93 protein-coding genes and 1 tRNA gene (1 of these 94 running past the window's edge) are annotated in these 92171 nt (G+C 71.2%); 59 read left to right on the top strand and 35 right to left on the bottom strand.

Annotated elements, in window-relative coordinates; genetic code table 11:
• Nucleotides 1-228 precede the first annotated feature (228 nt).
• From ABZ883_RS07395 to ccsB, 6 genes are all read left to right on the top strand, one after another.
• Nucleotides 229-1551, top strand: a complete 1323-nt coding sequence (locus ABZ883_RS07395) for a hypothetical protein (protein WP_360902892.1) — start codon at nt 229-231, stop codon at nt 1549-1551.
• 50 nt (nt 1552-1601) lie between these two features.
• A complete protein-coding gene (locus ABZ883_RS07390) occupies nt 1602-2174 on the top strand; it encodes a type 1 glutamine amidotransferase domain-containing protein (RefSeq protein ID WP_360902889.1) in 573 nt (190 codons plus the stop codon).
• Between the two features lie 87 nt (nt 2175-2261).
• Nucleotides 2262-2876: a TlpA disulfide reductase family protein gene (locus tag ABZ883_RS07385; protein ID WP_360902886.1), complete on the top strand. Its 615-nt coding sequence runs from the start codon at nt 2262-2264 to the stop codon at nt 2874-2876.
• Between the two features lies 1 nt (nt 2877).
• Nucleotides 2878-3636, top strand: a complete 759-nt coding sequence (locus ABZ883_RS07380; protein ID WP_360902883.1) for a cytochrome c biogenesis protein CcdA — start codon at nt 2878-2880, stop codon at nt 3634-3636.
• Between the two features lie 3 nt (nt 3637-3639).
• Nucleotides 3640-5436, top strand: coding sequence for a cytochrome c biogenesis protein ResB (locus ABZ883_RS07375; protein ID WP_360902880.1), 1797 nt, complete (start codon nt 3640-3642; stop codon nt 5434-5436).
• Complete coding sequence (gene ccsB / locus ABZ883_RS07370) at nt 5433-6512, top strand: c-type cytochrome biogenesis protein CcsB (RefSeq protein WP_360902877.1); 1080 nt, start codon at nt 5433-5435, stop codon at nt 6510-6512. The genes ABZ883_RS07375 and ccsB overlap by 4 nt, the downstream gene beginning before the upstream one ends.
• 17 nt (nt 6513-6529) lie before the next feature.
• Here ccsB and ABZ883_RS07365 read toward each other — a convergent pair whose 3' ends face one another.
• The 3 genes from ABZ883_RS07365 to ABZ883_RS07355 are packed head-to-tail and all read right to left on the bottom strand — an operon-like array spanning nt 6530 to nt 8362.
• Nucleotides 6530-7483 carry a 2-oxoglutarate and iron-dependent oxygenase domain-containing protein gene (locus ABZ883_RS07365; RefSeq protein WP_360902874.1) on the bottom strand — a complete coding sequence of 318 codons (954 nt, stop codon included), beginning with the start codon at nt 7481-7483 and terminating at the stop codon, nt 6530-6532.
• A complete protein-coding gene (locus tag ABZ883_RS07360) occupies nt 7480-7926 on the bottom strand; it encodes a nucleoside deaminase (protein ID WP_360902871.1) in 447 nt (148 codons plus the stop codon). The genes ABZ883_RS07365 and ABZ883_RS07360 overlap by 4 nt, the downstream gene beginning before the upstream one ends.
• A 22-nt stretch (nt 7927-7948) precedes the next feature.
• On the bottom strand, nt 7949-8362 hold the full coding sequence (locus ABZ883_RS07355) for a PLD nuclease N-terminal domain-containing protein (RefSeq protein WP_360902868.1): 414 nt from the start codon (nt 8360-8362) through the stop codon (nt 7949-7951).
• Between the two features lie 87 nt (nt 8363-8449).
• Here ABZ883_RS07355 and ABZ883_RS07350 point away from each other — a divergent pair, with 87 nt between their 5' ends.
• Both ABZ883_RS07350 and mqnP read left to right on the top strand, forming a co-directional pair.
• Entirely contained in the window at nt 8450-9901 is a 1452-nt protein-coding gene (locus ABZ883_RS07350) for a menaquinone biosynthesis decarboxylase (RefSeq protein WP_360902865.1), read from the top strand.
• Entirely contained in the window at nt 9898-10821 is a 924-nt protein-coding gene (gene mqnP / locus ABZ883_RS07345; protein ID WP_360902862.1) for a menaquinone biosynthesis prenyltransferase MqnP, read from the top strand. The genes ABZ883_RS07350 and mqnP overlap by 4 nt, the downstream gene beginning before the upstream one ends.
• Nucleotides 10822-10861: 40 nt before the next feature.
• On the opposite strand, the gene ABZ883_RS07340 is transcribed toward mqnP, so the two are convergent.
• The 3 genes from ABZ883_RS07340 to ABZ883_RS07330 form a co-directional block, all read right to left on the bottom strand.
• On the bottom strand, nt 10862-11554 hold the full coding sequence (locus ABZ883_RS07340) for a DUF4870 domain-containing protein (protein WP_360902859.1): 693 nt from the start codon (nt 11552-11554) through the stop codon (nt 10862-10864).
• 44 nt (nt 11555-11598) lie between these two features.
• Complete coding sequence (locus tag ABZ883_RS07335) at nt 11599-12135, bottom strand: rhomboid family intramembrane serine protease (protein WP_360902988.1); 537 nt, start codon at nt 12133-12135, stop codon at nt 11599-11601.
• Nucleotides 12136-12346: 211 nt separating this feature from the next.
• Nucleotides 12347-13420 carry a hypothetical protein gene (locus ABZ883_RS07330; protein WP_360902856.1) on the bottom strand — a complete coding sequence of 358 codons (1074 nt, stop codon included), beginning with the start codon at nt 13418-13420 and terminating at the stop codon, nt 12347-12349.
• A 103-nt stretch (nt 13421-13523) separates the two neighbouring features.
• Between ABZ883_RS07330 and ABZ883_RS07325 the strand changes: the two genes are divergently transcribed.
• The 5 genes from ABZ883_RS07325 to ABZ883_RS07305 all read left to right on the top strand — a co-directional run bounded on the left by ABZ883_RS07325 (nt 13524) and on the right by ABZ883_RS07305 (nt 17101).
• A complete protein-coding gene (locus ABZ883_RS07325; RefSeq protein ID WP_360902853.1) occupies nt 13524-14267 on the top strand; it encodes a UbiX family flavin prenyltransferase in 744 nt (247 codons plus the stop codon).
• A gap of 97 nt (nt 14268-14364) precedes the next feature.
• Nucleotides 14365-14820, top strand: coding sequence for an Lrp/AsnC family transcriptional regulator (locus tag ABZ883_RS07320; RefSeq protein WP_360902850.1), 456 nt, complete (start codon nt 14365-14367; stop codon nt 14818-14820).
• A gap of 63 nt (nt 14821-14883) precedes the next feature.
• Nucleotides 14884-16047: an aminofutalosine synthase MqnE gene (gene mqnE / locus ABZ883_RS07315; protein ID WP_360902847.1), complete on the top strand. Its 1164-nt coding sequence runs from the start codon at nt 14884-14886 to the stop codon at nt 16045-16047.
• 125 nt (nt 16048-16172) lie between these two features.
• Nucleotides 16173-16691, top strand: a complete 519-nt coding sequence (locus tag ABZ883_RS07310; protein ID WP_360902844.1) for a GNAT family N-acetyltransferase — start codon at nt 16173-16175, stop codon at nt 16689-16691.
• Nucleotides 16692-16804: 113 nt separating this feature from the next.
• Complete coding sequence (locus tag ABZ883_RS07305) at nt 16805-17101, top strand: DUF4229 domain-containing protein (protein ID WP_360902985.1); 297 nt, start codon at nt 16805-16807, stop codon at nt 17099-17101.
• 185 nt (nt 17102-17286) lie between these two features.
• Here ABZ883_RS07305 and ABZ883_RS07300 read toward each other — a convergent pair whose 3' ends face one another.
• Nucleotides 17287-17490 carry a cold-shock protein gene (locus ABZ883_RS07300; RefSeq protein ID WP_018558781.1) on the bottom strand — a complete coding sequence of 68 codons (204 nt, stop codon included), beginning with the start codon at nt 17488-17490 and terminating at the stop codon, nt 17287-17289.
• Between the two features lie 309 nt (nt 17491-17799).
• Between ABZ883_RS07300 and ABZ883_RS07295 the strand changes: the two genes are divergently transcribed.
• From ABZ883_RS07295 to ABZ883_RS07250, 10 genes are all read left to right on the top strand, one after another.
• A complete protein-coding gene (locus ABZ883_RS07295; protein ID WP_360902841.1) occupies nt 17800-18660 on the top strand; it encodes a menaquinone biosynthesis protein in 861 nt (286 codons plus the stop codon).
• A gap of 84 nt (nt 18661-18744) precedes the next feature.
• Nucleotides 18745-20424, top strand: coding sequence for a serine/threonine-protein kinase (locus ABZ883_RS07290; RefSeq protein WP_360902838.1), 1680 nt, complete (start codon nt 18745-18747; stop codon nt 20422-20424).
• Between the two features lie 53 nt (nt 20425-20477).
• Nucleotides 20478-21677, top strand: coding sequence for a cyclic dehypoxanthinyl futalosine synthase (mqnC, locus tag ABZ883_RS07285; RefSeq protein WP_360902835.1), 1200 nt, complete (start codon nt 20478-20480; stop codon nt 21675-21677).
• Between the two features lie 19 nt (nt 21678-21696).
• The gene (locus tag ABZ883_RS07280; RefSeq protein WP_360902832.1) at nt 21697-22101 is read left to right on the top strand and encodes a hypothetical protein; all 405 of its coding nucleotides are present in this window, start codon (nt 21697-21699) and stop codon (nt 22099-22101) included.
• Between the two features lie 62 nt (nt 22102-22163).
• The gene (locus ABZ883_RS07275) at nt 22164-23219 is read left to right on the top strand and encodes a hypothetical protein (protein WP_360902829.1); all 1056 of its coding nucleotides are present in this window, start codon (nt 22164-22166) and stop codon (nt 23217-23219) included.
• A gap of 56 nt (nt 23220-23275) precedes the next feature.
• Nucleotides 23276-23965 carry a demethylmenaquinone methyltransferase gene (locus tag ABZ883_RS07270; RefSeq protein WP_360902826.1) on the top strand — a complete coding sequence of 230 codons (690 nt, stop codon included), beginning with the start codon at nt 23276-23278 and terminating at the stop codon, nt 23963-23965.
• A 62-nt stretch (nt 23966-24027) separates the two neighbouring features.
• Nucleotides 24028-25320, top strand: coding sequence for a geranylgeranyl reductase family protein (locus ABZ883_RS07265; RefSeq protein WP_360902823.1), 1293 nt, complete (start codon nt 24028-24030; stop codon nt 25318-25320).
• Nucleotides 25321-25453: 133 nt separating this feature from the next.
• Nucleotides 25454-25912, top strand: a complete 459-nt coding sequence (locus ABZ883_RS07260; RefSeq protein ID WP_360902820.1) for a helix-turn-helix domain-containing protein — start codon at nt 25454-25456, stop codon at nt 25910-25912.
• The gene (locus ABZ883_RS07255) at nt 25905-26267 is read left to right on the top strand and encodes a DUF4180 domain-containing protein (protein ID WP_360902817.1); all 363 of its coding nucleotides are present in this window, start codon (nt 25905-25907) and stop codon (nt 26265-26267) included. The genes ABZ883_RS07260 and ABZ883_RS07255 overlap by 8 nt, the downstream gene beginning before the upstream one ends.
• 136 nt (nt 26268-26403) lie before the next feature.
• Nucleotides 26404-26700 carry a hypothetical protein gene (locus ABZ883_RS07250; protein WP_360902814.1) on the top strand — a complete coding sequence of 99 codons (297 nt, stop codon included), beginning with the start codon at nt 26404-26406 and terminating at the stop codon, nt 26698-26700.
• Between the two features lie 164 nt (nt 26701-26864).
• Here the strand turns inward: ABZ883_RS07250 and ABZ883_RS07245 are convergent, their stop codons facing one another.
• Nucleotides 26865-27680 carry a C40 family peptidase gene (locus ABZ883_RS07245; protein ID WP_360902811.1) on the bottom strand — a complete coding sequence of 272 codons (816 nt, stop codon included), beginning with the start codon at nt 27678-27680 and terminating at the stop codon, nt 26865-26867.
• A gap of 555 nt (nt 27681-28235) precedes the next feature.
• On the opposite strand from ABZ883_RS07245, the gene ABZ883_RS07240 reads away from it, so the two are divergent.
• The 20 genes from ABZ883_RS07240 to ABZ883_RS07145 all read left to right on the top strand — a co-directional run bounded on the left by ABZ883_RS07240 (nt 28236) and on the right by ABZ883_RS07145 (nt 51978).
• Entirely contained in the window at nt 28236-28595 is a 360-nt protein-coding gene (locus tag ABZ883_RS07240) for an NADH-quinone oxidoreductase subunit A (protein ID WP_360902808.1), read from the top strand.
• 15 nt (nt 28596-28610) lie between these two features.
• Complete coding sequence (locus ABZ883_RS07235) at nt 28611-29165, top strand: NADH-quinone oxidoreductase subunit B family protein (protein ID WP_319658399.1); 555 nt, start codon at nt 28611-28613, stop codon at nt 29163-29165.
• Between the two features lie 91 nt (nt 29166-29256).
• Complete coding sequence (locus ABZ883_RS07230) at nt 29257-29994, top strand: NADH-quinone oxidoreductase subunit C (RefSeq protein WP_360902804.1); 738 nt, start codon at nt 29257-29259, stop codon at nt 29992-29994.
• Nucleotides 29991-31337 carry an NADH-quinone oxidoreductase subunit D gene (locus ABZ883_RS07225; protein ID WP_360902801.1) on the top strand — a complete coding sequence of 449 codons (1347 nt, stop codon included), beginning with the start codon at nt 29991-29993 and terminating at the stop codon, nt 31335-31337. The genes ABZ883_RS07230 and ABZ883_RS07225 overlap by 4 nt, the downstream gene beginning before the upstream one ends.
• A gap of 26 nt (nt 31338-31363) precedes the next feature.
• A complete protein-coding gene (gene nuoE / locus ABZ883_RS07220) occupies nt 31364-32191 on the top strand; it encodes an NADH-quinone oxidoreductase subunit NuoE (RefSeq protein ID WP_360902982.1) in 828 nt (275 codons plus the stop codon).
• A gap of 2 nt (nt 32192-32193) precedes the next feature.
• Nucleotides 32194-33525 (top strand): NADH-quinone oxidoreductase subunit NuoF, encoded by a 1332-nt coding sequence (gene nuoF / locus ABZ883_RS07215; RefSeq protein WP_360902979.1) that lies wholly within the window; start codon nt 32194-32196, stop codon nt 33523-33525.
• Nucleotides 33522-36005, top strand: a complete 2484-nt coding sequence (locus ABZ883_RS07210; RefSeq protein WP_360902798.1) for an NADH-quinone oxidoreductase subunit G — start codon at nt 33522-33524, stop codon at nt 36003-36005. The genes nuoF and ABZ883_RS07210 overlap by 4 nt, the downstream gene beginning before the upstream one ends.
• Nucleotides 36006-36031: 26 nt before the next feature.
• Entirely contained in the window at nt 36032-37330 is a 1299-nt protein-coding gene (gene nuoH, locus ABZ883_RS07205) for an NADH-quinone oxidoreductase subunit NuoH (protein ID WP_360902976.1), read from the top strand.
• A complete protein-coding gene (gene nuoI, locus ABZ883_RS07200; protein WP_360902795.1) occupies nt 37323-37961 on the top strand; it encodes an NADH-quinone oxidoreductase subunit NuoI in 639 nt (212 codons plus the stop codon). The genes nuoH (ABZ883_RS07205) and nuoI overlap by 8 nt, the downstream gene beginning before the upstream one ends.
• Complete coding sequence (locus ABZ883_RS07195) at nt 37958-38764, top strand: NADH-quinone oxidoreductase subunit J (protein ID WP_360902792.1); 807 nt, start codon at nt 37958-37960, stop codon at nt 38762-38764. Before nuoI ends, ABZ883_RS07195 begins: the two co-directional genes overlap by 4 nt.
• Entirely contained in the window at nt 38761-39060 is a 300-nt protein-coding gene (gene nuoK / locus ABZ883_RS07190) for an NADH-quinone oxidoreductase subunit NuoK (protein ID WP_319658407.1), read from the top strand. The genes ABZ883_RS07195 and nuoK (ABZ883_RS07190) overlap by 4 nt, the downstream gene beginning before the upstream one ends.
• A gap of 12 nt (nt 39061-39072) precedes the next feature.
• Nucleotides 39073-40971, top strand: a complete 1899-nt coding sequence (gene nuoL / locus ABZ883_RS07185) for an NADH-quinone oxidoreductase subunit L (protein WP_360902788.1) — start codon at nt 39073-39075, stop codon at nt 40969-40971.
• 82 nt (nt 40972-41053) lie between these two features.
• Nucleotides 41054-42649, top strand: coding sequence for an NADH-quinone oxidoreductase subunit M (locus tag ABZ883_RS07180; protein ID WP_360902785.1), 1596 nt, complete (start codon nt 41054-41056; stop codon nt 42647-42649).
• Nucleotides 42646-44298, top strand: a complete 1653-nt coding sequence (gene nuoN, locus ABZ883_RS07175; protein ID WP_360902782.1) for an NADH-quinone oxidoreductase subunit NuoN — start codon at nt 42646-42648, stop codon at nt 44296-44298. Before ABZ883_RS07180 ends, nuoN begins: the two co-directional genes overlap by 4 nt.
• Nucleotides 44299-44633: 335 nt before the next feature.
• Nucleotides 44634-45854, top strand: coding sequence for an ATP-grasp domain-containing protein (locus ABZ883_RS07170; protein ID WP_360902779.1), 1221 nt, complete (start codon nt 44634-44636; stop codon nt 45852-45854).
• Nucleotides 45851-47059 carry an NAD(P)-binding domain-containing protein gene (locus ABZ883_RS07165; RefSeq protein ID WP_360902776.1) on the top strand — a complete coding sequence of 403 codons (1209 nt, stop codon included), beginning with the start codon at nt 45851-45853 and terminating at the stop codon, nt 47057-47059. Before ABZ883_RS07170 ends, ABZ883_RS07165 begins: the two co-directional genes overlap by 4 nt.
• A gap of 498 nt (nt 47060-47557) precedes the next feature.
• On the top strand, nt 47558-48544 hold the full coding sequence (locus tag ABZ883_RS07160) for a polyprenyl synthetase family protein (RefSeq protein WP_360902973.1): 987 nt from the start codon (nt 47558-47560) through the stop codon (nt 48542-48544).
• Nucleotides 48545-48813: 269 nt separating this feature from the next.
• Nucleotides 48814-50079 carry a sigma-E factor regulatory protein RseB domain-containing protein gene (locus tag ABZ883_RS07155; protein ID WP_360902773.1) on the top strand — a complete coding sequence of 422 codons (1266 nt, stop codon included), beginning with the start codon at nt 48814-48816 and terminating at the stop codon, nt 50077-50079.
• Between the two features lie 80 nt (nt 50080-50159).
• On the top strand, nt 50160-51125 hold the full coding sequence (locus tag ABZ883_RS07150; RefSeq protein ID WP_360902771.1) for an ABC transporter ATP-binding protein: 966 nt from the start codon (nt 50160-50162) through the stop codon (nt 51123-51125).
• Nucleotides 51112-51978 carry an ABC transporter permease gene (locus tag ABZ883_RS07145; RefSeq protein WP_360902768.1) on the top strand — a complete coding sequence of 289 codons (867 nt, stop codon included), beginning with the start codon at nt 51112-51114 and terminating at the stop codon, nt 51976-51978. Before ABZ883_RS07150 ends, ABZ883_RS07145 begins: the two co-directional genes overlap by 14 nt.
• 22 nt (nt 51979-52000) lie before the next feature.
• Here the strand turns inward: ABZ883_RS07145 and ABZ883_RS07140 are convergent, their stop codons facing one another.
• The 4 genes from ABZ883_RS07140 to ABZ883_RS07125 form a co-directional block, all read right to left on the bottom strand.
• The gene (locus tag ABZ883_RS07140; protein ID WP_360902970.1) at nt 52001-52582 is read right to left on the bottom strand and encodes an NAD(P)H-dependent oxidoreductase; all 582 of its coding nucleotides are present in this window, start codon (nt 52580-52582) and stop codon (nt 52001-52003) included.
• A gap of 113 nt (nt 52583-52695) precedes the next feature.
• Nucleotides 52696-53145 carry a VOC family protein gene (locus tag ABZ883_RS07135; protein WP_360902765.1) on the bottom strand — a complete coding sequence of 150 codons (450 nt, stop codon included), beginning with the start codon at nt 53143-53145 and terminating at the stop codon, nt 52696-52698.
• A gap of 126 nt (nt 53146-53271) precedes the next feature.
• Nucleotides 53272-54219, bottom strand: a complete 948-nt coding sequence (gene rarD / locus ABZ883_RS07130; protein ID WP_360902762.1) for an EamA family transporter RarD — start codon at nt 54217-54219, stop codon at nt 53272-53274.
• A 189-nt stretch (nt 54220-54408) separates the two neighbouring features.
• The gene (locus tag ABZ883_RS07125; protein ID WP_360902759.1) at nt 54409-55266 is read right to left on the bottom strand and encodes an SDR family oxidoreductase; all 858 of its coding nucleotides are present in this window, start codon (nt 55264-55266) and stop codon (nt 54409-54411) included.
• Between the two features lie 106 nt (nt 55267-55372).
• On the opposite strand from ABZ883_RS07125, the gene ABZ883_RS07120 reads away from it, so the two are divergent.
• A complete protein-coding gene (locus ABZ883_RS07120; protein ID WP_360902756.1) occupies nt 55373-55765 on the top strand; it encodes a helix-turn-helix domain-containing protein in 393 nt (130 codons plus the stop codon).
• A 40-nt stretch (nt 55766-55805) separates the two neighbouring features.
• Here the strand turns inward: ABZ883_RS07120 and ABZ883_RS07115 are convergent, their stop codons facing one another.
• The 5 genes from ABZ883_RS07115 to ABZ883_RS07095 form a co-directional block, all read right to left on the bottom strand.
• Nucleotides 55806-56900, bottom strand: a complete 1095-nt coding sequence (locus tag ABZ883_RS07115) for a 2-oxoacid:ferredoxin oxidoreductase subunit beta (protein ID WP_360902753.1) — start codon at nt 56898-56900, stop codon at nt 55806-55808.
• Nucleotides 56893-58818: a 2-oxoacid:acceptor oxidoreductase subunit alpha gene (locus tag ABZ883_RS07110; protein ID WP_360902750.1), complete on the bottom strand. Its 1926-nt coding sequence runs from the start codon at nt 58816-58818 to the stop codon at nt 56893-56895. The genes ABZ883_RS07115 and ABZ883_RS07110 overlap by 8 nt, the downstream gene beginning before the upstream one ends.
• 207 nt (nt 58819-59025) lie before the next feature.
• Nucleotides 59026-59685 carry a response regulator transcription factor gene (locus ABZ883_RS07105; RefSeq protein WP_360902967.1) on the bottom strand — a complete coding sequence of 220 codons (660 nt, stop codon included), beginning with the start codon at nt 59683-59685 and terminating at the stop codon, nt 59026-59028.
• Nucleotides 59686-59807: 122 nt separating this feature from the next.
• Complete coding sequence (locus ABZ883_RS07100) at nt 59808-61127, bottom strand: sensor domain-containing protein (RefSeq protein ID WP_360902964.1); 1320 nt, start codon at nt 61125-61127, stop codon at nt 59808-59810.
• Between the two features lie 169 nt (nt 61128-61296).
• The gene (locus tag ABZ883_RS07095) at nt 61297-62457 is read right to left on the bottom strand and encodes a sensor domain-containing protein (RefSeq protein WP_360902747.1); all 1161 of its coding nucleotides are present in this window, start codon (nt 62455-62457) and stop codon (nt 61297-61299) included.
• Nucleotides 62458-62657: 200 nt separating this feature from the next.
• Between ABZ883_RS07095 and ABZ883_RS07090 the strand changes: the two genes are divergently transcribed.
• The 12 genes from ABZ883_RS07090 to ABZ883_RS07035 all read left to right on the top strand — a co-directional run bounded on the left by ABZ883_RS07090 (nt 62658) and on the right by ABZ883_RS07035 (nt 73808).
• Complete coding sequence (locus ABZ883_RS07090) at nt 62658-63026, top strand: NADH-quinone oxidoreductase subunit A (protein WP_319658426.1); 369 nt, start codon at nt 62658-62660, stop codon at nt 63024-63026.
• Nucleotides 63017-63622 (top strand): NADH-quinone oxidoreductase subunit B family protein, encoded by a 606-nt coding sequence (locus ABZ883_RS07085; protein ID WP_360902743.1) that lies wholly within the window; start codon nt 63017-63019, stop codon nt 63620-63622. Before ABZ883_RS07090 ends, ABZ883_RS07085 begins: the two co-directional genes overlap by 10 nt.
• Nucleotides 63619-64830 (top strand): NADH-quinone oxidoreductase subunit C, encoded by a 1212-nt coding sequence (locus tag ABZ883_RS07080; RefSeq protein WP_360902740.1) that lies wholly within the window; start codon nt 63619-63621, stop codon nt 64828-64830. The genes ABZ883_RS07085 and ABZ883_RS07080 overlap by 4 nt, the downstream gene beginning before the upstream one ends.
• The gene (gene nuoH, locus ABZ883_RS07075) at nt 64827-65789 is read left to right on the top strand and encodes an NADH-quinone oxidoreductase subunit NuoH (protein WP_360902737.1); all 963 of its coding nucleotides are present in this window, start codon (nt 64827-64829) and stop codon (nt 65787-65789) included. The genes ABZ883_RS07080 and nuoH (ABZ883_RS07075) overlap by 4 nt, the downstream gene beginning before the upstream one ends.
• Complete coding sequence (locus tag ABZ883_RS07070; RefSeq protein ID WP_360902734.1) at nt 65789-66334, top strand: NADH-quinone oxidoreductase subunit I; 546 nt, start codon at nt 65789-65791, stop codon at nt 66332-66334. The genes nuoH (ABZ883_RS07075) and ABZ883_RS07070 overlap by 1 nt, the downstream gene beginning before the upstream one ends.
• On the top strand, nt 66331-66903 hold the full coding sequence (locus tag ABZ883_RS07065; protein ID WP_360902731.1) for an NADH-quinone oxidoreductase subunit J: 573 nt from the start codon (nt 66331-66333) through the stop codon (nt 66901-66903). The genes ABZ883_RS07070 and ABZ883_RS07065 overlap by 4 nt, the downstream gene beginning before the upstream one ends.
• Nucleotides 66903-67301, top strand: coding sequence for an NADH-quinone oxidoreductase subunit NuoK (gene nuoK, locus ABZ883_RS07060; RefSeq protein WP_360902728.1), 399 nt, complete (start codon nt 66903-66905; stop codon nt 67299-67301). Before ABZ883_RS07065 ends, nuoK (ABZ883_RS07060) begins: the two co-directional genes overlap by 1 nt.
• Nucleotides 67298-69301 (top strand): NADH-quinone oxidoreductase subunit L, encoded by a 2004-nt coding sequence (locus ABZ883_RS07055; RefSeq protein ID WP_360902725.1) that lies wholly within the window; start codon nt 67298-67300, stop codon nt 69299-69301. Before nuoK (ABZ883_RS07060) ends, ABZ883_RS07055 begins: the two co-directional genes overlap by 4 nt.
• A gap of 3 nt (nt 69302-69304) precedes the next feature.
• Nucleotides 69305-70870, top strand: coding sequence for an NADH-quinone oxidoreductase subunit M (locus ABZ883_RS07050; protein ID WP_360902722.1), 1566 nt, complete (start codon nt 69305-69307; stop codon nt 70868-70870).
• The gene (locus ABZ883_RS07045; RefSeq protein ID WP_360902719.1) at nt 70870-72384 is read left to right on the top strand and encodes an NADH-quinone oxidoreductase subunit N; all 1515 of its coding nucleotides are present in this window, start codon (nt 70870-70872) and stop codon (nt 72382-72384) included. The genes ABZ883_RS07050 and ABZ883_RS07045 overlap by 1 nt, the downstream gene beginning before the upstream one ends.
• A gap of 119 nt (nt 72385-72503) precedes the next feature.
• On the top strand, nt 72504-73364 hold the full coding sequence (gene htpX / locus ABZ883_RS07040) for a zinc metalloprotease HtpX (RefSeq protein ID WP_360902961.1): 861 nt from the start codon (nt 72504-72506) through the stop codon (nt 73362-73364).
• A 57-nt stretch (nt 73365-73421) separates the two neighbouring features.
• On the top strand, nt 73422-73808 hold the full coding sequence (locus ABZ883_RS07035) for a YccF domain-containing protein (protein WP_360902716.1): 387 nt from the start codon (nt 73422-73424) through the stop codon (nt 73806-73808).
• Nucleotides 73809-73834: 26 nt separating this feature from the next.
• Here the strand turns inward: ABZ883_RS07035 and ABZ883_RS07030 are convergent, their stop codons facing one another.
• From ABZ883_RS07030 to ABZ883_RS07015, 4 genes are all read right to left on the bottom strand, one after another.
• Nucleotides 73835-75217, bottom strand: a complete 1383-nt coding sequence (locus ABZ883_RS07030; protein ID WP_360902713.1) for an FAD-binding oxidoreductase — start codon at nt 75215-75217, stop codon at nt 73835-73837.
• Between the two features lie 88 nt (nt 75218-75305).
• Nucleotides 75306-75758, bottom strand: a complete 453-nt coding sequence (locus tag ABZ883_RS07025) for a flavodoxin family protein (protein ID WP_360902710.1) — start codon at nt 75756-75758, stop codon at nt 75306-75308.
• Nucleotide 75759: 1 nt separating this feature from the next.
• Nucleotides 75760-77079 (bottom strand): radical SAM protein, encoded by a 1320-nt coding sequence (locus tag ABZ883_RS07020; RefSeq protein ID WP_360902707.1) that lies wholly within the window; start codon nt 77077-77079, stop codon nt 75760-75762.
• A gap of 252 nt (nt 77080-77331) precedes the next feature.
• Nucleotides 77332-77820: a YajQ family cyclic di-GMP-binding protein gene (locus tag ABZ883_RS07015; RefSeq protein ID WP_360902704.1), complete on the bottom strand. Its 489-nt coding sequence runs from the start codon at nt 77818-77820 to the stop codon at nt 77332-77334.
• Nucleotides 77821-78007: 187 nt separating this feature from the next.
• Here ABZ883_RS07015 and ABZ883_RS07010 point away from each other — a divergent pair.
• Nucleotides 78008-78089 (top strand) — tRNA-Tyr (locus ABZ883_RS07010).
• 135 nt (nt 78090-78224) lie between these two features.
• On the opposite strand, the gene ABZ883_RS07005 is transcribed toward ABZ883_RS07010, so the two are convergent.
• Entirely contained in the window at nt 78225-79640 is a 1416-nt protein-coding gene (locus tag ABZ883_RS07005; RefSeq protein ID WP_360902701.1) for a site-specific integrase, read from the bottom strand.
• 60 nt (nt 79641-79700) lie between these two features.
• On the bottom strand, nt 79701-79889 hold the full coding sequence (locus ABZ883_RS07000) for a helix-turn-helix domain-containing protein (protein ID WP_360902698.1): 189 nt from the start codon (nt 79887-79889) through the stop codon (nt 79701-79703).
• Between the two features lie 431 nt (nt 79890-80320).
• On the opposite strand from ABZ883_RS07000, the gene ABZ883_RS06995 reads away from it, so the two are divergent.
• Nucleotides 80321-81556 (top strand): hypothetical protein, encoded by a 1236-nt coding sequence (locus tag ABZ883_RS06995; protein ID WP_360902695.1) that lies wholly within the window; start codon nt 80321-80323, stop codon nt 81554-81556.
• Nucleotides 81557-81771: 215 nt separating this feature from the next.
• On the opposite strand, the gene ABZ883_RS06990 is transcribed toward ABZ883_RS06995, so the two are convergent.
• From ABZ883_RS06990 to ABZ883_RS06935, 12 genes are all read right to left on the bottom strand, one after another.
• The gene (locus ABZ883_RS06990; RefSeq protein WP_360902692.1) at nt 81772-82914 is read right to left on the bottom strand and encodes a DUF3631 domain-containing protein; all 1143 of its coding nucleotides are present in this window, start codon (nt 82912-82914) and stop codon (nt 81772-81774) included.
• Between the two features lie 355 nt (nt 82915-83269).
• Nucleotides 83270-84151, bottom strand: coding sequence for a bifunctional DNA primase/polymerase (locus ABZ883_RS06985; RefSeq protein ID WP_360902689.1), 882 nt, complete (start codon nt 84149-84151; stop codon nt 83270-83272).
• Between the two features lie 11 nt (nt 84152-84162).
• The gene (locus ABZ883_RS06980) at nt 84163-85326 is read right to left on the bottom strand and encodes a DNA cytosine methyltransferase (RefSeq protein ID WP_360902686.1); all 1164 of its coding nucleotides are present in this window, start codon (nt 85324-85326) and stop codon (nt 84163-84165) included.
• A gap of 84 nt (nt 85327-85410) precedes the next feature.
• Nucleotides 85411-85713 (bottom strand): hypothetical protein, encoded by a 303-nt coding sequence (locus ABZ883_RS06975; RefSeq protein ID WP_360902683.1) that lies wholly within the window; start codon nt 85711-85713, stop codon nt 85411-85413.
• The gene (locus ABZ883_RS06970) at nt 85710-85928 is read right to left on the bottom strand and encodes a hypothetical protein (RefSeq protein ID WP_360902680.1); all 219 of its coding nucleotides are present in this window, start codon (nt 85926-85928) and stop codon (nt 85710-85712) included. Before ABZ883_RS06970 ends, ABZ883_RS06975 begins: the two co-directional genes overlap by 4 nt.
• Nucleotides 85929-85939: 11 nt before the next feature.
• A complete protein-coding gene (locus ABZ883_RS06965) occupies nt 85940-86131 on the bottom strand; it encodes a hypothetical protein (protein WP_360902677.1) in 192 nt (63 codons plus the stop codon).
• Between the two features lie 16 nt (nt 86132-86147).
• Nucleotides 86148-86399 carry a hypothetical protein gene (locus ABZ883_RS06960; RefSeq protein WP_360902674.1) on the bottom strand — a complete coding sequence of 84 codons (252 nt, stop codon included), beginning with the start codon at nt 86397-86399 and terminating at the stop codon, nt 86148-86150.
• Nucleotides 86400-86539: 140 nt separating this feature from the next.
• Entirely contained in the window at nt 86540-88780 is a 2241-nt protein-coding gene (locus tag ABZ883_RS06955) for a cell division protein FtsK (RefSeq protein WP_360902671.1), read from the bottom strand.
• Nucleotides 88781-88870: 90 nt separating this feature from the next.
• Entirely contained in the window at nt 88871-89257 is a 387-nt protein-coding gene (locus tag ABZ883_RS06950; protein WP_360902668.1) for an RRQRL motif-containing zinc-binding protein, read from the bottom strand.
• Nucleotides 89257-89880, bottom strand: coding sequence for a GGDEF domain-containing protein (locus ABZ883_RS06945; protein ID WP_360902665.1), 624 nt, complete (start codon nt 89878-89880; stop codon nt 89257-89259). The genes ABZ883_RS06950 and ABZ883_RS06945 overlap by 1 nt, the downstream gene beginning before the upstream one ends.
• Nucleotides 89877-90836, bottom strand: a complete 960-nt coding sequence (locus tag ABZ883_RS06940; protein WP_360902662.1) for a DUF2637 domain-containing protein — start codon at nt 90834-90836, stop codon at nt 89877-89879. Before ABZ883_RS06940 ends, ABZ883_RS06945 begins: the two co-directional genes overlap by 4 nt.
• Entirely contained in the window at nt 90833-91132 is a 300-nt protein-coding gene (locus ABZ883_RS06935) for a hypothetical protein (RefSeq protein ID WP_360902659.1), read from the bottom strand. Before ABZ883_RS06935 ends, ABZ883_RS06940 begins: the two co-directional genes overlap by 4 nt.
• Nucleotides 91133-91706: 574 nt before the next feature.
• Here ABZ883_RS06935 and ABZ883_RS06930 point away from each other — a divergent pair.
• On the top strand, nt 91707-92171 hold the 5' portion of the coding sequence (locus tag ABZ883_RS06930; protein ID WP_360902656.1) for a hypothetical protein. Its footprint extends 915 nt past the window's final position; only the first 465 of its 1380 coding nucleotides appear in the window; the start codon lies at nt 91707-91709; the stop codon falls past the right edge of the window.

Genomic DNA, 92171 nt, shown 5'->3' with positions numbered 1-92171 from the left:
GGGGGGGCGGGGGCCCCCGCCCCCCCCCCCGCCCCCGATCGCCGACCCGTCCCGTCCCGTCCCGTCGCGGTCCGGACCGCGACCCACGACCCACGACCCGGCCCGCGCACCGCCACCGTGGCCGAATCACTCCGCTTTCCCGGTGAATCCGCCGCGCGACGCAAGAGCGCGCCCCTTCGCCATGGCACCAGTGCGAGGAGGCCGCCGCGCGCACGGGATTGGGGTGGAATGCGGGAGATCAGCCGACGTGGAGTGCTGGGCCTGGCGGCCGGTGCCGCCGTCGCGGGCCTGGCGGGGTGTGGTAGGGATCACACCCGGAGCCGCCGCGCGCCCGGCGGGGGGACGGGGCCGACCGGCACGGCGTACAGCGCCCACCCGATCGGGGACGGTTCCACTTCCGACACCGGCCCGCAGCCGCACCAGCCGGTTCCCGAGCGGCTGGAGCCGGGGCAGCGGCCCCCGCAGTTCGTGGTGTTCTCCTGGGACGGCGCCGGCGAACTCGACGACGGGCTCTTCTCGCGCTTCCGCAAGGTCGCCGACGACCACGGCGCGAAGATGACCTTCTTCCTCTCCGGGATCTACCTGCTCCCGGAGTCCCGGAAGGACCTGTACCGGCCGCCGAACAACCCCGTCGGCGCCTCCGCCATCGGCTACCTCTCCGACACGCACGTGCGCGCCACCCTGGAACAGGTGCGGCTGGCCTGGCTGGAGGGGCACGAGATCGGCACGCACTTCAACGGCCACTTCTGCGCCGGCTCCGGCTCGGTGGGCCGCTGGACCCCGGCGGACTGGCGCAGCGAGATCGAGCAGGCGGTCTCCTTCGTGGAGAACTGGCGCACCAACACCGGCTTCGACGACCTGCCCGCCCTGCCCTTCGACTACCGCAGGGAGCTGACCGGCGGCCGCACCCCCTGCCTGCTCGGCCGCGACGGGCTGCTGCCCACCGCCGCGCGGCTCGGCTGGCGGTACGACGCGAGCGCCCCGGGCGGCCTCCAGATGTGGCCGGGCAGGCTGCTGGGGATGTGGAACCTGCCGTTGCAGTCGGTGCCCTTCCCCGGGCACTCCTTCGAGGTCCTGTCGATGGACTACAACATGCTCGCCAACCAGTCGGCGAACTCCACCCGCGGCAATCCCGCCAACTACCCGGAGTGGGAGCGGCAGGCGCGGGACGCCTACCTCTCCGGCTTCCTGCGCGCGTACGAGACCAACCGGGCGCCGCTGTTCATCGGCAACCACTTCGAGCGGTGGAACGGCGGGATCTACATGGACGCCGTGGAGGACGCGCTGCGGCGGATCGCCGATCACGACGAGGTCCGCATGGTGTCCTTCCGGCAGTTCGCGGACTGGCTGGACGTCCAGGACCCGGCGGTGCTGGCGAAGCTGCGCACCCTCGGGCCGGGCCTGCCGCCTCCCGGCGGCTGGCGGCGGTTTCTGGCGCAGGAACGTATCCCCACCCGCGGCGGGGGGCCCGTTTCGCCCGGTCCGCTCGGGGAAGGCGATCCCCGGAACGGGGCGTCCCCGCCCGCCGGGACCGCCCCGATCCTGTCCTGAACCGTCGGCGCACGGTTCCTGACCCGCGACCAGGCACCGAAGGGGACCTCATGACCGCACCGCTGCAGGGCAGGAAGATCGCCTTCCTCGTCGCCGCCGAGGGCGTCGAGCAGATCGAACTGACCAGCCCGTGGCGGGCCGTGCGGGAGGCCGGCGGCACCCCGCGGCTCGTCTCCCGCGCACACGGCACCGTCCAGGCCTTCGACCACCTGGACAAGGCCGGCACCTTCCCCGTGGACGACACCCTCGAAGAGGTGGCCTCGGTGGACTTCGACGGCCTCGTGCTCCCCGGCGGGGTCGCGAACCCCGACCAGCTGCGGCTGGACCCCGACGCCGTCCGCTTTGCCAAGGACTTCTTCGACGAGGGCCGCCCGGTCGCCGCCATCTGCCACGCGCCGTGGCTGCTGATCGAGGCCGGCGCGGTGCGCGGACGCACCCTCACCTCCTGGCCCAGCCTGTGCACCGACATCACCAACGCGGGCGGCACCTGGCTCGACCAGGAGGTCGTGGTCGACCCCACCGGCCCGAACGTCCTGGTGACCAGCCGCAGGCCCGACGACCTCAAGGCCTTCGAGGAGGCGTTCACCGCGGTGTTCGCCGGACGGGCCCCGGACCGCGATTAGGCGCCGTTTATACGGGGCATTCGCCGCTTTCGGCAAAGGTGTCGGGGGTGCGCAAGATCGCTCGGGACCACATGCGAAACTTTTCACATGAGTCCTACGCGCGCCCTCCGACGCCGCTCGCTCCGCGGTGCCGCGGCACTGGCCGGCGCGGCCGCGTTCGCGCTGGCCGTCACGGCCTGCTCGACCCCCTCGGCCTCCTCCAACGGCGCCGGCGGCAGCAACTACGTCGGCGGCACCGGCGAGATCACCACGATCGCGCAGGGGCACCGGACGGCCGCCCCCGAGCTGAGCGGCAAGACCGTCGACGGCGCTCGGCTCAGCCTCGCCGACTACAAGGGCAAGGTCGTCGTCGTCAACGTCTGGGGTTCCTGGTGCCCGCCCTGCCGGGCCGAGGCGCCGCACCTGGCCGAGGTCGCGAAGCAGACGAAGTCCCAGGGCGTGGAGTTCGTCGGCATCAACACCCGGGACCTGCAGACCGCGCAGGCCAAGGCGTTCGAGAAGGAGTTCGGCATCCCCTTCCCGAGCCTGTACGACCCGGCCGGCGACCTCCTGCTGCGCTTCCCCAAGGGCAGCCTCAACCCGCAGGCGATCCCGTCCACCCTGATCCTGGACCGGCAGGGGAAGATCGCGGTGCGCGCCCTGAAGGAGCTGAGCGCCGGCGAACTGCACAAGGCGCTCGACCCGGTGGTCGCGGAGAAGTGACGTGAGCGCACTCGCTGTCGAGGCCAACCAGACCGTGCTCAACGGGGCTCTGTTCGCCGCCGTGCCGGTGGCGCTGCTCGGGGGACTGGTCTCCTTCTTCTCCCCCTGTGTGCTGCCGCTCGTCCCCGGCTACCTGTCGTACGTGACCGGCGTCACCGGCACCGACCTCGCCGAGGCGCGGCGCGGGCGGATGTTCGCCGGGGCCTCGCTGTTCGTCATCGGCTTCACCGCCGTGTTCGTCTCCGGCGGCGCGCTGTTCGGCAACTTCGGCACCACGCTCCTGGTGCACAAATCGGTCATCACCAAGGTGCTCGGCGCCCTGACCATCGTCATGGGACTTGCCTTCATGGGGGTCGTCGGCGGCATCACCCAGCGCGAGTTCCGGTTCCACCGCAGGCCGACGATGGGGCTGTTGGGCGCTCCGCTGCTCGGTGTGCTCTTCGGTATCGGCTGGACCCCGTGCATCGGCCCCACGCTGGGCGCCGTCAACTTCCTCGCCTTCAACGAGGCCAGCGCCGGCCGCGGCGCCCTGCTCACCGCCGTCTACTGCCTCGGCCTCGGGCTGCCGTTCATAGCGGCGGCCCTCGCCTTCCGCCGCGCCCTCGGGGCCTTCGGCTGGGTCAAGCGCCACTATGTGTGGGTGATGCGGATCGGCGGTGGCATGCTCGTCGCCGTCGGCGTCCTGCTCGTCACCGGCGTGTGGGACCACATCGTGTACCAGATGCAGATCTGGACGACCGGCTTCACCCCAGGGATCTGATCCATGAGCTCCAAGAACAGCGAGACGGCGGCCCCGGGCCGCCCCGCGGACGCCAAAGCGGGCCCGGACGCGGACACGGGTGCCGACCTGGGCGCCGCCGGCGCCCAGCTGTCCACCGCGCCGGTGGAGGAACTGGGCGAGATCGTGCCGGGTTCCTTCGGCGGCGTGCGCAGGCCCGGCTTCGCCGGCGGGCTCGCCTGGACCGTCCGCGAGGTGTGGGGCTGGCTGCGCTGGATGTGGCGGCAGCTGACCTCGATGCGGGTCGCGCTGGTGCTGCTCTTCCTGCTGTCGCTGGCCGCGATCCCCGGTTCCCTGGTCCCGCAGACCAGCGTCGACGCGGTCAAGGCGCAGGACTTCAAGGACGCGCACACCACGGTGGCGCCCCTGTACGAGAAGCTCGGCCTGTTCCACGTGTACAGCTCGGTGTGGTTCTCGGCGATCTACATCCTGCTCTTCGTCTCGCTCGCCGGCTGCATCGTGCCGCGCAGCTGGCAGTTCGTCGGCCAGCTGCGCGCCAAGCCGCCGCTGCCGCCGCGCAACCTCACCCGGCTCCCGGCGTACGCGACCTGGCGCACCGCGGCCGAGCCGGACGAGGTGCTCGAAGCGGCACGGCGGGTGCTGCGCGGCCGGCGCTTCCGGACCCGTACGGCGGACTCCGCGGTCGCCTCCGAGAAGGGCTATCTGCGCGAGGCGGGCAACCTGCTCTTCCACGTGGCCCTGTTCGGGCTGCTGATCGCCTTCGCGGTGGGCGGCCTGTTCAAGGCCGAGGGCGGAAAGCTGATCGTCGAGGGCGACGGCTTCAACAACACCCTCACCCAGTACGACGACTTCAAGCCCGGCACCTTCTACAACGCCGACGACCTGGCGAGCTTCGGCTTCAAGCTGGACGGCTTCACCGCCTCGTACGCCCGCTCCGGCCCCGAGAAGGGCACCCCGCGCACCTTCCGCGCCCACATCCACTACTGGACGGGCGCGGACGGCAAGCGGACGCCGTCGGCGATCGAGGTCAACAAGCCGCTGGAGATCGGCGGCTCGAAGGTCTACCTCATCGGCCACGGCTACGCGCCCTCGGTCACCGTCAAGGACGGCAAGGGGAACGTGGTCTTCGAGGGCCCGGTGCCCTTCCTGCCGCAGGACGGCAACCTCACCTCGTCCGGCGTGATCAAGGTGATGGACGCCCGCAACCACGCGGACAAGCGGATCCAGTACGGCTTCAGCGGCCTGTTCACCCCGACCTTCGGGCTCAACGCCACCCAGGGACCGCACTCCACGTTCCCCGCCCTGGACTACCCCGCGCTCGTCCTCACCGCCTACTACGGCGACCTGGGTGTGGACGCCGGCCTGCCGCAGAACGTGTACCAGCTCGACACGACCAACATGAAGCAGTTCAAGGACGCCGGCGGAGAGATCGTCCGCAAGGCCATGAAGCAGGGCGACACCCTGACCCTGCCGAACGGCGACGGCACCCTGACCTTCGACGGCGTCAAGACCTGGGCCAGCTTCCAGGTCTCCCACCAGGTGGGCAACGGCTGGGCGCTGGTGAGCGCGGTGTCCGCGATCCTCGGCCTGGCCGGTTCGCTGTTCATCCAGCGCCGCCGCGTGTGGGTGCGGGCGGTGCGCGGCGCGGACGGTACCACCGTCGTCGAGCTCGCCGGTCTCGGCCGCAGCGAGTCGGTGCGGATCGCCGACGAACTCGGCGACCTCGCCGCGGACCTCACGTCCACGGCACCGCTGCTGCCCGCGGCGGCCCCGGAATCCTCAGAACAACCCCTGCCCGATGACGAAGGAGCGCGCGCGTGACCAGTGCTGCCGCGGTCAACGAGAACGTCGCCCATATCAGCAACTACCTGATCTACTCGGCGATGGCGGTCTACACGCTGGCCTTCCTCGCGCACATCGCCGAGTGGGTCTTCGGCAGCCGCAGCAAGGTCGCCAGGACCTCCGCCGCGCTCGCCGCCGAACCCGCCGCGGACCGGCCCGCGGTGACCGTCACCGTCAAGGGCGGCGGCACCGCCACGCTGCAGCGGCCCACGGTCGTCACCCGTGCCTCCAGCAGCGACCGGGGCTTCGCCGACGGGCCGGGCGCCGCCGGCGGGGACCGGCAGGGCGACACCTACGGCCGGATGGCGATCTCCCTCACCGTGCTGGCCTGGGCGATGCACGTGGGCGCTGTCGTCGCCCGCGCGGCCTCGGTGCAGCGCGCGCCGTGGGGCAACATGTACGAGTTCTCCACGACGTTCGGCGCCGTCGCGGTCACCGCGTACCTCGTGCTGCTGGCGCTGGGCAGGAAGGTCCGCTGGATCGGCCTCATCCTGACCACCACGGTCCTGCTCGACCTGGGCCTGGCCGTCTCGGTCCTCTACACCGACAGCGACCAGCTGGTTCCCGCCCTGCACTCCTACTGGCTGTGGATCCACGTCTCCTGCGCGATCATCTCGGGAGCGGTGTTCTACCTGGGCGCGGTCGCCACGCTGCTCTACCTCCTCCGCGACCACTACGAGACCGCTCTCGCGGCCTCGGGCAAGGCCGAGGGCACCTGGGCGGGCATCATGTACCGCCTGCCGGCCGCCGCGAGCCTGGACAAGTTCGCGTACCGGGTCAACGCCATGGTCTTCCCGCTGTGGACGTTCACGATCATCGCGGGCGCGATCTGGGCCGAGGCCGCCTGGGGCCGCTACTGGGGCTGGGACCCCAAGGAGACCTGGTCCTTCATCACCTGGGTCGTCTACGCCTGCTACCTGCACGCCCGCGCCACCGCCGGCTGGAAGGGCCGCAAGGCCGCCTACCTGGCGCTGCTGGCCTTCGCGTGCTTCCTGTTCAACTACTACGGCGTGAACATCTTCATCACCGGCAAGCACTCCTACGCGGGCGTCTGAGCCTTTGCGGGGCCCGCTCAGTCCACGCTGATCGCGTCCAGCTTGGCCCTCAGGTACGTGTGCGAGTCCACCGGCTCGTACGCGACCCGGCCGACGGGCGCGGGCAGCGGCACGACGCGGGTGCCCGGGTCGCACTCGTAGAACCAGACCAGTGACATCAGCTCCTCCGCCGGCGCGTCGGCCGGCGGGGGCAGCACCCGGTGCCGTCCGGAGCGCCAGCGGTCGCCGGTCCAGCGGGCCATCAGATCGCCGATGTTGACGGTCAACGCGTCCGGGTGCCAGGGGGCGTCCTGCCAGCCGCCGGCATCGGTGTGGACCTGGAGGCCGCCCTTGCCCTGCTGGCGGTCGAGCACGGTGACGGTGCCGAAGTCGGTGTGCGGGCCGATCCGGAACTGGCCCGGCGCGGGCTCCCCGACGACCTCGGTGCCGGGGTACCAGTTGAGGTTCAGGCCCCAGGTGGGATGTCCCGTGTGCCGGGTGAAGAAGTCCGGTGCCACGCCCAGCGCGGCGGCGAGCAGTTCCAGCAGGCGGTCCGACAGCTCGCGCATCCGCGCGATGTACTCCGTCACCAGCGGCCGCAGCCCGGGGACCTGGGACGGCCAGACGTTGGGCAGGAACCACTCGGCGTCCACGGCCGGATCGCCGGTGGGCCGCTCGGCCGCGAACGACCAGGACTCCTTGAGGTCCGGCGGGGTCGGTGTGCCCTCGGCGGAGGCGTTGGCCTCCGCGCCCGGGCCCAGCCAGCCGCGGCCGCCGACCCGCACCGCGTACGGCTGCTTGGCGTCGGCGGGCAGCAGGAAGAAGCCGCGGGCGGCCTCCCGGATCGCCGCGCGCAGCCCCGGATCGACCCCGTGCCCGGTGACCAGCAGGAAGCCCGCCGCGCACAGGGCTTCGTCGACGGTGGTGGCGACGCGGGCGCGGGCTGCGGCGTCGCCGGTGAGCCAGGGGCCGAGGTCGATGGTGGGGATCATGCGCCGATGTCCTCGTTCCACAGGTCCGGGCGGGCCGCGATGAAGTCCGTCATCATCGCCACGCACTCCGGGTCGTCCAGCAGGACGATCTCCACGCCGTGCTCCGCGAGCCAGTCGTGGCCGCCCCGGAAGGTGCGGGCCTCGCCGATGACCACCCGGGAGATCCCGAACTGCCGCACCAGGCCGCTGCAGTACCAGCACGGCGACAGCGTGGTCACCATCGTCGTGCCGCGGTAGGTGCGCTGCCGGCCGGCCGCGCGGAAGGCGGCCGTCTCGCCGTGTGCCGACGGGTCGCCGTCCTGGACGCGGCGGTTGTGGCCGCGGCCCAGGACCGTGCTGCCGTCCGCGGCGTAGAGCGCCGCGCCGATGGGGATGCCGCCCTCCGCGAGGCCCGCCCGGGCCTCGGCGACGGCCGTCGTGAGCATCGCCTGTGCGGTGTCCATGACGGCCAGTGTCCCGCAGGGATCAGCCGCGGGGCGGTGTTTCGTCCTGCGTGCCGCCGGAACCGCTCTCGCGGCGCCGCAGGTCCTCCTCGCGGCGGCGCAGGTCGGCCTCCCAGGTCTTGAGCAGTTCCTCGTCCCGCCGGTTCTCCTCGCGGAGCGAGTGCAGGAACTGCGGGTTGTCGTCGGGGGCGACCCACTGCGACCGGTGGTTGCGGTGCCACTCCGAGGGCGTGCTGCCGCCGGCCGGCGCGCCGCGGTGCCTGCCCGCCACCAGCCAGGCGATCGGGCCGACCAGCACCTCGCCGAAGAGCAGGATGATGATGACCCACACCACCTTGGGCAGGCCGCGCACCTGCTCCTCCGGGGTGTTGAGGCAGTCGATGAAGGCGTAGATCCAGAGCGCCAGCACCAGCAGGAACGGAAGAAGCCGGATCATCGCGGAAGTGCCCCCAGGCAGCGACGGCGGGGCATGACGGGGCCCCGGTGACGGGCCAAGACTAGTGCGTGCCGGATACTGGACCGCATGGCTTACGACGATCTTCGCTCGCTGCTGAGGGCCCTGGAGAAGGACGGCGACCTCAGACGCGTCACCGCCGAGGTCGACCCGTACCTGGAGGTCGGGGAGATCGTCGACCGGGTGAACAAGGCGGGCGGCCCGGCGCTGCTGTTCGAGAACGTCAAGGGCTCCTCGATGCCCCTGGCGATGAACGTGTACGGCACCGACCGGCGGCTGCTGAAGTCGCTCGGCCTGGCGTCCTACGCCGACATCGGCGACCGCATCGCCGGGCTGCTCAAGCCCGAACTGCCGCACGGCTTCGTCGGGGTGCGCGAGGCGTTCGGCAAGCTCGCCGGGATGACCCACGTCCCGCCGCGGAAGGTGAAGGACGCGCCCGTCCAGGAGGTCGTCCTCACCGGCGACGACGTGGACCTCGACGCGCTGCCCGCGCTGTTCACCTGGCCCGAGGACGGCGGCTCCTTCTTCAACCTGGGCCTGACGCACACCAAGGACCCCGGGACCGGGGTGCGCAACCTCGGCCTGTACCGGCTCCAGCGCCACGACCGCCGCACCATCGGCATGCACTGGCAGATCCACAAGGACAGCCGCAACCACTACCAGGTGGCCCTGCGGCGCGGCGAGCGGCTGCCGGTCGCCATCGCGTTCGGCTGCCCGCCGGCCGTGACGTACGCCTCCACCGCGCCGCTCCCCGGCGACATCGACGAGTACCTTTTCGCGGGCTTCGTCGGGGGTAAGCGGGTGGAGATGGTCGACTGCAAGACGGTGCCGCTCCAGGTCCCCGCCCACGCCGAGGTGGTGCTGGAGGGCTGGCTGGAGCCCGGCAAGACGCTGCCCGAGGGTCCCTTCGGCGACCACACCGGCTTCTACACCCCGCAGGAGCCGTTCCCGGCGCTGACCATCGACTGCGTGACGATGCGCAAGCGCCCGCTGCTGCAGTCCATCGTGGTCGGCCGGCCGCCGACCGAGGACGGCCCGCTGGGCCGGGCCACCGAGCGGTTCTTCCTGCCGCTGCTGAAGATCATCGTGCCGGACATCGTGGACTACCACCTGCCCGAGGCCGGCGGCTTCCACAACTGCGCGATTGTCTCGATCGACAAGAAGTACCCCAAGCACGCCCAGAAGGTGATGCACGCCATCTGGGGCGCGCACATGATGTCGCTGACCAAGCTGATCGTCGTCGTCGACGCCGACTGCGATGTGCACGACCTGCACGAGGTCGCCTGGCGGGCGCTGGGCAACACCGACTACGCCCGCGACCTGTCGGTCGTCGAGGGGCCCGTGGACCATCTCGACCACGCCTCCTACCAGCAGTTCTGGGGCGGCAAGGCGGGCATCGACGCGACCCGGAAGCTGCCCGAGGAGGGCTACACCCGCGACGGCGGCTGGCCCGAGATGGTGGTCTCCGACCCGGAGACCGCCGCGAAGGTCGACCGCCGCTGGAAGGAGTACGGCCTATGAGCGCGGAATCCGCGACCCCGGACCTTTTCGGGCCCTCGCCCCGGCCCGACGGCAAAGTCCGCGCGTTCCTGCGGCTGGTGCTGATCGAGCACTCGGTCTTCGCGCTGCCCTTCGCCTACATCGCCGCGCTCAGCGCGATGTTCGCGGAGGACCGGAGCGTGCACTGGTGGCAGCTCTTCCTGATCACGGTCGCCATGGTGGGTCTGCGCACCTTCGCGATGGCCTGCAACCGGATCATCGACCGCGAGATCGACGCCCGCAATCCGCGCACGGCCGGGCGTGAACTGGTCACCGGTGCCGTCTCGGTGCGCTCGGCGTGGACCGGCGCGCTGATCGCCGTGGCGTTCTTCCTCGGTGCGGCCGCCCTGCTCAACCCGCTCTGCCTGGCGCTCGCGCCGGTCGCGGTGGTGCCGATGGTGGTCTACCCGTACGGCAAGCGGTTCACCGACTACCCGCACGCGATCCTCGGACTCGCCCAGGCCATGGGCCCGGTGGGTGCCTGGCTCGCGGTCAGCGGGACCTGGTCGTGGGACGCGGTGATCCTCGGTCTCGCGGTCGGCGTGTGGATCGGCGGTTTCGACCTGATCTTCGCCTGCCAGGACGTCGCCGCCGACCGCGCCCACGGCGTGCGCTCCGTGCCGGCCCGCTTCGGCATCGACGGCGCGCTGTACGGCGCGCGCGTCAGCCACGTGGTGACCACCGTGCTGCTCGTCTGGTACGGACTGGCCGTGGGCGCCGGTGCCTTCTGGTGGATCGGCATGCTGATCGTCGGCGGCGCGTTCGTCTACGAGCACAGCATCGTCAAGCCGGGCGACCTCAGCCGGCTCAACCGCGCCTTCTTCACGGTCAACGGCTTCATCGGCATGGCGCTGTTCCTGTGCGCCCTGCTGGACCTGATGGTCCGGGGGCTCGGCGTCTGAGCGCCGCCCGCCCCCGGACCCCGGGCCTGCGAGCTTTCGCTCAGCCCTGCTCGGACTTGACGAACGGCAGCGCGACGAGCCGCGGATAGCGCCACCACTGGCCGCTGTTGGCCTTGGTGGCGGCGATGGCGCAGAAGATGATCCCGAGCAGCATGTGGAGCGCGCACAGCGCGAGCAGGCCGAAGCCGACGATGGCCAGGACGATCGGGCCGTCGTCCTCGCCGTGCCAGATCGCCCCGCCGATGCCGAGGCCGTAGCCCACGCCGCCCAGCAGGACGGTCATGGCGGCGGTGATGCCGAAGTTCATCGCCTGCGCGGAGTGGTGGCGGATGAACGGGTCGTACTTGTTCTGCTCGTTGTTGCGGATGATCAGCGGCGGGATCCAGCCCAGCGCCCAGCCGAGGCAGCAGATGCTGGAGCCCACGAGGACCGTGATCAGGGCGCTGAGGTGCGCCCACATCGCCGGCCCGGTCGGCGGCCGCATCGGCGGCGGCGGGAACGGCGGCGGATAACCCGGGGCGCCCGCCCAGCCGGGGCCCGGGCCGCCGGGGTGGCCGGGGTGGCCGTACGGCGGGGGCGGCGGGGGGAACGGCCCGGCTCCGGGGGCGGCGTACGGGCCGGGTCCGGGCGGCGGCGGGCCCTGCGGGGGTCCCTGCGGCGGCGGCCCTTGCGGCGGACCCTGAGGCGCCGCGTCCTGCGGCGGTGTGCCGTCGTGCTTGCTGAAATCGGTCATGCGTGACCGCCCCCCGTGATCGCGTTTTCCGGGATCCTACGACCTCACCGGATCAGGCCGTCGACGGGGCGGTCACGGAACAGGAACGCCGCGGCCACCCCGCCCGCCAGGCCGAAGAGATGACCCTGCCAGGACACCCCCTGCGCGGTGGGCAGCACCCCCCACAGGATGGACCCGTACAGCACCGCGACGACCAGGCCGACCGCGATGTCGATCAGCCGCCGGTCCACGAAGCCGCGTACCAGCAGATAGCCGAAGAGGCCGAAGACCAGCCCCGAGGCGCCCGCGGTGTTGGTGTGCGGCGGCGCGACCAGCCAGACGCCCAGACCGCTGCACAGGATGACCACGAAGGCCACGCTCAGGAAGCGGCGGGTGCCGCGCAGCGCCGCCAGGAACCCCAGCACCAGCAGGGGCAGGCTGTTGGCGGCGACGTGGTCGAAGCCGAAGTGGATGAAGGCCGCCGGGACGATGTCCCGCAACTCCCCGGCCTCGCGCGGCACGATGCCGAAGGTGTCGAGCGCGTGGCCGGTCATGGCGTCGACCGACTCGATCAGCCAGAGCAGGCCCACCCAGGTGAGCATGAGTGCCCCGGCCGTACGGGCCCGGACGCCCGGGCCCGGCACGGTGCCGCTGCGGGCGCCGTGCCGGGCGTCACCGGCGTCGTGGCCGGCGATGGGTTCGTACGCCACAGGATCCCCCTCGTGGTGGTCCACCGTCCGTGCGTCCGTCCGGGTGTCTCCCCGGACTTCCCACGGTAGACAACGACTTGGGCGTCCGTGGCGGTTCCGCGCCTTACGCGGCCATTCCGCCCGCCATGAGCTGCATCACGGCGCCCATGATGTCCTGGGGGTTGAGCGGGGTGGCGCCGGCCGGGGCGGCGACGGGCTGCGCGTCGGGCGCGAAGCCGACGGTCAGCGGCAGCGCGCCCTGGATCTCGTTGCCGGTGTCGAACTGGTCGAGGTCCAGGGTGATCCCCGACAGGGCCCCGTCCTTGACGGCCACGTCGACGCTGACGTCCTTGTCCGGCACGGACTGCAGGTCGGCGGTCGAGAACCCGTCCGGCAGCTGGTCCGCCACCGGCTTGAGGGCCTCGGCGAGGGCGTCGGCCGTCTTCCCGGCCGGCAGGGTCACCTTGACGTGGTCGGCGCCGTCCTTGCTGCCGGCGTCGGTGAACTTCGCGTTGTGCTCGACGGCCTCGCGCAGCGCCTTGGTGACCTGCTCCGCCGTCTTGGGGTCCAGGGCCGAGGTGTCCGGCAGCGGCGAACCGCCCTCCTTGGCCATGGTCTTGGAGAACTCCTCGAAGGACTTGACGTCGACGGAGACCCACTTGCCGCCGACCGCGTCCTTCACGGACTTCAGCGAGGAGGGCAGCTTGTCGGCCGCGTCGAGCATCTGCCGGAACTCCTGCAGATCGGCCTTGTCCTCCTTGGTGGCCAGACCGTCGGCGAGCGTCAGGAACTCGTGCAGGTCCGCGCGGAGGTAGACCTGCTTCCCCGCCAGGCTGCGGACCTCCAGCAGGTCCTTGCCCTGGCCTAGCGAGACCCGCAGCGCGACCGAGGCAGGGTCGGTCTTGGTGTCCTTGACGTCCTTGAGCGGCTTGTCGGCGCTCAGGGACATCGAGACGTCGAAATCGGCGAGCAGCTTCGCGTAGTCCTGGGTGAAGTCCTCCGTGCCCTTGAGCGCGGTCCAGATCTGCTGCTGGTTCCCGTCGAAGCCCACGGACAGCGTGACGGACTTCTGCTCGCCGAGCCGGTCCAGCGCCTGCTGGACCTTGGCGCCGGAGCTCAGGCTCGCGGTGGTACCGCACGCGGCGGCGGTCGTGACTACGAAGGCGGCGCAGCCGGCGGCGGCGATGCCCTTCCGCATGGCGTTGATGGTTCTCTCCCCAACCCCTTGGTGATTACATGAACACCTCATTGACTCATGAGCTGGGCGGAAGGTTGTACGAGGGGCCGGATAGGCTCGCCCCATGGACGAGCGCGGGCGCGGGACGCCCTGGGTGGTCGGGGTCTCCGGTGCCTCCGGGACGCCGTACGCGGCCGCCGTGATCCGGGCGCTGCTGCACGCGGGCGAGGCCGTCGACCTGGTGGTCAGCCGGGCCGCCCGCCTCACGGTGCTGGACGAGACCGGCGCGCCCTTCCGCGACGGCCACTGGCGCGAGGACCTGTCCCGCTGGCTGGCCCGCGGCGCCGACGGCACCCCGGACCGCTTCACGACCGACGTCACCCGGGTGCGCCACTGGGCCGCCGGGGATCTGGCGGCCGGGCCGAGCTCGGGCTCGTACCCCGTCAAGGGCATGCTGATCGTCCCGGCGAGCACCGCCTGCGTGGCCGGGGTCGCGCTGGGGCTCTCCAAGGACCTGCTGCAGCGCGCCGCGAGTGTCACCCTGAAGGAGCGGCGGCCGCTGGTGGTGGCCGTACGGGAGACGCCGCTCGGCGGGCAGACCCTCCGGCACCTGGTCGCCCTGGACGAGGCGGGTGCCGTGGTGCTTCCCGCGTCCCCGGCGTTCTACGCGGGCGCCCGGCACATCCAGGACCTCGTCGACTTCGTCGCCGGCCGGGTGCTGGACGCCGCCGGGGTGCCGCACAAGCTCTACCACCGCTGGGAGGGCGAACTGGGGGCCGCGCGGGCGGCCGCCGGGACTGATGGGACCACCGGTACCGCCGGGTTCCCCGGGCTTGCCGGGACTGCTGAGGCGGATGACGGCGGATGAGGCCCCTGCCGCTCGATGCGCAAGGCACATGCCCGCCGATGCCTTAGATTCTTGTCCCGACAGCGCAATCACGGCACGAATGAAGGGGTCCAGTCTGATGGACGCGGTGGACAGGCAGCTCATTCAGGCCCTCCGTGAGAACGGCCGGGCCTCGTACGCCGAGCTGGGCCGGCTGGTGGGCCTGTCCGGCCCCAGCGTCACCGACCGGATCAACCGCCTGGAGCAGGCCGGCGTGATCACCGGCTACCGGGCCACCATCCACCCCGCCGCGCTCGGTCTCGGCGTCACCGCCCTGGTCGGCCTGCAGCTGAGCGACGCCGCCGACCACGAGGACGTGGCCACGCGGCTGCGCGATCTCGACGAGATCGAGGACTGCTGGTTCATCGCCGGCGACGACTCCTACATGCTCAAGGTCCGCGTCCCGGACGTGGACGGTCTGGAGCACACCATCCGGCGGCTGTCCGGCACCAAGGGCGTCGCGCGCACCCGCACCACCATCGTGCTGTCCACCAAGTGGGAGAACCGGGTCGGGGAGCTGCCCGAGTCCGTGTAGGCGTAAGGTCGAGCGGGTTGTCCGCCGGCCGGCGGCCGGCCGAGGAAGGTGTGGAGGCGAGGCATGGACGCTGGGCTCAAGCGGGAGCTGGAGGAGAAGGTCTACGCGGGTGAGCGGCTGACCCGTGAGGACGGCATCGCCCTCTACGCGTCCGACGACCTCGCCTGGCTGGGAGGCCTCGCCCACCACGTGCGGACGGTGAAGAACGGCGACGTCGTCCACTTCAACGTCAACCGCCACCTCAACATGACCAACGTGTGCACGGCCTCCTGCGCCTACTGCTCCTTCCAGCGCAAGCCGGGGGAGAAGGACGCGTACACGATGCGCATCGAGGAGGCCGTGCGGCTGGCGAAGGAGATGGAGGGGGAGAACCTCACCGAGCTCCACATCGTCAACGGCCTGCACCCCACCCTCCCGTGGCGCTACTACCCGCGCTCGCTCAAGGCGCTCAAGGAGGCGCTGCCGAACGTCTCCCTCAAGGCGTTCACCGCCACCGAGATCCACCACTTCGAGACGATCTCCGGGCTGAGCGCGAGCGAGATCCTGGACGAGCTGATCGACGCCGGCCTGGAGTCGCTGACCGGCGGCGGCGCCGAGATCTTCGACTGGGAGGTGCGGCAGCACATCGTCGACCACCGCACCCACTGGGAGGACTGGTCGCGCATCCACCGCCTGGCGCACGAGAAGGGCCTCAAGACCCCGTGCACCATGCTGTACGGGCACGTCGAGGAGCCCCGGCACCGGGTGGACCACGTGCTGCGCCTGCGCGAGCTGCAGGACGAGACCGGCGGCTTCCAGGTCTTCATCCCGCTGCGCTACCAGCACGACTTCGTCGACCTCAAGGACGGCAAGGTCCGCAACACCCTCCAGGCCCGTACCACCATGGCCTCCGGTGCCGACGCGCTGAAGACCTTCGCCGTCTCCCGGCTGCTCTTCGACAACGTGCCGCACGTGAAGGTCTTCTGGGTCATGCACGGCGTCCAGACCGCGCAGCTGGCGCTCCAGCACGGCGCGGACGACATGGACGGCTCGGTCGTCGAGTACAAGATCACCCACGACGCCGACAACTACGGCACGCCCAACAAGCTCACCCGTGACGACCTGCTGGAGCTCATCACGGACGCGGGCTTCCGCCCGGTCGAGCGCAACACCCGCTACGAGATCATCCGCGAGTACCCGGGCCCGGATGCCGCGCGCCGCGAGGCGCCGCAGCCGATGCGCTTCTGACCCGTACCGCGCACCGCACGTGGAGCGCGGGCCCCGGCGACCCCGGGGCCCGCGCTTCACGTGAATGTCGCCCGGAGTCCGGACCGCCTTCAGGACCCGTCAGTGGGCGTCCCTACAGTTGCGCCATGGCACTGCGCTTCACCCTCGACCCCGAGCTCACCGCCGACCTGCGGAGCCGGCTCGTCACCCTCTGGACGGACGTCACCAACGCCGGTGGCGCCGTCGGCTTCGTGGCCCCCGTCACCGCCGCCGACGTGGCCCCGCAGGCGGAGGGCCGCTGCGAGGCGATAGCCGAGGGCCGGGCGCATCTGATCGCCGGATTCGAGGACGGGCGGCTGGCCGCGACGGCCTTCCTGACCCTCAACACCCACCGCCTGATGGGGCATTGGGCCTGGCTCTACACCGTCATGGTCGACCCCGCCCACCAGGGGCGCGGGCACGGCGCGGACCTGCTGCGCGAGGCCGAGCGCGCGGCGCGCGAGCTCGGCCTGGAGGGGCTGCGGCTCACCTGCCGCAGCGGCATGGGCCTGGACCGCTTCTACGCCTCCGTCGGCTACAAGGAGGTCGGCAGGACGCCCGGCGCGATCCGCGTCGCCCCAGGTGACGACCGGGACGAAATCACGATGTGGCTCCCGCTGCTCTGAGCGCCGCGGCCGCGTGCTTCACTGGTGGGCGAGTACGTCCGGTACGTCCCGCGGGCCGGACCGCCGAACACACCGAAGGAAGTGGCATCGCCGTGAGCTGGAAGCCGAGTCCCATGCTGCGCTACTCCCTGATGCGCCTTGGCCTCTTCGCGGCCTGCTTCCTCGTCATCTGGGGTCTGGTCTACGTCCACGTCCTGCCGGCCGGACTCGGCGACTCCAACCTGCTGTGGGTCATGCTGCTGGCGCTGGTGATCAGCGCGCCACTCAGCTTCGTCGTGCTGCGCGGCCTGCGTGAGCAGGCCTCCGTGCAGGTCTCGGCCCGCGTGGAGCGCACCCGGGCCAACCTTGCCGCCAGTGCCGCCCAGGAGGACGAGGCGGACGACGCCTCGCGCGCCGCGTCCCGGAGCTGACCCCCGGGGCCGGTGATCCGGCCGGTGGCCCGGGCAGGTTCCGCCGGCACCGCTCCACGGTGTTCCCGGCCGAATTCACGGAGTAATCCGGCTGTTCCCCACCGGGGAAAAGGCAGGAGCCCCGCACGCTGTGCGGGGCTCCTTGGGTACTGCTTATCGGGTACTACTGCACGCTGTCTCCGCAATTAGGCGGGGACGACGTTCTCCGCCTGCGGGCCCTTCGGACCCTGGGTGACGTCGAAGGTCACCGCCTGGTTCTCCTCCAGCGAGCGGAAGCCGCTGGCGTTGATCGCGGAGTAGTGGACGAAGACATCGGGGCCGCCGCCGTCCTGGGCGATGAAGCCGAAGCCCTTCTCGGCGTTGAACCACTTGACGGTTCCGGTAGCCATAAGCCCTCCTTGGGCCAAAGGGTTGCCCTGCTCCAGAACCTGCCCTGCTAACCGCAAGAAGTCTGAAAACTACAAAAGCCCGCGGTCACATGCTCCGCAGGCTTTGTACTGCAAGGGAAACCAAACTGCAACTTGCGACGACAGTAGCACGGAGCATCCTCACCGGGGAAGAGCGGCAAGATCCCCATTCACCCGGACCGCCTAAAGAACGAACGCACGGTGAACCCCTGGCCTCCGGCCGGTGCCCGGGACGACACCTCCGGAGGGCCCCGCCGAAAGATCGCCGGGGCGGGGGTCTAGCCTCCTGATGTGGACAAAGCTGCGCCTCTTCCCTCCGCCGGTGGTGAGCGCCGGACCCGGCCTCGCGTCGGGCACATCCAGTTCCTGAATTGCGTCCCTCTTTACTGGGGGTTGGCCCGAACGGGTGCCCTGCTGGACCTGGAGCTCACCAAGGACACCCCCGAGAAGCTGAGCGCCCAGCTCGTCTCCGGCGACCTCGACGTGGGCCCGATCACGCTCATGGAGTACCTGCGCCACTCCGACGAGCTCGTCGCCCTCCCGGACATCGCCGTCGGCTGCGACGGCCCGGTCATGTCCTGCGTCATCGTGAGCCAGGTCCCGCTGGGCAGCCTCGACGGGGCCCGGGTCGCCCTCGGCTCCACCAGTCGTACGTCCGTACGACTCGCTGAGCTGCTGCTCGCCGAGCAGTACAAGGTCGCGCCCGACTACTACACGTGCCCGCCGGACCTGTCGCTGATGATGCAGGAGGCGCAGGCCGCCGTGCTGATCGGCGACGCCGCGCTGCGCGCCTCGCTGCACGACGCGCCGCGGCTCGGCCTGGAGGTCCACGACCTCGGCCTGATGTGGAAGGAGTGGACCGGGCTGCCCTTCGTCTTCGCCGTCTGGGCCGCCCGCCGCGACTACCTGGCCGCGCACCCCGAGGCCGTGCACGAGGTGCACCGGGCCTTCCTCGCCTCCCGCGACCTCAGCATGGAGGAGGTGGAGAAGGTCGCCGAACAGGCCGCCCGCTGGGAGTCCTTCGACGCGGACACGCTGCAGCGCTACTTCACCACGCTGGACTTCTCCCTCGGCCGGGACCAGTTGACCGGGATCGCCGAGTTCGCCCGCCGCGTGGGGTTCCCGCCCCGGGCACGGGTACACCTTCTCTGATTTCACCGGGTTCCCGTAGGTTGCCCGGCGTATGCGGGGAACTCCCGTTGTTCTTCGACCTTCCGCACCGCGAGAGGCGCGCAGATGCAACCGCTCCAGGCGAACGACCCCACGGCGATCGGCCCCTACCGCCTGCTCGGGCGGCTCGGGGCCGGCGGCATGGGCCGGGTCTACCTCGGGCGCAGCCCGGGCGGCCGCACCGTGGCCGTGAAGGTGGTGCGCTCGGAGCTCGCCGACGACCCGGAGTTCCGTACCCGCTTCGAGCGCGAGGTGGAGGCGGCGCGCCGGGTCGGCGGCACGTGGAGCGCCCCGGTGCTCGACGCGGACACCGACTCGCCGGTGCCATGGGTGGCCACCCGCTACGTCGCGGGCCCCGCGCTGTCCGACGCCGTGAAGACCTTCGGGCCGCTGCCCGAGAACGGTGTGCGGGCGCTGGCCGCCGGGCTCGCCGAGGCGCTGGAGCAGGTGCACGGGCGGGGCCTGGTGCACCGCGACATCAAGCCGTCCAACGTGCTGCTGTCGCTGGACGGCCCGGTGCTGATCGACTTCGGCATCGCCCGGGCCATGGACGCCACCGCGGCGCTCACCAGCAAGGGCGTCGTCGTCGGCTCGCCCGGCTACATGGCCCCCGAGCAGGTCACCGGCCGGCCCACCGGGCCCGCCGCCGACATCTTCGCCCTCGGCGCGGTGATCGTGTACGCCGCGACCGGACAGGGACCGTTCGCCGGCGACAGCGCGGCCGTCCTGCTGTACAAGGTCGCCCACGAGGAGCCCGAGTTCGACGGCATGCCCGCGGGACTGCGCCGGGTCGCCGAGTCCTGCCTGGCCAAGGACCCCGCGGAACGCCCCACTCCCCGCCGGCTCGCCGATCTGCTCGCGCCGGACGGCGGGGCGGCGTCCCTGGTGCGCGGCGGCTGGCTGCCCGCGGCGCTGACGGAGGGGCTCGGCCGTCAGGCGGTCGAGCTGCTGGACCTGGAGCCGACACCGCCGCCGGGCGCGCTCGGCGGCGGTACGGCAACTCCCGGCGGAGACACGGCCGGCACGGGGGGCACGGGCTCGCTGTACGGCTCGGCTGCCTCGTCCGTCTCCTACGGCACCTTCGGCCCGCCGCCGTCGCTCACCGGGCAGCCGCAGGACGCGGTGCCGTCCGCGTTCGCCGCCACACCGCCGCCCGCCGCCCCTCCCGCCGCGCCCCGCGGCGGTGCCCGGCGCGCGGCGTCGCTGGCGGGCGCGGGCGCCGTGCTGGTCGTCGCGGCGGTGACGCTCGGGCTCGTACTGCACCGGGGCGGGGACGACGACCAGGGCAAGGGCGGCGGCGATCCGACGTCCGCGCGGTCCACCGACGCGGCGCCCGCGACACCCTCGCGCGGCTCCGCGACCCCCTCCGCGCCGCGGCTGGCGGCGCTGCCCGCGGCCTTCGCCGGCACATGGAAGGGCGACACGGTCACCGCCCACGGTCTGCCCGGCACCTTCGAGATCACGATCACCGAGGGCAAGGTCGGCGCGGTGGTGGGCCGCGACAAGAGCGTGCTGTCGCTGCTCGGGGAGACCTACGACTGCAGCGGCGAGTGGAAGCTCGCGACCGCCACCGAGCGGTGGGTCGTCCTGGACACCAGCGGCGGCACCAACCCGCATCCCGGGGTCTGTTCGGACGGTTCGGCCGACGAGCGCTTCACGCTCAACGACGACGGCTCGCTGCACTACCAGTCGGGCGACTCGCTGGCCGGGAACCCCGAAGGCGACCTCAGGAAGCAGGGCGGCTGACCCCCTGGCGTAGGGTGAGCGGGTCCGTCACAACCCCTCGGAAGGGATGCCCGGTGAGCGAGAACGCCGATCTGCAGTCCGTCCTCGACCGTGCCGCCGACGGTGGCCGCATCACCCCCGAGGAGGCGCTCGACCTCTACCGCTCCGCACCCCTGCACGCACTGGGCGCCGCCGCGGACGCGGTGCGCCGCCGCCGCTACGCGGGCGTCGAGCACATCGCGACGTACATCATCGAGCGCAACATCAACTACACCAACGTGTGCGTGACGGCCTGCAAGTTCTGCGCCTTCTACGCCGCGCCCAAGGACACCGCCAAGGGCTGGACCCGCGACCTGGACGACATCCTGCGCCGCTGCGCGGAGACCGTCGAACTCGGCGGCACCCAGATCATGTTCCAGGGCGGCCACCACCCGGACTACGGCGTCGAGTACTACGAGAAGCACTTCAGCGCCATCAAGCAGGCCTACCCCCAGCTGGTCATCCACTCCCTCGGGGCCTCCGAGGTCGAGCACATGGCCCGGATCTCCAAGGTGCCGGTGGAGGAGGCCATCACCCGCATCCACGCGGCCGGCCTCGACTCCTTCGCGGGCGCCGGCGCCGAGCTGCTGCCGGCGCGGCCGCGCAAGGTGATCGCCCCCCTGAAGGAGAGCGGCGAGCGCTGGCTGGAGATCATGGAGACCGCGCACAACCTGGGTGTGGAGTCCACCTCCACGATGCTCATGGGCACCGGCGAGACCAACGCCGAGCGCATCGAGCACCTGCGGATGATCCGCGACGTCCAGGACCGTACGGGCGGCTTCCGCGCCTTCATCCCGTACACGTACCAGCCCGAGAACAACCACCTGAAGGGCCGCACGCAGGCCACGCTCTTCGAGTACCTGCGGATCATCGCCGTCGCGCGGCTCTTCCTGGACAACGTCGCCCACATCCAGGGCTCCTGGCTCACGACCGGCAAGGAGGTCGGCCAGCTGTCGCTGCACTACGGCGCCGACGACCTCGGTTCGGTGATGCTGGAGGAGAACGTCGTCTCCTCGGCCGGCGCCAAGCACCGCTCCAACCGCATGGAGCTGATCCACCTGATCCGCGCCGCGGGCCGGGTGCCCGCCCAGCGCGCCACCACCTACGAGCACCTGGTGGTCCACGACGACCCGGCGAACGACCCGGTCGACGACCACGTCGTCTCCCACCTGTCGTCGACCGCCATCGAGGGCGGCACGGCGCACCCCGAGCTCAAGCTCATCAGCACCTCCTGACCGGCGTCCGCGGTCCGCGATGCTGACGATCCACGCGGGCGCGGACGGCGCGGCCCTGATGGTCGACGGCGGCACCATCGCCGCCGCCGGCCCGGTCGACCAGCTGCGCGCGAGCCGTCCCGGCGCCCGGGTCAGGTCCTGGCCCGGCACGCTGCGGCCCGGGCTGACCCACCAGGGCGAACTCCCCGCGGCACCCAGTCCGCGCGAGCGGGTGCACGCCCTGCTGAGCCGCGGCGTCACGGCCGTGGCGGCCGTGCCCGACGACCCCGCACTGCGGTCCGCGCTGGACCGCAGCGGGCTGCTGCCCGCGCGCCGGGCACCGGAGCCGGCCCCGGGGGCCCGGGCGGACTTCGCCGTCGTCGACGGGAGCGGTGCCTGCCTGGCCACGGTCGTCGGGGGACGGCTGCTGTACCGCAGGGCGTGAGCCGGTCACCCGGCCGCCGTGCACCGGTGGCCGGGTGACGGTCCGTCGCTTAGGTTCCGGTCATGCCGGACATATCCGTTCCCCGTGCCCTCCCCGGCCGCCTCGCGGCCGCGGTGGTCGCCGTGCTCAGCGCGATCGCCCTCGTGGCGCTCCCCGCGACCGCCATCGGCGAGGCGCTCTCCGCGGGGGCGTCGCTCTGCTTCGGCCGCGTGCCGACGATCACCGGCTCCGGCGGCATCCAGGGCACCCCCGGCGACGACGTCATCGTCGGCTCCGCCGGGCCCGACCGCATCGACGGCGGGGGCGGCGACGACCGCATCTGCTCCCTCGCCGGGAACGACCGGGTCAGCGGCGGTCCCGGGAACGACAGCATCGCCACCGGCGCCGGCGACGACCTGGCGGCCGGCGATCTCTTCATCGACCGCGGCGACGCCGTCGGCCAGGGCGACGACCTGCTGATCCTGGGGGAGGGCGACGACCGCGCCGCGGGCGACAACAGCGCCACCGCGGGCGACGCGTTCGGCGGCGGCGACGACCGCATGGACGGCGGTCCCGGCGACGACCTGATGACCGGCGACTCCGCCGCCGACAACGGCAACGCCTTCGGAGCGGGCGACGACGTCCTGAAGGGCGGGGCCGGCGCCGACCGCCTGGTGGGCGACAGCTTCGCCCTCCTCAACGCCGTCGGCAGCGGCGGCGACGACCTCCTCGACCTCGGCGCGGACGGCGGGTTCGCGGCCGTCGGCGACAACTACTCGGTCAGCCGGGGCCGCACCGCGGCGGGTTCCGGGGACGACCGGATCATCGGCGGCGCGGCCGACGAGACCCTGATCGGGGACAACTCCGGCGACCACGTCACCACGGCGGGCAACGACGTGATCACCGGGCACCGCGGCCGTGACACGCTCTTCGGGGACAACACCGACGTGGCCCGCGCGGTGAGCAACGGCACGGCCGGCGGCCGCGACCTGCTCGTGGCCGGTCCCGGTGACGACACCGTCCGCGCCGGCCCGGGCGACGACCGCATCGACGGCGGCGCGGACCGCGACCTGTGCGACGGCGAGGCCGGCGCCCACGACCGCGCCGAGCGCTGCGAGACCTCGCCCGGCATCCCGTGACCGCTCGCCCGGGCCCCTGCGCGGGACCCGGGACCGCCGGGTGAACAATGGGGGGCGTGACCCGAGCCTCCCTGGACAAGCAGCCGCACGAAGTCGCCGCGATGTTCGACGACGTCGCCGCCAACTACGACCTGACCAACGACGTGCTCTCGCTCGGGCAGGACCGGCGCTGGCGCAGGACCGTCGCGCAGGCCCTGGACGTGCGCCCCGGCGAGCGGGTGCTGGACCTCGGCGCCGGCACGGGCACCTCCTCGCTGCCCTTCGCGGAGGCCGGTGCGGACGTCGTGCCCTGCGACTTCTCGCTCGGCATGCTGCGCGAGGGCAAGCGCCGCCACCCCTCGCTGCCGCTCACCGCGGGCGACGCGACGCGACTGCCGTTCGCCGACGGGGTCTTCGACGCCGTCACCATCTCCTTCGCGCTGCGCAACGTCCACGACACCGACGCCGCGCTGCGCGAGATGCTGCGCGTCACCCGGCCCGGCGGGCGCGTGGTCATCTGCGAGTTCAGCCACCCCACCTGGGCGCCGTTCCGCACCGTCTACACCGAGTACCTGATGCGGGCGCTGCCGCCGGTGGCCCGCGCGGTCAGCAGCAACCCCGACGCGTACGTGTACCTCGCCGAGTCGATCCGCTCCTGGCCCGACCAGCCCGCGCTGGCCGCACGGCTGCAGAAGGCCGGCTGGCAGCGGGTCGCGTGGCGCAACCTGTCCGCCGGGATCGTCGCACTGCACCGGGCGGTGCGCTGAGCCGGGGCACCGCCTCATAGACTCTCCACGCCCCTTCCCCACACCGACGGGAGACCCCGACCGTGACTGACACGACCGTCGCCTCCGAGCGCAGTGCCGATGTGATCGTCGTCGGGGCCGGTCCCGCCGGTTCGACGACCGCGTACTACCTGGCGAAGTCCGGTCTGGACGTGCTGCTGCTGGAGAAGACCGCGTTCCCCCGCGAGAAGGTGTGCGGCGACGGTCTCACGCCGCGGGCGACCAAGCAGCTCGTCGCGATGGGCATCGACGTCTCCGAAGAGGCGGGCTGGCTGCGCAACAAGGGCCTGCGCATCATCGGCGGCGGCGTCCGCCTCCAGCTCGACTGGCCGGACCTGGCCTCCTTCCCCGACTACGGACTCGTCCGCAAGCGCGAGGACTTCGACGAAGTGCTGGCCCGCCAGGCCGAGAAGGCCGGCGCGCGGCTGTACGAGCGCTGCAACGTCTCCGGTCCGATCCGCGACGAGCGCACCGGGCGCATCATCGGTGTCGAGGCGAAGCTCGGCGAGGAGAAGACCCCGGTCACCTTCCACGCCCCGCTGGTCGTGGCCGCCGACGGCAACTCCACCCGGCTGTCGCTGGGGATGGGCCTGCACCGCCGCGAGGACCGTCCGATGGGCGTCGCGGTCCGCACGTACTTCACCTCGCCCCGCCACGACGACGACTACCTGGAGTCCTGGCTGGAGCTGTGGGACCGGCGCGTTCCCGGCGACCCCCGCATGCTGCCCGGCTACGGCTGGATCTTCGGCATGGGCGACGGGACGTCCAACGTCGGGCTCGGTGTGCTCAACACCTCCGCCTCCTTCAAGGAGCTGGACTGGCGCGAGATCCTCAAGGCCTGGTGCGCGTCCATGCCGGAGGACTGGGGCTACACCCCCGAGAACATGACCGGCCCCATCCGCGGCGCCGCGCTCCCCATGGCCTTCAACCGCCAGCCGCACTACACCCGCGGCCTGCTGCTGGTGGGCGACGCGGGCGGCCTGGTCAACCCGTTCAACGGCGAGGGCATCGCCTACGCGATGGAATCCGGCCGGATCGCCGCCGACGTCATCGTCCAGGCGCACGCCCGCGGTACCGCGGCGCAGCGGGAGCTGGCGCTGCACCACTACCCGCGCATCCTGAAGGACACCTACGGCGGCTACTACACGCTCGGCCGCGCCTTCGTGAAGCTGATCGGCAACCCGAAGGTCATGAAGCTGGCGTCGCAGCGCGGACTCAGCCACCCGGTGCTGATGCGCTTCACGCTCAAGCTGCTGGCGAACCTCACCGACCCGACCGGCGGCGACGCGATGGACCGCGTCATCAACGGCCTGTCGAAGGTGGCCCCGCGGTCGTGACACCGCCCCGCTGAACCCGGCGTGGCCGCCCTCCTCGGGGCGGCCACGCTTCTTTTTTTGCCGCTCCTCACTGCACTCCGGTGACGCACTCAACCTTCCCTTTCTTTACGTATGAAGGGTAGGATGCGTAAATATGGAGCAGGATTGGTACTCGGTGGAGCAGGTCGCCGAGCGGCTCGGACTGCATGTGCGGACCGTGCGCGGCTACATCCGCGACGGGCGGCTGAAGGCCGTGCGCATCGGCAAGCAGTACCGCGTCGCCGCCGCCGACCTCGACGCGCTCACCGGGCGGCCGGCCCCCGCACCGCCTCCCCGGCGGGCCGAGGTCTCCGCCATCGTCGAACTCGAGGGCATCGGGGCGGCGGCCGCCGACCGCCTGACCACCCTGCTCTCCGCCGGGGCCCGGATGCCGCGCGACGACGCGGAGCCGTTGCGCATCCAGACGGTGCACGACGGGCCGCGGGCCCGGCTCAAGGTGGTCGTCCTGGGCGGGCTCGCCCCCACGGCGGACGTCCTCGCCACCATCGACGGCATTCTCGGAGCGGAGAACGGCATGTTCCAAGGCGATCCCGAAGGCGGGTCCAGTGACTGACGTGGTGACCGAACGCGCCGGGGTGCCCGTGCTGGTCGTGGGCGAGGAGGGTCCCGGCATCGCCGGCCCGCAGGACGCGCTCGACCTGATCGGCGCCGCCTTCTCCCGCGCGGAGGTGGTGGCCGTGCCCGCCTCCCGGTTCGACGAGCGCTTCTTCGCGCTGCGGACCGGGGTGGCCGGCGAGATCCTGCAGAAGTTCGTCAACTACCGGCTGCGGCTGGTCGTCGTCGGCGACATCTCCGCCCGCACCGGGGCCAGTACGGCGTTGCGCGACCTGGTGCGCGAGTCCAACCGGGGCAGCCAGGTGTGGTTCGTGTCCGATCTGGCGGAACTCGACGCCCGATTGGCGGGCTGACAGGGGAGTCTGACATCGATGTCACGTGTGGCGAGGGGGTGTTGGGGCTATAAGCCCGAAATGCGTGATTCGTGACGGTGTGCCCATACTTTTGCTCACCCCACCGGGGACACCGTCAACGGGAGGAAGGCGCACCATGAACCTCTTCACGAAGTCCCTTGCCACCGCCGCCGTCACTGTTCTGCTTGCGGGCGGCGGAATGACCGGTACCACCGCCGCCTCCGCCGCCCCGTCGGGGCACGGCAAGAGGCTCCACTGCACCTGGCACAAGGGTTACTGGACGTTCCGCCACACGTCGGGCCGCGGCGACCACGACGACCACGGCGGCCGGGGCGACCGCGACCGCCGCGGCGGGCACGCCGGTTCGTCCCACGGCTCCCTGCGCTGGGAGCGGGTCTGGCACCCGGCCCACAAGGTCTGCGTGCGCCGCTGACCGCCGTTCACGCCCCCGTAACCGCCTCTTCCCGAGCCCGGCCCCCCGCCACTGCGGCGGGGCCGGGCTCGGCCTCGTACGGGCGCGTGAGCGGCTTCACGAGCGCGGGCGTCGCGCGGTACGGCACCGCGGACCTGCCGGCCCGTGGGGACGGGGTCGCGGGATCAGGCCACGCGGACGGCGGAGGTGGGCATGTAATAGGCCATCTGCTGGATGACGACACCCTTGCTCGGGTTGGCCGCGTCCAGGTACTGGCCGTCGCCGACGTAGACGGCGACGTGGTAGGCGGAGCCGACGCCGCCCCAGAACAGCAGGTCGCCCGGCTGGACCTCGCTCACGGGGACCGGGGTGCCGACGGTCGACTGGGCCTGGGAGGTGCGCGGCAGCTCGACGCCGATGGTCCGGAAGGCGGCCTGGGTGAGGCCGGAGCAGTCGTACGCGCTGGGGCCCGTGGCGCCGTACACGTACGCCTTGCCGACCTGGGCCTTCAGGAAGCCGATCACAGAGGCGACGCTGCCGCTCGCGGCCGAGGCCGGTACCGACTGCGCCGAGGACGCGGAGGCGGACGTGGCCAGCGCGGTGCGCCCGGCCGAGCGGGACGCCGTGGCGGACTCCCGGGCCTCGGCGGCCTTGGCGGTGGCGGCCCTGCGGGCGTCGGCGGCGGCCTTCTTCTTGGCGGCGGCCTTCATCGCCTGGTGGCGGGCCTCGTCGCGGGCCGCGTCCAGTTGCTGCTCGACGACGGTCTCGTCGAGGGCGGCGGCGGCCTGCGCGGCGGCCGCCTCGGTGGAGAGGGCGGGGATGACCGGGATGCTTCCGGTGGTCGCCGGGTCGGCGGCCGTCGGTTCGGCGTTGGCCGGGGCGGACATCCCGGTGAGGGCGAGCGTTCCGATGACGCCGCCGGCGACTCCAGCGCGGCGCACCCAGTTGGTGCTCTGCGTGGCGCGTCGCCGGCGGCGTATATGCGAGATCTGAAGGGGCATGCGCTCTTGGGTATCAGGCGGAATCGGTTCCGTTCAACAAAAGTGTGATGCGCCACAGTTGGCGCCACCCCAGTGCTATTGTCCCTTTTTTGATCTTCCTTTTTCTGGACGAATCGGATATCCAAGTCCATTTCCTCGTGCGTGCGTTCACGTGGCTCCGGCGGCCGTCAGCACGGACTTTCCCGGCTCACCCGGACGGGCGGCGGTGCGCTATCACGAGGTCCGGGGGAGCTCCAATTTGCTTTGAGTCGCGATGGCCTGATAGTGGGCCACCCCCTCTGGCCAGCGATAACGCGAGCAAATATGACTTCTGGTGATCATTAGAGATACCTGCGTGAGAAGATCACGCCTCATCCGGAACGGTCGCCCTCGGCCGGGTGGTGTAGATCACAAAGTCCAGTGGGAACCCCGTGTCGCAGATCACAGACCAGGAGGCATAAGATGCGGGCAGTTCGGGCTTGTGAACTGCCTCACATAGAGAGGATCTAGGTGGCGTGGCGCATATGCCCGGGCACGGTCCGTCATCAGTCACCGTCGACTGGAAGGAGCGGGGACGTGAATGCCTACGCGCCCATCCTCGTGCTGGGCGGCCTCGCGGCCGGCTTCGCGATCTTCTCCGTGGTCATGGCCTCAATTATCGGCCCAAAACGGTACAACAGGGCTAAATTGGAGGCGTATGAGTGCGGCATTGAGCCGACTCCGCATCCGGCCGGTGGTGGCCGTTTCCCGATCAAGTACTACCTGACGGCGATGCTCTTCATCGTCTTCGACATCGAGATCGTCTTCCTCTACCCCTGGGCCGTCTCGTTCGACTCCCTGGGGATCTTCGGGCTCGTCGAGATGCTCCTCTTCGTGCTCACCGTCTTCGTCGCGTACGCCTATGTCTGGCGCCGCGGCGGTCTGGAATGGGACTAGGGGCGGAGAAAAGCCATGGGTATTGAAGAGAAGCTGCCGAGCGGATTCCTGCTGACGTCGGTCGAGACCGCCGCGGGCTGGGTGCGGAAGGCGTCGGTCTTCCCGGCCACCTTCGGCCTGGCCTGCTGCGCCATCGAGATGATGACCACCGGTGCCGGGCGGTACGACCTGGCCCGATTCGGGATGGAGGTCTTCCGCGGCTCCCCGCGGCAGGCGGACCTGATGATCGTGGCCGGCCGGGTGAGCCAGAAGATGGCGCCCGTCCTGCGCCAGGTCTACGACCAGATGCCCAACCCCAAGTGGGTCATCTCCATGGGCGTCTGCGCATCCAGCGGCGGAATGTTCAACAACTACGCAATTGTGCAGGGTGTTGACCATGTGGTGCCTGTTGACATTTATCTGCCTGGATGTCCGCCCCGTCCCGAAATGCTGATGGACGCCATTCTCAAGCTCCATCACAAGATCCAGCACAGCAAGCTCGGCGTGAACCAGGAACAGGCCGCGCGCGAGGCCGAGGAGGCGGCGCTGAAGGCGCTGCCGACGATTGAGATGAAGGGGCTTCTCCGGTGAGCGACGCACGCGAGGCCGCCGGGCCGCAGGCGGCGACGATGCCCGCACTTCTGCGCCGAGCGGGCGGAGAAGCGATCCGAGGGGGTGCGCGATGACGGATTCCCCGGACACCCCGAACCCGGACAAGGACGTGCAGGCGAGCGGTCTGCCCGGTCAGCGCGGGGACCACGGCGAGGCGATCCGCGTCCAGCACGGCATGTTCGGCGCCAACAACGGCGGCGACACCTCCGGGTACGGCCGGCTGGTGCGCACCGTGCGCCTGCCGGGAGCCTCCAACCGGCCCTACGGCGGCTGGTTCGACGAGGTCGCCGACGAGCTGGAGGGCGCCCTGGAGGAGCAGGGCCTCGTCCCGGCCAACGCGATCGAGAAGGTCGTCGTCGACCGCGGCGAGATCACCTTCCATGTCGCGCGCGAGCACCTGGTCCGCACGGCCCGGACGCTGCGCGACGACCCCGCGCTGCGCTTCGAGCTCTGCACCGGGGTGAGCGGCGTGCACTTCCCCGAGGACAAGGGCCGCGAGCTGCACGCCGTCTACCACCTGCGCTCGATCACCCACAACCGGCTGATCCGGCTGGAGGTGAGCGTCTCCGACGCCGACCGGCACGTGCCGTCGCTGGTCGAGGTCTACCCGACCAACGACTGGCACGAGCGCGAGACGTACGACTTCTTCGGCATCGTCTTCGACGGCCACCCCGCCCTGATGCGGATCATGATGCCGGACGACTGGCAGGGCCATCCGCAGCGCAAGGACTACCCCCTCGGCGGCATTCCCGTCGAGTACAAGGGCGCCCAGATCCCGGCTCCGGACCAGCGGAGGTCGTACTCGTGAGCACGCACGGCACATCGCACGCCGCACCCCGGCAGGCCGCGGAGCGGGACACCACCGAGGGCCGGGTCTTCACGGTCACCGGCGGCGACTGGGACGAACTGTCCGAGACCGTCGGCAAGGCCGACGACGAGCGCATCGTCGTCAACATGGGTCCGCAGCACCCGTCCACCCACGGAGTGCTCCGGCTGATCCTGGAGATCGACGGCGAGACGGTCACCGAGGCCCGCTGCGGCATCGGCTACCTGCACACCGGCATCGAGAAGAACATGGAGTTCCGGACCTGGACCCAGGGGTCCACGTTCGTGACGCGCATGGACTACCTGACGCCGTTCTTCAACGAGACGGCGTACTGCCTGGCGGTGGAGAAGCTGCTCGGCGTCACCGAGGAGGTCCCCGACCGGGCCTCCGTCATCCGCGTGATGCTGATGGAGCTGAACCGCATCTCCTCGCACCTGGTGGCCATCGCCACCGGCGGCATGGAGCTCGGCGCCACCACGATCATGATCTACGGGTTCCGCGACCGCGAGATGATCCTGGACATCTACGAGCTGATCACCGGCCTGCGGATGAACCACGCGTACATCCGCCCCGGCGGCCTCGCCCAGGACCTGCCGCCCGGCGCCGTGGACCAGATCCGCGAGTTCGTGAAGAAGTTCCGCAAGAACCTCCCCGAGTACGACAAGCTCGCCACCGGCAACCCGATCTTCAAGGCCCGTATGCAGGACGTGGGCTACCTCGACCTGGCCGGCTGCATGGCGCTCGGCGCCACCGGCCCGATCCTGCGCTCCACGGGGCTGCCGCACGACCTGCGCAAGTCGCAGCCGTACTGCGGTTACGAGAACTACGAGTTCGAGGTCCCGACCGTCGACACGTGCGACTCCTACGGCCGCTTCCTCATCCGCCTGGACGAGATGCGCGAGTCGCTGAAGATCGTCGAGCAGTGCCTGGACCGGCTGCAGCCCGGCCCGGTCATGGTCGCCGACAAGAAGATCGCCTGGCCCGCGCAGCTGGCGCTCGGCCCGGACGGGCTCGGCAACTCGCTGGACCACATCAAGAAGATCATGGGCACCTCCATGGAGGCCCTGATCCACCACTTCAAGCTGGTGACCGAGGGCTTCCGGGTGCCGCCCGGCCAGGCGTACGTCGCCGTCGAGTCGTCCAAGGGCGAACTCGGGGTCCACGTGGTCAGCGACGGGGGCACCCGCCCCTTCCGCGTCCACTTCCGGGACCCGTCCTTCACCAATCTGCAGACCATGGCGGCGATGTGCGAGGGCGGCCAGGTCGCCGACGTCATCGTCGCGGTGGCGTCCATCGACCCCGTGATGGGAGGCGTCGACCGGTGACTGAGGTATCACTCGGCATCCCCGCGATGCCCGCGCCGGACTACCCGGCCGACGTACGGCAGCGCCTGGAGACGGACGCGCGCGAGATCATCGCGCGCTACCCCAGCAGCCGCAGCGCCCTGCTTCCGCTGCTGCACCTCGTGCAGGCGGAGGAGAGCCATGTCTCCCGTACCGGGGTCCGCTTCTGCGCCGAGATGCTCGGGCTGACCACGGCCGAGGTGACGGCGGTGTCGACCTTCTACACCATGTACCGCCGGGCGCCGTCCGGCGAGTACCAGGTCGGGGTCTGCACCAACACCCTGTGCGCGGTGCTCGGCGGGGACGCGATCTTCGAGGAGCTCAAGGAGCACCTCGGCGTCGAGAACGGCGGGACCACCGAGGACGGCAAGGTCACGCTGGAGCACATCGAGTGCAACGCGGCCTGCGACTTCGCCCCCGTGGTGATGGTCAACTGGGAGTTCTTCGACAACCAGGACCCGCAGTCGGCCAAGCGGCTCGTCGACGACCTGAGGGCCGGCCGGACCGTCGAGCCCACCCGGGGCGCTCCGTTGTGCACGTACAAGGAGACGTCCCGGATCCTCGCCGGGTTCCCCGACGAGCGCCCCGGCGCCGTCGAGGCGAGCGGCGGCGCCGGCCCGGCCTCGCTGGCCGGGCTGCGGCTCTCCCGCGGCGAGGCCCTGCCGGGGGCCGGCGGTGGCGTGCCGCGGCAGACCTCCGCCCCGCCGCGCGACGAGGTGCCGCCGGCGCACACCGGCTCCCACGACGCCCCGCAGGAGTCCGCGGTCTCCGACCCGGACCACCCCGCCGGGCCCGTCACCGAGCAGCGCACGAACGAAGGCGAGGGGGAGCAGTGACGATGGTTGACTCGGCGGAGAAGGTGCTCGCACCCGTTCTGTCGGCCTTCTGGGACGACCCGCAGTCCTGGACACTCGGCACGTACCGCCGGCACGAGGGCTACGAGGGCCTGCGCAAGGCGCTCGCCATGCCCCCGGACGACGTGATCGCCTTCGTCAAGGACGCGGGTCTGCGCGGCCGCGGCGGCGCCGGCTTCCCCACCGGGATGAAGTGGCAGTTCATCCCGCAGGGCGACGGCAAGCCCCACTACCTCGTCGTCAACGCCGACGAGTCGGAGCCGGGCACCTGCAAGGACATCCCGCTGCTCTTCGCCAACCCGCACTCGCTGATCGAGGGCATGGTGATCGCCTGCCACGCGATCCGCTCGAACCACGCCTTCATCTACCTGCGCGGCGAGGTCGTCCCCGTGCTGCGGCGGCTGCACCACGCGGTCGCCGAGGCGTACGAGGCGGGCTACCTCGGCAAGAACATCCTCGGCAGCGGCTTCGACCTGGAGCTGACCGTGCACGCCGGAGCCGGCGCGTACATCTGCGGCGAGGAGACGGCGCTGCTGGACTCGCTGGAGGGCCGGCGCGGCCAGCCCCGGCTGCGGCCGCCCTTCCCGGCGGTCGAGGGCCTGTACGCCTGCCCGACGGTGGTCAACAACGTGGAGTCCATCGCCTCGGTGCCGGCGATCCTGCACAAGGGCAAGGAGTGGTTCCGCTCCATGGGCAGCGAGAAGTCCCCGGGCTTCACGCTGTACTCGCTCAGCGGCCACGTCGCCAACCCCGGCCAGTACGAGGCCCCGCTCGGGGTGACGCTGCGCCAGCTGCTCAGCCTCAGCGGCGGCATGCGGCCGGGCCACAAGCTCAAGTTCTGGACGCCGGGCGGCTCCTCCACCCCGATGTTCACCGACGAGCACCTCGACGTCCCGCTGGACTACGAGGGCGTCGGCGCCGCCGGATCGATGCTCGGCACCAAGGCGCTGCAGTGCTTCGACGAGACGACCTGCGTGGTGCGGGCCGTCACCCGCTGGACCGAGTTCTACGCCCACGAGTCCTGCGGCAAGTGCACCCCGTGCCGCGAAGGCACGTACTGGCTCGTCCAGTTGCTCCGGGACATCGAGGCGGGCAAGGGCTCGTTGGCCGATCTCGACAAGCTCGCCGACATCGCCGACAACATCAACGGCAAGTCCTTCTGCGCCCTCGGGGACGGAGCGGCCAGCCCGATCTTCTCCTCCCTCAAGTACTTCCGCGACGAGTACGTGGAGCACCTGGAAGGCCGCGGCTGCCCCTTCGACCCGTCCAGGTCCACGGTCTGGGCCGACAAGTCTCACCTGGAGGTGAACGCGTGACCGTCACCACGAACGCCGCTTCCGGAGAGGCAGCGGTGCCGCCCGAGGACCTGGTGTCCGTCACCATCGACGGCGTCGAACTGTCCGTGCCCAAGGGCACGCTGGTGATCCGGGCCGCCGAACTCATCGGGATCGAGATCCCGCGCTTCTGCGACCACCCGCTCCTGGACCCGGTCGGCGCCTGCCGTCAGTGCATCGTCGAGGTCGAGGGCCAGCGCAAGCCCATGGCGTCCTGCACGATCACCTGCACCGACGGAATGGTCGTGCGGACCCAGCTCACCTCCGGTGTCGCGGAGAAGGCCCAGCGCGGGGTGATGGAGCTGCTGCTCATCAACCACCCGCTGGACTGCCCCGTCTGCGACAAGGGCGGCGAGTGCCCGCTGCAGAACCAGGCGATGTCCGCCGGCCAGGCCGACACCCGCTTCGAGGGACGCAAGCGGACCTACGCCAAGCCCATGCCGATCTCCACCCAGATCCTGCTGGACCGCGAGCGGTGCGTGCTGTGCGCGCGCTGCACCCGCTTCTCCGAGCAGGTCGCGGGCGACCCGATGATCGAACTGCTGGAGCGCGGCGCGCTGGAGCAGGTCGGCACGGGGGAGGGCGACCCCTTCCAGTCGTACTTCTCCGGCAACACCATCCAGATCTGCCCGGTCGGCGCGCTGACCTCGGCGGCCTACCGCTTCCGCTCCCGCCCCTTCGACCTGGTCTCCTCGCCGAGCGTGTGCGAGCACTGCGCCGGGGGCTGCGCCACCCGCACCGACCACCGGCGCGGCAAGGTCATGCGGCGGCTCGCGCAGGACGACCCCGAGGTCAACGAGGAGTGGATCTGCGACAAGGGCCGCTTCGGCTTCCGCTACGCGCAGCGCCCCGAGCGGCTGACCACGCCGCTGGTGCGCAACGCCGACAGCGGTGAACTGGAGCCGGCGAGCTGGCCCGAGGCGCTGGAGGCGGCGGCCCGCGGGCTCGCCGCGGCCGGCGGCCGCACCGGCGTCCTGCCCGGCGGCCGGCTCACCGTCGAGGACGCGTACGCGTACGCCAAGTTCGCCCGCGTCGCCCTGGACACCAACGACGTCGACTTCCGGGCCCGCGCGCACTCCGCCGAGGAGGCCGACTTCCTGGCCGCCGCCGTGGCGGGCCGCGGACGGGACCTGTCGGGCGACGGCGTCACCTACCGCCTGCTGGAGAGCGCCCCCGCGGTGCTGCTGGCCGGGCTGGAGGCCGAGGAGGAGGCGCCCGGCGTCTTCCTGCGGCTGCGCAAGGCCTGGCGCAAGCACGGGCAGAAGACCTTCGCGCTCGCGTCCTTCGCCACCCGCGGACTGGGCAAGGCCGGCGGCACCCTGCTGCCCGCCGCGCCCGGCACTGAGACCGAGTGGCTGGACGCGCTCGCCGGCGGCGTCGGCCTGGACGCCAACGGCCGCGCGGCGCACGAGGCACTGCGCGCCGAGGGCGCGGTCGTCCTGGTCGGCGAGCGGCTGGCGGCCGTGCCCGGCGCGCTGACCGCGGTGCTCCGGCTGGCCGAGGCCACCGGCGCCCGCCTGGCGTGGATCCCGCGCCGGGCCGGTGAGCGCGGCGCGGTCGAGGCCGGCGCCCTGCCGGGACTGCTGCCCGGCGGCCGCCCGGTCGCCGACCCGCGCGCCCGCGACGAGGTCGCCGCGGTCTGGGGCGTGGCCACGCTCCCGTCCCGCTTCGGCCGCGACACCACCGCGATCCTGGAGGCGGCGGCGGCCGGCGAACTCGGCGCGCTGCTCGTGGGCGGCGTGGAGGTCGCCGACCTGCCCGACCCGGCCATGGCCCGCGCGGCCCTGGACGCGGTCGGCTTCGTGGTCAGCCTGGAGCAGCGGCCGAGCGAGGTCACCGGGCGGGCGGACGTCGTCCTGCCGGTGGCCGCGGTCGCCGAGAAGGCCGGCACCTTCCTCAACTGGGAAGGCCGGGCACGCCCGTTCGAGACCGCGATCAAGCCCGCCCAGCAGGTCCAGCGCCACCAGTTCCCGGACGCGCGGGTGCTGACGATGCTGGCCGACGCGCTCGACGTCCCCCTCGGCCTCGCCGATGTGAAGGCGGCGCGCGCGGAACTCACCCGGCTCGCCCCGGTGGACGGCCCGCGGGCCGCCGCGCCGCGCGAGACCGGCCGCCCGATCCCCAAGCCGGGCGTCGGCGAGGCCGTCCTCGCCGGCCACCGGCTGCTGCTCGACCAGGGCCTGCTCCAGCAGGGCGACGACGCCCTCGCCGGCACCCGCCACCCGGCGGTCGCCCGCCTGTCGGCGGCCACGGCGGAGGAGATCGGCCTCACCGACGGCTCCGAGGCCGAGATCTCCGGCCCCGCGGGCGCCGTACGGCTTCCGCTCCAGGTGACCGAGATGCCCGACCGCGTCGTGTGGCTGCCGCTGAACTCCGTGGGCGGCGGTCTCGCCTCGGACACCGGCGCCCTGCCCGGCCAGGTCGTCACGGTGGCCGCGCCCACGAAGGAGGTGGCCCAGTGACGATCCTGTCCGTCGAGGACCTGTCCATGTTCGGGCGGGACCCGTGGTGGCTGATCGCGATCAAGGCGGTCTTCTGCTTCGCGTTCCTGATGCTGACCGTGCTGTTCTCCATCGTGTGGGAGCGCAAGGTCGTCGCCTGGATGCAGCTGCGCATCGGCCCCAACCGGCACGGCCCCTGGGGCATGCTCCAGTCGCTCGCCGACGGCGTGAAGCTGATGCTCAAGGAAGACCTGATCGTCAAGAAGGCCGACGCGGTCGTCTACGTGCTGGCCCCGATCGTCGCGGCCATCCCGGCCTTCATGGCGATCGCGGTGATCCCCTTCGGGCCTGCCGACAACGAGGTCTCGATCTTCGGCACCCGCACGCCGATGCAGCTCACCGACCTGCCGATCGGCATCCTGTTCATCCTGGCCACCGCGTCCGTCGGCATCTACGGCATCGTGCTGGCCGGCTGGTCGTCCGGCTCGACGTACCCGCTGCTCGGCGGCTTGCGCTCCTGCGCGCAGATGATCTCGTACGAGATCGCGATGGGCGTCGCCTTCGCCTCGGTGTTCCTCTACTCCGGCTCGATGTCGACCTCGCAGATCGTCGCCCAGCAGCACGACCGCTGGTACATCGTGCTGCTGCCGGTCTCCTTCATCATCTACATCGGCACGATGATCGGTGAGACCAACCGCGCCCCCTTCGACATGCCCGAGTCCGAGGGCGACCTGGTCGGCGGCTTCAACACCGAGTACTCCTCGATCAAGTTCGCGCTCTTCATGCTCGCCGAGTACGTGAACATGGTGACCGTCTCGGCGGTCGCGACCACGCTCTTCCTGGGCGGCTGGCGGGCCCCGTGGCCGATCAGCACCTTCTGGGAGGGCGCCAACCACGGCTGGTGGCCGCTGCTGTGGTTCGTGGTCAAGGTCCAGCTGCTGCTCTTCCTCTTCATCTGGCTGCGCGGCACGCTGCCCCGCGTGCGCTACGACCAGCTGATGAAGCTGGGCTGGAAGGTGCTCATCCCGGTCTCCGTGGTGTGGCTGATGCTCGTCGCCACCGTCCGGGCACTGCGCAACGCGAACTACGACTTCCAGTCGATCGTGCTCTACGTCGGCGGAGCCGTCGTCCTGCTGCTCCTGGTCTCCCTCGCCTTCGACGTCCTGCGGGACCGCGGCGAGAAGGACAAGGAGGCGGCCGCCGCGGCGGGGCCGCCCGAGCAGTTCGACCCCATGGCGAGCGGGTACCCCGTGCCGCCGCTGCCCGGCCAGGAGCTGCCGCCCGTCCCGCGGCGGCCGTCCCGTGCGGAGCGTCAACTCGTAGGCAAGGAGGCCGACGATGCCTGAGTTCCTGGGCCCGGTCGCGGGCTTCGGCGTGACCTTCAAGGCCATGTTCAAGAAGCGGCTGACCGAGCAGTACCCCGAGGAGAAGAAGCCGACCGCGCCGCGGTTCCACGGCCGCCACCAGCTCAACCGGCACCCGGACGGGCTGGAGAAGTGCGTCGGCTGCGAACTGTGCGCCTGGGCCTGTCCGGCCGACGCGATCTACGTGGAGGGCGCGGACAACACCGACGAGGAACGCTACTCGCCGGGCGAGCGCTACGGCCGCGTCTACCAGATCAACTACGCCCGCTGCATCCTGTGCGGGCTGTGCATCGAAGCCTGCCCGACGCGGGCGCTGACGATGACCAACGAGTACGAACTCGCCGACAGCAGCCGCGAGTCGCTCATCTTCACCAAGGAGCAGCTGCTCGCGGGCCTGGAGGAGGGCATGGTCGAGGCACCGCACTCGATCTTCCCCGGCACGGACGAGGGCGACTACTACCGCGGCGTGGTCACGCACGCGGCCCCCGGCACCGTCCGGCAGGTCGCGGTCTCCAAGGGCGAGAAGCCCGACGAGACGGTCCAGGGCGAGCCGGCCGTGGATGTTCCCGCGACGGGCGGCACCACTCCCGCCGGAACCGGAGGCGAGGCATGAACGGGCTGAGCACGCTGACCACCGCGGCGGCGTACACCACCTCCACCGGGGAGGCGGTCCAGTTCTGGGTGCTGGGCACCGTCGCGGTGCTCGGCGCACTGGCGACCGTGCTGATGAAGAAGGCCGTGCACAGCGCACTGTCGCTCGCCGGGACGATGATCGTCCTGGCGGTCTTCTATCTGGCCCAGGGCGCCTACTTCCTCGGCGTCGTCCAGATCGTCGTCTACACCGGCGCGATCATGATGCTCTTCCTCTTCGTCGTCATGCTGGTCGGCATCACCGCCGCCGACTCGCTCAAGGAGACGCTGAAGGGGCAGCGCTGGCTCGCCGCCGCGGCCGGCATCGGCTTCGGCGTCCTGCTGATCGCGGGCATCGCGAGCGCCTCGCTCAAGCAGTTCACCGGGCTCGGCCAGGCCAACGCCGGCGGCAACGTCGAGGGACTGGCCTCCCTGATCTTCACCAAGTACGTGTGGGCCTTCGAGATCACCGGCGCGCTGCTGATCACCGCGGCCGTCGGCGCGATGGTTCTCACCCACCGCGAGCGCACCGAGGCCCGCGCCACCCAGCGCGAACTGGCCGAGCAGCGGGTGCGCGAGGGCAAGCAGCTCCCCCCGCTCCCCGCGCCGGGCGTCTACGCCCGCAACAACGCGGTCGACGTCCCCGGCCTGCTGCCGGACGGCACGGTCTCGGAGCTCAGCGTCAGCCCGACGCTGCGCGCCCGCGGCCAGTACCGCGACATCTCCGCCGAGTCGGTCGCCAAGGTCGCCGAGCTGGAGCAGCGCACTGAGGAGGCGTCGAAGTGAACCCGGTCAACTACCTGTACCTGGCGGCGCTGCTGTTCACCATCGGCGCGGCCGGGGTGCTGATCCGGCGCAACGCGATCATCGTCTTCATGTGCATCGAGCTGATGCTGAACGCCTCCAACCTGGCGTTTGTCACCTTCTCCCGCATGCACGGCAACCTCGACGGCCAGATCATCGCCTTCTTCACGATGGTCGTCGCCGCCGCGGAGGTGGTCGTGGGACTCGCGATCATCGTGACGATCTTCCGCTCCCGCCACTCGGCCTCGGTCGACGACGCCAGCCTGATGAAGCTCTAAGGGGTAGCGACAGTGGACTACTTGATCGGATGGCTCGTCCTCCTGCCGCTGCTGGGCGCCGGTGTGCTGCTCACCGCCGGCCGGAGGCTGGACCGTACGGGCCACTGGATCGGCACCGTGCTCGCGGCCGGCTCCTTCGCCGTCGCGGCGGTGCTCTTCTTCGACATGCTCGGTCGCAGCGGCGAGCAGCGCGCGCTGCACTCGACCGCCTTCACCTGGATCTCGGTCGGCGGCTTCCACGCCGACGTCGCCTTCCAGCTCGACCAGCTGTCGATGACCTTCGCGCTGCTGATCACCGGTGTGGGCACGCTGATCCACATCTACTCGATCGGCTACATGGAGCACGACGAGCGGCGCCGCCGCTTCTTCGGCTACCTCAACCTCTTCCTCGCGGCGATGCTCCTGCTGGTCCTCGCCGACAACTACCTGCTGCTGTACGTCGGCTGGGAGGGCGTGGGCCTGGCCTCGTACCTGCTGATCGGCTTCTGGCAGCACAAGCCCAGCGCGGCGACGGCGGCCAAGAAGGCGTTCATCGTCAACCGCGTCGGTGACGTCGGCCTGTCCATCGCGATCATGCTGATGTTCACCACCTTCGGCACCTTCTCCTTCGAGCCGCTCTTCGGCCAGGTGGACAAGGCGGGCGAGGGCATCCTCACCGGCATCGGCCTGATGCTGCTGCTCGCCGCCTGCGGCAAGTCGGCCCAGGTCCCGCTGCAGTCCTGGCTCGGCGACGCGATGGAGGGCCCGACCCCGGTCTCGGCCCTGATCCACGCGGCGACGATGGTGACCGCGGGCGTCTACCTGATCACCCGCTCCGGCGTGATCTTCGACGCCGCGCCCACCGCCCAGGTGGCCGTGGTCACGGTTGGCGCGGTCACGCTGCTCTTCGGTGCGATCGTCGGTTGCGCGAAGGACGACATCAAGAAGGCGCTGGCCGGCTCGACGATGTCGCAGATCGGCTACATGGTGCTGGCCGCGGGCCTCGGCCCGATCGGCTACGTCTTCGCGATCATGCACCTGGTCACCCACGGCTTCTTCAAGGCGGGGCTCTTCCTCGGCGCCGGATCGGTCATGCACGGCATGAACGACGAGGTGGACATGCGCAAGTACGGCGCCCTGCGCAAGTACATGCCGATCACCTTCGTCACCTTCGGCCTCGGCTACCTGGCCATCATCGGCTTCCCGGGGCTGTCCGGCTTCTTCTCCAAGGACAAGATCATCGAGGCCGCCTTCGCCAAGGGCGGCACCGAGGGCTGGATCCTCGGCGGCGCGGCCCTGCTGGGCGCGGCGATCACCGCGTTCTACATGACCCGCGTGATGCTGATGACCTTCTTCGGCGAGAAGCGCTGGCAGCCCGACGCGGACGGCCACGAGCCGCACCCGCACGAGTCGCCGAAGTCGATGACCATCCCCATGATTGTCCTGGCCTTCGGTTCGGTCTTCGCCGGCGGGCTGTTCAGCTGGAACGAGTCCTTCGTGAAGTGGCTGGAACCGGTCACCGGTCACGAGGAGGGCCACCCGCCGATCGGCGCGGGCGCGGTCACCGGCGCCACGATGGCGGTCATGGTGCTCGGCGTCGCCCTGGCCTGGGCCGTGTACGGGCGCCGCCCGGTCCCGGCCGTCGCCCCGCGCGGCAACCTGCTGACCCGCGCCGCCCGGCGCGACCTGCTCCAGGACGACTTCAACCACGTCGCCCTGGTCCTGCCCGGCGAGTACCTCACCCGCGGCCTGGTCTACGTGGACCACAAGGGTGTGGACGGCGTCGTGAACGGCACCGCGGCCGCCGTCGGCGGCCTCTCCGGCCGGATGCGGCGCATCCAGAACGGCTATGTGCGCAGCTACGCCGTGTCGATGCTGGCCGGCACCGCGGTGCTGGTGGCGGCGACGCTGCTGATGCGGGGGGTGGCGTGATGCGGCTCCACCGGCCCGGCACGGCAGCCGTACCCGTCCTCCCGGCCGCCCAGCGGCTCCCGCTCATGAGGGGTGTTGTCTGATGTCCTTCCCCCTGCTCACCGTGACCGCCGGGCTCCCGGCGCTCGGGGCGATCGCCACGGCCGCCGTCCCGGCGGCCCGGCGAGGGGCCGCGAAGTGGCTCGCGCTGGGCGTGTCCCTGGCCACGTTCGTGCTCGCCGCGCTCGTCGTCGTCCGTTTCGAGCCGGGCGGCGCGCGCTACCAGCTGACCGAGTCGCACCCCTGGATCGCCAGCTTCGGCGTCCGCTACGAACTGGGCGTCGACGGCATCGCGGTCGCGCTCATCGGGCTCACCGCGCTGCTCATCCCGTTCGTCATCGCGGCCGGCTGGCACGACGCCGACCCTCTGGAGGAGAAGAACCCCAACCGCCGCTGGCGGCCGACGCAAGGCTTCTTCGCGCTGATTCTGCTGGTCGAGGCGATGGTGATCATCTCCTTCGAGGCCACCGACGTCTTCCTCTTCTACATCTTCTTCGAGGCCATGCTCATCCCGATGTACTTCCTCATCGGCGGCTTCGGGGACCGTGCCCACGAGCACGGCGAGGAGGAGGCGGCCCGTCAGCGCTCGTACGCGGCCGTGAAGTTCCTGCTCTACAACCTGGTCGGCGGACTCATCATGCTCGCCGCCGTCATCGGCCTGTACGCGGTCACCGCCGACCAGCTCGGCCAGGGCACCTTCTCCCTCCAGGAGATCCTGAACGCGCGGGCGGCGGGCAAGCTGGACATGTCCGCGACCGCCGAACGCGCCCTGTTCCTCGGCTTCTTCTTCGCCTTCGCCGTCAAGGCCCCGCTGTGGCCGCTGCACACCTGGCTGCCCAACGCGATGGGGGAGTCCACCGCGCCGGTCGCCGTGCTCATCACCGCGGTCGTCGACAAGGTCGGCACCTTCGCGATGCTCCGCTTCTGCCTCCAGCTCTTCCCGGAGGCCAGCAGGTGGGCGACGCCGGTGATCCTCGTGCTGGCGGTGATCAGCATCATCTACGGTGCCCTGCTCGCCATCGGCCAGCGGGACATCAAGCGGCTGGTCGCCTACGCGTCGATCTCGCACTTCGGCTTCATCGTCCTCGGCATCTTCGCGATGACCACCCAGGGCCAGAGCGGGTCGACGCTCTACATGGTCAACCACGGCATCTCCACCGCCGCGCTGATGCTGGTCGCGGGCTTCCTCATCTCGCGCCGCGGCTCCCGGCTCATCTCCGCCTACGGCGGGGTGCAGAAGGTGGCCCCGGTCCTGGCCGGCACCTTCCTGATCGGCGGTCTGGCCACCCTCTCGCTGCCGGGGCTCGCGCCCTTCGTCAGTGAATTCCTCGTCCTGGTGGGCACGTTCAGCCGCTACCCGGCGCTCGGCATCATCGCCACCGTCGGCATCGTGCTGGCCGCGCTGTACGTCCTGGTGCTCTACCAGCGCACGATGACCGGCCCGGTGAAGGCCGAGGTCGAGGGCATGCCCGACCTCAAGGTCCGCGAGATCGCCGTCGTGGCCCCGCTGATCCTGTTGCTGATCTTCCTGGGCGTCTACCCCAAGCCGGTGACCGACATCGTCAACCCGGCGGTCCAGCAGACGCTGTCCGACGTGCACAAGACCGACCCCAAGCCGGCGCTGGAGGCCTCCAAGTGAGCAGCACAGTTGTTGTCCACAGCCTGTGGACAACGGCGGCCCCGCTCGCCGCCGACAAGATCACCGCGCCGAAGATCGAGTACGCCCAGCTGGCGCCGGTGCTGATCGTCTTCGGCGCCGCCGTGCTCGGCATCGTCATCGAGGCCTTCCTGCCCCGCCGGGCGCGCTACACCGCCCAGGTCGGGCTCGCCGTCATCGGCATGGCCGCCGCCTTCGCCGCGGTCGTGGCCCTCGCGGCGGGCGGCTACGCGACCACGAAGGCGCACATCGCCGCCATGGGCGCCGTCGCCGTCGACGGCCCCGCGCTCTTCCTCCAGGGCACCATCCTGCTCGTGGGCCTGGTCGGGGTGTTCACCTTCGCCGAGCGCCGCCTCGACCCCAAGGCGCACGGCCGGCACGTGGACTCCTTCGCCGCACAGGGCTCCGCCGTACCCGGCAGCGACCAGGAGAAGGACGCCGTCCGGGCGGGCTTCACCACCACCGAGGTCTTCCCGCTGCTGCTGTTCGCCGTCGGCGGCATGCTGGTCTTCCCGGCCGCCAACGACCTGCTGACGCTCTTCGTGGCGCTGGAGGTCTTCTCCCTGCCGCTGTACCTGCTCTGCGCCCTGGCGCGGCGCCGGCGCCTGATGTCGCAGGAGGCCGCGGTCAAGTACTTCCTGCTGGGCGCCTTCTCCTCCGCCTTCCTGCTGTTCGGCATCGCCCTGCTGTACGGCTACGCGGGCACCGTCTCGTACTCCGGCATCGCCTCCGTCGTGGACGGCACCGCCAAGCTCACCCCGGCGCTCGCCGGTTCCTCCGGCAACGACGCGCTGCTGCTGATCGGCTCCGCGCTCGTCGGCATGGGCCTGCTGTTCAAGGTCGGCGCCGTGCCCTTCCACATGTGGACGCCGGACGTCTACGAGGGCGCCCCGACCCCGGTCACCGGCTTCATGGCCGCGGCCACCAAGGTCGCCGCCTTCGGCGCGCTGCTGCGGCTGCTGTACGTCGTCCTGCCCGAACTGCGCTGGGACTGGCGGCCGGTGCTGTGGGGCGTCGCGATCCTCACCATGCTGGTCGGCGCGATCGTGGCCGTCACCCAGACGGACGTGAAGCGCCTGCTGGCGTACTCCTCCATCGCCCACGCCGGGTTCATCCTCGCCGGCGTCATCTCCACCTCGCAGGAGGGCGTCTCGTCGGTGCTCTTCTACCTGGCGGCCTACTCGTTCGTCACGCTGGGCGCCTTCGCGGTCGTCACGCTGGTGCGCGACGCGGGCGGCGAGGCGACGCACCTGTCGCGCTGGGCGGGCCTGGGGCGGCGCTCCCCGCTGGTCGCCGCGGTCTTCGCGGTCTTCCTGCTGGCCTTCGCCGGCATCCCGCTGACCTCCGGGTTCGCGGGGAAGTTCGCGGTCTTCAAGGCCGCCGCGCAGGGCGGCGCGGTGCCCCTGGTGATCGTGGGTGTCCTGTCGTCGGCGATCGCGGCCTTCTTCTACATCCGCGTCATCGTGCTGATGTTCTTCAGCGAGCCCAAGGCGGACGGCCCCTCGGTCGCGGTGCCGTCGCCGCTCACGTCGACCGCGATCGCCATCGGCGTCGCCGTCACGGTGGTCCTGGGTGTGGCACCCCAGTACTTCCTGGATCTGGCCAACCAGGCGGGCACGTTCATCCGCTGACCCCCGTACGGTCCCGTACCGTCCCGAAGCGCCCCGGAGCCCCGCAGGCTCCGGGGCGCTTCGGCGTCCGCGGGGCCCCGGGCACCGCCGGGAGCGCGGCGGGCCTCCGCGCGCCCCTCCGGGCCGGTCCGCGCGGCACCCCTGTGACCTGCGGCGGAGCGGCGCCGAGCGGACGGCCGGGCGTTGCCTAAAGAGTTCGCAATGTCCGGAAAAGTCTTGCCGACGCGGTCAATTCGGGCTTAGCTTCCTTTCAGGTCACGGTCGGGGTGGGCCGATGAAACCGTGATCATTGGGGGGATTACGTGGTGAGGTCCGCGTTCGCGATCGATCCTGCCGTGCCCGGATTGATCGTGAAAATCGGCAACTATCCGCTGCACCACGGCGGGGTGGGAGCGATCCGGAGTCTGGGGAGGCTCGGCGTCCCCATGTACGCCATCACCGAGGACCGGCGGACTCCTGCCGCCGCCTCGCGGTACCTGCGCGACCGGTTCGTCTGGCCGACCACCGGACTGGAGCCCGCGGAACGGCTGGTGGAGGGGTTGCGCCGCATCGGCCGCCGGATCGGGCGCCCGACGGTGCTCTTACCGACCGACGAGGAGGCGGCCGTGCTCATCGCCGAGCACGCCGACGAACTCGCCGAGTTCTTCTTGTTCCCGCGCACCGAGGACCCGCGGCTGTCACGCCGGCTGGCGAGCAAGCAGGGACTGCACGAACTCTGCGTCCAGTACGGCGTGCCGTCGCCGCAGGCGTCCTTCCCGGACTCCTACGAGGACGTGGAGAAGTTCGCGGCCACCGCGCGCTTCCCCGTCGTCGCCAAGAACCGTGAGGCCTTCGTGCGGCGGCGAGCACCCGCCGTACCCGGCACGACCCGGATCGGGGGCCCGCGGCAGCTGCTGGAACTGGCCCGCGGCTGGGGGCCGAAGCCCGGCGTCATCCTCCAGGAGTACCTGCCGCGCGAGGAGGCCGAGGACTGGATCGTGCACGCGTACTTCGGCGCGGGCGAACCGGTGCTGTTCACCGGCGTCAAGGTCCGTTCCTGGCCACCGCACGCGGGGATGACCGCCTGCGCCTATGTCGTCGCCAACCCCGAACTCGCCGCGCTGGCGGCCCAGTTCTGCAAGAGCGTCGGCTTCCAGGGGATCGCCGACCTCGACTGGCGCTACGACCGCCGCGACGGCCGCTACAAACTGCTCGACTTCAACCCGCGCATGGGCGCGCAGTTCCGGCTCTTCGAGTCCGCGGCCGGGATCGATGTCGTCCGGGCCCAGCACCTGGACCTCACCGGCCGCGAGATCCCGCGCGCCGGGCAGCTGGAGGGCCGCCGCTTCGTCGTGGAGAACATCGACCTGCCCGCGCTGCTCGCCTACCGGCGCAGCGGTTACACCACACCCCACGCACCCGCCCGCGCCAGCGGCACGGAGCTGGCCTGGCTGGCCTCCGACGACCTCAAGCCCTTTGTCACCATGCTCGCCCGCTTCGTCCGCCCGGGCGCGCGGCACCTGATCCAGATGTACCGGTCACGACGTCGAACCGCGCTGCGAAAGGACCCCTCATGACGACGCCCGTAGCCGTGATCGGAGCCGGGCCGTACGGCCTGTCCATCGCCTCCCACCTGCGTGAACGCGGTGTGCCCGTGCGCACCTTCGGTGATCCGATGGTCAGCTGGCGGGAGAACATGCCGGCCGGCATGGTCCTCAAGTCCACGCCGCCCGCCTCCAACATCTCCACCGGCCGCAAGGGGTTCACCCTGGCCGACTTCTGCCGGGAGATGGGGGAACGGCCGCTGGTCACCGACTGGGATCTGATCCCCTCGGAGACCTTCGTCCGGTACGGGCAGTGGTTCCAGCAGCAGCTGGTCCCCGACCTGGAGCAGGTGCGCGTGGTCTCCGTCGACCGGCGCCCCGGCGGCGGCTTCGACCTCAAGCTGGACTCCGGGGAGCAGTTCCAGGCGCGGGCCGTCGTCGTCGCCAGCGGTCTGCTCGGCTTCGCCCACACCCCCGACCTGCTGCGCGGCCTCGCGCCGGACGGGCCCTCGGCCACCGGGCCGGTCTCGCACAGCTCCCAGCACACCGACCTCGCCCGGTTCGCCGGGCGCGAGGTGACCGTCGTCGGCGCCGGCCAGTCCGCGCTGGAGAGCGCGGCCCTGCTGGCCGAGGCGGGTGCGACCGTGCGCCTGCTGGCCCGCGGACGGCGCGCGGTCGGCTTCGGCGACCCGCCGGACCGCCAGCCGCGGCTGCGGCCCGAGTCGCCCTTCGGGCGGGCCTGGTCGCTGTACGCCTTCTCCTACCACGCCCAGTACTTCCGCCCGCTGCCCGCGTCGCTGCGGCTGTACCTGGTGCGGCGCGTCCTGGGGCCGCTCGGGGCGTGGTGGCTGCGCGAGCGCTTCGAGGGGAAGGTCGCCGTCAGCGAGGGGCACGCGTTGCGCAGTGCCCGCCTCGACGGCGAGGGCAAGGTCGTCCTGTCCACCGCGGCGCCCGGCGGACGCGCCGCCGAGTTCGCGGCCGACCACGTCATCGCCGCCACCGGCTACCGGGTCGACCTGGACGCCCTGGACTTCCTCGCACCGGAGCTGCGCGCCGCGCTGGCCCGCACGGGCGGGTCCCCGCGGCTGGGCGCCGACTTCGGCTCCTCGGTGCCGGGGCTGTACTTCACGGGGCTGCCCGCGGCGGCCACCTTCGGGCCGGTGCTGCGCTTCGTGTGCGGCACGGAGTGGGCATCACCGCGACTGGCCCGGGCGGTGACGGCGGCGCACGGGCGCTGATCGGCATCCTCTGGGCGGCGGGCCGGGTCAGGACTCCTGACCCGGCCCGCCGTCGTTCCGGCGGGGTACCGCGTACGGGCCTGCCAGGGCGCACCAGGGCGCCCGCTGCCGCCCTCCGGTCATCCGGGTGGCCCAGTGCGCCGGCCCGTCCGGCTCCGGGGCTCCCTGCGGCTCCGTGGCGCACCGGTGATCACGCATGTGGAGCGCCGTGCCGGGGAAGGCGGGAGGGCGATGACAGGTGCTGCCGGGAGGCACCGGCCGGCGTTCCGGGGGCCGGGATCCGGCATCCGCGACGGCCGCCGTCCGGGGCCGGGCGACCCGAACAGCCGGGCAAAACCGGCTGTAGTGGCCCGAGGGGGCCATGCCCCCGCAGTGATCGAGAGGGGACCGGTTACGCTGCCGGTGTAGTGCTGCGCCACGCCACACGCCGCAGAAGTGATCTCAGCGACAGGAGAATCCCAGGTGACGACCGTCGTCGGGCCCTTCGGGCTGAGCGTTATGGACGAGGTACTCGAGGCCGATGTCCGGGCCGGGCTGTCGGCCGTGGAGGAAGGCATCCTCGAGGCGACGAAGAGCGATGTGCCCTTCATCACAGAGGCGGCGCGGCATTTGGTGCATGCCGGTGGAAAGCGGTTCCGGCCGCTGCTGGCGATGCTGGCCGCGCAGTTCGGTGACCCGCACGCGCCCAAGATCGTGCCGGCGGCCGTGGTGGTCGAGCTGACCCACCTGGCGACGCTCTACCACGACGACGTGATGGACGAGGCCGCGGTGCGGCGCGGCGTGCCGAGCGCCAACGCCCGCTGGGACAACTCGGTTGCCGTACTCACCGGCGACTTCCTCTTCTCCAAGGCCTCCCACATACTGGCCGACCTCGGGCCGGAGGCCGTACGCATCCAGGCCGAGGCCTTCGAGCGGCTGGTCACCGGGCAGATCCTGGAGACCGTCGGCCCGCGTGACGGGCGCGACCCCATCGAGCACTACCTGGAAGTCATCGCCGGCAAGACCAGCTCCCTGATCGCCGTCTCCTGCCGCTTCGGCGCGATGATGTCGGGCGCTGGCGAGGCGGTCGTCGACATCCTCACCCAGTACGGGGAGCGGGTCGGCACGGCCTTCCAGCTCGCCGACGACGTCCTGGACATCGCCAGCGACTCGCACGAGTCCGGCAAGACCCCGGGCACGGACTTGCGCGAGGGCGTGGCGACCCTGCCGGTGCTGCACCTGCGTGCGGCCGTGGCCAACGCCGGCGGCTTCGCGCCGTCCGACGACCGCCGGCTGTGCGAACTGCTCGACGGGGACCTGACGGACGACCTCCGGCACGCCGAGGCGCTCGCGCTGATGCGCGCCCATCCCGCACTGCAGCAGGCCCGCCGGGACACCGTCCGCTACGCGGACGAGGCGCGGGCGCTGCTGGCCCCGCTGCCGGACTGCGCCGCCAAGCAGGCCCTGGAGGGGCTCTGCGACGCGGTGGTGCACCGCGCGGGCTGACCGGCGCCCGTCCCCCCCGTCCGGACGCGAGGCACCCGCACCCGCACCCGCACCCGCGCCCTGAGTCGTCCTCAGGGGCCTCCTCCCAGAGGCGTACGCCGAGTTGATCCCGCCGGGCGATGTGCCCGGCCGGCCGGATTGATGGGATGGGAAGCACCACCACACGGCGGATCGGGTGACAATGGCCCAAGAGGTGGACGAGCGCCACCGAGTGCGACCGAGTGCGACGCTGACGACAACCCGCCGTTGACAACGGAGGTAGGGACGCAATGGCACCGACTCAGCCCATGGACGACGACCGGGACCGCCGGCGCCGGACCAAGGCGATACGTTACGCGGTTCCGGTCCTGGCGGCCGGTGCCGCCGCGGCCACCATAGGGCTCGTACCGGCGCTCGCCAGCGCGGGCAGCCCGGAGCTGCCGAAGATCACCGCCGAGGAGCTGATCGCCAAGATCGCGGCCTCGGACACCCAAACGGTCTCCGGCTCCGTCCGGATCACCACCGATTTCGGGCTCCCGTCCTTCCTGTCCGGATCCGGCGGCCCCTCCGGCCTCTTCGGCGGCGGTGACGGTGGACGGGACGAGAGCCGCGGTGGGGACCCTTCTTCCTCCGCCGCACCCGAGGAGCAGCTGACACAGCTCCTCGCCGGCTCCCACACGCTGCACATCGCGGCCGACGGTCCCGCCCGGCAGAAGGTCTCCATCGTGGAGGACGCCGCCGAGTACAGCCTCATCCACAACGGCGACGAGGTCTGGGCCTACGACAGCGCCACCAACTCCGCCTACCACCTGACCGATGTGCCGCAGGAGTCCGGCGCCGCCAAGGACAAGGGCGAGCACAAGCTGCCCGAGGACTGGCCCACCAGCCCGCAGCAGGCGGCCAGGCAGCTCCTCGACGCGGTCGACGGCACCACCACGGTGTCGGTCGACGGCACGGCGCGTGTCGCGGGCCGCAGCGCCTACCAACTGGTGGTCACGCCCAAGGCCAAGGACTCGACGGTCGGCTCCGTCCGGATCGCCGTCGACTCCGCCACCGGCGTGCCCCTGAAGTTCACGCTGGCCCCCCACGGCGGCGGCAAGGCCATCGTCGACGTCGCCTTCACCAAGGTGGACTTTGCCAAGCCCTCGGCCGCCACCTTCGAGTTCACCCCGCCCAAGGGCGCCAAGGTGACGACGGAGAAGGCGGGCGAGCACGCCGCGGACGGCGCGCACGGCACCCACCCGGCGCCCGGCGAGCTCTCCGGATTCGACGGGCTCGACGGCATCGGTGTGCTCGGCAAGGGCTGGGACTCGATCGCCGAGCTCCAACTGCCGAAGGACGCCCTGAACCAGAGCCCCGGCAAGGCCGAGGGCCAGGACCTCGGGGGCCCGTCGCTGCTCGGCTCCTTCGGCAAGGACGTCAAGGGCGACTTCGGCACCGGCACGGTCGTCGGCACCCGCCTGGTCAACGCCCTGATCACCGACAGCGGCAAGGTCTACGTGGGCACCGTGAACCAGGACGCCCTGATCAGGGCCGCCAACGCCGGCGCGCGGTAGGGCCTTTGCGGCCGGCGGGCCGGCGGGCCGGTGGGCCGACACGACGGGGCATGAGCAGGTCAGCGAGAAAGGGAGCGCCGATGGGGGAGCTTTCCGCCGACGCCCGTGAGGACGCGATCTCCACGAGCGGCCTCACCAAGCGGTACCGGGGTGGGCAACTCGCCGTCGACGGACTCGACCTGACCGTTCCACGGGGCAGCGTGTTCGGCTTCCTGGGGCCCAACGGCTCCGGGAAGACGACCACGATCCGCATGCTGATGGGTCTCATCGAGCCGACCTCCGGCACGGCGCGGGTCCTGGGCGAGCCCATGCCCCGCGCCGTGCGCGGCGTGCTGCCCCGGGTCGGCGCGCTGATCGAGGGCCCCGCCCTGTACGGCTTCCTGTCCGGCCGGGACAACCTGCTGCGCTTCGACTCCGCCGACCCGACCGCCGACCCGCGCACCCGCAGGGCCAGGGTCGGAGAGGCGCTCGAACGCGTCGGGCTGTCCGCGGCGGCGGGCAAGAAGGCACGCGCGTACTCGCTCGGCATGAAGCAGCGGCTCGGACTGGCCTCGGCCCTGCTGCGGCCGCGCGAGCTGCTGGTGCTGGACGAACCGACCAACGGCCTGGACCCGCAGGGCATGCGGGAGATCAGGGCGCTGGTCCGCGAACTGGCGGCGGACGGCACCACGGTCTTCCTCTCCTCCCATCTCCTCGACGAGATCGAACAGGTCTGCACGCACGCCGCCGTGATGTCCCGCGGCCGGCTGCTCACCCAGGGCCCGGTCGAGGCACTGTCCTCCGGCGGCCGGCTGGTGGTCAGCACCCCCGACCCCGCCGACGCCGTACGCGTCCTGAAGGAGCAGGGCGTGACCGGCCTGGCCGCCGACGGCGAACGGGTCACCGGCGACCTGCCGGCCGACCCGGCCGCGCTGCCGGATCTCGCCGACCTCAACGCGGCACTCGTCGGGGCCGGCGTACGGGTGCGCGGCTTCGGCGTCGAACGCGCCTCACTGGAGGACGCGTTCGTCGCTCTGACCGGAGAGGGATTCGATGTCGCAGGCTGACACCGCCGCCCGGACCGCGGGGCGGCCGCTGTGGTCGCTCGGGCTGCTCCGCAACGAGCTGGTCACCGTGCTGCGCCGCTGGCGCACCCTCGCGCTGCTGGCGGTCCTCGCCGGGGTACCGGTCCTCATCGGCATCGCGGTGCGGATCGAGACCGGCGACGGCGGCAGCGCGGGAGGCGGAGGCCCCGCCTTCATCGCGCTGATCACCAACAACGGCCTTTTCCTGGTCTTCACCTCACTCGCGGCGACACTGCCCTTCTTTCTCCCGATGGCGATCGGGGTCGTCGCGGGCGATGCCATCGCCGGCGAGGCCAATGCGGGCACCCTGCGCTACCTGCTGGTCGCCCCGGCCGGGCGCACCCGGCTCCTGCTGTCCAAATACGCCTCCGTTCTCGCCTTCTGCCTGTTGGCGACCCTTGTCGTGGCGGCCTCGGCGCTGATCACCGGCGCGCTGCTGTTCCCGCTCGGCGATGTGACGCTGCTGTCCGGCACCAGCATCTCCTTCTCCGAGGGTCTGCTGCGCGCGCTGCTGGTGGCCCTGGCCGTCGCCGCCTCGCTCACGGGGATCGCGGCCCTCGGCCTGTTCATCTCCACGCTGACCAACAGCGGCATCGCCGCGATGGCGACCACCGTCGGTCTGCTGATCACCGTGCAGATCGTGGACACGATTCCCCAGCTGCACACGATCCAGCCCTACCTCTTCCCGCACTACTGGCTCAGCTTCGCCGACCTCGTCCGCGACCCGGTCTACTGGGACGACCTCCGCCGCAACTTCGAGCTCCAGGCCCTGTACGTCGCGGTGTTCGGCTCGGCGGCCTGGGCCCGTTTCGCCGCCCGCGACGTCACCGCCTGACGCGGCGGGCGGCCCCGGCGCGTCAGGCGAAGAAGGCCTTCGCCCGGCCCAGTGCCGCGGTGTCCCGCAGCACGTCCCCCGGTCGCGTCCCGTTGCCGAGCAGCGCTCCGCCCCAACGCATCCCGGCGTACGCGGCGGTGTGGCGCAGCGTGCCCACCAGGGGCGCCGCCGTCGCCGGGTCCTGACCGCCGTGCACGGTCACCGACCACAGGGTCTTGCCGCGCATCCGCTCCAGGAAGTCCACCCCCGGTACGCGCATCCAGCCCGACCAGTGGTCGAGATAGAGCTTGACGCTGGTCGAGACGGTGTACCAGTGCAGCGGTGACACGATCACCAGGTCGGTCGCGCGCAGGGTGGCGTCGAGCAGTTCCGCGGCGTGCCCGGTCGGCGGCGGGTAGCTTCCGTCCCCGTCGTGCCGGTGGTCCTCGAAGAGCGGGAGCGGCAGATCCCTCAGGTGCATCCACCGCCGGCCCACCGAGGCAGGCAGTTGCTCGGCGGCCCGCCGCGCCAGCGTCTCGGTGTTCCCCTCGGCGCGAGTGCTGCCCACCAGGAACAGGAACGTGCGCTCTGTCTCCGACAACCCGTCATCTCCTTGCGCATGCATAAATTGCGTACGCATGGAGACTTTTCCATCGCGGCCGTCCCGTCGTCAAGGCGGGCTGCTCACGCCGTTCGTGCACCCGGGACCACGTCGGCTGCCGGCTGCCCGGTTGCCCGTTACGCGACGTCGAACTCGTTGCCCTCCGGGTCGGCCATCGTGACCCACTCCCCGGAGGGCTCCTTTATCCGCCGCAGCACGGTCGCTCCCAGCCCCTCCAGCCGTGCCACCTCCGCATCCCTGTGGTCCGGCCCGGGATGCAGGTCGAGGTGCAGCCGGTTCTTCGCCGTCTTGGCCTCGGGCACGCGCTGGAAGAGGATGCGCCGCCCCCGCCCCGTGCCGCTCTCCTCCTCGTACGGGTCCTCGGGGTGGCGGACCGCCGCGAGATCGCGCCAGGCCTTCCGGCCGCCCGTCTCCGTCAGGAGCTCCGGCGTCACCGCGCCGGCCCCCAGCAGCCGCTCGATGAGCGCGCTGTGGTCCTCGTTCTCGTACTCGAGCGCCGCCGCCCAGAAAGCGGCCTGCCCGTGCGGGTCCGCCGCGTCGATCACGAGCTTCCAGTGCACCGCCATGATTCGCTCCCCTGTTCGATGTGGAACCAGTTGTATGGGTTCCCCGTCGGGGCGCGCAATGGGACCGGACCCTCATTCACCCGAAGGTGTTGTGCACCGGTACCGGCGATGCAGTGGCGGTGCGGCTCAGCTCGCGACCGCCCCGCGCGGTGCGGCCTCCTCGGCCGGCACGGGGGCGGTGTCGCGCAGCGCGATCCGGCCCCGGCGGGCGTTGCGCAGCGCGTCCCAGGTGAGCAGGGCGAGGGCCAGCCACACGAGGGCGAAGCCCGCCCAGCGCTCGGGCGGCATCTCCTCGTGGAACCAGAGCAGGCCGAGCAGGAACTGGAAGACCGGAGCGAGGTACTGCAGCAGGCCGATCATGCTCAGCGGGATGCGGATCGCGGACGCGCCGAAGAGGATCAGCGGCACGGCGGTCACGATCCCGCAGAGCGCCAGGAGGGAGGCGTGGCCCGCCCCGTGCGAGCCGAAGGTGGCCTCGCCGCGGGTGCCCAGCCAGAGCAGGAAGCCCATCGCGGGCAGGAACTGCATCGCGGTCTCGGCGGCCAGCGACTCCAGGCCGCCCATGCCGACCTTCTTCTTCACGAAGCCGTAGGTGGCGAAGGAGCAGGCCAGCGTCAGCGCGATCCACGGCAGCCGGCCGTAGCCGATGGCCAGCACCAGCACGGCCGCGGCGCCGATGCCCACCGCGGTCCACTGCGCCGGCCGCAGCCGCTCGTGCAGCACCACGACGCCGAGCCCGATGGTGACCAGGGGGTTGATGAAGTAGCCGAGCGAGGTCTCGACGACGTGGCCGCTGTTGACGCCCCAGATGTACAGGCCCCAGTTGACGGAGATGACCGCCGCCGCCAGGGCGAGCAGGGCGAGTTTGCGCGGTTGGCGCAGCAGTTCGGGTATCCAGGCCCAGCGGCGCGTCGCGAGCAGGATCAGCGAGACGACGGCCAGCGACCAGACCATGCGGTGGGCGAGGATCTCGCCCGCGCCCGCGGGCTCCAGGAGCGGCCAGTAGAGCGGGAAGAGTCCCCACAGGCCGTAGGCGGCGAATCCGTACAGCAGTCCCGCGCGCTGTTCACTCACTCGATTCCTCCCCTGGGCACCGTCCGACTGTTGCGAAGGTAGCGCGGGGGGACTTCATCCGTCATCTGCGTATCGCATGACGGTCATGACAGGCAGATGACCGTGCGGTCAACGGTGCCGGTGGCGCCGTGGAGCGCGGGCCCCGCGGCCGGAGGGGAAGCCGCCGCGGGGCCCGTGGGAACCGCCGGTTCAGCCCTTGAGCGCCTCCGCGACGGTGTCCGCCAGCGGCGTGGTCGGGCGGCCGATCAGCCGGCTCAGGTCGCCGCTGCCGCCCTCCAGCAGGCCGAGGGCGATGCCGTGCGCGTCGCAGTCGGCGTAGATCGCGGCGACGGGGGCGGGCAGGCCGGCGCCGACGAGGACCTCCGCGAACGCCGCCTCCGGCAGGTCGGTGTAGGCGACCGTGCGGCCGGACTGCCGGGACAGCTCCGCCGCGTACTCCGCGAGCGTCCAGGCGTGGTCGCCACTGAGCTCGTAGGCCTGGTTCTCGTGGCCCTCGCCGGTCAGGACGGCGGCCGCCGCGGCGGCGAAGTCGCGGCGCGGCGCGGTGCCCAGCCGGCCCTCGCCGGCGCTGCCGAAGACGCCGTGCTCCAGCTGGACGGGGATCTGGGTGGTGTAGTTCTCGGTGTACCAGCCGTTGCGCAGCAGGGTGTACGTCAGCCCGGAGTCGAGCAGCACCCGCTCGGTCGCCTTGTGCTCGTCTCCGAGCGTGTAGTCGGCGGCCGGGCCGCCCAGGATGCCGGTGTAGACCAGGCGCGCGACGCCCGCCTCCATGGCGGCGTCGATCACGGCGGTGTGCTGCGCGACCCGCTGCCCGACCTCGCTGCCGGAGATCAGCAGGACGACGTCGCCCTCCTGGAAGGCGCCCTTGAGGGTGGCGGGGGCGCTGTAGTCGGCGACCCGCAGCTCCACACCGCGCGCGGCGATGTCCGAGGCCTTCTCCGCGTCGCGCACGACGGCGACGACCCGGTCGGCCGGGACCTCGGCCAGCAGCTCGTCGATGACGAGACGGCCGAGGTGTCCGGTGGCTCCGGTGACGACGATGCTCATGAGGGGTTCACTCCAGTCGGGCGTGTTCATTGTGTGCGAATACGAAGCTCACCCTAGGTGGGGTACTAACTCAGCGAAAGTACCCACTTCTGGGTAAGGTAGTGGCATGGACGTAAGGGAAGAGCTCGCAGCCGTACTGGGGACGCCGGACGTGAACGCCCGCAGCTGCCCCTCGCGCGTGATCCTGGAGCACGTCACCAGCAGGTGGGGTGTCCTCGTTCTGGCCGCGCTGATCGACGGCACCCGGCGCTTCAGCGAGCTGCGGCGCACGGTCGGGGGCGTCAGCGAGAAGATGCTCGCGCAGACCCTTCAGACCCTGGAGCGCGACGGCTTCGTGCACCGCGAGGCGTACCCGGTGATCCCGCCGCGCGTCGAGTACACCCTCACCCCGCTCGGCCGGGAGGCCGCCGAACAGGTGTGGGGGCTGGCCCGGTGGGCGGAGAGCCGCACCGAGCAGGTCGCGGTGGCCCGCGAGGCGTACGACGGGGCCCGGGCCTGATCGACAGGCCCGGGCCCCGGAGTGGGACGGGGACGGCGCGTCAGCCGACGACCGTCCAGGTGTCGCCGCCGGCCAGCAGCGAGGACAGGTCGCCCTTGCCCCGCTGCTCGACCGACCGCTCCAGTTGCTCCGACATCAGGTCGTCGTAGACCGGTCTCACGACGCTGCGGAGCACGCCGATCGGCGTGTGGTGCAGCGTGTCGGGGTCGGCGAGCCGGGACAGGGCGAAGGCGTTGGTGGGCGAGGCCGCGTGCGCGTCGTGCACCAGGAGGTCGGCCTCGTTCGCCTCGGTCACCTCGACCACCTTCAGGTCCCCGGTGGCCCGGTCGCGCACGACGCCCTTGGCGCCCCCGGCGCCGAAGCGGACCGGCCGGCCGTGCTCCAGCCGGATCACCGCCTCCTCGGCCGTGGCGCGGTCCTTGAGCGCCTCGAAGGCGCCGTCGTTGAAGATGTTGCAGTTCTGGTAGATCTCCACGATCGCGGTGCCCGGGTGCGCCGCCGCCTCGCGCAGCACACTCGTGAGGTGCTTGCGGTCGGAGTCGATGGTGCGGGCGACGAAGGAGGCCTCCGCGCCGAGCGCCAGCGACACCGGGTTGAAGGGCGCGTCCAGCGAGCCCATCGGCGTCGACTTGGTGATCTTCCCGAGCTCGGACGTCGGGCTGTACTGGCCCTTGGTGAGCCCGTAGATCCGGTTGTTGAAGAGCAGGATCTTCAGGTTCACATTGCGCCGCAGCGCGTGGATCAGGTGGTTGCCGCCGATCGACAGCCCGTCGCCGTCGCCGGTGACGACCCACACCGACAGGTCGCGCCGCGAGGCGGCGAGCCCGGTCGCGATGGCCGGGGCGCGGCCGTGGATGGAGTGCATCCCGTAGGTGTTCATGTAGTACGGGAAGCGGGAGGAGCAGCCGATCCCGGAGACGAAGACGATGTTCTCCCTGGCCAGGCCCAGTTCGGGCATGAAGCCCTGTACGGCGGCGAGGATCGCGTAGTCGCCGCATCCGGGGCACCAGCGCACTTCCTGGTCCGACTTGAAGTCCTTCATGGACTGCTTGGTGTCGGACTTGGGCACCAGTGACAGCGCTGACTGCGCCGGCGCCCCCGGTCCCGGATGGTCGACGGCTGGAGCCTCAGACATCTGCGCTCTCCTCCTGGATGGCGGCAGCGAGCTGTTCGGCCTTGAACGGCAGGCCGGTGACCTGGGTGTGGGAGCGGGCATCGACCAGGTACTTCGCCCGCAGCAGGTGGGCGAGCTGGCCGAGGTTCATCTCCGGCACCACCACCTTGTCGTAACGCTTCAGAACCTCTCCGAGATTCCCCGGGAAGGGGTTCAGATGGCGCAGATGGGCCTGCGCGACCGCGCCCCCTGCGCCCCTGATGCGCCGTACGGCCGCCGTGATCGGCCCGTAGGTCGAGCCCCAGCCGACGACCAGGGTGCGCGCGGCGCCACCGGGGTCGTCCACGGTCACGTCCGGCACCTTGATGCCGTCGATCTTGGCCTGCCGGGTGCGCACCATGTGGTCGTGGTTGGCCGGGTCGTACGAGATGTGGCCCGTGCCGTCCTGCTTCTCGATGCCGCCGATCCGGTGCTCCAGCCCCGGTGTGCCCGGCACCGCCCAGGGGCGGGCCAGGGTCTCCGGATCGCGCTGGTAGGGCCAGAACTCCTCGGTGCCGTCCTCGGCCACATGGTTGGGGGTCGTGGCGAACTGCACCCGTAGATCCGGCAGTTCGTCCAGCTCGGGGACGCGCCACGGCTCGGAGCCGTTGGCCAGGTAGCCGTCGGAGAGCAACAGCACCGGCGTCCGGTAGGTGAGCGCGATCCTCGCCGCCTCCATGGCGGCGTCGAAGCAGTCGCCGGGAGTGCTGGGCGCCACGATGGGCACCGGGGCCTCGCCGTTGCGGCCGTACATCGCCTGCAGCAGGTCGGCCTGCTCGGTCTTGGTCGGCAGGCCCGTCGAAGGACCACCGCGCTGGATGTCGATCACCAGCAGCGGCAGTTCCAGCGACACCGCGAGGCCGATCGTCTCCGACTTCAGGGCCACGCCGGGGCCGGACGTCGTGGTGACGGCCAGCGAGCCGCCGAAGGCCGCGCCGAGCGCCGCGCCGATGCCGGCGATCTCGTCCTCCGCCTGGAAGGTGCGCACGCCGAAGTTCTTGTGCTTGCTCAGCTCGTGCAGGATGTCCGAGGCCGGGGTGATCGGGTACGAGCCCAGGAACAGCGGCAGGTCCGCCTGGCGGCTCGCGGCGACCAGGCCGTAGGACAGCGCCAGGTTCCCCGAGATGTTGCGGTAGGTGCCGGCCGGGAAGGCCTGCTGGGCCGGGGCGACCTCGTAGCTGACGGCGAAGTCCTCCGTGGTCTCGCCGAAGTTCCAGCCCGCCCGGAAGGCGGTCACGTTCGCCTCCGCGAGCTCCGGCTTCTTCGCGAACTTCTTCCGCAGGAAGTCCTCGGTGCCCTCGGTGGGCCGGTGGTACATCCAGGAGAGCAGCCCGAGCGCGAACATGTTCTTGCTGCGCTCCGCCTCCTTGCGGCTGAGCGGGAAGTCCTTGAGCGCCTCCACCGTGAGGGTGGTCAGCGGCACCGGGTGGACCGCGTAGGCCGACAGCGAGTCGTCCTCCAGCGGGGAGGCGGCGTAGCCGACCTTCGTCATCGCGCGGGTGGTGAATTCGTCGGTGTTGACGATGATCTCGGCACCGCGCGGCAGATCACCGATGTTCGCCTTCAGCGCCGCCGGGTTCATCGCGACCAGGACGTCGGGGGCGTCACCCGGGGTGAGGATGTCGTGGTCGGCGAAGTGCAGCTGGAAACTCGAGACGCCCGGCAGGGTGCCTGCCGGCGCCCGGATCTCGGCGGGGAAGTTCGGCAGCGTCGACAGATCGTTGCCGAACGACGCCGTTTCCGAGGTGAACCGATCTCCCGTGAGCTGCATGCCGTCGCCGGAGTCCCCGGCGAAACGGATGACGACCCGGTCGAGTTTCCTGGTCTCCTTGGCCGGTTTCCGCTGCTCGCCCAGAACGGGCTGATCGGTGCCTGACGCGCTGCTGACCTGGCTGGTCACTGAATCGGACCTCCTTCGAGGCGGCGGCACACGGCCGGGGCCGCGACCTTTTGTCCCACGGGCCATCGTACGTGGGTAAGGGTCGCCTTCCCGGGTGTTCCCACAGGGTGGGACCCGCGGGGGGCGCGAAGTCCCACGCCCGTGGACGCCTGTCGTCCTTCCCGCAGTTCCGCGGGCCCGCGACCGAATCTGACAATATGTCAGAGGCTACGAGTTCAGGTACGTCAGCACGGCCAGCACACGCCGGTGGTCCCCGACGCTCGGCGCCAGCCCCAGCTTCAGGAAGATGTTGCTGACGTGCTTCTCCACCGCGCCGTCGCTCACCACGAGCTGCTTGGCGATCGCCGAGTTCGTCCGCCCCTCCGCCATCAGCCCCAGCACCTCGCGCTCGCGCGGCGTCAGCCCCGTCAGCACATCCTGCTTGCGGCTGCGGCCCAGCAGCTGGGCCACCACCTCGGGGTCCAGCGCGGTGCCGCCGCCGGCCACCCGGACCACGGCGTCGACGAACTCCCGGACATCGGCCACCCGGTCCTTGAGCAGGTAGCCGACGCCGCGGCTGCTGCCCGCCAGGAGCTCGGTGGCGTACTGCTCCTCCACGTACTGCGACAGGACGAGCACACCCAGCCCCGGGTGGTCGCGGCGCAGGCGCACCGCCGCGCGCACGCCCTCGTCGGTGTGCGTGGGGGGCATCCGCACGTCGGCGACGACGACATCGGGCAGGGCGTCCTCCGCCGCGAGCTCCGCGATCACCTTCAGCAGCGCCTCGGCGTCGCCCACCCCCGCCACCACGTCGTGCCCCCGGTCGGTGAGCAGCCGGGTCAGCCCCTCCCGCAGCAGCACCGAGTCCTCGGCGATGACCACGCGCACTCTGTCCTCCACGACTTACGGCCCCCATGTCGACGTCGACGTGTCCCTCCCCAGCATTCCAGCTTCCGGCGGAAGGCACACGGCCTTGCCGCGCCGGGGAGGGCGGGGGACCGGTTCGTCGCTCAGGTGCGCCAGGGCAGCTCCGCGGCGACGGTCGTCGGGCCGCCGGCCGGGGAGTCCACCGCCAGCACACCGTCCACCGCGCCCAGCCGTTCGGCGAGCCCGGCCAGACCGCTGCCGCTCGCGGTGCTCGCCCCGCCCCTGCCGTTGTCGACGACGTGGATCATCAGCCGGTCGCCGGAGCGCCACAGGTCGACGCTCGCCCGCGAGGCACCACTGTGCTTGCTGATGTTCTGGAGCAGTTCGGAGACGGTGAAGTAGGCGATGCCCTCGATCGCCGGGACCGGGCGGGCCTGCAGGTCCACGCTCACCTGCACGGGCACGGTGCAGCGTGCGGCCACCGAGGACAGGGCCGCGTCCAGGCCGCGGTCGGTGAGGACCGCCGGGTGGATGCCGCGGGCCAGGTCGCGCAGTTCCTGGAGGGCGAGCTTCACCTCGCCGTGCGCCTCCTCGACCATGGTCGCGGCGGCCTCAGGGTCCTCCAGCAGCTTCTCCTTGGCCAGGCCCAGGTCCATGGCCAGGGCCACCAGGCGGGCCTGTGCGCCGTCGTGCAGGTCGCGCTCGATGCGCCGCAGGTCGGCGGCGGCGGTGTCCACGACCACTCCGCGGTCGCTCTCCAGCTCCGTGACCCGGCTGGCCAGCCGGGACGGGCCGAGCAGCCCGGAGACCAGCCCCCGGTCGACGTACGCCATGCCGCGGATCAGCCACGGCGTGACCAGCACCAGCAGCAGCCCCACCGCCGAGGTGGCGGCCAGCTCGAAGGGGGAGTCCAGGTACCAGCCGCGGCCGTGCCCGTCCCCGTACAGCTGCAGGCCCGGCTGGTCGGTGTACGCCGGGAAGACCCACCGCCACAGCGGGTAGGTGAGCATGCCCCATCCGTAGGTGAAGAAGGAGATCGCCACGGAGAAGGTGAAGACGCCCCACGGGAAGTGCACGAAGCAGTAGAGGACGTGCCGCCAGGACGTGCCGTTGGTGAGCTGGCCGCCCAGCCACGCCAGGAAGCCCTGCCCGGGCTTCCGCCGCGGCCACGCCGGCTCGGCCACGTCCAGGTGCAGGCACTTGCGGGCCCGCTCGCGCTCCACCACGCCGAGGCCGCGGCACCCGGCCAGCGCCACCGCGAGGACCGGCAGGCCGAGGAAGGTCACCAGCAGACCGGCGCCCAGGGACAGCATTGTGACGGCGAAGACGAAGCCGATGATCCCCATCGGCAGGTTGAGCAGCAGATACAGGAGCTCACGCCAGGTGCGCGCCTCGATCGGCGCTCGCAGCGCCGCGGGCAGCCGGTGCTGGTGCTCTCGCGGCTCCGGGAAACCGTATGCCATGGTCACGTCGTTCCTCTCCCTGTGCCTGTGGTGCCGTCGTGCCCCTCTTCTGTGCACGCTTCCAGCCTCGCCGCCCAGGACCGCCCGCCCCATGGTGCCGATCGGCCTCTTCCACCTGGGGAAAACCCCACCCCGGCCCTGGGGACGCCGGACGCAGCCGGTCCCGCGGTCAGCCGCGGTCGCGCCAGGGGAGTTCGGCGGTCACCGTCGTGGGGCCGCCCTGCGGGGAGTCGATGACCAGCAGGCCGTCCACGGAGCCCAGCCGTTCGGCCAGCCCGGCCAGACCGCTGCCGCTCGCGGTGCTCGCCCCGCCCCTGCCGTCGTCCCGCACCTGGATCATCAGCCGCCCGTCGGACCGCCACAGCTCCACCGCGGCACGGCGCGCACCACTGTGCTTGCTGATGTTCTGGAGCAGCTCGGAGACGGTGAAGTAGGCGATGCCCTCGATGGCGGGCGCCGGGCGGGCTTGCAGGTCCACGCTCACCTGCACGGGGACGGTGCAGCGTGCGGCCACCGAGGACAGGGCCGCGTCCAGGCCGCGGTCGGTGAGGACCGCAGGGTGGATGCCGCGGGCCAGGTCGCGCAGCTCCTGCAGGGCGAGCTTCACCTCTCCGTGGGCGTCGCCGACCATCCTGGCCGCCGCCTCCGGATCCTCCAGCAGCTTCTCCTTGGCCAGGCCCAGGTCCATGGCCAGGGCCACCAGGCGGGCCTGGGCGCCGTCGTGCAGGTCGCGCTCGATGCGCCGCAGGTCGGCGGCGGCGGTGTCCACCACGGTGCCCCGGTCCGACTCCAGCTCGGCGATGCGGCGCTCCAGCTCGTCCGAGGGCGACAGCAGCCCGCGCACCATCGCCCGGTCCGCGTTCGCCAGCCCCCGCGCGATGAACGGCAGCACCGGCCACGCCACGAACAGCGAGGTCAAGGCGATGGTGAAGGTCGCGATGCCCCACGGCAGCCGGGCGAGGAAGTACAGGGCGTGCCGCCACGCCACCGGGTCCTTCAACGACGTCCACAGCCACGGGAAGAAGCCCATCCGCCCCGGCCGCAGCCGGCGCGGCTCGTCCACCGCCACCCCGAGCAGCCCGCGCGCCCGGATCCGCTCCAGCCACCCCAGCAGCCGGCAGCCGGCCAGGCCCATCGCCAGCAGCGGCAGGCCGACCACCGTGACCGACAGGCCGATGCCCAGGGACAGCACGACGACGACGTAGACAAAGCCCGCGATGTCGACCGCCAGATTCGTCAGGAGAAACGCGATCTCCTTCCACGTCGCCGGGTCGAAGGCCAGCCGCGCCGGCGGGAGCGGGGCGTCCCCGCGCTGGGAGTTGGTGGTCATGGCGCCAAGCCTGCCGGTGCGCGGGGGGTTGCCGCCATGGGGTGCGCCTGCGGGACAAGGTGGGGTTATCCGTACCCCGTCCAGGAGGGGTGCCTGCGGCGCCTGGGGCAGGGCCTAGACTCCGTTCGTACAGATCGTCTAAAGATCCACCGGGATCGCTGGACAACGCGTGAACGACGAGAGACGAGGGGCGGACGGACGTGGACTACTTCCACGGCTACTCGGTCGTCGGCCTGGTCGCGGTACTCGGGGTGCTCTTCGTGGCCGTGGCCTTCGGGGCCGGCCGTCTGCTGCGGCCGGTCGTGCCCACGCAGGAGAAGATGCTCACGTACGAGTGCGGCGTCGACCCGGTCGGCGAGGGCTGGGCGCACACCCAGATCCGCTACTACGTCTACTCCTTCCTCTACGTGATCTTCGCGGTCGACGCGGTCTTCCTCTTCCCGTGGGCGACGGTCTACGCGGCCCCGGGGTACGGCGGCACGACGCTGGTGGAGATGTTCGTCTTCCTCGGCTTCCTCGCCGTCGGCCTGCTCTACGCATGGAAGAAGGGGGTCCTGGAATGGACGTGACCACCCCCGAGCCCCAGTACCTGCCCGAGCCCCGCCGGCTCGGCACACTGGCCCGCCTCGCACCCGAACCCATGAAGGTGGTCCTCAACTGGGGCCGCCGCTACAGCCTGTGGGTCTTCAACTTCGGGCTCGCCTGCTGCGCCATCGAGTTCATCGCCGCCTCCATGGCCCGGCACGACTTCATCCGGCTCGGCGTGATCCCCTTCGCGCCCGGCCCGCGCCAGGCCGACCTCATGATCGTGTCGGGCACGGTGACCGACAAGATGGCGCCCGCCGTCAAGCGCCTGTACGAGCAGATGCCCGAACCGAAGTACGTCATCTCCTTTGGAGCCTGCTCCAACTGCGGCGGGCCCTACTGGGACTCGTACGCCGTCACCAAGGGCGTCGACCAGATCATCCCCGTCGACGTCTACGTGCCCGGCTGCCCGCCGCGGCCCGAGGCGCTGCTCCAGGGCATCCTCAAGCTCCAGGAGAAGATCGCCCGCGAGTCGCTGGGCGAGCGGTACGGCGAGGGCGGCACCCCGCAGCCCTCCGCCCGCGCGCTGCGCAGCGGCCTGGTGCAGGCACCGCCGCCGCCCGGGGAGGCCGCGCCGTGACCAGCCCCTTCGACCGGCTGCCCGACCCGGCCGCCGTCGCCGAGGTCTTCGGCCCGGAGGCCACGGCGGAGGAGACGTACGGCCTGCTCACCGTGGACGTGCCCGCCGGCGCCTGGACCGGCGCCCTGCGGGCCGCCCGTGACGTGCTCGGCTGCACCTTCTTCGACTGGCTCAGCGCGGTCGACGAGCCCGGCACCGGCTTCCAGGTCTGCGCCCATGTCGTCGCGCCGTCGCCCGGATCGGTGCGGCGGCTGCTGATCCGCACCACCGTCCCGCACGAGGCGCCGGTGCTGCCGACCGCCACCGAGGTCTGGGCGGGCGCCGCCTGGCACGAGCGCGAGACCCACGAGATGTTCGGCGTCGGCTTCACCGGCCACCCGCACCTGGCGCCGCTGCTGCTGCCCGACGGATTCGAGGGGCACCCGCTGCGCAAGGACTTCGTCCTGGCGGCGCGGGTGGCGAAGGCGTGGCCGGGAGCGAAGGAGCCAGGGGAGCCCTCGGCGGGAGCGGCGCACGGCGGGCCCAAGCGCCGCCAGATGCTGCCCCCGGGCGTGCCCGACCCCAACGACTGGGGTCCGCTGAAGGGCCAGCTCCCGCCCGCCCCGGCACGGCCCGCCCGTACCCCGCGCGCCGCCGGCGCCGGTGCGGCCGCCGCCCCTGGTGAGCGCCCCGCACGGCGCGCGCGCAGCGTCGGCGAGGGCTCCGTGAGCCAGGGCGCCGCAGCCCCGGCCGCGCCGCCGCGCCGTACCCGCTCGGCGGGCGACGGCTCCGTCAGCCGGACCGGTGCCGCCGGGACCGCGGAGGTGCCCGCGGAGCCCTCCGCGACGCCCCGCAGGCCCACCCCGGACGCCCCCTGGGACGTCCCCCGTGACACCCCCGCCACCGGCCCGGCGCCGGAAGCGGTCCAGCAGGAACCCGCACCGGCCGAGCCTCCCGCGGGTTCGCCGGCCGCGGAGGGAGAAGCCGCGCCGTCCGTACCGGGCGGTGATGCCGCCGGCACCCCTGCGACGCCCCACAAGCGCACCCCGGACGTCCCCCGTGACACGCCCGCCACCGGCCCGGCGCCGGGAGCGGCCCCGCAGGAACCCGCACCGGCCGAGCCCCCAGCGGAATCGCCGGCCGCGGAAGGGCAGCCCGACGCAAACCGGCAGCCCGACACCGCCGGCAGCCCCGGCCATGACGACGCAGAAGGAGGCGGCACCCCGTGAGCGACGCACTCGACGTGATCCTCCGGCTGCTCGCCGTCCTCGTCGTCTTCCTTGTGCTGCCCCTCGTCGTCGGCCAGACCGAGCACAAGGTGATGGCCCACATGCAGGGCCGGCTCGGCCCGATGTACGCGGGCGGTTTCCACGGCTGGGCGCAACTCGTCGCCGACGGCGTGAAGTTCGCGCAGAAGGAGGACGTGGTCCCGGCCGACGCCGACCGCAAGGTCTTCCAGATGGCGCCGGCCGTCGCGCTGCTGCCCTACCTCCTCGTCCTCGCCGCGATCCCGCTCGGCCCGAACGGCCTCGTGGGCCAGACCATCGACGCCGGCCTGTTCTTCGTACTGGCCGTGATGGGCGTCGGCGTGCTGGGCTCGCTCATGGCGGGCTGGGCCTCGGCCAACAAGTTCTCCCTGCTCGGCGGCCTGCGGACCGCCGCGCAGCTGATGTCGTACGAGCTGCCGATGCTGCTGGCCGCCGCGTCCGTCGCGATGGCCGCCGGGACACTCTCGCTGCCCGGCATCGTCGAGGCGTACCAGTGGTGGTGGACGCCGTGGCAGCTCATCGGCGCCGTCGTCTTCTTCACCGCGGGCCTGGCCGAGCTCCAGCGGCCGCCGTTCGACATGCCGGTGGCCGACTCGGAGATCATCTTCGGGGCGTACACCGAGTACACGGGCCTGCGCTTCGCGCTGTTCCTGCTCGCCGAGTACGCGGGCATCGTCGTGCTGTGTGGGCTGACCGCCGTCCTGTTCCTGGGCGGCTGGCACGGCCCGTGGTCCGACAGCCTCGGCTGGCTGTGGACGCTGGTCAAGACCGGTCTGCTGGCCTTCGTCGTCATCTGGCTGCGGGTCACCTACCCCCGCATGCGCGAGGACCAGCTCCAGCGCTTCGCCTGGACCTTCCTCATCCCGCTCGCCCTCGCCCAGATCGCGCTCACCGGCGTGGTGAAGGTGGTGATCTCCTGATGGGCATCCCCGGAACCGGCCTCGCCAAGGGCCTGGCCGTCACCCTCCGCACGATGACGCGGCGTTCGCACACCGCGCAGTACCCGGAGGCGCAGCCCGAACTCCCGCCGCGCAGCCGCGGCGTGATCGCGCTGTTCGAGGAGAACTGCACGGTTTGCATGCTGTGCGCGCGCGAGTGTCCCGACTGGTGCATCTACATCGACTCCCACAAGGAGACGATGCCGGCCGCCGCGCCCGGCGGCCGCGAGCGCAGCCGCAATGTGCTGGACCGCTTCGCCATCGACTTCTCGCTCTGCATGTACTGCGGCATCTGCATCGAGGTGTGCCCCTTCGACGCGCTGTTCTGGTCGCCGGAGTTCGAGTACGCGGAGACCGACATCCTCGACCTCACCCACGAGCGCGACAAGTTGCGCGACTGGATGTGGACGGTGCCCGCCCCGCCGCCGCTCGACCCCGCCGCCGAGGAGCCCAAGGAACTCGGCGCGGCGCGCAAGGCCGCCGAGAAGGCCGCGGCCGCCGCCGAGCAGGCGGAGGGCGACGCGTGAACCTCCGCGAGAACCTCGCCGCCGCGGCCCACCCGGGCTTCCTGTCCCCGACAGGCGTCGAGATCGTCTTCGTGCTCGTCGGCATCGCCACGCTCGCCGCGGCGGTGGTGAGCGTCACCACCAAGCACCTGGTGCACGCCGCCCTCTGGCTGGTCGTCGCGCTCGGCGGCGTCGCCGTCGAATACCTCCTGCTCACCGCCGAGTTCATCGCCTGGGTGCAGGTACTGATCTACGTCGGCTCGGTCGTCGTCCTGGTGCTGTTCGGCCTGATGCTCACCAAGGCGCCCATCGGCGCCTCGCCGGACGCCGACTCGGGCAACCGGATCGCCGCGCTGACCGTCGGCATCGCGTCCGCGGGCACCTTGGTGTGGCTGGTCGTCGACGCCTTCCGGGCCACCTGGATCGACGTGGACCGCGGAGTGCAGGGCTCCACCAAGGTCACCGGCCAGATCCTCTTCCGGCACTGGGTGCTGCCGTTCGAGGCGCTGTCCGTGCTCCTGCTGGCCGCGCTCGTCGGCGCCGTCGTGCTGTCCCGCAAGCCGTCCCGTCAGCAGTCCGGGGAGCGCTGATGCATCTCGCCTATCCCGCGGTCCTGGCCGTCCTCCTGTTCTCCGTCGGCCTGTACGGCGTCCTCGCCCGGCGCAACGCGATCCTCGTCCTGATGTCGGTCGAGCTGATGCTGAACGCGGTCAACCTCAATCTGGTCGCCTTCGACGTGTGGCTGCGCGACACCCTGCACGCGGGGCAGGCGCTGACGCTCTTCGTGATCGTCATCGCCGCCGCCGAGATCGGCATCGGACTCGCCATCGTCCTGCTCGTGTACCGCAACCGGGGCACCTCGGACATCGACCGGCTCACCGAACTCGCCGCCGGGGACGGCGAGGACGATGGGGGCGTGTCCACCGCCGCACCCGAGACGCCCGGGACGCCCGGGAATCCCGAGAAGAACGCCGAGGCCGCCGCGTGACCCTGACGACCCTCGCCGTCCTCGTCCCCCTGCTCCCCTTCCTCGGCGCCGCCGGCGCCCTGCTGCTCGGCCGTACCGCGCCCGGTTTCGTCCGGCCGCTGGCCGTCCTGCCGACGGCGACCGCCTTCGTGCTCGCCGTGATCGTCGCCACGCGCCAGGGCAGCGGAGCGGCCACCGACGCGGCCACCCGGCTGACGCCGACCGGCTCGGTCCCCATCGACCTCGCCCTGCACCTCGACGGCTTCTCGGTGCTGATCGCCGTGCTCGTCGGCCTCGTCGCGACCTGCGTGCAGCTGTACTCGACGGCCTACCTGCGCGACGACCCGCGCTACGCCTCCTACTCCGCGCTCGTCTCCCTCTTCACCGCCGCCATGTCCCTGGTCGTCTACACCGGTGACCTGATGGTGCTGCTGGTGGGCTGGGAGATCATGGGCATCTGCTCGTACTTCCTGGTCGGCCACTACTGGGAGACCGAGGTCGCCCGCACCGCCTCCCTCAAGGCGTTCCTGGTCACCAAGCTCGGCGACGTCCCCTTCCTGATCGGTGTCTTCGCGCTGGCCGCCGACGCCGGGACGTTCCGGATCAACGGCATCCTCACCGCGGCGACCCACGGCGAACTCGCCCACCCGACCGTGATCGGCCTGCTGCTGCTCGCCGGTGTGGCGGGCAAGTCCGCGCAGTTCCCGCTGCACACCTGGCTGCCGGACGCCATGGCCGGCCCGACCCCGGTGTCCGCGCTGATCCACGCCGCCACCATGGTCGCCGCCGGCATCTACCTCGTCGCCCGGCTGCTGCCGGTCTTCGAGGCGTCCGCCGCGGTGCTCGCGGTACTCGGGGCGATGGCCGCCGTCACCATGGTCGGCTCGGGGCTCGCGGCGTTCGCCCAGGACGACATCAAGCGCGTCCTGGCGTACTCCACGATCGGCCAGCTCGGCTACATGGCCGGCGCCCTGGCCGTCGGCGACCGCGGCGCCGCCGTCTTCCACCTCCTGTCGCACGGCGCCTTCAAGGCCCTGCTCTTCCTCGCCGCGGGCGTGGTCATCCACGCCGCCGGCACCAACTCGCTCGCCGCCATGTCCCGCATGGGCGACGTCGGCAAGCGCGCCCCGGACGCCATGTGGACGATGGGCATCGCCCTGGCGGCCCTGGCCGCGATCCCTCCCTTCTCCGGCTTCTTCTCCAAGGAGTCCGTGCTGCGCGCCGCCGAGCACGCCTCCTCCGGGCACGCCGAGGGCGTCCCGGCGGCGGTCGGCTGGCTGGTCCTGGTCGCCGCCCTGGTCACGGCCGTGCTGACCGCGGGCTACGCCACCCGGCTCTTCCTGCTCGCCTTCCGCGGCCACGGGCCCGCCGCCCCCGAGGCCCACGCCAAGGAACCGGCCGTCATGAACGCCGTGCTGTGGGTGCTGGCGATCCCCACCCTCGCCTTCGGCGCGGTCTCCCTGGTGCCCTCCCTCCTCGACCTGCCCACCTGGTTCGACGGCGACGAACTCGCCCCCACCCTGGTGACCTCGATCCTCGGCGTCGGCCTCTCCCTCGTCGGTGTGATCGCCACCTACGGCGCCTGGCAGGCGATGTCCGCCCGCCGCCGCGCCCCGCTCGGCGCGGTCGTGACCGCCGAGGCCGCCGAGGCGGAGCCCGCCCTCACCGAGGCCGCCGCGCTGCAGACGCACGAGCAGGTCTACGGCGACGTCGCCGCCGCCCACGACCCCGCCGATCCCGGACGCCTGCTGCTCGGCCCGCTCTTCGGCCCCGCCTCGCACGGCTTCCACCTCGACACCGTCTACTCGGCGCTGTTCGTCCGCCCCGTGCTGGCCGCGGCCGGCCTGGTCCGCTTCCTCGACCGGGAGGTCGTGGAGACGTACGTGCGCGGCGCGGGCGGCCTGCCCCGGCTGCTCGGCGCGGCCGTGCGCCGCGCCCAGACGGGCAATGTGCAGACCTACGTCAGCGTGCTGCTGGCCGGCTCCGTGATCCTCGCCGTCCTCGTCGCCGTCGGAGCGTGAGCCGTGAACGACACCGTCCTCCAGTACGTCCTCGCGGCCGTCGTCGTCCTGCCGCTGCTCGGCGCCGTCGGCGCCCTGCTGCCGCCCCCGCCCGGCCTGAAGGGCAAGAGCCCCGACCAGGCCGTGCTGCGCCACGGGGTGACCGTCACCGGTCTCGTGCTCGCACTCACCGTCGTCCTGGCCGCCGGGTTCGACCACGGCAGGCCGGCGACGATGCAGGCCACCACCGACATCAACTGGATCCCGGCGCTCGGCATCCACCTCCACCTCGGTGTCGACGGCATCAGCCTCCCCCTCCTCGTCCTGACCGCGCTGCTGACCTTCCTCTGCGCGCTCTACAGCTACTTCAAGATGCCCGCGGGCCCCTCCCCGAAGGCGTTCGTCGCGCTCCTGCTCCTGCTGGAGTCGGGCACGCTGGCGACCTTCGCCGTGCTCGACCTGGTGCTCTTCTTCCTGGCCTTCGAGACGGTCCTGATCCCGATGTACTTCCTCATCGCCCGCTGGGGCGGCGAGAACCGGGAGAAGTCCGCCCTCCGCTTCATCCTCTACACGCTGCTCGGTTCCGTGGTCATGCTGCTCGGCCTGCTCCTCGTCGGGGTGAAGGCCGGCACATTCGACATGGTGGCACTCGCCACTGACAACGCGTCACCGCTGAGTCACTCCACGCAACTGATCGCCGTCCTCGCCATCGGCATCGGCCTCGCCGTGAAGGCCCCGATGTGGCCGCTGCACAGCTGGCTCCCCGACGCCCACACCGCGGCCCCCACCGTCGGCTCCGTGCTGCTGGCCGGTGTCCTGCTGAAGATGGGCACCTACGGTTTCGTGCGCATCCTCCTGCCGGTCGCCCCCGACGGCATGCGGACCTTCGCTCCCTACCTGGCCGCCTTCGCCGTCGTCGGCATCATCTACGGATCGCTGGCCTGCCTGGCGCTGGCCCGCAGCGGCTCCGGCGGCGACCTCAAGCGCCTGATCGCCTACAGCTCCGTCGGCCACATGGGCTTCGTCCTGCTGGGCATCGCCACGCTGACCCCGACCGGCGTCAACGGCGCGCTCTTCGCCAACATCGCCCACGGCCTGATCACCGGCCTGCTCTTCTTCCTGGTCGGCGCCCTGAAGGACCGCTACGGCACCACCGACCTGGACGGCCTCGCCGGCCGGACCGGCGCCGCGCTCTACGGCCGCGCCCCCCGGATGGGCGGCCTGCTGGCCTTCGCCGCCGTCGCCTCCCTCGGCCTGCCGGGCCTGGCCGGCTTCTGGGGCGAGATGCTGGCCATGTTCGGCTCCTTCAAGCCCGCCGCGGGCCTGGACCGGGGCGCGTACCTGACGTTCACCGCGATCGCCGCGTTCGGCACCCTGCTGACCGCCGCGTACCTCCTGGTCGTCGTGCGCCGCGTCTGCATGGGCGACCGCGACACCGTCACCGGCGCCCCGGCCCTCGCCGACGTCCGGGGCTACGAGTTCGCCGCATGGACCCCGCTGGTCGCCCTCACCGTCCTGGCCGGCCTGTGGCCCGCCGTCCTGCTCGGCCTGACCGACCCGGCCGTGCGCTCCCTGCTCGGAGGCAGCTGATGAGCCCCCTCGCCACCTCCGTCATCCAGTCCGTCGACTGGGCGGCGATCGCGCCGCCCGCCGTCGTCGCGGCGGCCGCGCTGGTCGTCCTCGTGACCGACCTGTTCCTCCCCGAGGGCCGCAAGCAGGCGCTCGCCTGGATCACCGTCGGCGGCCTCGTCCTGGCCGGGCTCGGCCTGCTGCCGCTGCTGGACGGCGACCGCACCACCTTCTGCCTCGTCGGCAGCCCCCGCGAGTGCTCCTACGTCGCCGACCACTTCACCCTGGTCGTCCAGCTACTGGTGCTGGCCGGAGCACTGGTCGCCGCCCTGCTCTCCGTGCACCTGATGGAGAAGATGCCGGCCGGCGAGTTCTGGTTCCTGCTGCTGTCCTCGGCCGCCGGCGCCGCCCTGCTGCCCGCCTCCCGCGACCTGGCGACCCTGGTCATCGCGCTGGAGGTCACCACGCTGCCGTCCTTCGCCCTCGTCGGCCTGCGCCGCGGCGACCGGCTGTCGGGCGAGGCGGCACTGAAGTTCTTCCTCACCTCCGTCGCGGCGACCGCGGTCACCCTGCTGGGCGTCAGCTTCGTCTACGCCGCCACCGGCACCCTGCACCTGACCGCCGTCGCCCGGGGCCTGGACACGGTCGATCCCCGCCTGGACACCCTCGCCGCCGCGGGCGCCGCGCTCACCGTCGTCGGCTTCGCCTTCAAGCTCGCCGTCGCCCCCTTCCACTTCTGGGTGCCCGACACGTACACCGGCGCCCCGCTGCCCGTCGCGGGCTACCTCTCCGTCGTCGGCAAGGCGGCCGGTTTCTCCGGCCTCATCCTGGTGACGGTCGTCGCCTTCGAGCCGTACGCGCACGTGTGGGGCCCCGCCGTCGCGGTGCTGGCCGCGCTCACCATGACCGTCGGCAATGTCGCCGCCCTGCGCCAGCGCCCCGGCCAGTCGCGCAGCGCGGTACGCCTGCTGGCCTGGTCCTCCATCGGCCAGGCGGGCTACCTCCTGGTGCCGGTCGCCGCCGCCGCGTACGCCGACCCGCAGCGTCAGGTCGGCATCACCCTGGCGTACGCGCTGATGTACGGGGCCGTGAACCTCGGCGCCTTCGCCGTCGCCGCCCTCGTCGGCCGCACCGCGCCCGGCAACCGGCTCACCGACTACCGCGGCCTGTACGCGCGCCACCCCTTCGCGGCGCTGGCCATGGCCTTCTTCCTGCTCTGCCTGGCCGGCCTGCCGCCGGGCGTCATCGGCCTCTTCGCCAAGGTCGCCGTCTTCTCCTCCGCGGTCGACGCGGGCCTGGGCTGGCTGGCCGCCGTCATGGCCGTCAACGTCGTCATCGCCCTGGTGTACTACCTGCGCTGGACGGCCGTGCTCTTCACCCGCGCGGAGGCCCCGGCCGCCGACGCGACATCCGCCGAGCGCACCCGTACGCCCGCGCCCCTGACGGCCGCCATCGCGCTCACTGCCGTCGTCGGCGTCGCCCTGTCGGGCGCGCCGCAGCTCGTCCTGCGCTTCGCTTCGAGCACGCTGCTCTGAGCGTTCTGTGAAAAGCGCACAAGGGAACTAACGCCCCCCCGGTGGCGTTGGCCCTTACAGGAGGTTCTCCTAGGAAAACGGAGAAAACGTCTTCCTGCTGCACATCTTGGAGGGTGACTGTGCACCGCCGGCACAACGGGCTGAAGACCGCCGCGCTCCTCGGCGGACTGTCGGCACTCATCCTGATCATCGGCAGTTTCTTCGGGCGTACGGGACTGATCGTCGCGCTGGTCGTGGCGCTCGGCACCAATGCGTACGCCTACTGGAACAGCGACAAGCTCGCCCTGAGGGCGATGCGCGCGCGGCCGGTGAGCGAGTTCGAGGCCCCGGCGCTCTACCGGATGGTCCGCGAGCTCTCCACCGCCGCACGGCAGCCGATGCCCCGGCTCTACATCTCGCCGACCGAGGCGCCCAACGCCTTCGCCACCGGCCGCAACCCGCGCAACGCCGCGGTGTGCTGCACCGAGGGCATCCTGCGCATCCTGGACGAGCGCGAGCTGCGGGGCGTCATCGGCCACGAGCTCAGCCATGTCTACAACCGCGACATCCTCATCTCCTCGGTGGCCGGCGCCCTGGCCTCCGTCGTGATGTTCCTGGTCAACTTCGCCTGGCTGATCCCCATCGGCCGCTCCGACGACGACGAGGGCCCCGGCCTGCTCGGCATGCTGCTCCTGATGATCCTGGGCCCGCTGGCCGCGTCCCTGATCCAGCTCGCCGTCAGCAGGTCCCGCGAGTACGAGGCCGACGCCTCCGGCGCCCGCCTCACCGGTGACCCGCTCGCCCTGGCCTCCGCCCTGCGCAAGCTGGACGCGGGCACCAAGCGCCTGCCGCTGCGGCCCGAGCCGCGGCTGGAGACCACCAGCCACCTGATGATCGCCAACCCGTTCCGCCCGAGCGACGCGTCCAAGCTCTTCTCGACCCACCCCCCGATGGCCGAGCGCATCGCCCGGCTGGAGGAGATGGCCGGCCACCGCCGCTGAGCGCCGGCCACCGAACCCGCGCGGGCCCCGCCCGCGCTCCCGTGGGAGGCTGACAGCATGAAGACGATCAACCTCATTCTCAACGTCGTGTGGCTGATCATCTGGGGGCTGTGGATGGCCATCGGCTACGCCCTGCTCGGCCTGCTGATGTTCATCTTCATCATCACGATCCCGTGGGGCATCGCCTCCCTGCGGATCGCCAACTACGTGCTGTGGCCGTTCGGCCGCACCACGGTGCAGCGCCCGGACGCCGGCGTCGCCTCGACGCTCGGCAACATCATCTGGCTGATCTTCGCGGGCATCTGGCTCGCCATCGGTCACGTCGTCGCGGGCGTCGGCTTCTGCCTGACGATCATCGGCATCCCCTTCGGCATCGCCAACTTCAAGATGGTGCCGATCTCCCTGCTGCCGCTCGGCCGCGAGATCGTCCCCGTCGAGGAGTAGGGCCGCCGCCGCGGGCTCAGCCGGGCTCAGCCCGGCTCGATGTTGTGGTTGAGCCGGAAGACGTTGCCCGGGTCGTACTCGGTCTTCACGCGGGCGAGGCGGCTCAGATTGTGCGCGCCGAACCCGGCGATGACCCGGCCCTCGCCCTCGTCGCCGATGAAGTTGAGGTAGACCGCGCCGATGGACCACGGCTTCATGTCCTCGCGCACGTCGTGGGCCCACTGCCGGGCGCGGCCGTCGTCCGCGGGACTCTCCCACAGGCCGAAGGGATGGGCGACCCAGGCGGCACGACGCCACGGCAGCGGATAGTCGTCCGGACCGTGCGCCATGGCACCGCCGCCGGGGAAGAGGACCTGCTGCGAGGGGGAGGGGACCACCATCGCGCGGGAGCGCGCATAGAAGCGCTCCACGGCCTCGTCGGGCAGCGCGGAGAGGTACTCCGCCGACCAGTAGTTGCGATAGCCCGGAGGATTGTCCAGCAGGCACTGCAGCTCCGCGTACGGAAGCTCGGCGATCATGCTGCCCTCGGGGGAGAGGGACAGCAGCGGCGCGATCAGCTCCCGCGCCGGCTCCTCCTGGCCGATGTACGTCACCAAGGCGGCGGCCACCAAAGCGCCCGCCATGTGCGGCGGAACGAAGTCCTCCGGCGGCGCCGTCGCATAGAGGACGGCCCCGCCGACCTCCGGCGGTGCCGACTCCATGAAGTCCCGGTAGGCGCGCACGACTTCGGGGCCCGCCGCCGACGGCCACAGCAGCAGGGCGGCGGTCATCCGCGGCACTTGGTGCAGCCGCAGCGTCAAGGAGGTGGCTACGCCGAAGTTGCCGCCGCCACCATGCAGAGCCCAGAACAGCTCGGGGTTCTCGTCCTGCGCGGCACGCACCATGGTGCCGTCGGCGGTGACGAGTTCGACCTCCTCCAGGCTGTCGCAGGCAAGTCCGAACCGGCGCTCCAGCCACCCCGAACCGCCGCCCAGGGCGAGACCGCCCACCCCGGTCGTCGACACCCGGCCACCGGTCGTGGCCAGGTCGTACGGCTGGGTCGCGCGGTCCAGATGGGTCATCAGGGCGCCGCCCCCGACCCGCGCCGTACGCGCCCGGGGATCGACCACCACCGCGTGCATCCGGCGGAGGTCGACCACGAGGCCGCCGTCGTTCAGGGCGTTGCCGGCGACACTGTGCCCGCCACCGCGCACCGCGACCTCCAGCCCGCGCTCCCCGGCGAAGCGGAGCGCCGACGCCACGTCCCCGGACGACTCGCAGAGCGCGACGACCGCCGGACGCCGGTCGATCATCGCGTTGAAGACGGTGCGGTTCTCGTCGTACACCGGGTCGCCCGGAGTGACGACCTCGCCGTCGAAGCCGGAACGCAGCGCGTCCAGTGCCGTGTCGTCGAGTACCCGGGGTGCCATGGAGTGCCCCTCTCTCCTCCTCCACGGTAGGACGGGGGTACGGGCGGGGCACGTCGGGCCGCAGGCCGCCCCCGAGGGGCGGCCGGGCCTAGCCGGACAGCCCCGCCGCCAGCGTCGCCCCGAGCTCCCAGCAGGCCTCCAGATCGGCCTTGGAGGGCTCACCGGTGACCGTGACCTCCGCGGCCGCCTGCTCCCACCCCAGGCCCGTGGTGATCGACCGGATCCCGCGCACGGTGCCCGTGACGTCGCTCCCGCCGTGCACCCAGTAGCCGAAGGGACGGCCGCGCGTGGCGTCCAGGCACGGGTAGTAGACCTGGTCGAAGAAGTGCTTCAGCGCCCCCGACATGTAGCCGAGGTTCGCGGTCGTGCCCAACAGGTAGGCGTCCGCCGCCAGCACGTCGGAGGCCGTCGCGGACAGCGCGGGCCGCCGCACGACGTCCACGCCCTCGATCTCGTCCGTCGTGGCGCCCGAGACGACCGCCTCGAACATCGCCTGCAGATTCGGCGAGGGCGTGTGATGGACGATCAGGAGCGTGGCCACCTCAGCCGACCACGGCCGGCGCGGCGGGGATGCTGTCCATGAAGGAGCTGACGGAGAACACGGCGTTGCCCGGGCCCGCCGGACCGTACCCGGGCGGCGAGGACAGCCCGAACTCCTCCAGCGTCGCGCGGTACACGTCCAGCAGCCGGATGTGGTACTCCAGCGGCGCGCCCTCCGGGTTGGCCTTGCCGAGCGGCGTCGTCGGCTCGGGGCACCAGGTGGTGAAGCGCGGCGTGATGCCCCGCGACATGAAGAAGCGCAGCCCCTCGGCAGTGGAGTCGATCGCCTCGCCGACACTGCTGAAGCCGAACGGCTCGGCCATCTCCACGCCCGCCACGAAGTTCGGGATCACATTGCGCGGGCCGAAGATCTCGGCGGAGTCCAGGATGCGGCAGTGCCACTCGTCACGGCCGACATGCTGCTCCTTGCCGGGGCAGTACAGCTCGAACAGCCGCCGGTCCCACACCTCGTAGTTGGGGTGGTAGATCTGCACGCCGTAGTCCTTGAAGCGCTGCACGTCCTCCTTGGGCAGCGCCTGGGCGACGACCTTGCCGATCCAGCGGCCGGGGAAGCGCTCCTCGATGGCCTTGGCGTAGTGCCCGTAGAAGTCGGCCTCGTCGCGCCCCGCCACCTTGCCGGTGATCGCGCCACCGGTGAGGGTGTACGCCGTGGAGGTCTTCGCCGTGTCGTACTTGTCGATGATCTCCAGCGCCTCCAGCACCTCCTCGACCGGCTTCACACCCGTGTAGGGGCGGCCGGCCGCCTTGTGCTGGCGCCAGTTGTGGTTGATGTCGCAGTACTGGCACTCCGCCTTGGCGCCGAAGTACTGGCAGACGCGGAAGACCGTCAGGTAGACGAGGTAGCCCCACTGGATCGTCGGCGCGACCTCCATCACCGACTTCCCGTTCTCCAGGGTGTGCCGGTAGTAGTCCGGCATCGGCGGCAGACCCACGTCCGCGATGCGCACCCCGTCCAGGTACAGCCCGAGCACCCCGCGGCCACCGGCCTGCACACGGTACGGCGACGCCGGGTTGACGCGTACCGACACCACCGTGCGGCGCAGGTCGTACGGGCCGCCGGTGAGCACGATCTCCTCGGGCGGGCGGTTCAGCGCGGCGGCGCCCAGCTCCGGCAGCGTGCGGTGGTCGAAGGAGAAGATGAAGTACGACTTCGGTTTCACATCGCCGTCGTCGCCACCGCTCAGCGCGGAATCGTCGAACGCGATCCCGCCGCGCAGCAGGTCCTCCTTGATGACCGCTTCGCGTGGCACGTGCGGGAAGCGGCCCATCAGGTCTTCCACCACAGCGGTGCGGTTCTGCATTGCCCGGCTCCATCCTCGAGACGACTGCCCGGGTCCCACATGGGGGGTGGGCCCGAGGAGACCTTCAACGAAAGACCCTACGCATGCCGGGGCGTTTCCGATGGGGGCCCCTCCCGTTCACCCGGTGTCAGGTTCGTGGTGAAACCCGCCCAAACCCGCCCGCGCCGGCGCGCCCGGCGCCCCCGCGGACCCATCGGCCTACGACAAAGGTCCCGGCCGCCTCCTCCGGCCGGGACCTCGGCGTGCCCGCGGTCAGCGGTAGTTCACGAACTGCAGGGCGAAGTCCAGGTCCTTGCCCTTGAGCAGCGCGATGACCTCCTGCAGGTCGTCCCGGCTCTTCGAGCTCACCCGCAGCTCGTCGCCCTGCACCTGCGCCTTGACGCCCTTCGGCCCCTCATCGCGGATGATCTTGGCGACCTTCTTCGCGTTGTCCTGCGAGATGCCTTCCTCGATGGACGCGAAGATCTTGTACTCCTTGCCGGACAGCTGGGGCTCGCCCGCGTCCAGCACCTTCAGCGAGATCCCGCGCTTGACCAGCTTGGTCTCGAAGACGTCGAGGATCGCCTTGACCCTTTCCTCCGAGTTGGCCTGCATCGCGATCTTGTCCCCGGACCACGCGATCGAAGCGCCGACGTTCTTGAAGTCGTAGCGCTGCGAGATCTCCTTCGCGGCCTGGTTGAGGGCGTTGTCGACCTCCTGCCGCTCGACCTTCGAGACGATGTCGAAACTGGAGTCGGCCATCTTCTGTTGGCTCCTTGGCTCTGATCCGTCAGGTCCGCGACCCGCCACCGGGCCGCTCCCGCAAGCCTAGCCATCCGACCCGCCGGAGGCGCTGATCAATAGGGTGGCGGAGCACCCCCGGGCATCGGGTATTGTTTACGACGTCGCCACGGGGACCACGCACAACGGCCCCTGGAGACACTTCCCAGGCGGTGTGCCCGAGTGGCCAATGGGAGCGGACTGTAAATCCGTCGGCTTAGCCTACCCAGGTTCGAATCCTGGCGCCGCCACAGGAACGAAAAGCCCCCCTGACCAGCAGAAACGCTGATCAGAGGGGCTTTTTTCGTACTCATCTCAGCACTCCCGAACGAGAACCGAAAACAGTGGCTTTGTCTCGCCCTGTCTCGGGTGAGTGACAGCCCTGATCAGGGCGTGTCCCCCAGGTGTCCCCCGGGGGACGGAGGCTCCGGCGTGTGCCACTCCCTGAGCGCCGCGTCGATGCGCTCGTTGGCCCGCTCCCGGGTATGCGCTAGCACCTTGGCGTAGACCCGGAGAAGGACGGCGAGGCTGTGCCCAGCCCTCCGTGCGCACTCCATCGGGTCTACTCCCGAGCTCAGCCAGAACGAGACTCCCGCATGGCGAAGGTCATACGGGCGCCGGGCGAGCGGGGATGCCACCTCCTCTTCTGTGAGCGCTGCGGCCCTCGCCTTGGCCCACACGTCCCCGTAGCCGCTCTCTTGGAGCAGCCCACCGCGCGCGGTGCGGAACAGGCGCCCATCCGGGGCGGTGCCGTGTCGGTCGAGGTGGGTCCGAAGCATTGCGACGAAGTGCGGAGGGATGGGCACCGGCCGTGAGTCCTGTTCGGCACGGGCTTTCAGGTGCCGGGCCTCATGTGCCTTGCCGTCCCTTGTCCAGCCGCGGCCCGCCCGTACGACGCCCCTCCTCAGGGTCAGGACCCCCCATCCGGTGTCCGGCAGGTGGCACCGGTCCCGGGTGAGGGCAGCGGCTTCGGCGGGGCGCATGGCGGCGTAGTAGAGACACCCGAAGAACGCTTCCAGGAGCTCCCCTCGCTGGCCCTGTTCCCGGACACCGGAAAGGAGAGCGCGTACCTGCCGAGGATTGGCGACGGCCTCGGGGTCCACGTCTTCGACGGTCTTCGGCGCCGTCCACTTCACGGCGGCGAGGGGATTGACCGGCATGGTGAAGTACTGCGCCTCCACAGCGAAGCCCAGGACATCGCTCAGGCACGCTCGCTTGCGGCGGGCGGTACGCGCGGCGGCCGGCTTGCCGTCCAGCTTTTTCCCCAGGGCGTCCAATGCCTGTCGGAGAGTCGCCGGATCCTCCAGCGCGGATATGGGAAGTGAGTGGCGCTCCATCCACGCCAGGGAGTCACTGATCTCCTTGGGCGGGGTCTCAGCCCACCGGTTCCGGTTGAAAGCCCAGCCGTAGAGGGCACGTCGCAGGGCGGATTGCTCTGGCATGCCGGCGCGCGTCTTCACGAGGGCGGGCGTGATCGTGGCCAGGGCATCGGCGTACGACTTGCGCGACTTGGCGGGCGCCAGGTCCCACTTGCGGTCCACGTAGTCACGGGCGTGCTGATACCAGGTGACTGAACCGCGCTGCGCCCTCAGCTCCGATACCGGCAGGCCGGACTCTTCATCGAACTGATCGCCGGAACGTACGGCGCTCATCAACTCCGAGCGTCGCCCGTCTGCCTGAGCCTTGAGTGTGTAGCTCTTGGAATGCTTCTTCGCACCCACAAGCCAGCGCAACCGGTATGGCTTGGGTCGGTCCGAGCGGGTCTCTAGCGCGTAAATGCGCACGTCATACGTCAGTTTCATAGATCTCCGATGCCAGGAGTAGGGCCCGCCGGAAGCCTCCGGCGGGCCCTACTTGCTTGATCAGTGGGCGTTCAGCTCGTAGTTCGCCCACCAGGTGTCGAGATCCGTGCGACGGCAGCGGATCTGCCCGTTGGGCAACTTGATGAGACGCGGCGCCTGGCCGCGGGCGCGCATCCGGTAGAAGGCGGCGCGGCTCATGCCGATCTCTTCGAGGACTTCGGGGAGCTTGAGTACGGGCGGGCGGGTCATGGACGGACTCTCCTTCGGGGGTGCGGGCCGCCTTCGGCCCCTTCCTGTCAGGTCCGCTACTTCCGCTACCTCCGCTACCGCCGTGGTCAGATGCATGATCGAGGTAGCGGATACGGGTAGCGGTAGCGGATAGAGCCGCTCCCGGCCCCTGGCCGGCAGGGGGTGGGTGGGCAGCGGGGCGGTAATGGAGTGCCTTCCGTGAGCGAACGCCAGTCCTACAAGAGCCATTCACCCGATGAGCGTTGGACTCCCATCGAGCCTGCGATCACAGCATGGAAGGTTTGACGCATCGTCAATGCCCTGTTGGAGAGGCTGTCTGCAGCCGGGCTGTGCAGCCGGCCTTTGCTGGCTTGTGGAGCACCGAAAATCGTCGGCGCCCAGGTAGCGTGCAGGCGTTCCGCCGCGCTAGTCAGGCAAGTAGGCTCACGGCCATGGGCGCGGGGAAAGAAGTCAGGACGTTCGTCCGATGGATCCGCAAGTACCGGGGCGAGCTGTCCGGAGACTCTGCCGACTGCGGAGAATTTGCATCCCTGTTCCACCTGAGCAGCGAAGATCTGGAGCGGCTGGTCAGTGAGGCCGAGCAACAGGGGCTCATCTCCGTCAGTAAGACGTGGTCGGTGCCGATTTATGGAGAAGGGTTTCGCATCACGATCCGTGCCCAGATGACGGGCCGCGGCCTCGCTGCGGCACGCGACTGGGATCATGCGGACCAGCGGTGGGTCGAGGCCTATGCCCCGCGAGTCCTCGTTTGGGTTCATGAGCAGGGCCTACGAAATGGCCAATATCTCCTCTATGAGGATTTTGCTGCTGCGGAGAACCTGACGCTAGAGGAAGCGACGAAGGCGCTCGACTATGCCAGTGAATGGATCAGTAAAAGTCACGGGAAGCGCGAACGAGCGTATTCCAATGCCTGGATCCGCACGGACCTAGTCGGGATGCGCAACAGTGGGCACGAGTACCGAATCCTGGGACTTGACAGCGATGGTGAAGCCGAACTGTATAAATGGGAGAAGCTCTGGGGCAACGTCAGCAAGCGCCGCCTGGCCGCACAGGACAAAGTCTTGCGCTGGGCTCATCAGAACGGCTCTGATGCGACGCCCCTTGACCCGTCAGGGTTCTTCTCATCTCCTCTCCATTATTTCTATGGAAAACCCCTAGAACCAGAGGAGGTCAGCGAAGCTATCTCCAGCCTTGAGGAATATCAACTACTTATTCTCTCAAGCCGCGAAACTAAGATCTGCATCAAGCTAACCGAAAAAGGCGTGGACTGCGCCGAGTCCGGGAAGACGGTGAGAAAGTTCATGACCAAGAATGAGGGCCGCGAAAAGGTGACGTACAACATTCATGGCCCTGTCCACGGAGGGCAGTTCGGCGACCACAACAGCCAGGTCAACAACTTCGGCATCGACAGGCAGGCGATTCTGGAATTCGTCGGACAAGTGCGCCAGCTCTCTGGGCAGCTTGGTCTCGACGAGCCGATCGAAGCCGACCTCGTCGAAGAGGTTCACGAGCTGGAGCAGGCGTCAACTGAGCAAACACCTGACCGTGGACGCATCCGCTCGGCTTTGGACAAGATCTGCAACGTCCTGACCAGCGCGCCCAACGGCGTAATGGGGCAACTGCTGCTGGGCGCCGGGCAGGCGTTGATCAGCCGTGAACTCGGATGAATCGTCGGCGCTGAGAACCAGCGCCCGCCTGACCAGCTGGGGGTGTCTGGCGGGGCTGGCGCTCACGCTGATCTGTGCTCTCGGCTTCCCTGCCTTGGTTGCCGTGGCGTTTTACTTCGACGGTCGCTAGACCGCCCTGCGCGGGCGAACCACGGGGCGGGTAGCGGATAGAGCGGCGGCGGTAGCGGATGCGCGGGGGCTATCCGCTACCTGATCTAGGGCTCTGACCGGCGCGGTAGCGGAGGTAGCGGAAGTAGCGGACTTTCAGAGGGGGGTGGGCAGTAGCGCTGCCATGCGTCGTGGAGGTCGGTGGCGTAGTAGCCCTTCATGACGTTGCCGCCGGCCTTGATGTTGCGGGCGGTGATGGGGGTGTTGTCGCCGGTCATGTACTCGCGGAGCATCCGGGACAGCCCGCGTGCGTCGAGTGGCTTGCCGGCCATGTCCGCCCACGGTGCCTCTTCGAGGCTGTGGAGGCGGTCCAGGACGGCGACGGTGGGCAGGCGGTCGATGCCGTTGAAGACCTGGTCCCGCAGGTCGGTGAGCAGCCGGATACCGGTGCTGCCCTTGTCGTCCACCTTGGCGGCGTTGACCAGTTCCACGCAGGCTTCCCGGGCCCGCTTGGGCCAGTCCCCGCCGGCCGCGTCCGCTACGGCGAGCAGGGCCTCCCACACGTCCGCGGGCCGGTCGGTGACGCCCTCGGGCATCTTGGGGAAGGCTCCCTCGACTCGATCGCGGACGCTGTCGGCCCATGCGGCGAGGCGGTCTCGCAGTGCGTGTCCTTCGCCCTCGTGGACGCGCTGCCGGAACGGCTCCACGCGCTCGTTGCGGGCCCGGCGACGCATGCGGATGATGACCGAGCGGGTCAGGATCGTGTCCGGCAGCGAGCCGAGTCCGGCGACGGCCACGGCGCAGAACGACGGGAACTCCTGCACTTGCTGGTTGGCTCCGTCGCCCACGCATCGGTACATGACCCCGGAGCGGCGGTGTCCGGCGTTGAGGAATCCCCTCAGTTGTTCGTTCTCCCCGGCCTTGGGGCCGAAGACGGTGTCGATCTCATCGAACAGGATCGTGGGCCGCGCGCTCAGCCCGGATACGGCCCGGAACAGCGCGGACGCGGACGCGTTGACCGCGACCATCGGATACGGGACCAGGGTCTCCACGATCTCCAGCGCCCGGGACTTCCCGCTCGCCGGCTCCGGCGACAGGAACGCCAACCGGGGCGTGGCGTCGAAACAGTCCAGCAGGTGCGCATGCGCGTCCCACAGGACCACCGCGACGTAGGCGGCTTCCAGCGGGAAGACGTTGAACCGGCGGTGGAAGGCTTCCACCTCGCTCAGCAGAGCCGCGCCGTCGCTCATGCGGCCTTCCTCCTCTGGTCTCGGTTGCGCAGCGGACAGCAGTCCCGGTGCGCGGTGTGAGCGTCGATCAGGCGCAGCACGGCGGCTCTCCCAGTGGCTTTGCGGTCGTATCCGCAGGCACACCAGGACCGAGCGACGGCGGTCCGGCGCCAGGACGTGGGCGCGGACACGTGCAACCACGCCACGGGGGTCCGTCCGTCGCCGTGCGGCGGGTCAGGACGAAGAGCTGACAGGACGCCTTCGGCGGCGACCTTCGGCGCACTACCCGCCGCGGACCTGCCGGCCGGTGTGGCGGGGCCGGGGTAGTCGGGGGTGGAGGTGAGGCGTTTCAGGTGGGGGGTGGGTCCGGGGGTGGTCATGCCGTCTCCCGGGGGCGGACCGTGCGCAGGGAGTAGTTCAGTGCGCTACGGATCGTGGCGCGGCACTCGGCAGCGGTGAGCCCCGCCGACTCGCCCGCCTCCTGAAACGCCGTCTCTACGGCCGCTCGGTCGATGTCGCCGCGGGCGACGTACCGGCCCACGCGGATCGCAGCCCGCAGCAGTTCCTCGTTTCGCCGCCCGGCTTCCCGGTGCGCGGCCACGCTGGCGCTCTCGCGTTCGAGTGCGACCGCCGCGCAGCGGGTGGCGTTACGGACAGGCGCCGGCCGGATCGCCGGCGCCGTAGGCTCCTGAGGGGCCGTCAGGGCGCCGTGGAGCCATTTGGGTAGCTCTGCAACGGGGGCGTCGTCCACGACCGTGTACGGGCCGTGTGGCGTCGTGCTGCCGGGGGCGACGACGTATCCGCCCCATCCCCGAGTGTCGATCTTCGGGGCGAGGGTGCCGGCGGTACTCCCGAGCCTGGCCCCGTCCGGGGTGGTGAAGTACAGGTGCATGCCGCCGCCCGCGGTCCGCACGGTGCGGGTGACGGGGACGGGCTGTCCGGCGCGCTCGCAGAGCGCCGTGAAGGAAGTCACGCCGTCAGGCGTTCCTTCTACGTCTGTCGGCTTGAGCGTGTCCAGGTCCACCACGAGCAGCCCGGACGGGCCAGTCGCAATACCGATGTTGAACGGCCGCACCGCCCACGCAGAACGAATGCGGGCGGGGTCGGTGGTGGCGCGCTGCTCCCACTTTCGGTGCCCCGCAGCGCAGTCGCCGGTGCCGGGGCAGGAACGCTCCCCGTGCAGCGCTGGCGTCTTGCTCCCGGGCCGGAGCGGGTGAACGTGCCAGCCGCGTTCCGCCGCGTCCAGGGCGGCGGTCATGAGGTGGCGGTTCACGCGGCAGTCCTCCCTTCCAGACTGGCGGGGAGGTGGACGTCGAGGAGGAGGCTGTAGGCGTGGTGGGCCTGTTGGGGGACAACACCGTTGCCGAGGATCTTGAGCTGTTCCTTACGGACAATGCCGGGAACGGTGGTGACCCACCCGGCAGGCAGGCCCATCATCCATTCCACGAACGCCGGCGACAGGCGCCGATTCCCTCGCGTCCCCGGCTCGGTCGGGCACGGCGCCGGCCGGCCGATGACCTGTTCCCACCGGTGGACCGCGGGCCCGTAGTCGGTGCCGTCGCTCGCGACCCACCGGGCATCGAGCCGGACGGCCTGGCCGGGCAGGTAGAACCGCCCGGAGGTGTCACGCTGGTTCGGCCCACCGTGCGGTCCGTCGCTGGCCGTCGGGGTGGGGAGCAGATTGACCACGAACTCGTTGAGCGGGCGCGCGTTCCTGCCCAGCAGGTTTGAGGCGCCGGACTTCCAGTCCCGCGCCACCGGCGTGGGCAGTAGCCTCACGCCTCCCGCGGTGGCGCCGGGAGCCGGGTGACTGCGGTGCGTAGGTTCATCCCGCCCCGCCTCTTGGGTGAGGTGCCGGGGCCGCCAGTGCCGTCCGAGGTGGTGGGGGTCGGCATCAGCGGGATGGGCAATTGCGAACCAGCGGTCCCGCGGGTGCGGGGCGCCGATGTCGGGGTCACCAGCTCGTAGACATGTCCAGCGCGCGTCATACCCGAGCGCGGCCAGGTCCGCGGCGACGACGTCCAGCCCCCGCGAGCGGAGCGCCGCCACGTTTTCCAGGAAGACGTAGCGCGGTCGAAGGACGCCCACAGCCTCAGCGACGTTTTTCCAGACCCGCGACCACTCACCGTGGATACCGTCCCTTCGTCCAGCGTTGGAGATGTTCCGGCACGGGAACCCCGCACCGATCGCGTCCGGCCGGTGCAGATCGCGGACCTGGCGCCAGTTCGTGCGGGTGATGTCCCCCAGGTTCGGAACCCCGGGGTGGTGGGCGGCGAACACCGTCGCGGCGTGGGGGTCGTTCTCGGCGTAGGCAACGACCCGGCCGCCGGTACCCGCGCCGATCGCGAGTTCCAGACCGCCGTAGCCGGCGCACAACGCCACCAGCCGTAACGGTTGACCGGGCTCTCGCCCGGCAGGGATGGGATGGGTCATTCTGGATGTCTCCAGTTCTGTGAAGAGGACTGAGGCGGAGCGGGCCGCGAATCTTTGGCCAGAGGGCGGCCCGCTCCGGCGCGTCTAGGCCGCGCGGCGGTGAGTGGGGAAGGCGATTACCGTCGCGCCGCCGCCGTCGCTGGCGGGGCCGGGGCCGGGGCCGGTGGTGCCGGTGCCGGGGCCGGTGGTGGGGAGGCCGGGGCCGATGTCGTAGTTGCCGCCGTCCGGCGGGCCACCGGGCCCGGCGGTGGTAGGGCGGTGTTCGGCGAGAACCGCGGCGGCGTCGTCCAGGGCGGCGCGCTGCCGGCGGCCGGTGACGAACAGGACGGGTGCGGCAATGGCGGCGGGTCCGGCGAGGACCGCGGCGGCGATCAGGTCCGGGTTCACGGCGCGTCCCCCTTCGGGGTGTTGAGGAGTTCGGCGAGGGTGCCCCCGAGGGCGTTCAGGCGGGCTTGGATGGCGTGCCAGGACTCGGGGTCGATGCTCATCAGCCCGTAGAGGGCAGCGGCGGTGTCGCCGCGGTGGTGGGCGTCGATGGCGTCGCGCAGGTCGCCGGCGGCCGTGAGGCTAATACGCCCCATGATGGGCGGTGTGGTGGCCATGTCGGTTTCTCCTAGCGGAGGTTGGCGAGGCTGTCGGCGAGGGCTGTGCACAGGTTGTGGATGGGGCCGTAGGCGCCGGTTCCGGCGGTGAAGAACCCGAACAGGAACAGCACGACGGCGGCGCCACCGTTGGCGGCCTTGCTGCGGACGGTGAAGTACGCGGTGATGCCGAGCAGCAGCACCGCGGAGACGGTCAGGACCACGGGGTCTCCGTTCGGGTCAGCGGGTGCCGTCGCGGTGGATGGCGCGGGCGAGGTTGTACAGGTGGCGGCCGGTGCGTATGCGGATGCCGTGGCCTTTGCAGGGGCGGCAGGTCTTGCCGCGCTGGGGCCGTCCCTTGCGGTCGGTCGAGGTGGCGAAGCCGAAGCCGTTGCAGTGCCGGCAGCGTGCGAACGGCTGAGCAGCACACACGCCGGCGTAACCGAGCGTGACGGCGAGCAGGAGTGCGATAGTGAGCAGGGGGAGGGTCACAGGGTGTCTCCAGGCGTGTTTTCGGGGTTTTCGCAGGCGGGGCCGCTAACGGCTAGCGTCCTGATCAGATAGGGCGCGGGGTGCTAGCGGGACCTCTAGCGCTAGAGGGTTGGGGCTCTAGCGCTAGAGGTCCCGGTGGGTCAGCCCGCGGACCGCTTCCGGTCACGCTCCGCAATCGCGGCGGCGATGTGGGCGCGTTCGAAGCCGGTTCGGTTGACGGTCTTGCCGTTGATCCGGCGGGCGACCTGCCCGGTGGACACACCGTGGGGCTTGAGCGCGGTGGTGAGCTGGCGGGCCTTGTCGGCCGGCTCCATCTCGCCCCACGGCCCGTACAGCTCGGGCCGCAGTTCGGCGAGCCGGTCGACGGCCACGTCGTTCCACACCTTGGCCTCGCCGGAGGGGACGACGGCGAGCACGTCGTCCAGCAGGGTGTCCGCCGCCTCCCGCCGCTCCGGCGCCTGGCCGGCGGCGAGGCCGGTGAGGGTGCCGGCGTTGCTGCGGGCGGTGCGGGCCCGCTCGCAGATCCGGTCGGCTGCGGGGTTGTCGAGGTAGTAGGTGCGGACGATCTGCGGGTCGTCGGTGGCGCCGGCGAGGTAGCCGATGCCTTTGTCGGACTTGGTGAACGTGGTCGCCCGGATGCCGTTCTTGTAGGCGGAGGTGCCCAGGATCATGTCGTTCTCGATCTGGCCCATGACCCGCAGGCAGAACCGGGTACCGACGTTCGCGCTGATCGACGTCGGGAGACTGTCCTTGTCGGGGCGCTGCGTGGCCAGCAGCAGGATGACGCCGAGGGCCCGGCCGCGCTTGATGATGCCGGTGCACAGCGCGCCGGCTTCCTTGCCGTACTCGGGGTGGGAGAAGAGTTCCTGGCACTCGTCTATCGCCAGGACCAGCGGATGCAAGCCCAGCGAGCGCACCGCGGCGAGGTCGGGGGTGACCTTGTTCTCCGGGCACTTGTCCTTCGGCAGCGAACTGATCACCTTCGCGCGTCGTTCCAGGTCGCCGTAGACGTAGCGGATGGAGTCCAGCGCCGCCGCGGCGGTGGCGTCGTCGGGACCGGAGCCGTAGTCGGCCGCGACCCGGGCCAGCGGCTCCAGGTCGCCGGTGCCCTTCAACTCCCACACCAGCAGTTCCGCGAGCGGGTCCAGCGCGGCGGCGAGCAGCGGCAGGCGCAGGGAGAACGTCTTGCCCATGCCGGGCATGGCGCCGATGAGGACGTTGTCGTACATCAGCGTCATGTCGACGGGCCGGCCGCGCTGGTCCAGGCCGAACGGCACGGGCTTGAACAGGGACACCGCGCCAGCCTTGGCCAGCGGACCGGCCACCGGGGGCAGCTTGTTCAGCGCCTTGTCCCCGACCCACAGCATCATCCGCCCGGCGTGCTCATCCGCGACAGGCTCCGGCCACACGCAGCCCAGCGGGCGGCGCAGGCCGGAGGCGAGCCGGTCCCGCCGGTCGAGGATGTCCGTCACCGTCACCCCGTAGGGCAGGTCCACGTCGGCGCGCCATCCGGGGCCATCGCGGGTGATCGGTGCGGGGAAGCGGATGCCCTCGCCCCCCTTGCCGAGTGCCTTGTTCACCTCGGCGATCCCGAGTGCCCCGAGGGCGCGTTCCACGACGGTGGAGGTGAGGCGTTCCACCTCGGTGGCGACCACGGCACGGGAGACGACGGGCTTGTCGGCCGGTGCTCCGGCGAACCCGAACACCGTCACGAGCGCTGAGACGGCCACGGCGAGGATCCAGGTCGGGGCCAGCACCCACAGCGCGAGCGCCAGGATCGGGCCGACGATCGCGGCGAGGGTGAACAGGATGCCGCGCAGCTTCACCCGCCGGTCCCGCTGCCGGGACAGATTCAGGTACTCCCCGGCGTCCTCACGGCGGGCCGCGGCCCGCCGCAGCGGATCGCCTTCCGCGTCGGAGACCCAGCGCAGGGAGGCGCCGACGAACTTGGCGAACCCCACCGGGGCGCGGGCGGTCAGCACTGCCGCGTACCAGGGCACCCGCACTGCGTGGAACGCCGCACTGTGTCCGGCATATCCGGCCAGCCACCCGGCCGCGTTCACGAACTCCGGACGCGAGGTCGCCCACCCGGGCAGCACCGGCCGCCGCCGCGCACCCCGCACCCGGTCCATCACGCCCGGACCGGTCGGCCCCGGGGCGTCCACCAGAGTCGGCCCACCGTCGTCCGACGCGTCACCGGACCGCCAGGCGTCCGGGTCGGCCATCTCGTCGGCCGACGCGTCGGTGTGGGAGTCGGGTTGCGGGTCGGCCGACTCGCGGGCGGCGCGGGCCTTGTCCAGGTCCACCACCTCGCCGCCGAAGTCGGACGACAGGTCGGCTTCCAGCCGCTTGAAGAAGTCGTTCTCGTCCTCGTGCTTCACTGTGGTTCCTTCCAGAAATGGCAGGGGAAGCGGGTCCGGCCGACGCTGTGAGAGGTTGAGCGGTCGGACCCGCGGGAGCTTTCCGCCCGTTCAGGCGGCGCGCTGTTCCTCGGGGTAGGCGCAGGGCACACACGTGCCGAGTGAGCCGGGGATGACGTATCCGGCGTCGGCTCGGCACTGCGGGCAGGTGCGGCGGGCGGTCATCGCCGCAGCGAGCGCCCACCACTTCGCCGGCGTCATCGGCCGGACGGGCTTGGCAAGGTCGATCCGGTACAGGTAGGCGATCAGCACGCCAGCTTTCCGCCGCCGTGCCTGTCGCATGAGCTGTGCCGCTATCGGCTGGCCGCCCGGCCGCAACCCTTTGCTTCGGAGTTGGCGGCGGGTGGCCATGCCTTCCGGGGCGAGGCACCACGGGTAGGTGGGTATCCCCCATTGGGCGCCGGTCGGGTCGTAGCACTTGCCGAACGCCGGAGACATCACGCCACCGCTCCGCGGCGCCCGGAACGGCGGCCGGCCACGGTGGCGAACAGCCGCCCGATCCCCGCCCGCCGCACACCGGCGCGGGCACGCTTGGCCGCGTACATCGCTTCATCGGCCCGGCGCAGCAGCTCCGGCAGGCCCTCGCCGGGGAAGTCCGCGACCCTCGCCCAGCCCAGCGAGACGGTGGTGTGCACTGCCGGGTCCAGGCCCTCAGCGGGCCGGGCGAGCACCGAGCCGAGTACGGCGAGCATGTCGTCTGCCATGCCGTGCCGGTCGATCACCACCGCGGCGAACTCATCGCCCCCGAGCCTGCCCGCCACCCCCGTAGGGCCGGTGTAGTGGGCAAGGCGGCCGGCGGTCGCCCGCAGCAGCGCATCCCCGGCGGCGTGCCCGTGGGTGTCGTTGACGTCCTTGAAGTGATCCACGTCGGCAAGGACCACCACCGCCCGCGGGTCGCGCAGCAGCACCGCGGCGCGGCGGGCGAAGCCCTCGCGGGTCCACAGGCCGGTCAGCGGGTCACGGCGGGCCGACTCCAGCCGCCGCCGCAGCCACCACAGGTGCACCGACCACCCCGCGACCAGCGGACCACCGGCCACCACGGCGGCAATCAGGGCACTCATGCGGCCACCGCCTCAGGCTCACTTGCGCCACCCTCGCGTTCGGCGCGCAGTGCCTCGCGGGCCGTACGGGCGTGGGCGGCGCCGCACTGGACGGCTTGCCGGATGCGGTCGGCCGTCAGGTGCTCTACCGGCCAACTGGCCGTCACCTTGCGGGCCTCGCTCAGCACGTCATCGACGCTCCGGCGGGCTGGCTTGGACGCCGGCTTCCCCGGGCGCTTGCGCGGTGCAGGCTTCGGCCCGGACGGAGCCACCGGCTCAGCAGCCGCGGCAGCGGGGATGGGTGCCGGGTCGGTGTCGGCCGGGGCCGTCTCGCCGAGCCTGAGCAGTACCCGCGTACGCCGGTCCGTCTTGGACCGCCACCGGCGGCCGTGCCGCTCCCGCAGATCCGCGCGGGCCAACTGCCGCTCCCGCTCGCGGGCGAGAGCATCACCATAGGAGGTGATCTCCCACAGCGTCATCCGCCGCCACAGTACGAAAGTGCTCACCGGGGCGAGCAGCCACCGGGACCGGCGGATCTTCTCCATCCGCTTGCCGGTCACGGCGCCGATGCGCGCAGCGTAGACATGCGCGACGACCTCGGACAGCACCACCCACAGCAACGGCATCGTGCCGTGCGCGATCTTCGCCGACACCGAATGGCCAGCCGCGATGTTCAGCCAGCAGGTGACCAGGGTCAGCGCCCACGGCACGAACCGCACCCAACTCAGCGCGATGTCCAGGCGGGTCAGCAGCAGATTGACCACGGTGAACACTGGAATCGCCAGGTCGATGGCCAGCGGCAGCATCTCCGGCGTGGCGAAGCCCCACCGGGCTCCGGCCGCGGACACGGTGTCGAACGACATCGCCAGCCCCACACCGCCGACCCCCACCCCCAACAGCCCCGTCACCGCGACTAACAGCCGCTCCGGACCGGACAGCGGGGGAAGCACGGGCCGCTCCGTCTCCGGGGTACTCATGCCGCCACCGCCCCGTTTCGGCGCGGCCGACGGCGCGGGGCGGGCCGCGGCAGAGCCGCCGCCGCGGCGAACAGCTCCGGCGCGTACGCCTCGACCGCATCTGCCGCGACCTGGCTCAGCCGGTCCGGCAGCGTCGGGTCGTCCGCGAGGATGTCCCGAGCCGCCGCCAAACGCGCCGCCCGCTCCATCTCGCTCTCGCCCTCAACCCCCAGCCACAGATCCACCGGGGTGCCGAGCGCGAGTTCCACAAACTCAGTGGCAGTGACAGCCACATGACCAGCAACGATACTTTTCACGGGTCGTGCTCCCTTCACCAGGAACGGCCCACAGCACGGCCCCGGGGTGCGACCTGGGGCCGTGCGCCGTAGAGCGGAAGTACTTCTTCCGGCTCCCCTCAACACTGCTCGTACGAGACGAGCAGCGGAGGCAACCGGCCGCAGCCGCGAGCTGCGGAAGGTCGAGAGTGCGCGGGCCTTGCCCGGCGCTGACCGCCTTCTTTCGGCTGAGGACAGGCGGCAGATCCTCGTCCACTGTTCAGTTCTCAAAGAACGGGCGCTTCCTTCGGGTCCTGTCACCAGGGCCCTCCGGGCGCTGTGCAGGCGGCACACGCTCCACGTTGCATGGTTTGTATTACCTACCACTCAAGTTGGCAGAAGGATTCCGCGCCGTCAAGCCGTGTCCTTCGACTCGGGACCGCCGGCCTCCCGTGCCGTGGTGCTTCAACTGTGGCCAAGCGCAGCGGACTTCGGGAGCGTGTACTCGGGGGTGCACTCGTGCACTCCTCCGTGTGAACCCACTGCACACGGGCTCTGACCTGCGTAGAGTGACGGTCAGTCAAGCCGGTACTATGGCCGCGCTCTGGGGGTTCGCATGACAGGCCGGAACGCCGCACTCGCCGCGCTCATGCAGACAGCCGGCTTCTCCCACAAGTCGCTCGCCCGAGCCGTGGTGGACAGCGCAACCCGATCAGGTCAGAACGTCACCTGTGACCACACGTACGTGACCAGGTGGCTCAAGGGCTCCATCCCACGCGGCGACATGGCTCAGTTCATCTCTGACGCAATCGGACGCAAGCTGGGGCGCCAACTCACGATCGATGACATCGGGATGGGCGGCGCCGCAGTGTCCGCGGTGCGACCAGAGTTGGGGCTAGACTTCGCTGACCTGCCGCAGACTGCGGCCAAGACCGTCGCCGACCTCTGGCGCGCTGACCTGGCCGGCGCTGAAAGGCTGGTTCACTCACTGCCCGATTCCGCAGCTTGGAACTCCGCGTCCCTGCGCTGGATTGTGGCCCCGCCAGACGGAGAGCTGACGCGAACGGGTAACCGGGCGGTC

Source organism: Streptomyces sp. NPDC046977 (assembly GCF_040644455.1).
GTDB lineage: Bacteria > Actinomycetota > Actinomycetes > Streptomycetales > Streptomycetaceae > Actinacidiphila.
This window is presented reverse-complemented; position numbering and strand designations above follow the sequence as displayed.

What these genes read in the sequence shown, in the direction of transcription:
- ABZ883_RS07390 (WP_360902889.1), top strand. Translation starts at nt 1,602, where the DNA reads ATGACCGCACCGCTGCAGGGCAGGAAGATCGCCTTCCTCGTCGCCGCC.
- ABZ883_RS07030 (WP_360902713.1), bottom strand. Translation starts at nt 75,217, where the DNA reads ATGGCACCCCGGGTACTCGACGACACGGCACTGGACGCGCTGCGTTCC.
- ABZ883_RS07150 (WP_360902771.1), top strand. Translation starts at nt 50,160, where the DNA reads ATGGGGGAGCTTTCCGCCGACGCCCGTGAGGACGCGATCTCCACGAGC.
- ABZ883_RS07115 (WP_360902753.1), bottom strand. Translation starts at nt 56,900, where the DNA reads ATGTCTGAGGCTCCAGCCGTCGACCATCCGGGACCGGGGGCGCCGGCG.
- ABZ883_RS07035 (WP_360902716.1), top strand. Translation starts at nt 73,422, where the DNA reads ATGAAGACGATCAACCTCATTCTCAACGTCGTGTGGCTGATCATCTGG.
- ABZ883_RS07290 (WP_360902838.1), top strand. Translation starts at nt 18,745, where the DNA reads ATGCAACCGCTCCAGGCGAACGACCCCACGGCGATCGGCCCCTACCGC.
- ABZ883_RS07325 (WP_360902853.1), top strand. Translation starts at nt 13,524, where the DNA reads ATGGACGAGCGCGGGCGCGGGACGCCCTGGGTGGTCGGGGTCTCCGGT.
- ABZ883_RS07310 (WP_360902844.1), top strand. Translation starts at nt 16,173, where the DNA reads ATGGCACTGCGCTTCACCCTCGACCCCGAGCTCACCGCCGACCTGCGG.
- ABZ883_RS07195 (WP_360902792.1), top strand. Translation starts at nt 37,958, where the DNA reads ATGAACGGGCTGAGCACGCTGACCACCGCGGCGGCGTACACCACCTCC.
- ABZ883_RS06945 (WP_360902665.1), bottom strand. Translation starts at nt 89,880, where the DNA reads ATGAGTGCCCTGATTGCCGCCGTGGTGGCCGGTGGTCCGCTGGTCGCG.
- nuoI (WP_360902795.1), top strand. Translation starts at nt 37,323, where the DNA reads ATGCCTGAGTTCCTGGGCCCGGTCGCGGGCTTCGGCGTGACCTTCAAG.
- nuoK (WP_360902728.1), top strand. Translation starts at nt 66,903, where the DNA reads ATGCATCTCGCCTATCCCGCGGTCCTGGCCGTCCTCCTGTTCTCCGTC.
- ABZ883_RS06985 (WP_360902689.1), bottom strand. Translation starts at nt 84,151, where the DNA reads ATGACCGCCGCCCTGGACGCGGCGGAACGCGGCTGGCACGTTCACCCG.
- nuoH (WP_360902976.1), top strand. Translation starts at nt 36,032, where the DNA reads ATGTTCGGGCGGGACCCGTGGTGGCTGATCGCGATCAAGGCGGTCTTC.
- ABZ883_RS06970 (WP_360902680.1), bottom strand. Translation starts at nt 85,928, where the DNA reads ATGGCCACCACACCGCCCATCATGGGGCGTATTAGCCTCACGGCCGCC.
- ABZ883_RS07125 (WP_360902759.1), bottom strand. Translation starts at nt 55,266, where the DNA reads ATGAGCATCGTCGTCACCGGAGCCACCGGACACCTCGGCCGTCTCGTC.
- nuoF (WP_360902979.1), top strand. Translation starts at nt 32,194, where the DNA reads ATGGTTGACTCGGCGGAGAAGGTGCTCGCACCCGTTCTGTCGGCCTTC.
- mqnE (WP_360902847.1), top strand. Translation starts at nt 14,884, where the DNA reads ATGGACGCTGGGCTCAAGCGGGAGCTGGAGGAGAAGGTCTACGCGGGT.
- ABZ883_RS07140 (WP_360902970.1), bottom strand. Translation starts at nt 52,582, where the DNA reads ATGCATGCGCAAGGAGATGACGGGTTGTCGGAGACAGAGCGCACGTTC.
- ABZ883_RS07250 (WP_360902814.1), top strand. Translation starts at nt 26,404, where the DNA reads ATGAACCTCTTCACGAAGTCCCTTGCCACCGCCGCCGTCACTGTTCTG.
- ABZ883_RS06995 (WP_360902695.1), top strand. Translation starts at nt 80,321, where the DNA reads ATGGGCGCGGGGAAAGAAGTCAGGACGTTCGTCCGATGGATCCGCAAG.
- ABZ883_RS07005 (WP_360902701.1), bottom strand. Translation starts at nt 79,640, where the DNA reads ATGAAACTGACGTATGACGTGCGCATTTACGCGCTAGAGACCCGCTCG.
- ABZ883_RS07070 (WP_360902734.1), top strand. Translation starts at nt 65,789, where the DNA reads ATGGGCATCCCCGGAACCGGCCTCGCCAAGGGCCTGGCCGTCACCCTC.
- ABZ883_RS07360 (WP_360902871.1), bottom strand. Translation starts at nt 7,926, where the DNA reads ATGGACACCGCACAGGCGATGCTCACGACGGCCGTCGCCGAGGCCCGG.
- ABZ883_RS07385 (WP_360902886.1), top strand. Translation starts at nt 2,262, where the DNA reads ATGAGTCCTACGCGCGCCCTCCGACGCCGCTCGCTCCGCGGTGCCGCG.
- ABZ883_RS07235 (WP_319658399.1), top strand. Translation starts at nt 28,611, where the DNA reads ATGGGTATTGAAGAGAAGCTGCCGAGCGGATTCCTGCTGACGTCGGTC.
- ABZ883_RS06950 (WP_360902668.1), bottom strand. Translation starts at nt 89,257, where the DNA reads ATGTCTCCGGCGTTCGGCAAGTGCTACGACCCGACCGGCGCCCAATGG.
- ABZ883_RS07155 (WP_360902773.1), top strand. Translation starts at nt 48,814, where the DNA reads ATGGCACCGACTCAGCCCATGGACGACGACCGGGACCGCCGGCGCCGG.
- ABZ883_RS07100 (WP_360902964.1), bottom strand. Translation starts at nt 61,127, where the DNA reads ATGGCATACGGTTTCCCGGAGCCGCGAGAGCACCAGCACCGGCTGCCC.
- ABZ883_RS07260 (WP_360902820.1), top strand. Translation starts at nt 25,454, where the DNA reads ATGGAGCAGGATTGGTACTCGGTGGAGCAGGTCGCCGAGCGGCTCGGA.
- ABZ883_RS07180 (WP_360902785.1), top strand. Translation starts at nt 41,054, where the DNA reads ATGTCCTTCCCCCTGCTCACCGTGACCGCCGGGCTCCCGGCGCTCGGG.
- ABZ883_RS07375 (WP_360902880.1), top strand. Translation starts at nt 3,640, where the DNA reads ATGAGCTCCAAGAACAGCGAGACGGCGGCCCCGGGCCGCCCCGCGGAC.
- ABZ883_RS07280 (WP_360902832.1), top strand. Translation starts at nt 21,697, where the DNA reads ATGCTGACGATCCACGCGGGCGCGGACGGCGCGGCCCTGATGGTCGAC.
- ABZ883_RS07365 (WP_360902874.1), bottom strand. Translation starts at nt 7,483, where the DNA reads ATGATCCCCACCATCGACCTCGGCCCCTGGCTCACCGGCGACGCCGCA.
- ABZ883_RS07015 (WP_360902704.1), bottom strand. Translation starts at nt 77,820, where the DNA reads ATGGCCGACTCCAGTTTCGACATCGTCTCGAAGGTCGAGCGGCAGGAG.
- ABZ883_RS07275 (WP_360902829.1), top strand. Translation starts at nt 22,164, where the DNA reads ATGCCGGACATATCCGTTCCCCGTGCCCTCCCCGGCCGCCTCGCGGCC.
- nuoE (WP_360902982.1), top strand. Translation starts at nt 31,364, where the DNA reads ATGCCCGCGCCGGACTACCCGGCCGACGTACGGCAGCGCCTGGAGACG.
- ABZ883_RS07165 (WP_360902776.1), top strand. Translation starts at nt 45,851, where the DNA reads ATGACGACGCCCGTAGCCGTGATCGGAGCCGGGCCGTACGGCCTGTCC.
- ABZ883_RS07230 (WP_360902804.1), top strand. Translation starts at nt 29,257, where the DNA reads ATGACGGATTCCCCGGACACCCCGAACCCGGACAAGGACGTGCAGGCG.
- ABZ883_RS07335 (WP_360902988.1), bottom strand. Translation starts at nt 12,135, where the DNA reads ATGCTCACCTGGGTGGGCCTGCTCTGGCTGATCGAGTCGGTCGACGCC.
- ABZ883_RS07350 (WP_360902865.1), top strand. Translation starts at nt 8,450, where the DNA reads ATGGCTTACGACGATCTTCGCTCGCTGCTGAGGGCCCTGGAGAAGGAC.
- mqnP (WP_360902862.1), top strand. Translation starts at nt 9,898, where the DNA reads ATGAGCGCGGAATCCGCGACCCCGGACCTTTTCGGGCCCTCGCCCCGG.
- ABZ883_RS07245 (WP_360902811.1), bottom strand. Translation starts at nt 27,680, where the DNA reads ATGCCCCTTCAGATCTCGCATATACGCCGCCGGCGACGCGCCACGCAG.
- ABZ883_RS06940 (WP_360902662.1), bottom strand. Translation starts at nt 90,836, where the DNA reads ATGAGTACCCCGGAGACGGAGCGGCCCGTGCTTCCCCCGCTGTCCGGT.
- ABZ883_RS06980 (WP_360902686.1), bottom strand. Translation starts at nt 85,326, where the DNA reads ATGACCCATCCCATCCCTGCCGGGCGAGAGCCCGGTCAACCGTTACGG.
- ABZ883_RS07085 (WP_360902743.1), top strand. Translation starts at nt 63,017, where the DNA reads ATGGACGTGACCACCCCCGAGCCCCAGTACCTGCCCGAGCCCCGCCGG.
- ABZ883_RS07120 (WP_360902756.1), top strand. Translation starts at nt 55,373, where the DNA reads ATGGACGTAAGGGAAGAGCTCGCAGCCGTACTGGGGACGCCGGACGTG.
- ABZ883_RS07340 (WP_360902859.1), bottom strand. Translation starts at nt 11,554, where the DNA reads ATGACCGATTTCAGCAAGCACGACGGCACACCGCCGCAGGACGCGGCG.
- ABZ883_RS07300 (WP_018558781.1), bottom strand. Translation starts at nt 17,490, where the DNA reads ATGGCTACCGGAACCGTCAAGTGGTTCAACGCCGAGAAGGGCTTCGGC.
- ABZ883_RS07135 (WP_360902765.1), bottom strand. Translation starts at nt 53,145, where the DNA reads ATGGCGGTGCACTGGAAGCTCGTGATCGACGCGGCGGACCCGCACGGG.
- ABZ883_RS07330 (WP_360902856.1), bottom strand. Translation starts at nt 13,420, where the DNA reads ATGCGGAAGGGCATCGCCGCCGCCGGCTGCGCCGCCTTCGTAGTCACG.
- ABZ883_RS07395 (WP_360902892.1), top strand. Translation starts at nt 229, where the DNA reads ATGCGGGAGATCAGCCGACGTGGAGTGCTGGGCCTGGCGGCCGGTGCC.
- ABZ883_RS07095 (WP_360902747.1), bottom strand. Translation starts at nt 62,457, where the DNA reads ATGACCACCAACTCCCAGCGCGGGGACGCCCCGCTCCCGCCGGCGCGG.
- ABZ883_RS07000 (WP_360902698.1), bottom strand. Translation starts at nt 79,889, where the DNA reads ATGACCCGCCCGCCCGTACTCAAGCTCCCCGAAGTCCTCGAAGAGATC.
- ABZ883_RS07320 (WP_360902850.1), top strand. Translation starts at nt 14,365, where the DNA reads ATGGACGCGGTGGACAGGCAGCTCATTCAGGCCCTCCGTGAGAACGGC.
- ABZ883_RS07355 (WP_360902868.1), bottom strand. Translation starts at nt 8,362, where the DNA reads ATGATCCGGCTTCTTCCGTTCCTGCTGGTGCTGGCGCTCTGGATCTAC.
- ABZ883_RS07145 (WP_360902768.1), top strand. Translation starts at nt 51,112, where the DNA reads ATGTCGCAGGCTGACACCGCCGCCCGGACCGCGGGGCGGCCGCTGTGG.
- ABZ883_RS06990 (WP_360902692.1), bottom strand. Translation starts at nt 82,914, where the DNA reads ATGAGCGACGGCGCGGCTCTGCTGAGCGAGGTGGAAGCCTTCCACCGC.
- ABZ883_RS07160 (WP_360902973.1), top strand. Translation starts at nt 47,558, where the DNA reads ATGGACGAGGTACTCGAGGCCGATGTCCGGGCCGGGCTGTCGGCCGTG.
- ABZ883_RS07045 (WP_360902719.1), top strand. Translation starts at nt 70,870, where the DNA reads ATGAGCCCCCTCGCCACCTCCGTCATCCAGTCCGTCGACTGGGCGGCG.
- ABZ883_RS07020 (WP_360902707.1), bottom strand. Translation starts at nt 77,079, where the DNA reads ATGCAGAACCGCACCGCTGTGGTGGAAGACCTGATGGGCCGCTTCCCG.
- ABZ883_RS07305 (WP_360902985.1), top strand. Translation starts at nt 16,805, where the DNA reads ATGCTGCGCTACTCCCTGATGCGCCTTGGCCTCTTCGCGGCCTGCTTC.